Origin of the sequence: Hymenobacter sp. J193, assembly GCF_024700075.1 — a bacterium.
Taxonomy (GTDB): Bacteria; Bacteroidota; Bacteroidia; order Cytophagales; family Hymenobacteraceae; genus Hymenobacter.
This window is the reverse complement of the sequence record NZ_JAJONE010000001.1, coordinates 4,122,544-4,237,886: the sequence shown is the minus strand read 5'-3', so window position 1 is coordinate 4,237,886 and position 115,343 is coordinate 4,122,544. Positions and strand designations below refer to the sequence as shown.

Genomic DNA, 115,343 nt, shown 5'->3' with positions numbered 1-115,343 from the left:
CTCTACCTGAAAAATTCCGCCGTCATCGAAACGCTGGGCCGCGCCGATACGCTCGTGTTCGACAAAACCGGCACGCTTACCGACACCAAGCGGGCGGTGGTGAGCTTTTGCGGACCGCCGCTAAGTGAAGCCGATGAGCAGCTTGTGGCCGCACTGGCCCGGCAGTCGACGCACCCGCTAAGCCAGCGGCTGGCTGAAAAGCTGGGGGCTTCCACCCTGCCGGTGGACGCCTGCCGGGAAACGCCCGGGCAAGGCTTGTGCGGGCGCGTGGCTGGCCGGGAAGTACGCCTGGGCTCCGCGGCTTTCGTGGGCCTGCCGGCGGCCCCGCACGGCGGGCAGCAAGCCCGCGTATATGTGGCTTTGGATGGGCAGCCCTTGGGCTGGTACGAAGTAAGCAACGAATACCGCGCCGACCTGCCTGGCCTGCTGCAGGAGCTGGGCAAAACCTACCAACTGGCCTTGCTTACCGGCGACAACGACGCCGACGAGCCCCATCTGCGCCAGCTTTTTGGTTCTGCGGCCGAGCTGCGCTTCAACCAGTCGCCGCTGGATAAGCTGCACTACGTGCAAACGCAGCAGCAGCGCGGCCGCCGCGTGGTTATGGTCGGCGACGGGCTGAACGATGCCGGAGCCCTACAGCGCGCCGATGCCGGCCTGGCCCTGAGCGAGACGCTCACCAACTTCTCCCCTGCCTGCGACGCTATTCTGGACGCGGGCAGCCTAAAGCAGCTCAGCACGTTTCTACGGTTTTCGCAGGACTGCCTGCAGGTGGTTCTGGCCACTTTCGTGTTGTCGTTCTGCTACAACGGTATCGGGCTGGGGCTGGCCGTGCAGGGCCGGTTCACACCCATCGTATCGGCTATTCTGATGCCCATCAGCTCCCTGAGTGTGATGGTGTTTGCTACCCTGCTGGTTCGGTACGCCGCTCACCGGCGGGGCCTCTAATTCCCTTTTGCTATGACTATTATCTTTCTGCTGATCGGCATCAGCCTGCTGGTGGCGCTTACGTTTCTGGGCGGCTTTCTGTGGGCGGTGCGCTCGGGCCAGTACGAGGACGACTACACGCCTTCGGTACGCATGCTCTTTGAGGATGAGCCGGAGGAGTAGGGTTGCCCGCTCGGATTCACGCTGACTTTTGGGCCCTGCCCGACCGGGTGCCGTGGGCTTTTTCAGGCAGCACTCAGCTAAATGCGGCGGGCCTTTGCACCCCGCCTGATATCAATCAGGTACAGAACTGACATTCGTCATCTTTTCGAAATCGGCCCGGAAAGACCTTTGGAGAAGTAAATCATCCACTTCTGAAGGCCATGCAAGTCGAACCCCTACCGCCGGTAGCCGCGCCCAAGCCGCCGCTGGTTGCCAGCCCAGCCAGCCGGGCAATTGACACGTTCTTTTACGACAACCGCATCGTGCGCGACTTCGGTATTGCCACCGTCATCTGGGGCATTATCGGGATGCTGGTGGGGGTGCTGGCGGCGTTTCAGCTGGCCCGGCCCGAGCTGAACATGGGCACGGCCGCTACTACCTTCGGCCGCATCCGGCCGCTGCATACCAACGCCGTGATTTTTGCCTTCGTTGGCAACGGCATCTTCACCGGCGTGTACTACTCCCTGCAGCGCCTGTGCAAAACCCGCATGTTCTCGGACAAGCTCAGCAAAATCCACTTCTGGGGCTGGCAGCTGATTATTCTCTCGGCTGTGGCCACACTGCCCATGGGCTTCACCACCAGCAAGGAGTACGCCGAGCTGGAGTGGCCTATCGACATTGCCATTACGCTGGTGTGGGTGGTGTTTGGCTGGAACATGTTCGGCACCATTGTCCGGCGGCGCGAGCGGCACCTGTACGTGGGCATCTGGTTCTACATTGCCACCTTCCTGACGGTAGCCGTGCTGCACATCGTCAACTCGGCGGCCCTGCCCGTGAGCTTTATGAAAAGCTACTCGGCCTACGCCGGCGTGCAGGATGCTCTGGTGCAGTGGTGGTACGGCCACAACGCGGTAGCCTTTTTCCTGACCACGCCCTACCTGGGGCTGATGTACTACTTCCTGCCCAAGGCGGCCGAACGACCGGTGTACTCCTACCGCCTGAGCATCATCCACTTTTGGTCCCTGATTTTCATCTACATCTGGGCCGGACCGCACCACCTGCTTTACACCGCCCTGCCCGACTGGGCCCAGAGCCTGGGCGTGGCCTTTAGCGTAATGCTGATTGCGCCCAGCTGGGGCGGCATGATCAACGGGCTGCTGACGCTGCGCGGAGCCTGGGACAAAGTGCGGGAGGAGCCGGTGCTCAAGTTCTTTGTAGTGGCCGTGACGGCCTACGGCATGGCCACCTTCGAGGGGCCCATGCTGAGCCTCAAAAACGTGAATGCCATTGCCCACTTCACCGACTGGATTGTGGCGCACGTGCACGTAGGCGCCCTGGGCTGGAACGGCTTCCTGACCTTCGGTATGCTCTACTGGCTGTGGCCGCGCCTTTACCGCACGCCCCTGCACTCCAAAAAGCTGGCGAATACCCACTTCTGGCTGGGCACCCTGGGCATCCTGTTCTACGCCCTGCCCATGTACTGGGCCGGCTTCACCCAGGGTCTGATGTGGAAGCAGTTCAATGCCGAGGGCATGCTGCAGTACCCCAACTTCCTGGAAACGGTCATGCAGCTAGTGCCCATGTACTACCTGCGCGGCATCGGCGGGGTGCTGTACCTGAGCGGGGTGTTCGTGATGATGTTCAACCTCTACCGGACGGCCAGAGCCGGCTCTCTGCTGGCCAACGAAAAAGCCCAGGCCGCGCCCCTTATGCCGGCCGCGCTAGTGGAAGAGCACCAGGGCGGCCACTGGCACCGCTGGATCGAGCGGCGGCCATTCCAGCTGGCCGTGGGAGCTACCGTCGCCATTCTTATCGGCGGGGCTATCGAAATGATTCCCACGTTCCTGGTGAAAAGCAACGTGCCTACCATTGCCTCGGTGAAGCCCTATACCTCGCTCGAGCTGCAGGGTCGGGACCTGTACATCAAGGAAGGCTGCTCCAACTGCCACACCCAGATGGTACGCCCCTTCCGCTCCGAAACCGAGCGGTACGGCGAGTACAGCAAGGCCGGCGAGTTCGTCTACGACCGTCCCTTCCTGTGGGGCAGCAAGCGCACCGGCCCCGATCTGCACCGCGTGGGTCAGAAATATCCGCACTCCTGGCACTACAACCACATGCTGGACCCCACCAGTATGTCACCCGGCTCCATCATGCCCGCCTACCCCTGGCTGTTCGACAACAACATCGACTACTCCACGCTGCCCACCAAGATCAGGGTGCTGCGTGACCTGGGCACGCCTTACCCCGCCGGCTACGAGCAGCAGGCCGTGGCCGACGCGCAACGTCAGGCCCAGGGCATCGTGGCCGAGCTGAAAAAGGAGGATATCGAAGTGAAGTCCGACAAGGAAATCGTGGCTCTGATTGCTTACCTCCAGCGCCTGGGCACCGACATCAAAGTAAAGCCTGAGCAAGCCGCGGCAGCAAAGTAACGCCCGGATTTCCTCCCAGCCACTGCTCCCCTAACCCTCCCCGATCATGCACAAGAACGTGTTGCAATCCATAGCGGGCATTGAGATATACCCGCTCATTTCCTTTGTCATCTTCTTTCTCTTTTTCCTGGGCCTGCTGGTGTACGTGGCCGTAGCCAACCGCCAGCACATCAGCACCATGAGCCAGCTTCCGCTGGCGCCTGACCACGACGAACCCCTGAATCATCACCTTAACCACGACGTGCTATGCTAACCAAACGCACTCTTCTGCTGATCGTCCCGGGCCTGCTCGCCAGCTATGCGGCGGCTGCCCAAACCCCGGCTGCTACCGGTCCCACCCCTGGTTCCCTGCTAAGCTTGGCGGCCTGGGGCCTGGCCGCCGTGGTGTTGATTTTTGGGATGATGACGGCCACCTCCCTGGCCTCGGCCGCTGCCGCCGCTGCGCAGCAGCAGGCCGGGCAGCAAGAAGCCGAACAGGCCGATGTGCTGGCGGCCGCGCCAACTGCAACTCCCGCCCCGGCAGTGGCCGGGCAGCGCATTGCCGCATGAGGTACTATCCATTCTCCTGGCGCGTAGCCGCAACCGGCGCGGGCCTGGTAGTGCTGGCCGCCGGTCCGGCGCTGGCGCAAACCCCGGAAGCCAAGGCCGGACCAGCCGATTCCCAGCTGCTGCTACTTTGGGCGCTACTGGCTACGCTGGGCCTGGTTATCCTGCTGATGGTGCTGCTGGCGGCCACGCTGGTGGTACGCCTGCGGCCTCAGCTGCGCCGCCTCTACGAGCTGCCCACCGTGCGCCCCACCTGGAGCGGGCGGGTGCTGGGCCTGCTCGTAGGCGACGCCACGCTGGTACGGGGTGAGGTGCGCGACGAGCTTCTGGACCACGACTACGACGGCATCCACGAGTTCGACAACGACCTGCCGCCGTGGTGGAAATACAGCTTCTACGCCACCATTCTGTTTGCCATCGGCTACCTCAGCTACTATCACCTGGCCGAAGCCGGGCAGCTGCAGGGCGCCGAGTATGCCGCCGAAATGCAGCAGGCTGCCCTTTTCGTTTCCACCGAGGCCGACGACCCCAACAAGCTTACCACCTACCAGCCTCTGACGGCTGCCGGTGACCTAAACAGTGGCAAAGCGCTGTATACGACCAACTGCGCCCCCTGCCACGGGGCCAATGCCGAAGGCAAAGTGGGGCCCAACCTGACCGACGAGTACTGGCTGCACGGCGGCGAGGTAAACCACGTCTACAAGACCATCAAGTTCGGGGTGCAGGGGAAAGGTATGGTGGCCTGGAAAGGCAAGCTCTCCGGCAAACAGATCCTGCAGGTCAGCTCCTACCTGTTGAGTTTGCAGGGCTCCAAGCCGGCCGGAGCCAAAGAGCCGCAGGGCGAGAAGGAAGCCCCCGGCCAGCGCGTTGCCCGGCTGTAAGCTCTTTTTGTCTGTCATCCTGAGCACAGCGAAGGACCTTCCTCACCAACTCCACTGCTGTTCGGTACCAACGTGACAAAGCTCTTTTACCACTGACTTACTAAAAGGTTTGTCAGAGTGAATAGAGCCTGCCACAACATGGAGGCAGGGCCTGCGCTCTGCTCAGGATGACAGGTTAAACAACGATTCAAAGATTCCGCCTCATGGCTACTACCCAACCCCAGCCCGCCGCGTCTTTCCGCGACACCATTGCCACGGTGGACGCGGCCGGCAAGCGGGTGTGGCTGTACCCCAAAAAACCCGGCGGCCGGCTTTACCGCTACCGTAAATGGCTTAGCTACGGGCTGCTGGCACTGCTGTTTGCCGGGCCCTGGCTGCGCATCCACGGCCTGCCGCTGCTAATGCTGAACCTGCCGGCCCGGCGCTTTATCATTCTGGGGCAGATTTTCTGGCCCCAGGATTTCTTTATCCTGCTGCTGGGCAGCCTCACCTTCGTGCTGTTCATCATCATCTTCACGGTGGTGTACGGGCGCGTGTTCTGCGGCTGGGTCTGTCCCCAGACCATCTTCCTGGAAATGGTATTCCGGCGCATCGAGTACTGGCTGGAAGGCGACGCGCCCCAGCAAAAGGCCCTTGACCGCGCCGACTGGGACTGGAACAAAACCTGGCGCAAAACCACCAAGCACGCGCTGTTTCTGATCCTGTCCTTCCTGATTGCCAATACCTTCCTGGCCTACATCATTGGCACCGACGAGCTGCTGCAAATCGTGACGGACCGGCCCGCCGGGCACCTGGGCGGCCTGGCTTCGATGGTTTTGTTTACCGGCCTGTTCTACGCCGTGTTTGCCCGGTTTCGGGAGCAGGTCTGCACCATTGCCTGTCCCTACGGGCGGCTGCAGGGCGTATTGCTCGACAAAAACAGCCTAGTGGTAGCCTACGACTACAAGCGGGGCGAGCCGCGGGAGAAGCTCCGCAAAAACCAGGAGCGCACCGCCGGCGACTGTATCGACTGCCACCAGTGCGTGCAGGTGTGCCCCACCGGCATCGACATCCGCAACGGGGCCCAGCAGATGGAATGCACCAACTGCACGGCCTGCATCGACGCCTGCAACACGATAATGACCCTCGTGAACCTGCCCGAAGGCCTGATCCGCCATGCCTCGGAAAACGACATTGCCCAAGGCACCCGCCCGCGGTTTACGGGCCGCATGAAGGTACTGTCGGGGGTGCTGGGCGTATTGCTCGTGGTGATGACGGGGCTGCTGGTATCCCGCGCCAATGTGGCGGCCACGGTGCTGCGCACGCCGGGGCAGCTGTTCCAGAAAACCGACCGCGGCTCCATCACCAACCTCTACAATATCTCGGTTATCAACAAAACCAACCGGCCCTATCCGCTCACGCTACGGGTGCTGGAGCCGGCCCAGGGCACCATTTCCCTGGTAGGCACGGCCAGCCTGACGCTGCCCGCCCAGGGCATGACCGAAGGCGTGTTCTTTGCCGAGCTGCCCCGCCGCACCCTACTGCGTACCAACCAGAAAATTCGCATCGGCCTGTATTCGGGCAACGAGCTGATTGCCGAAACCAGCACCAAGTTTCTGGGGCCGGTACAGTAAGAAATAGAAGGTCATGTCGAGCAGCGCGAGACATCTCTACCGCAATGGCAACTCTCGTCGTCTGTCATCCTGAGCAAAGCGAAGGAACTTCCTCTCCTAACCCCACGGCGGCTTCTACCAGTGTGACCAAGCCTTTATCAAGCAAGCAGTAAGGCTTGGTCACAGTGAATCAGGCTTATCAATCAGGCGAGGAAGGTCCTTCGCTTTGCTCAGGATGACAGACGAATAATAACAGTCTAAACAATATCAGCCCGCAAAACACTCCGTCTCTGCATGGCTCACAACCCAATTTCTATGGCAACTTCCGCCCCCAAAACCCGCACCATCTGGCCCTACGCCATTGTGATGACCTTCGTGCTGTTTGCCGGCTACATCGGCTACATGGTGCAGCAGGCCATGCGCACCAGCGTCGACCTGGTCAGCCCCGACTACTACCAACAGGAGCTGCGCTACCAGCAACAGATGGAAACCGTAGCCCGTACGGCTGCCCTGCCCGCGCCGGTAAAGCTGGAGCATGATGCCGCCGCTCACCGCCTAACCCTGCAGTTGCCCGCCGAGCTGACCACACAGACCGTGCAGGGCCAGTTGCACTTCTTTCGGCCTTCCGACCAGAAGCTGGATTTCTCCCTGCCGTTGCAGCCCGTCGATGGTGTGCAGCAAATCAATACCGGCCAGATGAAAGCCGGCTACTGGCGCGTGCGCCTCGATTTTACCGCGGGCGGGCAGGCCTACTTCTTGGAAAGAAATATCACCCTGACTGACTGACTTTCATCATGTTAGCCCCAGCCCGGGCGGCCGTACTTGCCGGCCGAATCAGATACGCCATTTCTCTACTGCCAATGCTTTGGGCCGGGTTTGTTTTTGGGTTATTGGGCAGCTTCCACTGCGTAGGCATGTGTGGGGCCATTGCCCTGGCGCTGCCCGGCCGCGCGGAGGCTGCCTCGGCGCGCTACGTGGGCGGGCGTCTGCTGTATAACCTGGGCCGCATCACAACCTACGCCACACTGGGCGCGGCGGCCGGCCTGCTGGGCCAGAGCCTGCGCCTGGCCGGACTGCAGCAAGGCCTCTCCATAGCCTCGGGCCTGCTGATTCTGGTGCTCGTGGGGCTGCCCCCGCGCTACACCGACCGGCTGGCCGGCCTGCTGGGCTTGCGCCGTCCCCTGGCCTGGGTTAAGAACACGCTGGCCGGGCTTTTTCAGCAGCCTTCGTGGCGGGCCTTGTACCTCACGGGCGTCCTCAACGGGCTGCTGCCCTGCGGCCTGGTGTACCTGGCGCTGGCCGGGGCCCTGAGTGCACCGGGCATACCGGGCGCAGCGGCTTACATGGCCAGCTTTGGCCTGGGCACGCTCCCACTGATGCTGGGTCTTTCTCTCTCCGGGCGGCTAGTGCCGCTGCTGTGGCGCACCCGCATGCGGCAGGCGGTACCCTACGCGGCTTCGGGGCTGGCCGTGCTTTTTATCATGCGCGGGCTGGGGCTGGGCATTCCGTACCTGAGCCCGCAGCTGAGCACGCCGGAGAAAATCCAGGCTCGTCAGCCGCAGTCGGTGCACAACTGCCGGTAGGGTCTGCTGCTGCCTTTTTTTCCTCCCTGCTTTCCTTTCGTTACGTTTCTCCTTATGAAAACCATTCTCGTTCCCATCGACCATACTGCTGCGGCTGAACCCACGCTGGCTTACGCCAACAAGCTGGCCGTGCGCTGGCCTGCCGAAGTGGTGCTGCTTTATTGCCACCCCGAATCGGATGGTATGGCGGCAGCGGAGAAGGCGCTTGACGTGCAGGAACAGCGGCTGCGGAGCCTGGTGGAGCGCCTGCGCTATCAGCAGCTTACCCGCCAGGATGGCCGCCGCATTCAGTACCGCTACCGCATTCTGAGCGGCTGCCTCCACGACCATGTGCAGGCCGAAGCAGCCCGCTGCGCCGCCGACCTGGTGGTGATGGGCCTTGAGCACATCGACTGCGGCCAGCAGGCCGCACCCGGCAACCACGCCGCCTCCATCACCCGGCTGGTCACGTGCCCGGTGCTGGTAGTGCCGCCAGGGCGCCGCGCTCTGCCTGCGCGGGTGGTTTTCGCCGCTGATTTCACCGCCCTGAATACCGACATCCTGCCCCGCTTGTCAGCGCTGGAAGGCGCTTTCCCGGCCCCGTTAGACCTGGTGCAGTTTTATTCGCCGGCCGAGCGGCCCCGGCGACGCCAACTCAAGCAGGCCCTCGGCAAGGTCGGGGCTCAGCTCACCTGGCTCACTACTACTCCCCACTTGGTGGAAGATGATGCCCCGCTGGAAGGCGTCGGCGAGTTCTGTGCCCGGCAGCAGGCCCAACTGCTCATTATTGCCCCCAACAGCGAGGCGGAGCTGTTACGCTACTTCGACTCTTGCTACACCACCACCCGTGCCTACCACACCCAGATTCCGGTGCTGGTGCTGCGGGCCGTGGAGCGTCAGCCCCGGGTAGCCTGCTGCGCCCGGTGCGCCGAACAGCTGAAGAAAGAGCAGGTCAATGCTCTGTTGCCCGATTACTATGCTGTCCATTGGGCCTGATTCCCGGCCCGGATACCCTACACAGCTTTTACCTTCATGCTTACCATGACTACCGCTGCCCTCGCTGTTGCTCCGCCCCGCATTTTGGCTGAAAACTGGATGCGCCAGTTTCAGGACTGGCTCTGCCACCGCCTCGAAGCCGCCGACGGCAGCGGAAAACGCTTTCAGGAGGACGCCTGGCAGCATGTTGGCGGGGGCGGCGGGGCCACCCGCGTGCTGCAGAACGGGACGGTGCTGGAAAAAGGCGGGGTCGCCTTCTCGGCCGTGTGGGGCCAGATGAGCGAGGCGGCGGCCCGCGCGCTGCTCATGCCCGACCCGAACTACTTTGCCACCGGCGTCTCGGTGGTGCAGCACCCGGGCAGCCCACTGGTGCCGATTTCGCACATGAACGTGCGCTACTTCGAGACCGACAACGGGGATGCCTGGTTTGGCGGCGGGCTGGATCTGACGCCTATCTACGTGGACGAGGCCCAGGCCCGCTGGTTTCATGAGCAGATTCAGGCCGTATGCCAGCGCCACGACACCAGCTACTACCCGCACTTCAAGCGGTGGGCCGATGAGTACTTCTTTCTGCCCCACCGTCAGGAAACCCGCGGCATCGGCGGCATCTTCTTCGACCGGCTCACCGTGGGTAAGGACGGCTCATTTGAGGAGCTGTTTGCGTTTGTGCAGGATGTGGGCGAGGTCTACGGCCGCACTTATGGTACCATCATGCGCCAGAATGCCTGCCTGCCGTACACTGAGCGGCAGAAGCAGTGGCAGCTGGTGCGCCGGGGCCGCTACGCCGAGTTCAACCTGGCCATTGACCGGGGCACCAAGTTCGGGCTGGAAACCGGGGGCCGCACCGAGAGTATTCTGATGAGCTTGCCGCCCCAGGCCGAGTGGCACTACAACTTCCCCATCGAGCCCGGCTCCCCCGAAGACGCCACCCAGCAGTGGCTGCGCAAAGGTGTGAACTGGGTCTAAGCTAAAAGCCGAGCTGTAGCGTAGTAGCTTGAAGCCACCGGGAAGGCGTGGAACGGCGCCTGCAGGGCTGCGGGCAGAACGCGGGTACGCTCAGAAGCCCACACTGCTCACACCCTAGCCAAAAAAAGTGCGCCAGGCAGCGTGGCTGGCATCCTCTCTCCGTAGCGCAGGGCGGCCTAAAACCGAATAGTAAACGCCGTGCGGCCCGCCTCCTCGGTTTGCAGCGTGAAGGCAAACTCGTGCTGCAGCAGGATGTCGCGGATGAGGGTGAGGCCGATGCCTTGGCCATCGGGCTTCGTGCTGTAGAAGGGCGTGAACAGGTGGCGCTGCACTTCGGCCGGAATGCCGGGCCCGTCGTTTTCGATGACGACGGTGGGCGGCTGCGCCGTGGTGCGCACCCACACATTACCCTCTTCCCCAATGGCTTCGAGGGCGTTTTTGCCAATGTTGAGCAGGGCCTGCTCCAGCTGCTGGGCATCGAGATTCACGAACAGCGGCCCCTCCGTGAGCTGCCAGTGCCAGCGGATGCGGCGCTTCTCGCTCTGTACCTGCAGCAGCCGGCAGGTTGATTTCAGCAGCTCGTGCACATCTATGGGGCGGCGCGCAGGCGGGGGCAGGCGCACCAGGTGGGCAAAGTTGGCAATGAAGTTGGCCAGGTGCGTGCTGCGCGTCACGGATACATCCAGCGCTTCGGTGAAGTCGGCGCGGTCGTCCTGGGCTAGCTGGGGGGCGTAATAGTGGAAGCTTTGCAGGATGGAGTTGACGGCCCCGATGGAGTTGTTGACCTCGTGCGACATCATCCGGATCAGCTTCTCATAGGCCTGCTTTTCCTGGCGGATGATGTCCTGGGTCAGCTCTTCCAGCACGATAAAGTAGCGCGTGAAGCCCCGGTCGAGGAAGTGCGAGGCGTGGGCGCGGTAGCTCTGCATGCCCGAGAGCTGAACCGCCTGCGGCTGACCCGGGCGCAGGCTGCCCAGGGCCACGCCCCAGTCGCCGGGCAGGGCAGCGGGCAACTGGCCTACCAGCGCAGCGGCCGGCACTTGTAGCAGCCGCACCGCCGCCGGGTTTACCGACTCAATCCGGCCCTCGAAATCCAGCAGCAGAATACCGGCCGGCGAGGCTTGGATAAGGTGTTCCAGCAGAAAGCTTTTCTCGTGCTGGGTTATGCGCTCCTGGCGCAGCTCATCAATCATGTGATTGTAAACGTCAATCAGCTGGTCCATTTCGCGCTGCTGCACGGGCACAAACTTGGTGGAGAAATCCTTGGCCCGAATGGCTTCCGTACCGGCCGCAATCAACTGGAAGGGCCGCACAAAATCCCGGTACAGCTGCACCGTGAGGATAACCGACGCCACCAGCAGCACCTCCGCCCCGATAAACCACGCCGTATGCTGGCGCAGTACCTGCCACGTAAGCCCCAGCAGCAGGCCATGAATCAGAAAGGCAAACAGCAGGAACTTCAGACGCAGTGACATCAAGCAATACAGCTAGAGCTAAGAAACGCCCCTCCTTTTTTCAAGGAGGGACCGGAGGCCGGGGTGGTTAAACCAGAGTTAGAAACCGGCGCCAAGAATACAGAAAGAACGGGTAGTCCTAGCTTTTTCTACCTTCTAGCTCTACCACCCCGGCCTCCGGCTACCCCTCCTTGAAAAAAAGGAGGAGAACTGGCTGCGCTACTGCGTCACGTCGAACGGAATGGCGTATTTCTCCAGGCGGCGGTAGAGGGCGCCACGGCTCAGGCCCAGGGCTTTGGCCACGCGGCTCACGTTGCCGGCGTAGTGCTCCATCGACTTGCGGATCATCTGCGCTTCCAGCTCATCGAGGGTGATGGAGCCCACGGCGGGCAGCTCGCCCGGCTGCGCCGCGACGGGCACGGCCGTGGGTCGAAACTGCGCCTGGAAGTCCTCGGGGCCCAGCTCGTCCTTGCCGCTGACCAGCACGGCCCGCTCCACCAGGTTTTTCAGCTCCCGGATATTGCCGGGCAGCGGCTGCTCGCGCAGCCAGTGCATAGCGCGGGTATTAACCTTCAGCGAAGCCCGGTTGTAGGTAGCGCGCAGGTAATCCACGAAGTGCTGGACCAGCAGCGGAATGTCGGTGGGCCGCTCGCGCAGGGCGGGCAGGCGCACGGTTATCAGGTTGATGCGGTAAAACAAATCTTCGCGGAAGCGGCCCTCGCGCACTTCCTGGGCCAGGTCCCGGTTGGTAGCGCAGATGACGCGGATATCGAGGCGGCGCGCCTTGCTGTCGCCCAGCACCTCGTAGGTGCGGTCCTGCAGCACGCGCAGCAGCTTCACCTGCGAGGTCATGTCCAGCTCCCCTATCTCGTCGAGGAAAATGGTGCCGCCGTTGGCCAACTCGAAGCGGCCCACCCGGTCGGTTTTGGCGTCGGTGAAGGCCCCGCGCCGGTGTCCGAACATTTCGCTTTCAAACAGGGAGGCCGAAATGCCGCCCAGGTTCACCTTCACGAAGGGCTGGCGGCGGCGGTGGGAGTTCTGGTGCACGGCTTCCGCAATCAGCTCCTTGCCCGTGCCCGACTCACCCTCGATCAGCACTGAGGCATCGGTGGCGGCCACTTGGCCCACGCTGCGCAGCACGTGCAGCAGCCGCGCATCCTGCCCGATGATGTTCTGGAAGGCAAACTGCTTGTCGAGCTGGCGGCGGGTGGGCGCCTGGGCATCGTCGGGGGCCGGTGCAGCATCAGATGCAGCCAGGTCCAGGCAGGTGCGGATGGTTTGCAGCAGGGCGTCGTTGTTCCAGGGCTTGGTTATAAACTCGGCAGCGCCGGCCTTCATCCCTTCTACGGCCAGCGAGATAGAGCCCCAGCCCGTGATAAGGATGACCGGCAGGGCCGGGCGCACGGCCTTCACCTGCGCCAGCAGCGCCAGCCCGTCGTGGCCGGTGGTATCGAGGGAGTAGTTCATATCCATCAGTACCAGCTGCACGGCCGGGTCGGGCACCACGGCCAGGGCCGCATCGGGCGTACCCACCGCTTTGGCCACGTAGCCGGCCTGCTTGAGCAGCAGGCTAAGCGAGGTGCGCACCGCCACGTCGTCGTCGACAATCAGAATCATGCGTACAGAAAATAGAGAAGCGAAGGACGGAATTTATGATGACAGGTGAGCAGGTGACAGGTGATAGGTGACAAGGAAAAAAACACCGTCATTGCCAGTGTAGCGAAGCAATCCGTCCTGGGCAACGCATCAAGCCCCAGGATGTGACAAGCCTTCAGCGTGTAGCCAGCGTCAGGAGCTTTCTGGTAGAAGAACGGGGCTGGTTTTGTACAGGACGGATTGCTTCGGACCCTGACTTGATGCGCCACATGCCTCGCAATGACAACTTTTTACCTGTCACGTGTTACCTGTCACCTGTTACCTCATCACCTGTCACCCCTACTCCTCGCGCAGGGCTACGGCAGGCTGAATGCGGGCCGCCAGGCGGCTGGGCTGCCAGGCGCACAAGGCGGTGAGCAGGAAGATGAGGCCGGTGGCGGCCAGCATGCCTAGTACATACACGTTGGAGGGCACGTCGAAGGCGTCCAGCAGCGGAAACTGCGCCGCCAGCAGCAAGCCCAACGTTACGCCCAGCGTAGTCAGCACCAGCATCTCGCCCAGAAACTGCGCGCTGATACCGGGGCCTGAAGCTCCGAGGGCGCGGCGCAGGCCTATTTCAGCGCGACGCTGGTTGATGTTGTACCACAGCACCCCAAACAAGCCCAGGGCCACATTCACAATCAGAAACAGCCCCACCACGGCCAGGGCGGCCAGCGGTGCCACGGTGATTTTGAGCTTGTCGAGGCGGTCGGTTTCCAGGGCGTATACCTGGGTGCTCCACTTGCGGGTGACGCCGGCTATGGTGTGCACCATCTTCTGCTGCAGCTCGGCACCCTGGCCGGGGGCCACGCGCACCAGCACGGTGGCGCCTTCCCACCGGGTGGTATCGTGAGGCTGCAGGCGCATCCACATCGAAGGAGCCTCACCGTCGAAGTCGCTATGAGGACGCACGTTTTCCGTTACGCCCACTACCTGAAACTCCGTTCTGGTCTCGGTGCCGGGTCCCGCGCTTTCCCGGACTACCTGGCCCACCACGCGCGGCGCGTCGCCAAACAGCTTTTCGCGCATGTTGCGGCTGATGACGGCCGGCCGACGCGTGGAAGCGTCGTCGGAGGGCTGGAACCAGCGGCCTTCCAGCAGCTGCAGACCCATAGTGGCCGCATACCGGTCGTCGGCATCGTAGCGGTCTACGTTGTCCATCTTGTTTTTACCGGCCTCAAACTCCCCGTTCATGGTGATAAAGCGGAAGGGCGTGTTCTGACTGGTAAGGGTAAGCTCCTGCACGCCGGGCAGAGCGCGCACCTGGCGCAGCACGTCGTCGAGCTGGGGGTGGGGCATTTTCTCGCCCTGCCCGGCGGCAATGTTCAAGCGCCATACCTGCTCGTGGGCAAAGCCCCGGGGCAGCACGTAGTTGCGGCCGAAGCCGATGAAAATGGTGGCCACCCCGAAGAGCACCACGAAGGAGAAGAAGATTTCGGACAGCAGCAGCACGTTGGTGCGCTTGCGGTTCCAGATCAGGCGAAATAAATGACGAATCATGGCCGGAAGAAAAGGAAGGTAAGGAAGAAACCCGGGCGGCTAGCGCGGCCCGGCTCCGCTGCCACGCAGCGCCGTTACGGGGTTGAGGCGGGCCATTTTCCAGGCCGGGTATACCCCGCTCATCAGCCCAAACACCAGCGTGAGGCCCAGCCCCGCCGCGAAGGCGCTCCAGCTCAATCCAAAGTGGGAGTAGGCAATAAACTGCGACTCGTTGAGGATGTACAGCACCACGGACGCCAGGCCCAGGCCCAGCACGCCGCCCAGCAGGGCCAGCACAATATTTTCGACCAGGAACTGGCCTACCAGCACCCGGCGCGAGGCACCGAAGGCCTTACGCACCCCAATCTCGCTGCTGCGCTCCAAAATCCGCGTCACGTTCAGGTTCACCAGGTTCAGGGCAGGCAGCAGCATAAACAGCAGCGCCAGCCCCCCACACACGCTCAGAAACAGCTCCATCCCATCGGATTCCTTTTCCTGGCTGCTCGTCAGCTGGCGCACTACGCTGGCCAGGGCCGGGTCGGCGTGCACGGAGAGCTTGTCGAAGCGCTGCGGATCGGGCAGCGGAATGCGCCTGGCAACCTGCTCAAACTCCTGGCGCATGGCTGGCACCTGACTGGCAGAGGGAGCTAGCATAATGGCCATAAACGCGCCTTCCAGGCGCTGGTCACCAAATAGCTCGTTGCTCAGAGTGTAGGGCACCCACACGTCGGAGCTGGAGTAGAGGCGCATCACGGGTACATCGGGCACTACGCCGGTAATGCGGTAGGTGTAGGGCCCGATTTCGAGGGTGCGGCCGGCTACTCCTTTCTCGGTGCCGAAGTAAGTGCGGGCCGTGTGCTGGTTGATAACGCACACGCGGCTGCGCTGGTCGGTTTCAGCGGCCGAAAACGGACGACCATCCAGAAACTCAAAGTCCATCAGGCGCCAGAAGTTGGCATCGGTGTAGCGCACGTCCAGCGTCAGGGTCTGGTTGTTGGCGAAGGAGGTGGCGGCATTCGTTATCGAGGTGAGGGCCACCAGCTCGGGCGTTTTGAGGGTGCGCACGTACTTGTCGATGAAGTAGGCACTCACGGGCATGTTGTTGGAGCCGCCGTCCTTGAACCGCTCCCGCAGGGAATTCACGAAGGCCATCTGGTCGAGGCGCTTCTCGGGGGCGTGGGCCCCGCTGAAGTGGTCGACCACGGCCACCAGCACGAGCAGAATCATGAGGGTGAAGGAAATGCCAAACAGGCTGATGGCGGTGAAGAACTTGCGGCGCAGCAGCACCTTCCAGGCAATTTTCAGATAGCTAAGCAGCATAGCGAAGGCAGGTTTCGGGAGTGGAGGAAAGGAAAAGCGCCGCCACGCGGCGCTGCAGCAGGGCGCGGGCCTTGCTCAGCTGCGACTTGCTGGTGCCCTCCGAAATGCCTAGCAGCGCGGCTATTTCGGGGTGGTTGTAGCCTTCCAGCGCAAACAGGTTGAACACGGTGCGGTAGCCGACGGGCAGCCCCTGCACCAAAGCCAGCAGGTCGGCCGCCTGTAGGTCGGTTTCGGCTGCGGCGGGCAGGGCGGGCGCCAGACTGGGGCAATCGTCGAGGGTCAGCAGCAGGGGCTCGTGGCGGCCCAGCACGTTCAGGCACTCGCGCACCATAATGCGGCGCACCCAGCCTTCGAAGGAGCCCTCGTGGCGGAAGCTGCCCAGGCCCCGGAACACCTTCACGAAGCCGGTCATCATGGCTTCCTCGGCGTCGTCGGGGTTACGCAGGTAGCGGCGGCAGGCAGCCAGCATTTTAGGCGCCAGCCGGTCATAGAGCAGGCGCTGGGCGCGGGCGTTGCCGCGGCAGCAGTCGGCCAGCAGCGCGGTTTCGGAAAGCAGGGCGGTGGAAGTCGTTTTCATAGCTCGGTAGGGAAAGTTTCTAGTTGCTGGTTTCTAGTTTCTTGTTCCTGGTTGTTTGTCTCCGCTGCCAACCAGAAACCAGCAACTAGAAACCAGAAACGCTACTTCACCTGGCTGCCGTCGAAGAAGCGGATGATGCGCTCGGTTTTGAGGGCCTGCTGCTCGTCGTGGGTGACCATCACGATGGTGGTGTTGTCGCGGCGGTTCAGGGTCAGCAGCAGGTCCATAATCTCCTCCCCCATCACCGAGTCGAGGTTACCGGTGGGTTCGTCGGCCAGGATGATGTCGGGCTGGCCTACCAGGGCGCGGGCAATGGCCACGCGCTGGCGCTGCCCACCCGAAAGCTGACTGGGAAAGTGGCTGGTGCGGGCGTTCAGGCCCACTTTGTCGAGGGCGGCCAGGGCGCGCTGCCGCCGCTCCTTGCCCGACACCCCCTTGCGGTAAAGCAGCGGCAGCTCCACGTTGTCGAGCACCGAGAGGTCGTTGATGAGGTGGTAGCTCTGGAACACGAAGCCTAGGCGCTGGTTGCGCAGGTCGGCCAGCTCTCGGTCGGAGTACGACGTCACGGCCCGGCCCGACAGCGTAACGGTACCGTGCGTGGGCTCGTCGAGCAGCCCCATGATGCTGAGCAGCGTGGATTTGCCGCAGCCCGAGGGGCCCATGATGCTCACAAACTCGCCCTGGTTGATGGTCAGGTTCACGCGGTTCAGCGCCAGCGTTTCCACGGTGCTGGTCTGGTACACCTTTTCAATGTCGGTGAGCTGGATGATAGGCTGAGCAGGCGCCGGGGCGGTAGCCGTGGCCTGGGCAGCCGTCAGGTGGTTTGGTTGGGCAGTCATCGTGGTCATGGGGCTGGCTGGTTTGTTTAGGGAGAGAGAAGGAAGGGAGTTGCTTGCTATGGGCGGAAGAAGTGTCCGGTTTTGCACTATCGGAGCCCTTCCTGCCTGGTAAGTAGCCAAGCCGCGTGCCATTTTAATAAACAATTGATTTAAAGAACTTTACCTTGTAAATCATTATATTACTCTGTAAATAATCTGTCCAAAAACGGACAAGGTGTTCGGAAATAAGTCGGGAAAGAACATATTGATGTCCACATTTTGCAGAACTGAAAAAAAGCACAAAGCCGGACTACCGCCCGGCTTTGCGCCAACTACCGTGTTTTACAGGCTATCCAATCCACTACCACTCCAACCGATGTACAGATTCTTACTTATGCTATGGTTGATTTGTGCAGGGCTAGAAGGACAGGCCCAATGTTTATCGTTGCAGGATATGCGTAGTCTGTTAGGCCGGCAGCTTGGGGCAGAAGATGCGTTTATGATGCAGCGCGGCTTTACTTATGGCGACGTTGGAGGAAGCAAAATCCGTTGGCTGGATAACACTAACGGGAATAGCGGGCAGTTTCTCACTCATTTTAGTGGTGAGAGTATGACCACTAACCGTGTGGAATACAGTGTTAACCCCGCCAGACAGTGTTTTAGAGCACTGCTCCAGCAACTCTCTGCTGCCCACCTTACCGCTGATGGCGACTTTCACACTACTTTGACCAAAGGCTATTTTCGTTTCTACAAGGATACCGACTATTGCGTTATACTTTACCGGGGTCGTGAAGGCAATCAAAGTATAAGTGTCTGTACCCGGGAGCAGTATCTGATAAGCAAATCCCATATTGAGCAGATGCAATAACATTCCCTCCTACCCTTCCACCACCAGCGGCTGCTGGTGCTCAAAGTCGTAGAGGGTGAGGGTACGCAGCTGGTAGTAGGCTACCCAACAGGCCCGTAGCGCGGCAATGTAGGCGCGCTTGGCGCGGTCCTTTTCGCTCTGGGCAATGTTGAGGTCGGTGAGGGAAATGCGGCCCACCTGGTAGGTGGCCCGGCTGATGGCGTAACGGCGCTGGGCCAGGGAATCGGCGCGGGAAGCCAGGGCAAGCTGCTGGTTTAGCGCCCCGAGCTGGGTGGCCTGGGCGCGCACGGTCTGCTCGAAGGTGAGCTGCTCCTGCTGCACTTGCTGCTGCACCTGCTGGCGGCTGAGCTCGGCGGTTTTCACGGCGGCGCGCGTCTTGCCCCAATCCACAATCGGCATGGAGAAGCCCAGGCGCACCTGCTGCTGGTCGTTGGGGTTCACGTAGCTACGGCCCAGCTGGTCGGCACTGCTGGCCAGCCCGAAACCGGCCGAAAGGCTGGCCTGAAAGCCGGTGGTGCCTTTGGCCTGGGCCACGCCGCGGTCGGCTTCGAGCAGGCGCCGCTGAAACAGCAGCGTTTCGCGGCGGTAGCGGCGGGCCTGGGCCAGGGCATCGTCGGCCGAAACCTGCAGGGCGGGTAGCAAAGCTGGCACGACCAGGGGAACGGCGGGGTCCAGCGTGAGGCCGGCGTAGCTCGTGAGCTGCACGGCCGCCTGGCGGGATTCTACCCCGGCCTGAAGCTCGGCCTGCTCGGCGCCGAGCAGGTTCAACTCCAGCAAGAGCAGGTCGTTTTCGGAAAGGCGGCCTAGCTTATACCGCTCCCGGCCCATGCGCAGCATGTCGGCGCTGGCCTGGCGGTTCTGGCGGGCTACGTCGGCATTCACCTGCTGCAGCAGCACGTCGAAGTAGAGCTCCGTCACGCGTTGGGCAATAGTTTCGCGGTCCTGGGCATACTGGCGACCCGATTCCTGGTAGCGCAGCGGCTCGATGCGCTTGTTCCAGCTCAGCGCGTTGAAGGCCCCGATGGGCTGCAAGAAGCCCAGGGCTACGGGGCTGCTGTTGTAAAGGCGCTGCTTGCCCTCAAGATTATCGAAGCGCTGGAGCGTGGAGCCCACCGTGATTTTGCCGCCCGTGAAGCCAATGGCTTGGGTGGCCGTGGTAGCCAGGTAAGAAGTGTTGATGCGCACGGCCCGAAAATCAGTCGTGCCGTCGGGCTGCGTCACGGCCAGAATGGAGCGGCTATAGTCGGGCAGTACGCCTTCCAGAGCCAGTTGGGGCTTATAGTCAGCGCGGAAGGAGCGGTACTGCCAGTAGCTGGTTTCGCGGGCCGTCACGGCCTGCTTGGCCACGGCCGACTGCGCCAGAGTAAGCTCAATAGCCTGGGGCAGCGTGAGGGTCGGGGCTTGAGCCGAGGCGCTGATGACCGCGCCCAGCAGCAGGCTCACAATGGCCAGCAGCAAACTCCAGAGGCGTAATACTTCCAGGTAAAAAGCAGAGGTTTTCATAACTCAGAAAAGCAGAAGCGGCGGAAAAATCAGTTGCCAGTTGTCAGTTGCCCGCTGCTAGTTGGCCGAAACGGACAGCTCGTTTACTTGCTCGTAGTCCTTCATATTGGTGAGGATGAGCTCCTCGCCGGGGCGCAGGCCCTGCACTACCTGCACATAGTCGAAGTTGGCGTCGCCGAAGCGCACGGTGCGGCGCACGGCGCGGCCATCCTGCAGCACAAACACCGACTGCTCGCGGCCACCCTGGTAGAAGGGCCCGTTTTTCACGCGCGTTACCCGGGGGTGAGCCCGCGTCACCACGTACACTTCGGCCCGCTGGTTGGCGCGCAGCACGGGGTGGTGGTTTTCGCGCAGGCGGGCGTAGAACGTGACCACGCCCTTCTCCACGGCCGGGCTGATGGAGGCAATAGTGCCGGCTAAATCAGTGCCGCCAAGGCGCACACGCACGGCGTCGCCCACGTGCAGGGAGTCGGCGTAGGTGTCGGCCACGGTGGCGCGCACCCGGTAGGAGCTCAGGTCGGCCACGCGGGCCAGCACTTGGCCCTTGCTCACGGCCCCACCCACGTCCTCGCTCACCCACGTAAGCACCCCGGCCTGGTCGGCGCTGATGGTGGCCTGCTGCAGCTCGCGGGCCAGCTCGGCAATGCTGCGGGCCTGAATCTGGCGAGTATAGCCCAGACCCCGCTCATCGGCCTGGTTGGAGCGGCGCTGGTTGGCTATCTGGCGACGCACCTTCTGCAGCTCCAGCTGGGCAATTTTCAGGTTGAGCTCGGCCTGGCGCACGTTTTCCTGAGTACCCGAGCCAATGCTCAGCAGGTGCTGCTCGTCGCGCAGGGCCGACTGCAGGCTGCGCACTTTCTCCTGCTGCACCTGCTCCTGGGCTTCCAGGTCGTTGAGGCTGCGCTCCAGGGAAAGTTGCAGCACAGTGCTCTTATTCTGGTTCTGGAGTTGCTCGTCCTGGAGCTTAGCCAGGCTGGAAGACGTCATTTCCTTATCGAGCTCCACAATGGGCTGGCCGGGCTTCACCTCGTCGCCGGCCGTGAGCAGCACCCGCCGGATGGTCGACTGAATAGGGCTGGTGACAACGGCCTCCCGAGCCGGAATAACCAGCCCGGCCGCCGTAATGGTGGCTTCCACGTCGCCGGTTTCGACGGTAGTGGTGAGCAGATCAGCCTGGTTGATGCTGGGGCGCAGCACGCTGCGGAAGCCCCACAACGCGGCGGCTACTACCAGCACGCCAGCCAGCACCAGCAGCCAGCGCTGGCGGACGCGGCGGTTTTGAATAGCGGAGGAAATAGCTCTGTCCATTTTCGTTCGGTCGTGTAGAGGTTATGCCCTACCCTAGCCAAGCGAAGTGCCAGTTTTATAAAAACCAATCTTTCAATTATTTATCTACCTAATACCTTGCTATCGGCAGTAAAAAACTGTCCGATTACGGACAGGGTGTTCGGAATTGCGCAGGCCTTTTTAGGGTACCGGACACCGCCATTGGCCGGCGTGCGGCGGCTTTTTTCCTTGGTCAGGCAACGGCTCTGTGGGCTTGTCCATCTGGCTCTTTATAAGGTTAAGATGGGCGCGCAGCAGCACCCGGTTTTACCAGGTGCTTGCCAAAGACAGCAGAGCAAAATCGAGTAGCCAAAAAATATTTTCAACAAGTACCTTGCGTTGCATAGTACCTTCTGTTACCTTTGGCTTATTGATTCGCAAATACCCCGGCGGCGCTGCTTTTACTTCCCGCCCCGGCTGCCCCTCCTACCCTGCGCCAATCGGGCCAGGTAGCGCGGCGCCCTCCCGGAAACCTCTGGTTCCGGCGGCGCCCCTTGGGAACTGGCTTTCCGGCGCTCCTGCTCTAAGCAGGTAGTGCCCCTGCTACTCGTGTCTACATTCCGGGCAAACACCCTTTCCAACGGAGCCGCGGCCGTTGGGGCGGCCTCCCTTTGCCTTCTTCGCCCTTCCAACCTCCCTTTTTCCGATGAAAACTCAGCTACCTCTCTACCGGACCCTGCGGGGCCTGGGCCTCCTCACTATGTTCTTTCCGCTGGCCGCCGCCGCCCAGCAGCAACCCACGGGCTCCGTCAGCGGCACCCTGCTCGACCAAAGCAACAAGCAGCCCGTACCGTTTGCCAACGTAGTCGTGCTGCGCGCCCAGGATTCCACCTTTGTGGCGGGCGCCGAAACCGGCGAAAACGGCACCTTCACGCTGGCCTCGCTGGGCATGGGCAAGTACCTGGTGAAAACCTCGGTTATCGGCTACCAGCCGGTGCGCCGCACGGTAACGCTTACCACCACGGCCCCGGATGCACGGCTGGGCTCTTTTTCGCTTGCCCCCATCACCACGCAACTGAAAGGCGTGACGGTGACGGGCCAGAAGGAAACCGTGCAGAACGACCTGGGCAAGCGCGTCATCAACGTAGAGAAAGACCTAAGCAGCGTGGGCGGCACGGCCGTGAACGTGCTGCAGAATGTGCCCTCGGTAGCGGTAGACGCCAATGGCACTGTGAGCTTGCGCGGCTCCTCCAACCTTACTATTCTCATTGACGGCAAGCCTGCCGGCACCAGCAACGGCGGCGCCGGCTCGGGACCCCGCCTCGACCAGCTCCCTGCCTCACGCATTTCGCAGGTGGAGATAATGACGAACCCCTCGGCCAAATACGACGCCTCGGGCGCCGGCGTCATCAACATCATCACCAAGAAGGATAAGAAGGAAGGCACCAACGGCCAGATCGGACTGGTAGCGGGCAACGGCAACAAGTACGCCCCCACCCTGAACCTGAGCCGCCGCCGGGGCAAAGCCACCTGGAACTTCGGCTACAACGGCCGCGACCAGCGCTTCTCCGACAACTCCCGGGGAGCCCAAACCGCCCGCCTCGAAGATGGCACCCTCATCGAAACCACCCAGGAAGGCAACGGCACCGAGCGGCGCATCAACCACTCCCTGAACCTGGGCGTGGACTACGAGCTGAGCGACGAGCAAAGCCTGAGTTTCAGCGTGTCGCCGTCGAAGGAAGGCGAAAAGGGCTTCAACCGCCAAACACTGACTACCAAAATTGACGGGGAGAGCAAGCCCGATCAACTGGGCCAGCAGCGCGTAGATGTGGATGTGCGCGTGTGGAACACCGATGCTTCTTACCGCCGCACCTGGGCCAAGCAGAAAGGCCGCGAGCTAACCGCCAACGCCGGCTTCGTTTCCATCACGGGTGAGGTGCCCTTCACTCAGCAGCTGAGCAACGCGCCCACCCAGCGCCAGGAGTTTGCCGTTGATGCGCGCATCCTGTACGGCACGCTGGACTACACGCACCCACTGGCCAACGGCAAGCTGGAAACCGGCCTGAAAATACAGACCACCGACAACCACGGCACCGCGGCCCTGTTTACGGCGCCCACTGACCGGCCCACCGAGTTTGAGCGCGACGCAGCCCGCTCCGTGGAGTACAACATTCAGGAAGTGCTGCCCGCCGCCTACGTGACGTACCAGCGCACCCTGGGCCACGGCTACAACCTGCAAAGCGGCCTGCGCACCGAATACACCAACCTGAGCGGCACCGTGAAAGGCGGCACCGGCCGCGTAGGACTCGATTACCTGAGCTTGTTTCCGTCGGCTACGCTGGCCAAGGAGCTAGGTAAGGAACCCGGCCAGCAGCGCCTGCAGCTCAGCTACGCCCGCCGCATCGACCGGCCCAACTTTATGGAGCAACTGCCCTTCCAACTCTACCAGGACGCCCGCAACTACCGCCAGGGCAACCCGGCGCTGCGGGCCGAGTTCAGCCACAACCTGGAGCTGGGCCACCAGCTGAACCTGAGCGGCGGCGCTTCCATCACCGCTACGCTGTTCGGACGCTTTTCGCAGGACGTGGTGCAGCGGGTGCGCGAAATCGACACCATGGCCACGCGCCTCAATCAGGCTGGCATCGTAACGGCTGAAACCTACCGCAACTTCGGCAACACCGCCAACCTGGGCGCCGAAGCCACCTGGAACCAGTCGCTCACGAAGTGGTGGCGCGTAGCGGCCTCGGGCTCTTTGTACCGCAACGAGGTAGCATCCAATGGCTCCAATGGCATCAACCGCCGCACGGTGGCCGGCAACGTGCGCCTGAGCAGCAACTTCACGCCCCGGCCCACGCTCGATGTGCAGCTGACTGGCTCGTGGCGCTCGGCCACGCTCACGGCCCAGGGCCGGCAGCTTTCCTACGGCGGCCTCGACCTGGCTTTGCGCCAGCGCCTGTTCCAGGACCGCGCCGCCCTCACCTTGCGGGTTTCCGACCTCTTCGATACGCAGGTGAGCCGCTCCGAAATCAACACCGACGAGCTGACGGTGCGCAACCGCTACAAAAACGAAACCCGCGTGGGCTGGCTGGGCTTCACCTGGTACATCGGGGCCACCAAGCCGCCCAAGAAAATTGAAAGCCAGCCGCAGGGAGGCGGTGGCGGGTTTGGGGGCTAAGCACGCCCGCCAGCCAGGCCAACGAATACGAGTGCTGTGTTTCCGTTGCCCTCTTTCTTCTAGTGCTGTTATACTGCCGGTTTCCTTTGGAGGCCGGCAGTATGTCGTTAGGGCTAACCAGCAAGCCGCCTGATAATGTTATGGCCAGAGCCGGCCTGCTCACATCATCGTGCGGTTGACGCCGCCCCAAGCACCCTGTACCTTTGTGCCATTCTTTCGAGGATTACCTCAACCGGCTGGTTTTGCTCGTTTTTACCAAGGCCAGAAGAAGTTGTAAAAAATTACGCTGCCGCAGGCAACCCTCATTCAAGAAGTCCCATCTAATGGAGTAACAAAGCTTTTCTACGCAGGCACTTACCCGCTTCCCGCTTCGTTTTCCGCGCCCTTTCCCGCTTCATTCACTCTTGCCGGCCAGTTGCTCTTCGCTCCTGGCCAGCCTGAAAAAACAGAACTAAAAAATAATTATCGAAGGTACCTTGCAAAGCATAGTAGTAAGTATTACCTTTGATTTGTTCTTCCAACTCAGCCCCGCGAAAGTCCTGTTCGCCAGCGTTGGGTAACCGGCCTCCGGTCTTTGTTCGGCACCACTTCTTTTCCTGCTGCCGACTTGCTTTTTCTCTTTTTCCGGGCCTTCGGAAGCTTCTGCTGCAGAACCGCGGCTACCGCAGCAGCTTCCTTCGCCCAATCCGCCTCCTCCTTCTTTGTCTTTCTGAGCTATGAAAACTTTCGCCATCAACCGCATCCTTCTGGGTTTCACCTTCGTTCTGGCTGGCCTTCAGCTTTCCGCCAGCACTTTCTACAACGGCACCATCACCGGCACGCTGCGCGACGGCGAAACCAATGAGCCAATTCCCAGCGCTACCGTAGCCATCCTGCGGGCCGACGACAACGCCGTGATTCGCACGGTAGCCACCAACGCCGACGGCTCGTTCCAGGTAGGTAAGGTGCCTTTCGGCAAATACAAGCTGGCCACTACGGTACTGGGCTTTAAGCCGCAGCAGCCGCGCATCTTGGTCAATGGTGTGCAAACTCGCATTGCAGTCGGCAATGTGCTTCTCCAGCCCCTGGGTGCCCGCAAAGCCGCCAAAACCACCGCCGCCGTTACGGCCCCAACCTGCTCTACTGTTCAGCCGCAGGGCTAAACTTCCGCTTACTTTCCGCCTCTTTCGCCTTTGGTTCTGGTGGTAGCTATGCACCCGAACAACCCCGCCCGACGAACTGCTCTCCGCCCGGAGGCAGCCAGTCGGGCGGTGCGCGTTTTAGGCGTTTTCATGTCCTGAGCAGACTCAGAACCAAGTGCGAAGACCGCCAAAATTTATTAAGAATTGCATAATTCTATTATATACTTTACCCACCGAATAAAATTTTGTCAATTATCAGCAACCTCAATAACACATTTTTAATCTTGGTTGTCAAATCGTTATGTCATTTTTCAGTAATATTCAAACCGAATAAATCCTCATACCGTACTACTGCTCACTGTCACTTTTCCCTGTTACCCTGCGTTATAGTCAGCATGATGGATGTGCAACGCGAGCAATTGCCGGACAGCTACCTGCTGATTATAGCGCCTGACTTCGACCCCAACGACCAGCACAAGCTGGCCCGGGGCCTGCATCGGGCCAGCCGGAGCGAGAAGCGCCTGATCTGCGTGGACTGCAGCCTGCTGACGGAACTGCCGGAGGATGCCGTGGATCTGTTGCTGGCCTACGACTTCACGCTCCGCTGCCAGCAGCGCCAGCTGGTGCTCTGCCATTTGCCCGAGGCGGCTGCGGCGCGTTTTGCCCAGCTGCCGGCCGAAGAAGCACCGTTGGTAGTGCCTTCCCTGCTCGATGCTCACCGCCTGCTCCTCCCTACGGGCAAGCCGCAGTAGTTTCCCACCAGCCCGCCAAAGGCCTTGCCCGAGTGCCGGGAAGTGTGAGTACCTTCGCGGCCACATTTTGGCATCCGATGAGCGTTCAGAAACCCAGCATTCCGCAAGGCACCCGCGACTTTGGCCCGGCCGTGGTGGCCCGCCGCAACTACATTTTTGGCGTAATTCGCCGCGTATTCGAGAAGTTTGGCTACGCCCCGCTCGAAACGCCTACCATGGAAAACCTGTCGGTGCTCACCGGCAAGTACGGCGACGAGGGCGACCAGCTGCTGTTTAAAGTGCTGAACTCGGGCGACTTCCTGAACAAGAAAAACGCGGCCGTAACGCCCGAAGACCTGGAGGCTGGCTCCAAGAAAGTGCTGCCCAAAATTGCCGAAAAAGGCCTGCGCTACGACCTCACCGTGCCCTTCGCCCGCTACGTGGTGATGAACCGGGGCACGCTCACCTTTCCCTTCAAGCGCTACCAGATTCAGCCCGTGTGGCGCGCCGACCGTCCCCAGCGCGGCCGCTACCGCGAATTTTACCAGTGCGACGCCGACGTGGTAGGCACCGACTCGCTGCTCTGCGAGGCCGAAATCGTGCTGATGATGTCGGAAGTGCTGAACACGCTGGGCCTCACGGAGCACACCATTAAGATCAACCACCGCCGCGTGCTGGGTGCGTTCTACCAGGCTCTGGGGGGCGAGGGCACGGAAGTGGACTTGTTCACGGCCATCGACAAGCTCGACAAAATCGGGCAGGACGGCGTAACGCGGGAGCTGCTGGAACGTGGCTTCTCGGAAGCTTCGGTGGAGCGGCTGTTCGGGCTGCTGGGGGTGCAGGGCTCTTTTGGCGAGAAGCTAAGTCAGCTGCAAACCGCCTTTGCCGCCGCCAACGTGCCCACCGAAACCGATGGCAGCTACAAAGGCCTGCAGGAGCTACAGCAGGTGCAGCAGCTTCTCCAGGATTTTGGCTTCACACAGTTCGGCCACCTTGAGTTCGACCCGACGCTGGCCCGCGGCCTCTCCTATTACACCGGCTGCATCTTCGAAATCAAGATCAACAACGTGAACATGGGCAGCGTGAGCGGCGGCGGCCGCTACGACAACCTCACGGGCGCCTTCGGGCTGCCGGGCGTGTCGGGCGTGGGCTTCTCCTTCGGCGTAGACCGGCTCTACGACTGCCTGGATGAGCTGAATTTGTTCCCCGAAGCCGTGGCGACTACCACGCGCTGCCTGCTGGCTTCCTTCGATGCCGAATCGGCCCGCCTGATGCTGCCCGTGCTGCGCCAGCTGCGCGAGGCCGGCATCCCCAGCGAGCTGTACCCCGATGAGGCCAAGCTGGGCAAGCAGTTCAAGTACGCCGACGCCAAGGGCATTCCCTACGTGCTGCTGCAAGGCCCCGAGGAGCGTGCCGCCAGTCATTTCAAGCTTAAAGAGTTAAGTACCGGTCAGGAGCGGTTGTTGCCTATGAGTGAGATTGTGGCCGCCTTAACGGCATGAGGCAACCTCCGCACCGGAAAACCTGGTGGCCGGCCAGCGTAGCGGGGCTGCTGATCCTGCTTACGGCTAACCTGTTAGGCAGGTCCTTGCTGCCCGCGCCGCTGCCGGTTCTGCCGGTAGCAACGGCCCCAGAAGTCAAGCTCCTAACAACGACGGCTCTTCAAAATGGCGAAAAGGTGGCAGCAGATACCATTTCAGCTACTGCCTTACTGGCAACGGCTGCCGAAGCTGAGCTACCGCAGGAACTGCAGAAAATTCCGGTCGACACGACCATTCGCTTCGCTACCTACTCCCCGCTCGAAGACGACACGCTGGCCCAACCACGCACCTACCGCCGCTACCTCGGTGCGCTGGACGGGCAGGCTATTGTAGTGCATCTGTCGATTCAGGACAATCTTCAAGTCAAATCCTACAGGGAGTACTTGGCCGGCAGCTGGTACTACCGTTACGCCCGGCAGCCAGCCGAACACCGGCTGCTTTTCCGCCGTCAGCACGGCGCCCAGTTGGTGCTGGCCGAAGAAGCTCCCGATAAAGCATCTGCTGCTGACACAGCCCACATGGAGTGGCGGTTCGACTGGCCGCTGGGCCGCAACCTGCAAGGCCAACGCCGGGCGGTTTATAACTCAAAGCAGCAAACCATACAGCTGCACGAAGACTATTCCCAAGCCACGCCCTACGAGCTGCTGCGCCTTACGGCCCAGCGCCGTTACTGGTGCGAGGAGTCGGAAAGCGTGAAAACGTATTATTCCACCGATTTCCTGCACCTGCTGGGAGCTGACTCGTTACGTCTAGGCCGCTGGCAAGCACCGCCACCCGGTGCCCGGCGCGACTCATTACGCCGGTGGCTGCGGAGCGAAGCCTGTCAGCAGGTTAGCCAGTCGCTCAATGTAAAGCTTAACGATTTTAGTCTGTTTTCTTACAGCATGTGGACCAACAGTTACTACTACGGCGCCCACCCTGAGCATAGCATTGAGGGTTTCATAGTGGACCTGAGAACCGGCAAGGAATTGCTAATAGATAAGCTGCTGCGCTCCGGTACCGAGCCGGCGCTGCTAAAGCTGCTGGCCAAGCACCTTCGGCAAGACTATCCTGAAATGAACGAGGGCGACAACTGGCACTGGAAGAAAGTCCCACCAATGCCTGATTCGTTTACCCTAACGCCCGGTGGCCTACAAGCCGAGTACGGCGACTATGCCCTAGCAGCTTACGTAGCACATGGCGCCAACACAACCACGATTCCCTACCGCGAGCTACGCCCGCTGGTGCGCCCTGGCACCCCGCTGGCTCGCATGCTCCAGGTGCGGGGCCTGTGGTAAAAGCCCCGCCATGTGCGAACTTTGCTGCCCCTTGCATCCCCACCCATTTCTCCCCGATGTCCACCCATTCCATTTCGCCCACCCAGTTTCTCACCCTGGCCGACCTTGGTCGTATTCTAACGGAGAAAAGCCCCGTCACGCTCAGCGCCGACGCCCAGGAGCGCATACAAGCTTGCCACCGCTACCTCCACGACCGACTGGAGCAGTCCGACGCCCCCGTGTATGGCATCAATACCGGGTTTGGGGCACTGTGCAACACCAGCATTGCCCCGGCCGAGCGCGAGCAGCTGCAAGTGAACCTGATGATGTCGCACGCCTGCGGAACCGGCGAAACCGTGCCGCTGGAGCTGGTGAAGCTGATGCTCCTGCTAAAGGCCCGCAGCCTGAGCTACGGCCACAGCGGGGTGCAGCTAAGCACGGTGCAGCGTCTGCTCGACTTCTACAACCGCGACATTCTGCCCGTGGTCTACCAGCAAGGCTCCCTCGGGGCCAGCGGCGACCTGGCCCCGCTGGCGCACCTGTGTTTGCCGCTGCTGGGCCTGGGCCAGGTGCAGTACCAGGGCTACAACCTGGCCGTTACGGATGTGCTGCACCTGTTCAGCTGGCAGCCCCTGCGCCTCGAAGCCAAGGAAGGCCTTGCCCTGCTGAACGGCACCCAGTTTATGCTGGCCTACGGCGTGCACTGCACCCTGCGCGCCCAGCGCCTCAGCCGCGCAGCCGACGTGATTGGGGCGCTTTCCCTGGAAGCCTTTGATGGCCGCCCTGAGCCATTCGATGAGCGCCTACACCAAATCCGGCCGCACGCCGGGCAGCTGGCCGCGGCCGCCCACCTGCGCGAACTGCTGGCCGGCAGTGATTTGCAGAATCAGCCCAAAACAGCCGTGCAGGACCCTTACTCCTTCCGCTGCCTGCCTCAGGTGCACGGTGCCTCCCGCGACGCGTTAACCTACGTGGCTCAGGTGATGGAAACAGAAGTAAATGCCGTGACGGACAACCCCAATATCTTTCCCGAGGACGACGCTATTCTGTCGGGCGGCAACTTCCACGGGCAGCCGCTGGCGCTGGCCTTGGACTTCATGGCTATTGCGGTGGCCGAGCTGGGCTCGATTTCGGAGCGGCGCACGTATCAGCTAGTTTCGGGGCAGCGCGGGCTGCCGCCGTTTCTGGTAGCCGAGCCGGGGCTCAACTCCGGTTTCATGATTCCGCAATACACGGCCGCCGGCATCGTGAGCCAGAGCAAACAGCTGTGCACGCCCGCGTCGGTGGACAGCATTGTGAGCAGCAACGGCCAGGAAGACCACGTGAGCATGGGTGCCAACGCCGCTACCAAAGCCCTGCGCGTGGTGCAGAACACCGAGCAGGTGCTGGGTATCGAGTTGATGAACGCCGTGCAGGCCCTGGAATTCCGCCGCCCGGCCCGCACCTCTCCCCAACTGGAACAGGTAGTAGCCGATTTCCGCCAGCGTGTGTCGTTCGTAAGCCAGGACCGAATTCTCTACCCCGATATGCACGCCGCCGCCGCCTTCGTGCGCACCTACGAGTGGCCGTAGCAGAAGTCAGCACGAAGCCTGTCAGCGCCAAAGCATTCATAATATTCCAGCCAATTATACTGAGCGAAGCCGGAGCAGCGTGCTAACCTTACAATGGAAGCTTGTTGCTTCGCAACGAGATTTAAGAAGGTCATCTTGCGCTGCTCCATATATACCAAGCCATGCAGGCCGGCTTTTTTTCTGGCAGTTCGTAAGCTTTTTGCCGTCTTCCCCGTTCTGTAGTTTCTCCCAGGATTACCAACCTTTCGATTCTTGAAGCTGCGGGCCTTTTTGCTGTTGATTTTTACGCTTGGTCTGGCCCTGTCGCAGGCTCAGGCGCAGTGCCGGGATACGCCTGGTTCCGGGGCCTGCTTTCGGGTGTTTGACGAGGCCACGCGCCAGGAAGTCACGGCCCTGTGTGCCGGCCAGCGCATCCGCCTGCGCGACTGTAGCGGCCGGCCGCTGGACCCTAAGAAGACTTATTATCAGTTTGGATCTACTACGCTGTGCAGTGGCTTTGCGGATACCACCACCACGCGCACGGTGCCGGCCACGCCGGGTTTGCTGGTCATTTCTCAGAACACCAATTCCAGCGCGGGCACTGGCATCATCTTCTCCCGGCAGCTCACGGTGTACGCCACGCCCGCGCCCTCCTTCAGCGTAACATCCTGCGCCCCCGGCCGCGTGCAGGTGGCCATTACGGACCGAACCTACGACCGGTTCACGGTGCAGATCGGCAGTGGGCCAGCCCAGGCCGTGGCGGCCGGCACCACGGCCAGCTACGCGGTACCGGCCGGGGCCACTACCGTGCGGGTTCGCGGCAGCTACGCCGCTGCGGGGCTGTGCAGTGCCGAGGCTTCGCAGCCTCTGCCCACGTTGCCCGCGCCCATAGCCCCGCAGCTCCTCAGCCTCACGACACAGAATAACGGCCTGCAATTCACCTTCGGCGGCTTACAGGTCCAATACCAGTACGTGCTGGAAACCGCCGATGCAACCCAGCCCGGCGGCTACCGGCGCGTGGCCGAAGTACCTGGCAGCAGCTCCACGTACACCTTAACTTCTCCTACCACCGGTTGCTTCCGGCTGCGGCTCACCGACGCCTGCGAGTCAGTAGGCGCGCGGTACGTGTCGGCGGAGGGCTGCGCGGTACAGCTTACGGCCGCGGCTGCGCCGGGCCGCAACGAGCTGCGCTGGACCATTGGCAACTCCCCCGTCAGCTTCGAGGTAAGCCGCGACGGACAGGTAGTAGCGCGCCTGGCGGGGTCAGCCCGCTCCTATACCGATGCCAGTGTGGTGTGCGGCTCGGAGTACGCCTACCGCATAACGGCCGTCAACAGCCCGGTCACGGCTACCTCCAGCGAAATTAGGGTACGCGCTGTGACCGGGCCGCCCCCACCAACGCCCACCCTCACGGCCAGCTTCGACCTGCGCAACCGCGTGGTGCTGACGGCCGAACCCGCGCCCGCCGGCAGTCAGGCCACGTTCAGCCGGGAGCAGGATAACGCCACGGTGGTACTTGGCACAACTCAGGGCACACTGCGGGACTCCGCACTGACAATTTCGCCGGAGCTGCCACCCTGCTACACGGCCCGGCTGCAGGATGGCTGTGGGCAGACCTCAGGCCCGAGTGCTGCGGCCTGTCCGGTTATCCTCACGGCCCGGGAGCAGGAAACGGCCGGGCAAAGCGCAGTAGCCCTGCAGTGGACGCCCCTGGACGCTGGCCGCACGACGGCGCGCTACCGCCTGCTGCTGCTGGCTGCCGATGGGCAGGTGCTGCGCGCCCAGCCCGTAAACGGCCTCGAAACCCTGGATCTGACCCCACCCGCCGACCGGCAGGTGCTGCGCTACCGATTGGAGGCCACAACTGGCTCGGGGACCGTGAGCTACTCCAACCTCGTCACGCTGGTGCGGCCGCTGCGGCTGGTGCTGCCTACGGCCTTCACCCCAAACGGCGACGGGCTGAACGACGTGCTGGAAGTGAAAGGCCGGTTTCTGACCAACTACGTGCTGATTCTGCGCGACCGGAACGGGCGGGAAGTGTTTCGCAGCACCAGCCGCCGCGAGACCTGGGATGGGCGCGTGAACGGGGCCGCCCCGGTGCCCGGCGTGTACGTATTTCGGTTTGAGGCCACCGATGAGACCGGCCGCGTTATCGTGCAGAATGGCTCCGTGACGCTGCTGCGCTGACCGCCAACGTTTGGGTGCGTACTTTTGACCCTGCCGCGTAGGTAGTGCCTCAAGCAACGAACTACCCGCCTACCGCATCTTCTTCCCTACTTCAACCGACTAAATCAACGACGCTATGTTTGACATGATGGGCATGATGGGCAAAGTAAAGGAGCTTCAGGAAAAGATGAAGCAGGCCCAGGACGAGTTGCAATTCCTGACCGCCACGGCCGAATCGGGTGGCGGGCTGGTGAAAGCCACCGCCAACGGGCAACGCCGCCTGCTCAAGCTCGACATCGACGAAAGCCTGCTCTCCGGCCCCGACCGCGACATGCTGGCCGACCTGGTAGTGGCCGCCGTGAACAAGGTAATGGATGACGTGGCCAACCAGGCCAAGGAAGAGCTCAAGCGCAAAACCTCCGGCCTGATGCCCAACATTCCGGGCCTCGACTTCGGCAGCCTTGGCCTCTAGCCCCCTCCCGCCCGCCGGACCCTGCGCCGACGTGGCGGTAGTTATTCTGAACTGGAACGGCCGCCACTGGCTACAGCAGTTTCTGCCCGCCGTGGTAGAGCACGCCGATGGCGCCACCATCGTGGTAGCCGACAATGCCTCCACGGATGACTCCGTAGCCTGGCTGCAACAGCATTTCCCGGCCGTACGCCTGCTGCAGCACGCCGAAAATCTGGGCTTTTGCGAAGGTTATAACCACGCCCTGCGCCAGCTCGATTTTCGCTACTACGTGCTGCTGAACTCCGACGTGCAGGTGACGCCCGGCTGGCTGCTACCGCTACGGGAGCTGCTGGAGCGCGACGCCACCATTGCGGCCTGCCAGCCCAAAATCCGTGCATTCAATCAGCCCGAAGCGTTTGAGTACGCCGGGGCCGGCGGCGGCTACCTCGACCAGCTGGGCTACCCCTTCTGCCGGGGGCGCCTCTTCGATACCCTCGAAACCGACCACGGCCAGTACGACGACTCCCGGCCGGTGGCCTGGGCTACGGGCGCCTGTATGCTGGTGCGGGCCTCGGCCTGGCACGCGCTGGGTGGGCTGGAGCCGGCATTTTTTGCTCACATGGAGGAAATAGACTTGTGCTGGCGCCTCCAGAACGCGGGCTACGGCGTGTGGTACTGCGGGCAAAGCACGGTATTCCACGTGGGCGGCGGCACGCTGCCGAAATCCAACCCGCGCAAAACCTACCTCAACTTTCGCAACGGGCTGGCGCTGGTATACAAAAATGCCGCCCCGGCCGAGCTGTTCGGCACGGTGGCGGCGCGGGTGTTGCTGGACTGGGTGGCGGCGGCGCGGTTTCTCACGCAGGGAGCCTGGGCCGATGCGCAGGCTATTGGGCGGGCCCACTGGCACGTGTGGCAGCAGCGCGCCTACTGGCGGCAGCGGCGGCAGCTGGGCCGGCCGCACCTGCGGGTAGCGGAACGGGCCGGTACGTATGCGGGCAGTCTGGTGTGGGCGTACTTTGGGCGAGGCGTGCGGACGTTTCGGGACTTACAAATCCCAGACGGTGCTGCGCTGTCGGCGCATGGCCCGGCGCACGTTCATCCAGAACGCCAGCGCAAAGTAGAGCACAATGGGTGAGCCGAACGTGAAAAAGGAAGCGTACACGAACGAGAGCCGCACGCTGCTGGTCGAAAAGCCCAGGCGCTGGCCCAGCGTGTTACACACACCAAAGCTCTGTTTCTCGATAAAGTCGGTTAGTCGTTTCATAGCTCTTTTCTGCAACAGCCGCCACTTCGGGCTAACCTTGTGTAAATTATGCTACTGGCCGGAAATACCCAAGACTTTCTTCGCTAATTCAAGGCAAGTTACGGCGGTTGGCGGCAGTTTTCCGTTTGATGTCCGAAATTCCGCCCGCTGATCCGCTCCGTTTTCTATGCCCAACCTATTGCGTCTTTTCCCTCTGGTACTGCTGGTCAGCGCGTTGCTGCCGGGTTGTACGCTGCCGCGTATGCTAAAGGTTGCGGGCGAAGGCCAGCAAGTGGCCGTACGGCCCGCCGTGCTGGAAACTAATGGCGAAAACGTGCTCTTTGAAGTGCAGGCCCGCGTGCCGGCCAAACACCTGAAAAAGGGCTACGCCTACGGCCTCAACCTGCGCTATCACTACGACAATGGCCTGCGCGAAGACACGGTGGGCCGCATCAGCTTTGCCTCCGGCGACTACGTGTACGACGAGGAAAAGAAAGACCAGCTTGTCGCCACCAAGCAATTCAACATCCCGTTTGTGCCGCGCAAAAACCCGGGGCAACTGATGGCCACACCCGAAGCGCGGCAGCTCAAGCCCAACGGCAAGCGCAAAGCGGGCAAGCCCTTTCTCGTTGCCCGCGGCATCGTGACGACCAGCCGCTTGGTGGTGCGCCCGGATTCGCTGATTCCGTATTTGCCGGAACCGCCCGCCAACCTGGCCGGTGGCGGCACCCGCGTGCTGCCCTTCTTCTTTGACACCGGCGAAAGCAAAATTCGCAACTACCTGGGCACCAACGTAGCGGCCTTGGAGGAGTTCATTGAAGCCAACCAGAAAACCGAGCTGGTAATGGTGGTAGCCGCCAACTCGCCCGAGCCCCTGGAAACCAAAAACCCGCGCCTGGCCGAGCAGCGCACCCAGGCGCTGGTAAAATACTTCAAGAACCGTATCGACGTCAGCTCTTACCTGAACTCGGTCAGCACCGTGCGCTTCGAGACGAAAGCCTACCGCAACCGTTGGGACCTGTTTATGCAGAAAGTGCAGGAGTCGGCGCTGCAGCCCGCGCAGGTCGATTCGATTATTACTATTCTGAACGAGTCGAAGGGCACGTTTGCCGAGCGGGAGGAGCAGCTGCACCGGCTTTCCTACTTCGATTACCTGGAGCAGTACATCTACCCGGTGATGCGCTTCGGTACGGTGGCCGTGCAATACTCGGCGCCCCAGCGCTACGAGTCGGAAATCTACCTGCTCTCCAAGAAGATTGTGGACAAGCAGATGGAAGCCGATGCCCTCACGCCCGAGGAGCTGCGCTACTCGGCCACGCTCACGCCCCTGCTGGCCGAAAAGCAGCGCATCTACGAAACCGCTATTGCCACCACCGGCCGCTGGGAAGCCTACCACAACCTGGGCGTGGTGCTGGCTGCCCGCGCCGACAAGGAAGTGAGCCTGCGGGTGAAGCGCGCCTACCAGCGCCGGGCCGCCACCAACTTTATCCTGGCCGCGCACCGCAACCCCACGGCCCTCACGTTCTACCGGGCCGCTACGGCCTACCACCGCGCCGGCGACAAACTGGAGGCCCTGCAGAGCTACGACTACGCCATTAAGCTCGGTGGCCCTCGTTCCATTCTCAACCAGGTGTTTGCCGATAAGGCCGCACTGGAAATTGAAATCGGGCAGCCCGAAGACGCCCTGCGCAGCATCAGCTTCAGCGACAAATCCTACCAGAACACCATGAACCGGGCCTTGGTGTACCTGCTCAAGGACAACCCCGCCGGGGCCGCCACCATCTACCAGGAGGCCCTGACCATCAAGCCCAACGACCCGCTGGCCTACTACTGCCTGGCCATCATTGCTGCCCGCCAGCAGGACGCCGCTATGATGGGCCTGCACCTGCGCCGCGCCGTGCAGCTGGACCGCAGCTTCGCCCAGCGCGCCGTGGAGGACCTGGAGTTCCGGGAGTTTGCGGGGAATAAGGCGTTTGTGGAGGCGCTGAAGTAGGATAAGCAAGTAGTTGATCGTCATGCCGAGCGTAGCCGAGGCATCTCGCTAGTATAGTAATCCACGAAGCGGCAGAGATGCTTCGACTTCGCTCAGCATGACAATTACTACCCCAACATCAGCACGCGAGGTACATTGGCTGCGCTCGGCATGACGAGCTTATGATGATTACACTTCGTCCTTGCATTACTGTTTGCCCGGCCGCCTTCCTCGTTGTAGCTTTACGGGCCGGAATTTTTCCGGCCTTTTCTTTTTGATTTCGACTTTCTGTCACTGACCGACTGACTATGCGGACCATCCAATTCCGGGAAGCCCTGCGTGAAGCCATGTCCGAGGAAATGCGCCGCGACCCGCGCGTGTTTCTGATGGGCGAAGAAGTAGCCGAATACAACGGCGCCTACAAAGTAAGCCAGGGCATGCTGGACGAGTTTGGCGCCGAGCGGGTGATTGACACGCCCATTGCCGAGCTGGGCTTTGCCGGCATCGGGGTAGGCGCGGCCATCAACGGCCTGCTGCCCATCATCGAGTTCATGACCTTCAACTTCTCCCTGGTGGCCATTGACCAGGTGATTAACTCGGCGGCCAAGATTTATTCGATGTCGGGTGGGCAGTACTCCTGCCCCATCGTGTTCCGCGGGCCCACGGGCAACGCGGGCATGCTGTCCTCCCAGCACTCCCAGAACTTCGAGAACTGGTACGCCAACTGCCCCGGCCTGAAAGTGGTGGTACCCTCGAACCCCTACGATGCCAAGGGCTTGCTGAAATCGGCTATTCGCGACCCGGATCCGGTGATTTTCATGGAGTCGGAGCTGATGTACGGCGACAAGGGCGAGGTGCCCGAGGAAGAGTACCTGCTGCCCATCGGCAAAGCCAACGTAGTGCGCCCCGGCGACAGCGTGACCCTGGTGAGCTTCGGCAAAATGATGAAAATTGCCTTGTCTGCCGCCGATGAGCTGGCCAAGGAAGGCATCAGCGCCGAGGTAATTGACCTGCGCTCCGTGCGCCCCATCGACTACGACACCCTCATTGAGTCGGTGAAGAAAACCAACCGGATGGTAGTGGTAGAGGAAGCCTGGCCGCTGGCCAGCATCAGCTCGGAGCTGGCCTACATTGTGCAGCGCCGCGCCTTCGACTACCTCGACGCGCCCGTTATCCGCATCACCTGCGGCGACGTGCCCCCTGCCCTACGCGCCCACGCTCATTGAGGCCTCCTTACCCAACGTGGCCCGCACGGTGAAAGCCGTGAAGGACGTGCTGTACGTAAGCAAATAGCCGGCTTCCCCTCCTGCAAAACGGCCCGCCACCATCCGGTAGCGGGCCGTTTTACGTTTGTAGCCTGCGGAGGTCGACCAGCTCTCAGGCTCCGACCTGCGCAGGAAATTTCCGTACCTTTTGCCCTCTGCCACCCCTACTACCCACCCCATGAACCACCGTTTACACGTCCGTTTCGAGCAGCTTGAGCGTGCCACCGAGAAATTATTGAACTCCGCCGCTTCCCTGGGCGAAACCCGCACCCATCAGGCCCCGGGCCCCAACCAATGGTCGGCGGCGCAGGTGGTGCAGCACTTGCTGGTAGCGGAGCAGGGCATTGGGCAGTACATCGGAAAGAAGGTGCAGCAGGAAGAAGGACTACTGAAATCCGGCGTGGGCGCGCGGCTGCGGGCGGGGCTGTTGCGGGTGCTGCTGCGGGCCCCGTTTCTCAAGTTCAAGGCGCCGGCCCGCTTGGCAGCCCTCATGCCCGAAGGCGCCGCCGTGCCGCCGCTGCCGCAGCTCCGCACCGACTGGGCCACCTCGCGCCGCCAGCTGGAGCGTATGCTCAATGAGTTTCCGAGCAAGCTGCTCGACAAAGCCATTTTCAAGCACCCCCGCTCGGGTATGCTCAACATCTACCAGACGCTGGATTTCATGGTTGACCACGTGCTGCACCACCAACGGCAGGTGCAGCGCATCGGCAAGCAGCTGGTCTGAAAACGCCGCCTCGGCTATAGTAGCCCGAGCTTCAAGGTTAGGCCCGCCGACATACCGTTCAGAGCTTTCGACGACGTGTCCGGTAGATTTAAGCCGGTCGTCAGTCGGTATGAAGCCCCGGCGCCGAGGGCGACGAACTTGAGCAGGTTGACTTCGAGCTGCACCCCTGGCTCCACAATCAGAAACTCATCGGCCTGGTAGCGGTAGTAAGGCCCATTCAGGCTGCCTTCCCTGGTAGCGGCGCCGGCCCCGAGCAGTACGGGAAACGTCAGGTGAATGGCTTTCCCCGCCGGAAACATGGGCTCCAGGTAAATGCCGCCGTAAGCCGCCGCGAGGTAATCAGAGGGTGTGTCTGCGGGGTGGTTCCAGCGGTTGGGAATACGCCCATTGGTCAGGGCCGTGCCACCCAGCCCCAGCGCAAACGAGCGGTTGAAGCTGACGCCAAGGCGGCCCGTGGCGGCCAGGGCATCCTGCCCGGCCAGGCGGGCATACTGAGCAGAAGCGGCCACGAAAAAGCCGCAGTGCGTTCCGGGCCGTAACAGGGTTTGAAGGGCGGGCTGTTCTGCCTGCTGAGCAAAGGCTGCGGTGCTGGCCAACAGGCTCAGGCTGGTAAGTAGTGTTTTCATAGGTGTGCGAGAAGTTTGTAGAGGTAAGAGCCGCTGCCAGCTGTTTACCCCTATGCGCCTACCTAACTTTTTTCTCTCCCACCCTCAGCTCCTGATTTCCAGCCTGCATAGTTGTGCACATACAGAACCCGGAGCATCCAAAGAAAAGCGTCCTACCAGTCCTGAGCAGGGCCTGATAGGACGCTTTACGATATCGTCATTTACGAAATATGCCGGCTGTTACCGCGCCGCCTGGGGCCCAGTAAGCTTACAGGCAAGCAAACCAGCTCCGCTCGTTTACCTGCATAGCAGCGGCCAGACAGCCTTCTTCCTTTCTACTCGCGGATCAGCTTGAGCGTCTGGCTTTGCTTGCCCTGCTGCACGCGCACCAGGTACACGCCCATAGCCAGGTCTTTGGTGGGCAGCAAACTCAGCGGGCTGGTGCCAACGGGCACCGAACCGGTCCGGCTGAATATGGTACGGCCCAGGACATCGGTCAGCTGCCACTGCACGGGACCGGCCTGGGCGGTGCGCACCAGCAGCGTAGGCGTTTCGCCGGTGTGGAGCGGATTGGGATAAAGCTGAACCGCGAAGCCAGCCAGCCCCAGCACGCGCACGGTGCGTACCGGCGAGAGCGAGGCTGTGCCGTTTCGGTCTACCTGACGCAGACGGTAGTACACCAGGTCGGTGGCGTAGCGGGAAATGCCTTTATCCACCAACTGGTACTGCTGCGGCTGGGAAGTGGTGCCGTGCCCGGCCACCGTGCCAATGCGGTGGAACGTGTGCCCATCGGCGCTGGCCTCCACCTCGAACCGGTCGTTGTCTTTCTCCGAGGCCGTGGTCCAGTGCAGCAGCGCATCGTCGGCGCGGGGCTCGGCCGTGAAGTTTGTCAGCTCCACCGGCAGCGGGGCGTTGATGTTGCTCACCGTAAGGGTACCCAGCTGCGCCACAGCCGCCGTAAAGCTGCGGCTGCTGGCGCTGGCTGCCGCGCCCTGCCGCACCCAGGGGCCGGCAGCGGTGGCCGCCCGCCACAGCTGGCCCGGCAGGCTGGTATCAAACCCGTTATCATCGTCGCTCACCCAACTCAGCGTTACGGCTACGGGCTGAGCTGGCTGGCTGGCAGCCTCTACCGCCCACACCCGGTCGATGCCTTTCTGGGTGCCTTCTAGGTTCTGGCCGTAGCTTACCCCGGCTGCCTGCAGACCTGCCGTGCGCGTCACGGCCACGGCTCCCAGGCTCTGGCCGTTGGGGTTCAGCACGAGCCCATTGCTGAAGTCAACTGAACCGGTAGAGGCATTCACGGCCGCGCGCAGGACGCGCAGGTTGCCCTGCACGTACCGGCCGGCGGCCTCCCCTACTACACTGGCCCCGTCGGTCAGGGTGAGGGTAGCCAGTGGCGTGGTAGCGCCCACCGAGGCGGTGCGCACCAGACCGCTCAGCAGGGTAAGCTGGCCGGTGAGGGTGAGGTTGGCCGGAATGCTCAGGGTACGCTGGCCGTTGGCCCCGGTATTGTTGAGCGTAAGGTTGGTGACGGCGGCCGGGCCGGGCTGGAATACCTGGTTGGCCGCGCCCGTGAACTGCAGCTGGCCCGAGGAAGTGAGCGTGCCTTCGTTGGTCAGGTCGCCGGTAAGCTGCACGGTGCCCGCATTGGTGACCACGCTGGTAGCCTTACTTTGTACGCCGCCTTCCACGTAGAGCGTGGCACCGGCTTCGACCGTGAGCGTGCCGCCGTCATTGGTGAGGGTTTGGGCCAGGCCGGCCAGAGAAGGCAGCAGCAATGCAAGAGTAAGCGGAAGTTTCATACGCAAGAGAAGAATCGACTGGGAAAAGAGGCAGCCCGGGCCAGCAAGCAGGCTTACTGCACTCTACTACTTATTTGTGAGCCTGGGCCTGACCAGCTTCCAGGCGCCGCAGCCGGGTCTCAAAGGCTTCGGTGGCGGCAGTTGCCTGGGCTTCGGCCGAGGTGGCGCGGGCTTTTAACGCCTGAATTTCGGCCTGCTGCTGCTCGATGAGCTTCTGCTGGTCCTGGATGGCCTGCACGAGCAGGGGCGTGAGCTTGCCGTAGTCCACCGACCAGGCCCGGCTCACCGTCGTGCCCGCGTCGCCGGGCGTCACGGCCTCCGGATACACCCCGAACAGGTCCTGGGCCAGAAAGCCGGTCGTCCGGTTCACTGCTCCCGTGCCGATGAAGTTGTAGTCCTGCACCCGCAGCCTGAGCAAATCGCTCAGGCCGTAGTGCGTGGGGCGGATGTTCTCCTTCAGGCGCCGGTCCGAGGCTGTGTTGTAGTAGACCGTGTTGCTGCTCAGATTCGCCCCGATGGCGCCGATGAAGGTCGGGTGGCCGGCCTTGTTGAAGACAATCATCTCCGTGGCCGTGTTGCCGGCGGAGTTGCCGGCCGGGAAGTTGAAGGTGAGCATGCCCGTCGGGTCATTGCTGGTCGAGGTCAGAATCAGCTGCTGCGGGGCACTGCTCTCGATGTCGAGCCGGGCATCGGGCGTAGCCGTGCCTAGGCCCAGGTTGCCATTGTCGATGAAGCGTGCCCACTCCGTCACGGCGTTCGAGGAGCTTACGCCCCCAAAGCGGATGCCGCCGTACTGGTTGCCGCCGCCCTTCTGGTTGAGCAGCCAGGTTTCGCCTTCCCCCAGTGAGCGGTTCCATTGCAGGTAGGCGCCCTGGTCGCTGATGGCCCCGAAGCCGCGGGCCAGGATGCCCCCGTTCACGTCCAGCGTTTGCGTGGGGACGGTGAGGCCGACGCCCACCCGGCCCGAACCGGAGAAGGTGAGGTTCTGGCCGGCCAGCGGCACGTCGGTGGCTGCCGTGAGGGCGCCACCCAGGCGTAGCGTGGTTACGCCGCCACTGGTGCTGCTGCTCAGGCCAGGGCCGGCTGTTACCAGGGGCAGCAGCACCGTGTTGCCGCCGCTGATGCTTAAGTTCGGCCCGCTCACGCTCAACGTGGGCGCGGTGCCCGACGAGAACGAGCCGTCGGGGTTCACCGTGACGGGCCGGCCGGTGCTGGCTCCGCTGAAGACTTTCAGCTTGTCGTTGTCGGCATCGGTCACGTAGGCGGTGGTACCGCTCACGGCCACCCCAAACGGCCGGTTCGTGCCTACGGTAGAAAGCAGAGCGGGTGCGGCGGGGTTGCTCACGTTGAAGAGCTGCAGGGTATTGCCGGTTTCGCTGATGGTGTAAGCCGTGGTGCCGCTCAGCACCACGTCGCTGACCCCCATCGTCGTGCCGATGCTTCCAGTCTGGGTGACGGAGGCGGGGTTACCGGCGTTGAAAATCTGCAGCTGGCTGTTGTTCGAGGAGTTGTAGCCCACCACGTACACGGTGGTGCCGCTCACGGCCAAGCCGGTGGGGTACTGAATGGTGCCAATGGTGCCCGCCAGACTGATGGCAGCCGGGTTGCTGGCGTTGAAAATCTGCACGTTGCTGCTGCTCACGTTGCCTACGTACACGGTGGTGCCGCTCACAGCCACCGACTGCGGGGCATTGCCCGTGTTGGTGCTGCCCAGTAGAGTCGGCAGCCGGGGGTTGCTCACGTCGAAGACCTGCATGGTTTTGCTGTTGTTGTTCACCACGTAGGCGCGGGTGCCGCTCACGGCCACGTCGTAGGTGTTCTCGCCCGTGGCGGCGGTGCCCAGCAGCACCGGAAACCGGGGGCTGCTGATGTCGAAGAGCTGGAGCGTGCCGCCCTGGTTGGCCACGTAGAGGATGGTGCCGCTCACCTCTACGCTCATGGGGGCGCTGCCCGTGCCCACCGTGCCCACCGAAACCGGCGCGTCGGGGTTGCTCACGTCGTATATCTGGAGATTGTCGGGGACATTGTTCACCACGTAGGCCGTCACGCCGCTCACAGCCACGCCGTTGGGAAAGTCGCCGGTGTTGGCCTGGCCGGCCGCCGTGGGCGTGCTGGTAGTGGGCGTGCTGGTGGTATACACCGGGGCACTGATGCCGAGGGTGCCATCGGCCAGCACCACGGGCAGGCGGCTGCCGGTGCCGGACAGGCCGCGCACCCGCACATTGCCGTTCACATCGAGCTTCTGCTGGGGGTCGTTGGTGCCGATGCCCACGTTGCCGGCACTGGTCACGCGCAGGCGCTCGGCCTCGCTGCCAGTGGCCCCCGACGTGATGAGCACGTTGCCACCGTCGCGGCCGGCCAGCAGCAGGTTGCCCCCGTTGGCGCGCAGCACGGCGTCGCCGGGCCGGGCCAGGTCGGAGTAGTTGCCGTTGCCCTGGGCAAGGCCCAAGTTCAGCGAGCCGCTGCCGTTGGTCAGGCCCACCCCAATGGCCTGGGTAGTAGTCGAGAGCCGGATGCTGCCGTCTTTCACTTCCAGCTTTTCGCCCGGGATATTGGTGCCGATGCCCACGTTGCCGCTATTAAGCAGGGCAAACTGCGCCGTGCTGGTGCTGTTGGCCGAGAGATAGAGCGTGCCGCCAGTAGTATAAAGGCCCACGTCGTTGCCGGTGGCGTAGTTGCGCTTCAGGCCGTGGTTGGCGTTGCCCAGGTATAGGGCGCCCATGCCCCCGCCGGTGCTGCCCACCGTAATGGCGGCGTTGTCGTCCGGGCTGCGCACGTCCAGGGTGGTGGTCGGGCCAGTGGTGCCGGTGCCGAGGCCCAGCTGCCCGGCCTGGCTGAGCGTCATCAGCGTGCTGGCGATGGTGGAGTTGTCGTTGTAGCGCACCCACTGAAAGTTCTTACCCACCGCCGCCGGCACGCCGAACGTGAGGGTGCCGGCCTCCATAAACAGGCCCCAGCGGCCGGCGCCCTGGTATTTACCCGAGGTAAAGGCGTCCCAGCCGCGGGTGATGAGCGGGCGGTCCTGGTTGTTGAGCACCACGCCCAGCCCGCCGTTCACGTAGGCGTTGCCCGTCACGGTGCTGGTGCCCCCGGTCGTGCTGTTGCCCGCCACCGCGCTGGTGCCGCCTACGGTGCTGTTGCCCGTCACCGAGCTATTGCCCCCGATGGTGCCGCTGCCGCTGATGTTGAAATTGGCGCCCGCCTGCGGGGTGATGGTGTTCTGGATGAAGCCGGCCCCGGTGGCCGTCACGGCCGCCGTGGTCTGGGTGGTGCCGTCGGGGAACTTGAAGCCGCCGGCGCTGCTGTACACCGTGCCGGCTACCTGCAGCTTCTCGGTGGCCGGGGTGCCAATGCCCACGTTGCCGCCGCTGCCAATGGCCAGGCCGGTGCTGCCGCCGTTGCCTACCAGGAGCTTGTCGGCCAGGTCCAGGTTCCGGGTGGCGGTGTGCGTGCCCAGGTTGTCGCCGGGCACGTTCACAAAATTGCGCCCGTCCAGGGCCGGAGCAGCGTAGGAGTTGGGTGCAGTCAGGATAATGACTCCATTGCCGGCGTTGTAGGTAGCGGTCAGCTGCACATTGCTGCCGCCGGTGGGCGTCACCCAGGAGCTACCGCCCCCGCCGCCGCCTGCGCCGTATACGCCGCCGTCGCTACCGCCACCAAAGCCGCCGCCATAATAGCCGCCGCCACCGCCGGCGGCGAATTCATTCGGGAAGTTGTTGCCCCCCTGCCCCAAGGCATTGCCACTGGTCTGGGTAGCCCCGCTATTCTCCGTCCCGGTGCCATCAGCGCCGTTGGGAGCCCCGCCGCCGCCGCCGCTGCCCTGGCCGCCGCCGCCGCCGCCGCCGCCGGCCGTCAGCAGCCGGTCGGCGTAGGTGCCGCCGCTGGCGCTGGTGCGGATGTCGCTGGCCCCGCCGCCGCCGCCGCCGCCCCGGGGCGGACTGGCGTAGGAAATAAATCCCCCATTGCCGCCGCCGTTGAAGCCGCCGCTGCCGTTGCTGCCACTGTCATTGGTAGCGGGGCGGCCGGCCCCACCTACATAGAGGTAAAGCACCTGACCGGGCGTCACGGCCAGCGTGGCCTGCACCCGCGCCCCCAACCCGCCGGGCTGGGGACCATATTCCAATCCGTATTGGTTGCCTCCGCCGCCGGTATTGGCACCGCCCTGCGCGCCGCGCGCTTCCACTTGCAGGCTAGTCACGCCCGCCGGCACGGTATAGGTTTGCACGCCGCCAGTATAGCTAAAGGTGATGCTGCTGGCCGGACCCACAAACTGGTCTACGGCACTCACGGCCTCCGTCCAGGCCGTGCCGTTCCACACGTTCAGCTTGTTGGTGCTGGTGTTGTAGATGGTGAGGCCCGCCGCCGTGGCGGCCGGCCCGATGGCGTCGCGCTGCACCTGCGTCATGCGCGGGGGCAGCAGGCCCATGCTGGTGCTGCTCACATCGAGCGCGGCCGAGGCGTTGGGCGTGGTGGTGCCGATGCCCACCCTGCCCGCGGGCGTAGTCGTCTGGGCCTGGGCGGCCAGGGGCGCGACGGCCAGCAGCAGGCCCGCCAGCAGAGAGGTAAGCAGGTATTTTTGTGTCATCAGGCTAAGGCTACAGGAGCAGGATAATTGAAGAAGAGGGCGCAGGACCAGGCTGCTATTCGGCCAAGAAGCCCGAAAGGCGGTTCATGCTCAGCACAATCCAATTAGCCCCGTCGCTCTGGATGGTCATCCGCTCACCGCGCAGCAGCGAGGTAACGGTGGCATGGGCCGTATCGTCGGTAATGGTCTCGCTGCCGCTACACACAACGAATACCCCGCCGTTGGAGGTGCGGGCATTAATCAGGATGTAGATGCGCCCGGCCCGCCCCTCGGCGCTGGGCAGCGTGATGGACGCCGCGTTGGAGACCCGCACGGTATGGTGGGCGTCGGTGACGGTGACGTTGGCCGCCGGGGTGGTGGATATCAGGTAGGGCATTGCCACGGCCCCACCCACCGTGAGGGCGCTGTTGGGGGCGCTGGTGCCAATGCCGACGTTGCCGGCATCGTCCACGGTCAGGCCGCCGGTGCCGGTGTTGGAGAGCGTGTTGCCGTTGAGCTTCAGGGATTCGGTGGCGGTGTGGTTGCCCAGGTTGTCGGCTCCGGCGGCGGTGGTTTGAGTGGTGCCGTCGGGGAACTGGAAGCCGCCCGTGCTGCTGAAGATGGTGCCAGCCACTTCCAGCTTCTGAGTTGGCTCGCTGGTGCCGATGCCCACGTTGGCCCCGCTGCCCAGCACTACGGTATTACTCTGCGTCAAGACCACGTTGGCGCCCAGGGCTGTGGCATTTTCAATGTTTTTGTGGTAGATGTCGGGGCCGCTGTTGGCGCCGATGGCGGTGTTGTTGGTACCTTCCTCGTTGGCGCTACCGGCCAGGTAGCCGCTGAACACGTTGTTGGAGCCGGTGGTGTTGCCCAGGCCGCTGCCGAAGCCGCTGAACATATTGTAATTGCCCTCGGTGTTGCTCACCCCACTATTGTTGCCGTCAAACTGGTTGAAGAAGCCCGTGGTGTTGAAGAAGCCGCTACGCACCCCAACGAAGTGGTTGGCAAAGCCCGTGGTGTTAGAGTAGCCGCTGTGGTAGCCGCTGAAGAAGTTGCCCTCACCGGTGGTGTTGGAGTAGCCGCTCTGGAAGCCGATGAACTGGTTGCCGTTGCCTTCAGTGTTAGCATAGCCGGCCTGGTAGCCACTAAAGTGGTTGCGCGAGCCAACGGTGGTGAGCTGACCAGCTTGGTAGCCGATGAACTGGTTCTCTATGCCCGTGCCATCGGCCTCTACAGGCATCAGAATCTGGCCGGCCTGGTAGCCCAGCAGCAGGTTGTGACCCACACCGCTCTGGGCCAGGTTCAGGCCGCCGTCGGGCCGAATGCCCAAGCCCACCACGGTGCCAATGTCCTCGCCGTTGGTGCCGGTGAGGCCCTGCGTCGCCACGTGGTTGCCCAGGTTGTCAGCGCCCAGCAGTTGCCAGTCGGCGGCGGCGGCCGTGCCGGCGTTGTAGTAAAAGCCAGGTATGCCGCCGGTCTGGTACACCAGCAGCCCAGCGGCCGGGCTGGCAATGGCCGAGGCAGCGGCCACGCGGGGTAGCAGCAGCCCTTTATCGGAACTCACAATATCGAGGGCGGCCGAAGCGTCGGGGGCGGTGGTGCCGATGCCGACGGAGCCAGTGGGCGTGGTCTGAGCCTGAGCCGCCAGAGGCAAGGCGGCCAGCAGCAGGGCGGTGAGCGGAGCGAGAAAGTACGAGTTTGTCATCAAGCGAAGAAGAGAGGCGGGCAAAAGAAACCGGGGTCGAAGTGCCCGGCACCAGGCGGTAGGGCCAACTGGCGGCGGCACCTACAATAGTCCGACACACTGGCCCCGCTTTCCTAAAAAGGAGCGTAGACAAAGTGTAGACAACCTGGGTAAATGATTACTATTCAAGTGTTACCTTTTCAATAAGCATCAAAACCGGCAGCAACCTGAGGCAGCGAAGACCTAAGCTACCTGGCTTCTAAACACTGCAACGCCTCCGGCCAAGTCGACCGGAGGCGTTGCTATTAAGCAGATGATAAGCCTATTTCTGGGCCTGGGCCTGACCAGCTTCCAGGCGCCGCAGCCGCTGCTCAAAGGCTTCGGTGGCGGCAGTTGCCTGGGCGGCCTGGGTCTCAGCCGAGGTGGCGCGGGCCTCCTGGGTTTTGGCCTGGGCCTGCAGGGCGGCGTTCTGCTTTTTCAAGTCCTCAATCTGGGCTTGCTGGTCCTGAATGGCCTGCACCAGCAGGGGCGTGAGCTTGCCATAGTCCACGGCCCAGGGGCGGCTCACCGTGGCACCCGTATCACCCGGGCTCACGGCCTCCGGGTATACCCCGAACAGGTCCTGGGCCAGGAAGCCGGTCGTGCGGTTCACTGCTGCCGTGCCGATGAAGTTATAGTCCTGCACCCGCAGCTTGAGCACGTCAGCCAGCCCGTAGTGGGTGGGGCGGATGTTCTCCTTCAGGCGCCGGTCCGAGGCCGTGTTGTAGTAGACCGTGTTGCTGCTCAGATTGGCCCCGATGGCCCCGATAAAGGTCGGGTGGCCAGCCTTGTTGAAGACAATCATCTCCGTGGCCGTGTTGCCGGCGGAGTTGCTGGCCGGGAAGTTGAAGGTAAGCATGCCCGTCGGGTCAGGGCTGGTCGAGGTCAGAATCAGCTGCTGCGGGGCGCTGCTCTCGATGTCGAGCCGGGCATCGGGCGTAGCCGTGCCTAGGCCCAGGTTGCCATTGTCGATGAAGCGCGCCCACTCCGTCACGGCGTTCGAGGAACTCGCGCCCCCAAAGCGGATGCCGCCGTACTGGTTGCCGCCACCCTTCTGGTTGAGCAGCCAGGTTTCGCCTTCCCCCAGTGAGCGGTTCCATTGCAGGTAGGCGCCCTGGTCGCTGATGGCCCCGAAGCCGCGGGCCAGGATGCCCCCGTTCACGTCCAGCGTCTGCGTGGGATTCGTGTTGCCGATGCCCACGCGGCCCAGATAGTTCCAGTACAGCACCGACTGCTGAGTGCCGTTGCGCTTGATGCCCAGAATACCGGTGTCGTACCCGTAGAGCACGGGGCCGTCGGTGGTCAGGCTGTTCCAGGTTTTGGCGGCGCCGTACCAGCCCAGACCGTGGTTGGCATCTTTCAGCAGCAGGTCGTTGGCCGTCGTCAAATTCAGGTTCTGGGTGGCGGTATGGTTGCCCAGGTTGTCGCCCAGGCTGCTCAGGGCCACGCTGTTGCCCCCGCTGATGCTCAGGTTGCCGCCGCTCACGCTCAAGGTCTGCCCGTCGTTATCGGTTACGGAGCCGCCGCCGAAGCCATTAATCGGCGTCAGGCTGATCAGGCCGTTGTTCTTGAAGATGGTCTGGGCCTCGTTGGTGTCCGAGGCATCGGGCAGGATTACGCTGGTGCTGTTGGAGAGGCGTAGCGCATTGCCGTCCAGCGTCAACTGCTGGGCGTCGGTATCCAGGTCGGTGAAGGAACCGCCGCCAGCGCCGTTCACGGTGCTTAGCGTTACCGTGGTACCGGCTTTGCTGAGGGTCTGGGCTTCATTGGTGGCCGAGGCATCGGGCAGCGTTACACTGTTGCCCCCGCTGATGCTCAGGCTGCCGCTGCTTAGGGTCAGCGTCTGAGCGTCGGTAGGCAGGGCCTGGGTGGCCAAGGTGCCATCGGCGGCGGCCGTTACCATGCGGGAGTTGCTGCCGGCCAGGCTACCCAGTTTGGTGGCGCCGCTTATTGTGGCACTGCCCACCGTGAGCTGACCGCCCACGGTGCCGGCGCCGCTGATGTTGAAGTTGCTGCTGGCTTGCTGGGTGGTGGTGTTCTGGATGAAGCCCGTGCCTGCCGCGGCCGGGGTCAGGTAGTCGGTGCCGGCCACGGCCGCCGAGACCACCCCGCTGCCATTGGCTTTCAGCAAGCCGCTTACGGTGCCGGCGCCGCCCTTGGCGGCGGGCACCACGGCGGCGTAGATGGTGGCATTGCCGGTGCTGGTGATGTCGCCCGTCAGGTTGGCGTTGGTGGTCACGGTAGCGGAATTGCCGGCCGTGGTGGCGTAGGTGGCCGTGGCCGCGTTGCCGGTGGTGTTCTGGTTAAGGACGGGGAAATCGGCAACCTGGGCGGCGGCTACGGTGCCGCTGCCATTGGCCTTGAGGATGCCACTCACCGTGCCGGCGCCGCCCTTGGTGGCGGGCACCACGTTGTTATAGGTGGTGGCCACGCCGGTGCTGATGATGTCGCCAGTCAGGTCGAAGGGGGCGGCGGCGGTGGTTTGGGTGGTACCGTCGGGGAACTGGAAGCCGCCCGTGCTGCTGAAGATGGTGCCGGCTACTTCCAGCTTCTGGGTTGGCCCGCTGGTGCCGATGCCCACGTTGGCCCCGCTGCCCAGCACTACGGTGTTGCTGGTGGTCAGCTCCACGTTGGCGCCCAGGGCCGTGGCGTTGGTGATGTTGCCGTGGCTGCTGTCGGGGCCGCTGTTGGCGCCCAGGGCCGTGTTGTAGGAGCCCGTCTCGTTGGCGCTACCGGCTTGGTCGCCGCTGAACACGTTGTAGGAGCCAGTGGTGTTGCTCAAACCGCTTTGACTGCCGTTAAAAGAGTTATTGTTGCCGGTGGTGTTGTTATAGCCGCTCCGAAAGCCGATGAACTGGTTGAGGTTGCCCAGAGTGTTGTGGAAGCCGCTCTGATAGCCCGAGAACAGGTTGGCCGCGCCTTCTGTGTTAGAGTAGCCGCTCTGGTAGCCGATAAACTGGTTGAAGAAGCCCGTCGTATTGCGGTAGCCACTATAGTAGCCATTGAAGAGGTTAGCGTGGCCGGTCGTGGTGTACCTGCCGGCCAGGTAGCCAACAATCTGGTTATCTTGCCCATAAATGGAATTCTCATCCGGTACCGTAATCATCTGGCCGGCTAGGTAGCCTATCAGCAGGTTGTGGCCCACGCCGTTCTGGGCCAGGTTCAGGCCACCGTCGGGCCGGATGCCCAGGCCCACCACAGTGCCGATGTCCTCGCCGTTGGTGCCCGTGATACCCTGCGTCGCCACGTGGTTGCCTAGGTTGTCGCCGACGGCCGCCGTGCCCTGAAAGGTGCCATCGGGGAAGAAGAGGCCGCGGTTCTGGCTCACTATTCGGATGTTGCCATCGGCCACTCAAGCTTATCGGTGGGCGTGATGGTGCCGATGCCGATATTGCCTGAAAACGCTTGGATGAACAGGCGGCCGCTGGCAATGTTGCTCTCGCTCAAGTTGAGGCCGCCCAATCCGCCGGATACCATGCTGAAGTTATACCGGTCGCCGCCGTACATGTCGTTGAAGCCCAGGAAACGCCCGTTAGCGTCGGACTGCACCGTGAGCGGGTGACCGGGGCTGGTGGTGCCGATGCCCACGCGGCCATTGGTGAAGCTCAGGTTATTGTTCTGCTGGTCGATGGTGGTGGCCTGGGTGAGGGTGCCGCCCAGGGTGATGTTGGTGCCCGTGCGCGTGAGGCCATTGCTGGCCGTGGAACTAGCGGCGGCGCTGGTCTGGGTGGTACCGTCGGGGAAGGTCAGGGCGTTGCTTAGGCCGGTGAACTTGATGCCGCCGGCCACTTCCAGCTTCTGGGTGGGGCTGCTGGTGCCGATGCCCACGTTGGCGCCGTTGCCCAGCACCACGGTGTTGCTGGTAGTCAGCGTTACGTTGGCGCCCAGGGCCGTGGCGTTGGTGATGGCGCGGGCCGCATAGGTGGGGCCGCTGTTGGAGCCTACTACCGTGTTGCCGACGCCGGTTTCGTTAAGGTAGCCGCTGCGGAAGCCCAGGAACAGGTTGTTCTCACCCGTGGTGTTGAAGTAGCCGCTTTCATAGCCGCTGAACTGGTTATTGCTGCCCGTAGTGCTATACAGGCCGCTACGGTAGCCGCTGAACAGGTTGTTGTTGCCCGAGGTGTTGGCGTTGCCGCTCTCGTAGCCGCTAAACTGGTTGCTGCTGCCCGTCGTATTGCGGTAGCCACTATAGTAGCCGCTGAACTGGTTGTTGCTGCCCGTAGTGTTGGCCTCGCCACTGCGGAAGCCAATAAATTGGTTGTAGAAGCCCGTGGTATTGGTGCTGCCGCTCCCGTAGCCTACAAACAGGTTCTCCTGGCCCGTGGTGTTGGCGTAGCCGCTGTAGTTACCTATAAACTGGTTGAAGATGCCCGTGGTGTTGGAGTAGCCGCTATAGTTGCCGCTGAACATATTGCGGCCGCCCGTGGTGTTAGCTCTGCCGCTCTCATAGCCCATAAACAGGTTGTATTCGCCCGTAGTATTGGCCTGGCCGCTCCGGTAGCCCACAAACTGGTTGTAGCTGCCCGTGGTGTTGCTGTTACCGCTCGATTCACCCATGAACAGGTTGTAACTGCCCGTGGTGTTGTTGCGGCCGCTGTAGCGCCCCACAAACTGGTTGTAGTTGCCGCTGCCATTGTAGAGGCCGCTCTGGTAGCCCACAAACAGGTTGCCTTCGCCCGTGGTGTAGGCCCCACTCTGCAAACCCACAAACTGGTTGTAGGCGCCCAAGCTGGTGGAGCCGGTGCCGTAGCCCAGCGCCAGGTTCTGATTCTGGTTGTTCTGCCCGATGTTCAGGCCCCCATCGGCCCGCACGCCCAGGCCAATACCGCTGATGTTGGCGCCGTTGCCCGTCAGAGCGTTGGTTTGCAAGTTCAGGTTCTGGGTGGCGGTGTGGTTGCCCAGATTGTCGCCCAGGGTGCTGGTGGCTGTCGTAGCCAGGTTGCCGTTGGCATCGGCCGTTACCACGCGGGTGCCGGAGCCGGCCAAGCCGCTTAGGCGGGTGCTGCCGTTCACGTGCAGCGTAGCCTGCGGGTCGGCCGTACCGATGCCCACGTTGCCACCATCCGTCACGCGTAGGCCGTTGGCATTGCCGGGGGCGTTGCTGAGCCAGTTGCCGTTCAGGCCAATGTTGGTGGTGGCGGTGTGGTTGCCTAGGTTGTCGCCGCTGGCCGCCGTGGTCTGGAAAGTACCGTCGGGAAAGACCAAGCCATTGCCAGTAGTTGCAATCTTGATGTTGCCGTCGGCCACTTCCAGCTTCTGGGTGGGCTCACTGGTGCCAATACCCACTTTCACGCCGTTGCCCAGCACCATCGTGTTGCTCTGGGTGGCCTGCACGTTCGCGCCAATGGCAATGGCATTCGTCAGATCCCCTCTGTTCGGCCCGCTGTTGTAACCCAGAGCCACGTTGTTGCTGCCAGTGGTGTTGATGAGGCCGCTGGAGGAGCCCAGAAATACGTTTTGGCTGCCCGTGCTGCTGTACACACCGCTGCGAAAACCACTGAATACGTTATTGTCGCCCGTGGTGCTATTGTAGCCGCTCTGGTAGCCGCTGAACAGGTTGCTGCTACCTGTGGTGTTGAAATACCCGCTCTGCAGACCCACAAACTGGTTGAACGCCCCCGTGGTAGTAGCTTGGCCGGCCTGGTAACCCACAAAGTGGTTGTCGTTGCCGGTGGTAGCGCTCTGGCCGGCTTCGTAGCCTAGCAGGAAGTTACGGCGGGGCGCGTTCTGTCCGATGTTCAGGCCGCCGTCGGCACGCACGCCCAGCCCGATACCATTAATGTTGGCGCCGTCCCCCGTCAGGGCATTGCCTTGCAGGTTCAGGTCTTCGGTGGCGGTGTGGTTGCCCAGGTTGTCGCCGCTGGCGGCAGGAAGGGTAATGGTGTTGCCGCCCGAGATGCTCAGGTTCTGGCCATTGATGCTCAGCGTCTGGTTGCCGGTGCCGCCGCCGGCTACTTTGGCGTCCACGTAGGTTTTCACAGCCTGCTCGGTGGGTACGCTGGCATCGGAGTTGCCGGCCAGGGTGCCATCGGTGGAGAAGGAGCCCACGGCCGCGCCGCTGCCCAGCTGCAGGGTGCCGGGGTCGATGCGCACGGCCACGGCGGGCGTGGAGGTCGTCCCACCTACCGAACTCATCAGGCGCCACTCGGCAATGTCCACGTCGCTGCTAGTGTAGCCGGTGCGGGCGCGGGAGATGAGCAGGCGGTAGTAGCGGTAGGCCGTGGTGTTGGTCACCGCGTAAGTGTTGTAAGTACCAGCAGGCTGGTCCGTGCTTACCGTGTGCAGAGTGGTCCAGGCGCTGGCGTCGTTGCTGCCCTGCATGTCCCAGGCCCCGGCCGCGTAGTTGTAAGCACCCAGGTACACCTGGTACTGCTTCACGACGGCGGGCGAGCTACCCAAATCCAGCTGCACCCACTGCGGCAGCCCGGCCCCGCCGGCCGCCGACCACGTACTGCCGGTACTACCATCGTTGACGCCGGAAGCCGGGTAATCGGCGTCATAAATGGAAGAAGCCGAGGCCACGGCATTCGCAGCTAGGTTGGGGCCCGAACTGGAGGTCGTAACTGTCGCCGCTTTGGCAATGTGTAGCGGGGCTGTGGGGCTGCTGGTGCCAATGCCCACCTGGCCCGCGTCGTCGATGCGGATGCCGCCGGTGCCGTTGTTGGTCAGGGCGTTGTCGTTGAGGCGCACGGCCTGGGTGGCGGTGTGGTCGCCCAGGTTGTCGCCAGCCCCGTCGCCGGTGGGGTTCAGGTACGTCCAGCCGTTGGTGGCCTCGTAGTACCAGAAGCCGGGCTGGGTGCCGTCGGTCTGGTACACGAGCAGGCCGGCGGGCACGGGGGCGGCAATGGCACCCCGCTCCGTCACCGTCAGGCGCGGAATGAGCAGGCCCTTTTCCGAGCTCACGATTTCGAGGGCAGCCTTGGCATTGGGGGCCGTGGTGCCGATGCCTACCCCGCCGCTGGGCGTGGTTTGGGCCAGGGCCGTGGGCGCGGCAGCCAGCAGCAGCAGCGCCGCCAGGGGCGCGAGCAGGTAACGGTAAAACACAGGCAGGAGAGTGTAGGTGTGGGTCATGGGCAAAGAGCGAAAGACAACTGAAAAACGCGCCGCCAGCTGGTGGGCCGCGCCAGCACCGAGGGCCAACCTCTGATGCCGGCGCGCCAACCCAGCTCCCCCTGGAGCTGCTGCCGAGTGGATAATGGCCTAAGCCAACGGCGGGGCGTGGACGACACGTGCTATGTGCTGCAATAGTCCGACGCGCAGGGCCCGTTTCCCTAAAACCGAGCGTAGACAAAGTATGGACAATGTTTACACATTACTGATAATCAGATACTTTTATTTACCTGTAAAACAACAAGGGCCCTGGGTTTCATTGGAAACCCAGGGCCCTTGCCTGGTCGGCTGGATACTGCGTGCGGTGGCGAGGCGTTATTCTTCGGCCAGGGGCCCGGCTGCTTCCTGCCCGGATGGGGGTAGCTCCTCCCCTTTGTCGGCCGCACCTATTTTTTTGTAGAGCCTGGTTTTGGCCCGCCGCACGCTGGCTGGGTCGATGTTGAGCAGCACCGCAATTTCCTTGGTAGAAAGGTTGATGTGGAAGTAGCAGTACAGCCGCTGCTCGTGCTTGGTGAGGGCCGGGTACTTGCTTTGCAGCTCCTCGAAAAAGCGCGGGTGCACCTGCTCGAAGTGCAGCTTGAACCGCTGCCAGTCCTCGTCCAGGTACAGGCTGGTTTGCAGAATAGACTTGATGCCCGCCAGCTCCTGCGGTCGGCCTCCTGGGCTCTGCGCGCCCAGTTCTCCTATCTGCTGCTTGAGTTCGGCCAGCAGGGCGTTTTTCTGCTGCACGTACAGGGTGGTGGAGGCCAGCTCGCGCTGGTTGGCTTCCAACTGCTGCTGCAGCTCCTGGTTGGTGGTTTCCTGCTGGCGCCGGTCTTCGCTCAGCTGCTGCGAGGCCTGCTCCCGGTCCTGCTGGTGCTGCCGCTCCATCCGCTGGAAAGCCGCCTGAATCTGGGTGTTCTGCAGGGCTATTTCCCGGCTGCGCAGCTCCTGCTGCCGGATGTCCAGGGCCAGGTTACTGGCTTCGCGCTCCCTGGCCAGCAGGCTGCGCTGCAGGTTCTGGAGGCGGATGCTGATGGCGGCCGAAAAGCACAGCGCGTGCGACACCACGGCCAGGTCGGGCAGCAGGAGCTTGCCCTCATTGTCGAAGCCCAGTACCACGTGGTACACGGCCACGGCCATGATGCACAGCAGGGGCAGCACGTTGGCCAGCAGGTAGGTGCGCGCCAGGGGCAGCCGCCGCCGGTAAGCCACGAAGGTGATGTACAGCAGCAGCGTTATCACCCCCAGCACCAGCAGGTTGTCGAGCAGCAGCGAGTAGTAGTTCAGATAAAATCCGCTCAGGTTCACCAGCCCTACCACCACGGTGAAGCCTATGTAGCCCCGCAGTGCGTAGCGCAGCACCTTGTCGAGCCGGGGGAGGTGGGTGGGCGTTTCCAGGTATGAGCGGGTCATCTGCCCAAACCCAATGAGCAGTAGCACCACGCTCAGGTGCATAAATATATTGTTGATGGAGTAGCCGTACCCGATACCGCTGGGCAGCACCATCAAACTGAAAACCGGCGCCGGAAACCAGACTCTGAAAAAATTCCGGAACGCCGTAATGTACAGGGCCGCCCCTACCTGCGTGCAGATATAATACAGGGTAGTGCGGTCCGGAAAGCGGGCGTACCCGTGCAGGTTGGTGAGCAGCAGCAGCAGCAGCACCGCTATGGACACGGCCCAGGCCACGCCGAAGAACAACTCGGTGTGCCGGGCCGTTGCTTCTTGCTCTATGCTCACTCCCAAGTGTATGGATGGCGGCAACGTAGCCTGCTGGCTCAGCCGCACGTGCACATAAACTGTAGTGGTGGTGTGTCCTTGCAGTAGCAGGGTCATTTGCCCTTTCAGGCGGGCACTATCCGTGGCTATGGCCAGACCAGCCCGGTGGGTACGCCACAGCTGGGCATCCGCATCGAAATAAAACAGGGTGTTATCGAGGGCAGGCAGCACCCGCAGTCGGCCGGCCTGGTCGTAGCGGCTGCGGTTGGTAACCGTGAGTTTAAGCCAGAACCGGCGGGCCTGAGCCGGACGCAGCGAGTCGGCCGGGGCAAAGACCAGCGTGGAATCTGCATGAATTCTTTCCCAGCTATAGCTCTTATCGGGCAGCATGCCCTCCAACCGTACGGTGAGGTCAGCAGCCGTATCCTTGCTGACTGCCGGCTGCGCTTCTGCGCGCAGTCCACCTGCCAGGCACAAACACAGCAGCAGTAGGTGCAGCCTTTTTAGCACAAACAGACCAAGAGGTAACGGAAGCACAATAACGGTGTGGTAGCGGGCAGAAACAGACCGGAAAGCAGCAGCAGAACATAAGGACGCGCTACTGCCAGGTAACGGACAATAGCGCGTACACGGAAAATACGACAGCACAGTTAAGGTACACATGCTGCTGGAAAGCTCGGCCGTCCCCGTAAAGATAACTGACCGCGCGCCCCGTTGTATACAGATAATAGAATAGTACCATATGACGGTTTGCTCACCCATTTCCTACTAGCACCATCCTACACTAGTCCCCCGCCAAAACGTGTGAGGGTGCTTTTGCCGGTAGGTTTTTGGCTGGCCTCCTACCCCCTGCTCCTATCAACTGGCGTTGCTATGCGACCGGCCATCCGTGCCCGCTATTGGGCTGCGAGCGGCCCATTAGTGGTCCAGGCTCGGATCAAACCGCACTCAGCTAGCCAAAATCGAATCATGAACCCTTACCCGGCTACCACCCTCCCTGGCTACCCCAGGCTCCTGCTGGCTTAGGCGGCACCCTACCGTTGCAACAGGCACAGTCTATCAATTATGCATCTGAGACAATACCCTACCGTGCCTACAGCAAAAGCCAGACCCTACGTAGGGTCTGGCTTTTTGCTGTAGGCACGGTAGCGCAGCAAGGGTGCTTTACCGGGCCGGAGTCGGTTCTTGGCGGGCCTGGGCGTCGGCGCCCAGCAGGCGGGCCATCTGGGCTTGCAGGGAAAGCAGGCTGGCGTGGTCGGCATCGGCCTGGGTCAGGCGGGCTTGCAGGGCGGCCTGCTGACGGCGCAGCTCCGCCACCTCGGCAGCCGGCGTGGGCGAGACACCGGCCGGGACTTGCAGCAACTGAATCTGCTGCTGCTGGCGGGCATTCTCTGCTTCCAGAGCCAGCACCCGCCGGTACAGGGCCTGAATGGCAATCAGGTTCACCCCGTCGAAGTCGGCTTGGTTGATGCTGGTTTTCTCGCCAATACTGCCTACCCCGTCGTGACCGAAGGCGGCATAGAAGTCCTGGGCCATGGGGCCGTAGTGGCGCATGGTGTCGGCGCTCTGGCCCTTGTAGTTCCACGAGCCCAGGCGCATACGGTTGATGCGGGCCAGAAACAGGTTGCCGTCGGCCAGCACCCGCCGCTCCTTCTTGGTCGAGTCGGAGAGGGTTTGCCAGGCATTGCCGCCGGGAAACACCTGTACGCCCACGGGCGTACCCAGCGGCGTGACCCCTCCGGGGTCAGTGCGGGTGGCCACGGAGGTGAAGAGGCGGTAGCCCCCGGCAAAGCGCATGGTCATCTGGTTGTAGTTGGTGCTGTACACCGAGTCCTGCTGGCGGTCGGAGGGTGTCTGGACTTGAGGGTCAAGACCGACAAGCGGCGACATATCGGCCAGTACAAAGCTGCCGTAGTAGCCGTTGGTGCGGGCGTAGTAGCCCATGGTGTAGGTGTTGCCCCGGCTGGAGCGGGAGTAGCAGCCCTGGCCAAAGGCCAAGGACGGGGGCCAGCTCGGGACGTAGGCACCCACGGCGGCGGAGTAGCCGGCGGAAGTTGACCCCAGCACCTTGTTCTGGTAGCCGCCGATCAGGTGGTACCAGCCTTTGGGGGAGTTGCGCGCACCAGTCACCAGCGCGTAGAAGCCCTGCACCACGTCGTTGTTGAGGCCCGTGACCAGCGCCCCTTCGCTGTTGCGCAGACGGTTGTTCCAGCCAAAGCCCGTGGCGTAGGGGCTGCCGACCTGGTTGTCGAGGCCGAAAGCCGCCGAGTACATGCCGATAACGGTGCTGGAGCTGCCCGCGGCCGTGCGGTTCCACCGGTCGCCCGTGACGCCCCCGGCCCGGAAGGCCCCGTAATACGAGAGCCACATCAGCCGGTCGCCGGCCCCGAGGATGGCGGGTGTCGTGTTGCCCTTGCCCTGCTTGGAGGTGATGACCACGTCCTGGTCCATGTCGAGCAGGCGCGCGCCGTAGCGGTTGGTGGAGTCGGCGTTGACGCGGGCCGCGCCGACCGTGAGCAGGCCGTTGCCGTCGAGGCTTAGACCACCCCGGATGGCGCGGTCCGTGGTGCCGCCCACCAGCTTGTTGCCGTTCAGGTTGATGTTCTGGGTGGCCACATGGTCGCCCAGGTTGTCGCCTTCCGTACCGGTGGTGGCCGTAGCCGTCAGGTTGCCGTCAGGGTCGGCGGCCAGGAAACGGGTGCCGGTGCCCACCAGCCCGTTCACGTTCACCTTGCCGTCGGCACCCACCGAGAAAGCCGGGGTGAAGTTACCCGTAGGGATGCCGCCCTCACTGCTGGTGCCGCCCATGCGGCCCACCACGAACTTGTCGCTCGGGTCGGCCACATCGCCCACTACCACGCGCAGCTCGCTCTGGTCTACGGCTGGATTGTGGCGGTAGATACCTACCGGGTCGGAGCTCACGCCCGGCCCCACCCACTCAATGGCCTGCCCTGTACCGGCTGCCTGGCCGCCGTTGTCGCCCAGGCGCACGTTGCCGCGCACGTCCAGCTTCTGGCTGGGGGCGGTGGTGCCCAGACCTACGTTGCCGGCGTTGTCGATGCTCAGGCCCTGGGTGCCGCCATTGCCCACCAGCAGCTTATCGGCCAGGTTCAGGTTTTGGGTAACCGTGTGGCTGCCCAGATTGTCACCGCCCAGGCGCACCCAGGTCGTGCCATCGAAGGCGTAGAGGCCGGGGGTGTTGTCGGACTGATAAATCACCAGGCCGGCCACGGGCGGGGCCGTAGTGCTGGCCGTAAGGGCGTCGCGCTGGGCCAGGGTGAGGCGGGGCAGCAGCAGGCCCTGCGAGGTGCTCCTGATTTCGAGGGCCGCCGAGGCATTGGGCGCGGTGGTGCCGATACCAACGCTTTGGGCCTGGGTGGCCTGAGGGGCAGCAGCCAGTAGCAGCAGGGTCGCCAATGGCGCAAGCAGGCAAGAATAGCGCAAAGCAGGAAAAGAGTATTGGTATGGCATGAGGTGAGCAGAAGATAAGAGAAAGGGAAACGCCCCTTGATGAAGGCACCAACCGCCGTCCGTTTTCCGAGCAGGGAGCTACCAACGAATGCAAGAAAGCGCTAAGCCTAGAGGAAGCTAGAGGAAGCGAAGCCGACACGCTCTAAGTTTTACAATAGTTCAACCGAATAGGCTTACATTCCTAAAAAGGCGTGTAGACAAAGTGTAGACAGCCTGTACAACGCACTATTATTCAGACAACTATTTTACCTACGCTCCTTTTCGAATGCTGGCGGCCATTGGGCAGCAGGCGCAGCCATGTCGCCCAAACACTGCTTCTTAGTAGGTATTGCTTTCTGCAGCAACTCCTGGAACTCCTGGCTAAAGCAATGAACAGCGCTTGGTGACGGCCATTAATATCTTCTGGTAGTGCCTGGTTTTTGACCGAGCCCTCATGCCCCGACTACGCCTCGCGGGGCGCCCGCACAATATCCTGGTAAGAAGCGTGCCGGCTGATGCTGCTCATAACGGTGGAAATTTCGGGCGGGGGCACCGTCAGCTTGCGGGCGCGCAAATCCAGCCAGGCCCCTTCCACTGTCACGGTGGCGGCCAGCCGACCATCTTCCTTATAGATTGCGTGGACGATATTCCAGCGGGAGCCATCCTCGTTCAGCCCCGACAGCTCGGCCGTCACGCGAATGGTTTCGCCGAGTCCCACTTCTTTTAGAAAGCGGGTGTCTTCGCGAAACAGGATGGGGCCGATGCCCAGCTGGGCAAAGCGCGCCATGGTAAAACCCTGCTCGGCCAGAAACTGCACCCGGGTATGGGCCGCGTAGTCGGTGTAGGCCGAGTGGCGCATGTGGATGTTCGGGTCGAGGTCGGCCCAGCGGACGGTATAGGTTTTGGCGTATTCCATAAGGGAAGAAATCAGGCAGAAGCCAGAAGCCGGTGTTGCAGGCTAAGATGAATATTCTAGCTTCTCAGCGTAAGGCGTACCAGGTATTGCTGCTGCTCGTCTTCGGCCAGAAACTCGACTTCGTAGCCGGCGGCTTCGGCGTAATCCTGCAAAATGCTGGCATCGGCAAACAACCAGGAAAAGGCCGCGCCGGTTTCGGTCTGGTAGCTCATGGTGTACTCCACTTCCCCGTAGTAGGGGCCGTTCAGGTCGAACACCAAGGCGCCTTCCTCGTCTTCATACAGATAAGAAATATCCGAGGAAGTAGCCAGAATCTGGCCGCCGGGCGCCAGCAGCGTACGGGCAAAAACCAGAAAACGCTCCAGCCCGTCCAGGGTGCCTACCAGCCCGAGACCGTTCATGAGCATCAGCAGCGTGTCGTAGCCTCCCGCCTCGGCCGGTACGGCAAACAGCTCGTGGCAGGCCACTTCCCGTACCCCGCGCTCCTGCATGGTTTGCACCGCCCCCACCGATACATCCACGGCTTTCACAGCAAAGCCCCGGCTTTGCAGCTCCAGGGCGTGGCAGCCGGCGCCGGCGCCCAGGTCGAGCACGCGGCCCTGACACTCATCCAGGGCCAGGCGCTCCATCTCGGGCATTTCCCAGAGGGAGCGGAAGAAGTAACTGGCCGGTAGTGACTCGTCCTCGGCTACGTTGGAGTGCACGGTGAGCGTGGCGGCGGGGTCGAGGCCACGGTGGTAGGTCAGCAGCGCGTGGCCCAGGGCATCGGGCGAAGATACAGAGTGAGGCATGGTCGCAAAGATACGGCCACGAGCCCGGAAACGCGGGCGGCGGGCTGCGCACGTATCTTTTCGGGCGGGGCTGCGTTGAGAAAACCTCGTTCAACCTTACGCCCCATGTCCAGCAACCTCGACTACCTGAACCCCGACCTGCTGCCGCTCGAAGATAAAGTGCAAGCCTACCTGAAAGCGGAAAAGGAGTTGCAGCAGGCCCACATAGCCCGTACCATGCACGAGCACCCCACGCCCACCCCGGAGTTCGAACAGCGCCCCCCCTACCGGCAGCTACGATCAGCAAACCGACGAAGAGCAGCAGCGCATCGGCGCCGTGGAAGAGGACCTGGCCACGCTACGCCGCGAAATCCTGACCATGCTGCCCGTGCGCGACGAATGGGTAAAAGTGAATCTGGGCTACGGTCCCAGCCGCGTGGGCGCGTTCCGCAACGAAAAGTTCGGCACTGCGCCCGATGAGGAAGAATACCTGCTCCGCGTGGTGCAGTAGGCAAAGAGGCCGGCGGAAAAGAGCATAAAAAAGGGCGACCAATAGCCGCCCCCTTTTCCACAACCAAAACACCTAAAAACTATTCTTTCGGGATTAGATAAATCAATCATCATGCCATAGCCGGCAAAACCTATTTCATTATTCGCATAACTTTCTTGCTTTAGGAAATAAGTTTTGTCGGAGCTGCGCCATTGCGGCGGGGCGCGTAACTTGCACGCCCTTTTTACTTGATGTGTATGCAGGACCCCAACCCCGAGTTTATGCGGGAAGCCATCCGGCTTTCCATTGAAAAGATGCAGGCCGGCCACGGCGGGCCCTTCGGAGCAGTAATCGTAAAAGGCGGGCAGATTATTGCGCGCGGCTTCAACCAGGTTACGAGCACCAACGACCCCACCTGCCACGCCGAGGTAGACGCCATCCGCAAAGCCTGCGCCGTGCTGGGCACATTTCAGCTCGACGGCTGCGACCTGTATACCAGCTGCGAGCCGTGCCCCATGTGCCTGGGCGCCATCTACTGGGCCCGCCCACGCCGCGTGTTCTACGGCAACACCAAAGCCGATGCCGCCGCCATTGGCTTCGACGACCAGTTCATCTACGAAGAGCTGGACAAACCCCTCGACCAGCGGCGCCTGCCCATGACCGAGTTTCTGCGCGGCGAGGCGCAGGCTGGTTTCCAAGCCTGGGAGCAAAAGGAAGGCAAGACGGAGTATTAGCCTATGCTTCATAACGCTCCTATCCTTCTGGAGCAAGTTGGCGCCACCTTGCTTGATGGTCGTGTGGATATAATGATGGAGGAAGGAGAATCAGATCCTCTCATCACTTATTTGCAATTTCACCATGCCAACGGCAACCAGTGGCTAGGAAGTGTTAACAGTCGCGCAACCAGAGCACGGTTGCGGCCAGATGAACAAAGGCCAGAAAATGCGCATCGAGCTTGTCGTAGCGCGTGGCCACACGGCGAAACTGCTTGAGTCGGCTAAAGAGCCGCTCAACGGGGTGGCGCTGGGCATAGCGGGCCACGTCGTAGGCGCGCGGGTGTCGGCGCTTGCGCCGAGGCGGAATCACGGCACAGGTGCCGCGGGCGGCCAGGGCCGCGACGAACTGGTCGGAATCGTAGCCACGGTCGGCCACGACATACGCCGGACTCAACCCGTCGAGCAGCGGCAACGCCTGCGGGGCATCGTGGCGCTGGCCCGCCGTCAAGCCCCCACGCACAAACCGCCCCCGCGCGTCGGCCACCGCGTGCAGCTTGCTCGTCAGCCCGCCGCGGCTGCGCCCGAGGGCTTGCGGCCCGTTTTTTTGCGTGCCCCGCTGGCATGCTGGTGCGCCCGCACGGTGGTGGAGTCCACCAGCAGCGTGTGCAGCGCGTCGTCCTGTTGCACAGCCGCCAGCACCCGGGCCCACACGCCGGAGGCCGTCCAGCGCTGGAAGCGCGTGTAGGTCGTGTGCCAGTTGCCCCATTCGGTCGGCAGGGCCCGCCACCGGCAGCCATTGCGTGTCAGCCACAGCACCGCCTCCACAAAGCGTCGATTGTCCTGACCCCGCCCGCCTTTGGTGCCCTCGCGGCCCGGTAGCAGCGGCGCAATCCGCGCCCATTGCACATCTGTCAGCATGTACTCCATACCCAAACTTAACACCTACTGTTAACACCTCCTAGCCATCATCTCAACCGATGAGCAGACAATGACGCATCTGGCCGAGGAAGCTGAAGTTGTCATCGGAACTATAGACCAAGGTGGACTGGTATATCAGATTGGCTCTATCTCCGATGTGTTTCCTGCTTTCGAGCCTTTCATTGGACGTCGATTATTAGCCGTAATTGAGCTTATCGACCATAAAATTGGCCCCAGCTTTGGCGTAAAGCTCTACTTTGAGGGAGGCCTCACCTTCGCCATTTGGAATCAGGACTATCCGATTGACCAAAACTGCTACATTTTCAATGATTTGCTGCCTGATGTAGTTGTTGAAATACCTGTTCAGTGACTTCCACCCAAACAGAAAGCCCCGCCTGCAAAGACGGGGCTTTCTGTTTAAGCAGGCTGGTCTACCGCAAGGGTCCTTTCATGCCCATCATGCGGGCCATTTGCTGCATGCCACCTTTGGTGGTGCTCATCTTGTTCATGGTGCGCATCACTTTGCGCATGTCCTCAAACTGCTTCATCAGGTTGTTTACCTGCTGAATATCAGTACCGGAGCCTTTCGCCAGGCGGCGCCGGCGCGAGCTGTTCAGCAGCTCGGGCTGGGCGCGCTCCTGCTTGGTCATACTCTTGATGATAGCCTCAATGGGCTTGAAGGCGTCGTCGTCGATGTCCACGTCCTTGATGGCCTTGCTCATGCCGGGAATCATGCCCACCAGGTCCTTCAGGTTGCCCATCTTCTTGATCTGCTCCAGCTGGGAGAGGAAGTCATCGAAGTTGAACTGGTTTTTGCGGATCTTCTGGTTGATACGCTTGGCCTCTTCCTCGTCGAACTGCTGTTGGGCCCGCTCTACCAGCGAAATCACGTCGCCCATGCCCAGGATGCGCTGGGCCATGCGGTCGGGGTAGAACATGTCCAGGGCCTCCATCTTCTCCCCCGTGGAGATGAACTTGATGGGTTTCTCCACCACGGCCCGGATGCTGAGGGCCGCTCCACCGCGCGAGTCGCCGTCGAGCTTGGTGAGCACCACGCCGTCGAAGTTCAGCCGGTCGTTGAAGGTTTTGGCCGTGTTCACGGCGTCCTGGCCCGTCATGGAGTCCACCACGAACAGGGTTTCGCTCGGGTTGATGGCCTTTTTCACGGCCTCAATCTCGCGCATCATCTGCTCATCCACGGCTAGGCGGCCGGCGGTATCGATGATGACTACCTTCTTGTTGTTTTTGCGGGCATACTCAATGGCGTGCTGCGAAATCTCCACCGGGTTCTTGTTTTCCGGCTCCGAGAATACTTCCACGCCAATCTGCTCGCCCAGCACTTTCAGCTGATCGATAGCGGCCGGACGGTACACGTCGCAGGCTACCAGCAGCACCGTGCGGTTCTGCTTTTTGATGAAAGAGGCCAGCTTGCCCGCGAAAGTAGTTTTGCCCGAGCCCTGCAAACCCGAGAGCAGCACCACGGCCGGCTCGCCCTTGATGACGATGTCCTGCTTTTCGCCGCCCATGAGCTGGGTAAGCTCATCGTAGACGATTTTGGTGAGCAGCTGACCCGGCGACACGCTGATGAGCACGTCGCGGCCCATGGCCTCTTCCTTGATTTTGTCGGTGACTTCCTTGGCCACCTTGTAGTTCACGTCGGCATCTACCAGCGCGCGGCGAATTTCCTTAACGGTGGCCGCTACGTTGATTTCGGTGATGCTGCCCTGACCTTTGAGGGTTTTAAAGGCTTTGTCGAGCTTGGTACTTAGATTATCGAACATTGAGTCGCAGAGATTTTGCGCGGAGTTATTTGTTTTTGCTGATTTTCGGGGGGCGGTTACGAGGCTTTGCGCAGCACAATACTTTCCAGGATTTCCAGGCGGCGCAGTACATCGGGAGTAGTTGCCGGATTGGTTTCGATGCGCTCCAGCCGCTGGTCGATGTGCTGCACGTCGGTGCGCAACTCAGCTACTTCCTGCTTTACGGCATCAATTTTCTTTTCGACCCGAATAAACCCATCTGCTACGGCGGTGGCAAAACGGTCGAAAATGGCTTCAAAGCGGGCGTTAGTATCGGCTGCGGTCTGCCGGATTTCGGTGCGCAGCTCATCGATTTTGCGCGAGTTTTCCTCGGTTTGCCGGTCAGTGGCCCGCAGTAGGTCAGCTAAAAGAGCCAAAATTTCGGAGTTATCGGAAGCCATAGTGTAGATAGTTTACGAAACAAAAACCGGGTTCAGCCTTCAAAAGTAACCAGAAAACCCCGAAAGGCCGCCGGTGCGTACCTTCGCTGCTTTCTTGCCCCTTCCTTTCGTGCCCGTGCCCGCTGCCCGCCCTCTTCGTTTGCTCGTAATTACGTACTACTGGCCCCCTTCCGGCGGGGCGGGCGTGCAGCGCAGCCTTAAGTTCGTGAAGCACTTGCCCCAGTTTGACGTAGAGCCCACCGTCATCACCGTAGACCCCGACCAGGCCGCATATCCGGTCCTGGATGATTCGCTGGCGGCTGATATTCCGGCCGGGATGCGCGTCATCCGAACCGGCACCTTTGAGCCCTTCGACAGCTACAAGAAGCTGACGGGCCGTAAACAGGTGCCCTACGGCGGCTTCGTGGGCGAAAGCAAGACCAGCTTCACCCAGCGCCTGTTCAAGTTCGTGCGCGGCAACGTGTTCATCCCCGATGCCCGCCGGGGCTGGAACCGCTACGTGCTGCAGGCCGTAGCCGAGCTGCTGGCGGCCGGCGAGCAGTTCGACGCCGTGCTCACGTCCTCGCCCCCCCACTCTACCCAGCTCATCGGGCTGGAGCTCAAGCGCCGCTACGGGCTGCGCTGGCTGGCCGATATGCGCGACCCGTGGACCGACATCTATTATTATAAGGAGCTCAACCATCTGCCACCGGCCCGCTGGCTGGATGCGCGCTACGAGCGGCAGGTGCTGGAGCAGGCCGACGCGGTGCTCGTAACCAGCCCCAGCACCAAGCGCCTGTACCTAAGCAAGTCGGCGGCGCTGCGGCCGGAGAAGTTCCACGTGCTACCCAACGGCTATGATGAAGACGACTTCCGGCAGCCCAGCGCGCCGCCCCGGGATGCGCTGCTGATTACGCATACGGGCACTATTTCCGAAACCTACCACATCGGGCAGCTGCTGGCGGCCTGCGCCGAGTGCACCCGCCGCCACCCCCAAGTGCCGCTGAGGCTGCGCTTCGTGGGCAAGGTTTCGCCCGGTATTCAGCAGCAGGTGCAGGAGGCAGGCTTGCAGGCTCAGACTGAGTTTGTGCCCTTCGTGCCGCACGATGAGTCGGTGCGGTACCTGCTGCAAAGCACGGTGCTGCTCATGGCCGTTCCCGACGTGGTCAACAACCGGGCTATTCTGCCGGGCAAGGTGTTCGAGTACCTGGCGGCCGGCAAGCCCATTCTGTGCGTGGGCCCCAGCGGCTCCGATGCCGACGCGCTGCTGACGGAATGCGGAGCGGGCTCGGCCCTGCCCTACGAGGATTTCGCGGGGATGCTGGCCCGCCTGGAAGCATTGTGCCGGCAGTGGCAGCAGCACCCCAACCTGGATTTGCCCGACCAGCATCACTCCCGCTACTCCCGCCGCGCCCTCACCGGGCAGCTGGCGCAAGTAGTGAGGATGTGAAAGGGTGAGTTTATAAACGTGTCATTGCGAGCCGCGAAGCAATGACACGTTTATTCATTACCTCATAATTTCACCACTTAAGTAAGCCGCGCAGCTTGCCGGGAACGAGGCTGGCGGCGCGGGCTTTCAGGTCCGTCCAGGGAGAGTGAGCCAGCTGGCGGCCCTGCCACTGACCGATGGCGGTGGCCAGACGCTGGGCCAGCGTGCGGTACTGGGGGCGCTGGTAGTGGCGCAGGTTGTTGGTCACGTCGGCGGGCGTACGGATAAACTCGCGCACGTCGATGAGGTAGCAGTTGGCCGCTCCGGCGACGAAGGCGGCCAGCGCCTGGTTCATAACGCGGTGGCGTTGGGCGGCCCCGGCCTCGGGGGAGCCAGGCACGTCGATTTCAGTGCCGTTCAGGAAAAAGACAGGCACGGAGGCGGGCACCTGCGCCCGCAGCCAGCGGAGGTTTTCGGTGAACTGCTCCGGGGAAATCTGGCCTTCAAAGGCGAAATCCTGCTGAAACCGCCGCAGAAACGCCTCGTCCATCCCCTGAAACCGGCGCTGCGCGTACCGGGCAGCCTGGGCGGCGGGGTCCACCGTCAGCAGGTTCTGGTAGCCTCCGAAGGGTATTTGCCGGCCGGTGGCTTTTTCGCGGTAAAGCTCCTGGGTATAATCCATCAGCGGGCTATACACCAGCACGTCGTAGCCCGGCTGCCAGAGTTGAGTAGCAAAAGCATCCTGCCCAAGAAAAGACAACGCGGCGGCCAGGCGCTGCTGTTCGGCGGCGGGCCACTCGCGCCCCGCCCGCAGCAAAGCGGTGTGCTCCAGGTGCACCGGTATCTGATGCTCATTGTTGTAGTTGAATTCCTCCACTACCTCCAGCTCAAAGGCCTGCAGGAAGGGCGTGAGCTGGCCCAGGTCGCAGCCGCCTTTGAGCAGCACGCGCAGACGGCCACCCGCCCTGGGAGCTTCTGCGGGGTCTGAATCGTTGCCTTGGTCCAGCGTAATCCAGTCGGGTTTTTCCTGCCGATTCAGCTCCGTAGCTACTTCGCCCTGCACTTCCAGCGCCGGAAAGCCCAAGTGGGCGTAGGTGAACTGCTCGACGCCCAGGTGCAGGATGCGGCAGGAAAACACGAGCTGCTCCACCCGGTTTTCCTCTAGGTTCAGGCAGTACACGCCCACCAGGCCATAGTCGCCGAAGCGGTCCTGCACGCGCACGGTACCCCAACGCCGGGCAGGGTCCAGGAGGCTGGCTTCCAGCTCAGCAAGCGTGACGCGGTGCTTGGTGAAGTTAAGTTGATTGGAGCGGTTGATAAGCTCTTCGATGCGGCCCAGGTCGGGCAGTACGGCCGCGTCCTCGCGGAACTGCACGCGCACCCGGGCATCGCGCAAAAAGGCCAGGTTGTCGTTGTACTGGGTGCGAGCCTGCTGCTGGCGCTCCAGCAGCTTGTACTGCTTTAGCCGGGAAAGCGCGGGGTCGGGCTTGCCGCTGGCACGTAGCTTCGGGGCCAGCATAGGCAGTTCGGCGGGGTCGGCTACCTGCAGGCCGGGGTTGTAGTACTGCGCTTCCGCCCGGTTGATGGGGTTGTCATCTAAAAACAGCGCATTGGGCGCCCGCAGCTGCATTTGTTCCAGCAGCTGGCGGATAATGGGGCCTTTGGGCTGCCAGCTGATCTGCGGAAACACGAACAGGTCGCGGATGCCCAGCTCCACCAGCTTGGCTTCGGCCGGGGCAAAGTCATTTTTGGAAACGATGGTGTGCACAATGCCCCGGGCTGCCGTGTCCCGGACGAGCCGCAGGTTTTCGTCCAGCGCCTCCACCGCGCCCTCCGAGAGCGTGCCGCGCCAGAACGTATCATCCAAATCCCAGATAATAACTTTGACGGGGGCTTCAGAAGTCCGTTTTGGGTTGTCAGTTGCCAGTGCCATGCAGGTTGGAGCCGAGGAGCGGGGGATACTTACCCCGCTCCAGCGGCCGATTCAGCTAAAAAGGTTTTTCAAAGGTACAATGAACCGGCAAGCCGCAGTCGGGGTTCGGTTTCCGCTCCACGCACCGGGCCACTGACAACTCGCAACTGACGCCGGAATGCCTACTTTTGTTTTCCTTACCCCGGCCGGCCTGGTGGCTGGCCCTGTTTTCTTCTTATGGCCCTCGACCTTAATCATAAGTCTATTCTGGTAACCGGCGGCACCGGTTCTTTCGGCAAGCAGTTCGTGCAGGCCGTATTTGAAAAATATCCGCAGGTGAAGCGCCTGGTGGTGTACTCGCGCGACGAGCTGAAGCAGTACGAAATGTCGCAGACGTTTTCCAGCAGCAAGTACCCGGCCATCCGCTATTTCATTGGCGACGTGCGCGACGCGGAGCGCATGAAGCGGGCCTGCGAGGGTATCGACATCATCGTGCACGCCGCCGCCCTCAAGCAGGTGCCTGCCGCCGAGTACAACCCGATGGAGTGCATCAAAACCAACATCTTCGGGGCCGAAAACGTGATTAACGCGGCCCTGGACTGCGGCGTGCAGGAAGTGGTGGCCCTGAGCACCGACAAGGCGGCCGCGCCCATCAACCTCTACGGGGCCACCAAGCTGTGCTCCGATAAGCTTTTTGTGGCGGCCAACAACATGAAAGGCTCCCGCAACCTGCGCTTTTCGGTGGTGCGCTACGGCAACGTAATAGGGTCCCGGGGCTCGGTGGTGCCGTTTTTCCTGCAGGAGCGCCACAAGGGCGTGCTGCCCATCACCCACCCCGACATGACGCGCTTCAACATTTCCCTGGAGGAAGGCGTGGACCTGGTTCTGTATGCCCTGGAGCACAGCTGGGGCGGGGAAATCTTCGTACCCAAGATTCCAAGCTACAAAATCACGGAAGTAGCCAAGGCCATTGCCCCCAACTGCCGCCAGGAAATCGTGGGCATCCGGCCCGGCGAGAAGTTGCACGAGGAAATGATAACCGAAACCGACGCGCTGAGCACGGTGGAGCTGGATAAATACTACGTTATCCTGCCCTTCACCCCGCGCTGGGATGTGGAAGAGTTTATCCGGCACTTCAACGGCCGCCGCGTGGAGGCCGGCTTCCACTATGATTCTTCAAACAATGCCGATTGGATGTCGGTGGAGCAGATCCGGGAAGAAATTCGCTTGCACGTGGATGCCGAGTTCACCCACGAGTGCTAACTTTTTTCGTGCTCCATGGCTGGCAGCTGCCCCTTGGGGGCAGCTGTTGGTTTTTCCGCCCGGGATGCCCGCCGTACTGTACATTTGAAGCCGTATGCCTGACCTCGCTTTTCAGCCCACCCGCCCCATTGCCTACGGCCGCCAGCACATCACCCCCGACGACGTGCAGGCCGTGACGGAAACCCTGTACTCGGACTACCTCACGCAGGGACCCAAGGTGGCGGAATTTGAAGAAAAGTTTGCCGCCTACATTGGTGCCGACCACGCGGTGGCCGTAGCCAACGGCACGGCGGCCCTGCACCTGTGTGCGCTGGCGCTGGGTGTGGAGCCCGGGCAGCGCGTCATCACCACGCCCATCACCTTTTCGGCCTCGGCCAACTGCGTGCGCTACTGCGGAGGCGAAGTGCATTTTGCTGATATCGACCCCGAAACCGCGCTGCTGGACCTGGGCGCCGTGCGCCGCCTGCTGGAAAGCCACCCCAAAGGTTACTTCCACGGGCTGATTCCGGTGGATTTTGCCGGCCTGCCCGTGAACCTGGAAGCGGCCCGCCAGCTATGCGACGAGTTCGGGCTCTGGATGATTGAGGATGCCTGCCACGCGCCGGGCGGCTTTTTCACCGACTCGCAGGGCCATGAGCAGCGGTGCGGCAACGGGCAGTTTGCCGAGCTGGCTATTTTCAGCTTCCACCCCGTGAAGCACATTGCTACCGGCGAGGGCGGCATGATTACCACCAACCGCCGCGACCTGTACGAGCACCTGCTGCGCCTGCGCACTCACGGCATCACCAAAGACCCGGCCCAGCTCACGCGCAACGACGGCGGCTGGTACATGGAAATGCAGGAACTGGGCTACAACTACCGCATGCCCGACATGCTCTGCGCTCTGGGCATCAGTCAGCTCCGGCGCGCCGACGAAGGCCTGGCCCGGCGGCGCCAGCTGGCCGCCCGCTACGACGACGCCTTTGCCGAAATGACCACCGTGCGGCCCGTAGCCGGGGCACCCGGGCACGCCTACCACCTCTACGTGATTCAGGTGCCCGACCGCAAGGGCCTGTACGACGCGTTGCGGGAACAACAGATTTTTGCGCAGGTGCACTACATTCCGGTGCATACCATGCCCTACTACCAGGACCTGGGCTGGCAGCCCGGCGACTTTCCAGCGGCCGAAAACTACTACGCCCACTGCCTGAGCATCCCGTTGTTCCCCACCCTCACCGACGAAGAGCAGCAGTACGTAATTGACTGCATTCGGGCGTTTGTGGAGCGGTAATGCAGGACTTCGCGCAACGACTGGCGCTGGGCACAGCCCAGCTGGGGCTGGCTTACGGCATCAACAACACTGCCGGCCAGCCCAGTCTGGCTCAGGCTGCGGCCTTGCTAAAGGCGGCTCAGGAAATCGGTATTACATTGCTGGACACGGCCGCAGCCTACGGCGACAGTGAAAGCCGGCTGGGCCAGTTGCTGCCGGCCCTCACACTGCCCGGCTTTCAGCTAGTAACCAAAGTTGCCGCCGGCTCCAGTTCAGAAGTCACCAGCCAGTTGCGCGCTTCCCTGCAGCGGCTGGGGCAGCAGCGCGTGTACGGGGTGTTGTTTCATGATTTTGCGGGGCAGCAGCAGTGGCCCGAGGCCTGGGGGGCGTTGCAGGCTACGCAACAGGCGGGCCAGACGGAGCGCATCGGCGTTTCGCTCTACCACCCCTGGCAAGCCGAGTGGCTGCTGGAAAAACGGCTACCGGTGAGCCTGGTCCAGCTGCCCTTAAATGTACTGGATCAGCGCTTCGTGCCGCTGCTGCCAGTGCTGGAGGCCGCTGGCATAGAAGTGCATGCGCGGTCGGCTTTTCTGCAGGGGCTGCTATTGCGTAACTCAGAGCAGCTGCCGGCATTCTTTGCCCCATTGCGCGACAAGCTGCAAAGGCTGCACCAACTAGCTACGGACCAGCAGCTGCCGCTGGAAGCCTTGTTGCTGCTTTTTGCCGCGTCTTTTCCACAGATAAGCCGCTTGGTCGTTGGGGTGGATTCTGTGGAAAATCTGCGCGAAAACGTGCGGGCGGGGCAATACCTAACGCAGTTCAACCAGGTTCGGTCGGCGCTGGCTACTTTCGCGGAACCCGACGACACGTTCATTCTTCCCTACGCATGGCCCCGCTAGATCCGGCTTCTCTTTTTTCGTTGCGGCACCAGGTGGTGCTTATCACGGGGGGCTACGGCCACCTGGGCCAAGCCGTGGTGCTGGGGCTGCTGGCGTACGGGGCTACCGTGGTAGTACTGGGCCGCCAGGAAGAGTTGTTCGAGGCTGCTTTTCGGGACGAAGACACCGGCAGGCTACATTTCCGGGAGTGCGACGTGGCCGATTCGGTTTCCGTGCGGGCGGCATTTGTGGCCTGCCACGCGCAGTTCGGGGCCATTGACGTGCTCATTAACAACGCCTTTTACACCCGCGGCAGCCAGCCCGACCAACTCACCGATGAGGAGTTTGCCTTCGGACTGGATGGCTCTGTGGGCTCGGCCTACCGCTGCCTGCGCGAGGTGCTGCCGCATCTGCGGGCCCAGGGCCGCGGCAAAATCATCAACGTGGCTTCCATGTATGGGGTAGTAGCGCCGGATTTTGCGGCTTATCACGTTACGCCGCAGTTTACCAACCCGCCGCACTACGGCGCGGCCAAAGCGGGCGTCATTCAGCTCACCAAGTATTTTGCGTCTTATCTGGGGCCCGAAAATATTCAGGTCAACTGCGTAACGCCCGGCGCCTTCCCGGGCAGCGCGGCCCAGGCCCACCCCGGGTTCATCCGGGAATTGGAGCAGCGCATTCCGCTGGGGCGCATTGGGCAGCCCGAAGATCTGGCCGGCGCGTTCGTGTTTCTGAGTTCCCGGGCCGCCAATTTTGTAACGGGCCATAACTTGGTAGTGGACGGCGGATGGACGATTCGATAAACGCCCCGATTGAGCCGCGCGTCGGCGCCGTCATTCAGGCTCGGATGGGCTCCACCCGCCTGCCTGGCAAAGCCCTGCTCCCGCTCCCGCTGGGCGGCCCGCTCACTTTACTTGACCGCGTGATAAGCCGGGCCCGGTGCAGCGGGGTGGCGGTAGTCGTCGTAGCCACATCCACTTTGCCTGCCGATGACGCCGTGGCGTCGGCTGCCCGTCAGGCGGGCGCGCAGGTGTACCGGGGCAGCGAAACTGACGTGCTGGCCCGCTTTCAGGAAGCTGCGGCCCTTCATCAGCTCGATACTATCGTGCGGCTAACCGCCGACAACCCCGCCATCGACCCGCACTACGTGCGGCAAGCCTTACAGCAGCAGCACCTCAACCGGGCCGACTACACCCACACCACCGGCCTGCCGCTGGGCACCAACCTCGAAATCATCAGCGGCCGGGCCCTGGCCCTGGCCCACGCGCAGGCGCGGCAGCCCGACGAGCGGGAGCACGTGACGCCCTACCTGCGGCGCCACCCGGAGCTGTTTCAACTGCAGGAACTGGACTTGGCCACGCAGCATCCTGGTTGGGCCAGCTTCCGCCTCACCGTCGACTACCCGAGCGACTACGCTTTGCTGCACACGCTATATACGACGCTGCCTACGGATTTTGGGCTGGCCGAAGTAGCCGCGCTGTACGAGCAATACCCGTGGCTGCCGCTCATCAATGCCGACAACCAACAGGTACGCGTAGCATGACCTCTGCCAAAGCCGGTTCTCCCCGCCTCGTATTCCGGGCCGATGGCAACTCCCGCATCGGGCTGGGCCACGTGATGCGGCTGCTGGCCCTGGCCGAAATACTGCAACCGAATTTCCCGGAGCAGCTTTTCCTGATTCGGGAGCCGGAAGCCGTGCTTGGGCAGCAGCTTCGAGAGGCCGGCTTGGTGGTGCATATTCTACCTTATCAGCCCCTGGCGGAAGAAGCGGCCTACCTCGCGCGCCAAGTACTGCATACCACAGATGTGCTGGTGCTGGATGGCTACGACTTCCGCTACGAGTATCAGAACACCGTGCGCGGGGCCGTGGGCCGGCTGGTGTACCTGGACGACCTGCACGCCTACCCGCTGGCCGCCGATCTGGTACTGAACCCGGCCGGGGGCCTCTCCACCAGCCATTACCAACTGCGCCAGCCTGGTGCCAACCTGTTGAGCGGTCCGGCCTACGCGCCCCTGCGCGCCGCCTTCCGCACCCCGCCCGCTTTACCTGTTCCTCCTGATCCAGCAACCGTACTGGTATGCCTGGGCGGGGCCGACCCTACCCACCAAACCCAGCGCGTGGCGGCTGAGCTGCTGGCATTGCCGGCCGTGCAGCGCGTACACGTGGTGGTGGGCAGCGCCTACCTGGGCTGGGAAAGCCTGCAGGCCTGGGCGCCGGAACACCCGCGCCTGACGCTGCACCGCAACCTGCCGGCGCCGGAGCTGGCCGAGGTTATGCGCCAGTGCGGCGCGGCGGTTTGTTCAGCCAGCACCGTCAGCTACGAGTACTGCGCGGCGGCGGGCGGCTTGCTTTTCCTGCTTCCCACCGCCGACAATCAGTACGACATCGACCAGTATCTGCGCGGGGTGGGGCTGGCCCGGCCGTTTACCTCGTCGGCCAACATCCTTACTTCGCCCGAGGCCGCACGTCTGGCCGCTGCTATGCAGGCGGCCCAGCGGCTGCGGTTCGACGGGCAGGCCCCACGGCGGCTGCGGCAGGAATTTCGCGCCCTGCTACTCCCTCCGCCCCCGTTTCATCTGCGGCCCGTCGTGCCCACCGACTCCGACCAGCTTCTGACCTGGACGAACGAGCCTTCGGTACGGCAGTTTTCCTTTAACCCTACTCCCGTTTCCCGCACCGACCATGAGCAGTGGCTGGCCGCCCGACTCCACGACCCCAACTCCCTGCTGCTGCTGGCTCAGGATGCGGCCAGTGGCCTTCCTGCCGGCCTTATCCGGTTTGCAGTTGAAGACGAGGAGGCTACCTTAAGCTACCTGCTGGACGCCAGCTTCCGGGGGCGCGGGCTGGCGCCACTGCTGCTGCTGGCCGGAGTGCGCCGCCTGACGGAGCACTTCCCGGCCGTGCAGCGGGTGCTGGGCCACGTGCAGCCCGCCAATGTTGCTTCCGTAAAAGCCTTTGAGCGGGCGGGTTTTTTAGCACAGAAGGTGCCTATACTAGCTGGGGCGACCGACGAAGCTATTACCTTTGAACGGGTTACGAGTACCTGATCCGCGCTTTATTATCTTTTTTACTGTATGCTCCGCGACAATTCCAAGCGTGCCCGCCAGACTATCGTTATGTTTTGGGCCATCATTCTGGTCCTCGTGCTTGCTCTTCTACACGACATGCTGACGCTGCTGTTTTCTGGGACAGCCAATGCCTTAATCTCAGATTTCTTAGCTATTTCCCTGCTTTTCGTAGGGGTAGCACAAGTACTGACTGTGATTCTGGGCACTGTTTATTTCCTGCAGTGGTTTCGCCGGGCTTACCTCAACTTGCGCTTGGCAGGGCAATACACGGAGCTTACGGATGGGTGGGCCGTGGGGGCCTGGTTTGTTCCCTTCTTAAATCTGGTGCGACCTTATTCAATTATGAAAGAGGTCTGGCACGGTACCCTGGAAATGGCTGGCCGTTCGCGCCCGCACACGGTGGTCGGTTGGTGGTGGGTTCTATACCTGCTATACACCATCCTAACCCGGACTTCTCAACGATACGCACTACGAGCCAGTACGCCTTCGGATGAAGAAAACGCCTTGATTTTTGACATAATTGCCTGCGTTTTTGCCATCATCTCGGCCGTATTAACTATTCAGGTCGTTCAGTCTGTTTCCGATGCCGAGCAGGAAGCAGCCGCTCGACTTCAGGTCGATACCCTGGGTGGCCCCGTCCCGGAACCCGATGATTTGCTGCTGGGCGAACAGGAAAGCTACGCGTAGCCCCGTACGGCTTCGTATTTTTGCGGCATGACGATTTCCTTTGGCTCCCGCCTCGTGGGCCCCGATCAGCCGCCCTTCATCATTGCCGAGCTTAGCGGCAACCACAACCAGGATTTGCAGCGCGGCCTGGCCATTGTGGATGCCGTGGCCGCTGCCGGGGCCCACGCCATCAAGCTCCAGACCTACACCGCCGATACCATGACGCTGCCCGGCGCCTACCGCATCGACGACCCTGCGTCCCTCTGGTTTGGGCGCGAGCTGCACGAGCTGTACCAGGAGGCGCAAACGCCCTGGGAGTGGCACAAGCCTTTGTTCGACCGCGCCAAAGCGCACGGTATGGTAGCCTTCAGCTCGCCCTTCGATGAAACTGCCGTCGACTTCCTGGAAAGCCTGGAGGTGCCGGCCTACAAAATTGCCTCCTTCGAAAATACCGACTGGCCGCTGCTGCGCCGCGTAGCCGCCACCGGCAAGCCCGTAATTATGAGCACCGGGGCCAGCCAGCTGGCCGAAGTGGCCGAGGCCGTGCAGGTACTCCGGGAAGCGGGTTGCCGCGAACTGGTGCTGCTGAAGTGTACCAGCACCTACCCGGCCACGCCCCAGAACACCAACCTGCGCACCCTGCCCCACTTTCAGCAGCTGTTTCCCGATACCCTGGTGGGCCTCTCCGACCATACCATGGGTGTGGGCGCGGCGGTGGCCGCAGTGGCCCTGGGCGCCTGCGTGATAGAAAAGCACGTGACCCTGCGCCGCGCCGACGGCGGGGTAGATTCGGCCTTCTCCCTGGAACCCGAGGAAGTAGCGCAGCTGGTGACGGAAACCGAGCGGGCCTGGCAGGCCCTGGGCCAAGTGCAGTACGGGGTGCAGCGGGCCGAGGAAAAAAGCCGCTTGTACAAGCGCAGCCTGTACGTGGCCCAGGACGTGCAAGCCGGGGAAGTATTCACCAAAGAAAACCTGCGGGTAGTGCGTCCCGGCGACGGACTGCCCCCGCGCTACCTCGACCAGCTGCTGGGTAAGCCTGCCCGTCAGAACCTACGCGCCGGCACGCCGCTTACCTGGGAGGCGCTGTAAATGGCTGCCGTATTGGCCGCTGTTACGGCCCGCCTGCGCGACATTCTGCAGCTACGATTTACGGATTTGTTTGCGGCCCTGCCGGCGCGCACGCTCAATGGCATTTCGCCCGCCAACCCAGTACGGCGGCTGGCCCGTATGGCCGGCTACGCGGCGCTACGGCTGGTAGGCAACGTGTTCCGGCCCATCCATAACCCGGAGCAGCTGCGCGGGGCTGTGTGGCTCTATGTGGTCAGTCAGAACAACTACGATTCCCTGCGCTTTATCCGGGATGCCCGCCCTGATAGTGTGCTGGTAGCCGGGCAGAGCAAGCAGATTGGCCGCTATAACCAGCAGGTGAACCGTCTTTCCCTGCGTCGCAAGGGTTTGTACTACTGGCAGTTTCCCTTCGTACTGGCCGAACTGCTGCGGCTGGAAGGCCGGAGGGCCTGGCGATTCTGCGATTTGATTTTCAATGCCATTGGCTACTACGAGGTGTACCGGCGGGCGCTGCGGCACTACCGGCCCCGCGCCGTGGTATTTGCCAACGACCACAACGACGACACCCGCGCCCTGCTGCTGGCCTGCCGGGCCGAGGGGGTGCCCACGGCCTATGTGCAGCACGCCAGCGTAAGCACCAACTTCCCGCCCCTGGGCTTTGACCTGAATCTGCTGGAAGGCCAGGATGCCCTGGACAAGTACCGGCAGTGTGGCCTTATCCGGGGCCGGGTGGAATTGGTAGGCATGCCCAAAGCCGATGCGTTTCTGGCCCGCCGCAACACCGCACCCGGCATCCGGCGTGTGGGTATTGCAGCCAACCTGCTCGATGATACCCAGCAGGTGGCCAATGCTGTGGCGCACGTGCTGCGGGAGTTGCCGGACCTCACGCTCACCTTCCGCCCCCACCCCGGCGACACCCGCGACTTTGGTTTTCTACGTCAGCAGCACCCGGAGCTGCAGTTTTCCGATGCGCGTCAGCAGTCGGTTTTTGAGTTTCTGGCCGGGCAGGATGCCCTCATTGCCGCCGACACTAGCACCCACCTCGAAGCCATCCTGCTCAACCTGGTCAGCCTCTACTACCGCCTGGGCAGCCCCGCCTCCTTCGACGACTATTACGGCTACGTGGCCCACAACCTGGTGGACCAAGCCGACAGCCCTGCCATGCTGGTAGACATGCTGCGCCGCTACCAGCAGCACAAGCCGTTGGATTTGTACCGGCGGGCAGCTTACTACAATGCTACCCTGGGCACTCCCGACGAAGGTCGTAGTCAGCAGCGGGCTTTGCGGATTTTGGGGGAGTGGCTTAAATAGCGTTATTTTGCAAATTACCCTATCTATATACGGCTGTATGTCAAGGCGTTTTCTTTCTTCAGCATCGAAGTATTACACCTTTTTAGCTAAAGCTATAGTAGTGCTTGGCATACTACTGGAGACATGCTCATTAACGATTGCGCAGTCCGTTCCTGGACCTGGCAACACTGTCTCTTTTAACGGATATACTACTAGTGTTGAATGCGGTAGCGTAAACCGAGGAATTATACAACGAGTTACCGTTGAAGCTTGGATTCGAACAACCAGTAGCGGTTACCAATGGATAATAGGCAAATACTCCAATTCTTTGCTTGAAGAAAAAGGCTATCATTTGATTACCCAGAATGGCACAGCATCCTTCAATGGCCGCGCCGACGTAGGCACGTATATGTCCTCCGGAGCCTCTACTACCCGTATTGACGATGGTCGTTGGCACCATCTGGCAGGTGTATGTAACGTAGATATCTGGCAGATTTACGTGGATGGCGCATTAGAAAATAGTCGTGTGTACAACTACACGCAAGCTGATTTGACAACGACCTCAACGCTGGCTATTGGCAAGTACTATGTACAATCGGAAAACTTCTTTTCCGGTGAAATCGACGAAATCAGGCTGTGGCGCACGGCCCTTTTGGCAGAGCAGATTCAGGCCAATATGTGCCGCCGGTTTAGCACTGTGCCGGCCGATCTAGTAGGCTACTATACCTTCGACCAAACAGCGGGCACCACGGTAGTTGACCGGGGGAACGTCCCGGTAAACGGCACATTGCAGAACTTCGGCAGCGCCCCCTGGAAGCTTTCCGGTGCCCCTATCGGCGACCTGTCGACGTCGGTGTACGGCAGTAACCTCAGCCAGGGCAAGCTTAAGCTGAAAGCAGCCAACGGCGACTCAGCTATTGTTTCCGGAATTACTCAAACCGATGGCATCCAGCTATATGCCATCAACCAGGCACCGACGCTAAAGCCGGCAGGCAACGTTACGGCCACGTATTTCGGTGTCTTCAGTCGGGGCAGCACGGGCACCTATCAATTTCGGCTCCATCCTGCCGCGGGGGCCAGTAGTTGCACGCAGATATATAGCCGCTCAACCAACACCGACAGCTGGACTGCCGCCAATGCGACCCTCTCCAGCCAAAGCCTGGTGCTAACGGCCCAGAAATACCGGAGCGAGTATATTCAGGTTTCCTCCGCGGGAAACGGAGGCCAGGTAAACATCAGCGGTGATGAATTGCTTTGTACGGGTGGTTCCGTGAAGCTGAGCGCCTCTCTGGCTGGGGCAACAGCCTACCGCTGGAACACGGGCGCTACCACGGCAGCTATAACCGTTACCCAGGCTGGCACTTATAGTGTAACTGCTACACTGGCAGGCGGCTGCACCGTTACGGGCACCCACACTGTGGTAAACCCTACTATTGCTGTAGAGGCCGACAATCTGTTGTGTGCTGGCAGTAGTGGCACCCCGTTGCGCGCTACCGCAACCCCGGCAGGGGCTACTTTCAAATGGAATACCGGCGCTACTACAGCCACCATCATTGCCACCAAGGCAGGTACATATGCCGTGACGGCAACTTTTGCTAATGGCTGCGCTATCAGCGCCACCCGCACGGTGGCAAGCCCTACGCTGCAGCTGACGGGCCCGGCTCTGCTATGCCCTGGTAGCAGCGTACAGCTACAGGCCCAGGCCACCCCGGCTACCGCCACGTATAAATGGAATACCGGCGCTACTACCGCTACGCTGTCGGCCACGCAGGCGGGCACCTATACGGTAGTAGCCACTTTTCCCAACGGCTGCCAGCTTACGTCCTCTACCACGCTGACGACGCCTACCGTACAGCTCAGCGGTGAGTCGCGGCTTTGCGCTAATGGCTCCGTGACGCTGCAGGCCGCCGCTACGCCTGCTGCCGGGGCTACATTTCTTTGGAGTACCGGCGCCACTACGGCGGCTGTTCAGGTAACGCAGGCGGGCACTTACAGCGTCAGCACCCGATTTCCTAACGGCTGCACCATCACTCGTCAACAGACCGTCGTACGTCCTGCCCTGAAACTTAGCGCCGACACGCTGCTCTGTCCTAACGGCAGTCTGAGACTAGATATTCAATCTATTACGGCGGGTGCATCCGGGGTAAAGTGGAGCACCGGGGCCACCACTCAGGCCATTGACATTACCAAGCCCGGCACGTACACCGCCGTGGCTACGTATCCCGGCGGCTGCCGGGTAGAAGCTCGCCGCACGGTAATACAGCCGCGCCTCACGCTTTCGGCGGATACCCTACTCTGCGCCGGGGCTCCTATCCGGCTCACGGCTACTGCCAGCCTGCCCGGAGCTACGTACCGCTGGAGCACGGGGGCTACCACCGCCAGCATTGCGCCTACCCAGGCCGGTTTGTATAGCGTAACGATTTCGTACCCCGGAGGCTGCACGCTGCTGGCCCAGCGTACCGTAGTGCAACCGGCAGTAGCTATCAGTGGAGCGGCTCAAGTTTGCCAGGGAGGCTCAGTGCCCCTGCAGGCTACGGCGGGCGTGGGCGTAACCTACCGCTGGAATACGGGCGCTACCACCGCCGCAATTTCGGCGAACAAACCCGGCGTATATACCGTGACGGCTACGTACCCGGGCGGCTGCACGGTATCAACCGAACATACTGTGCAGCTTTTCCGGCCCGAAATACAAATTGCGGGCGACTCTCTGCTTTGCCCGGGCAGTTCGGTGGCGCTGACAGCCCAGAGCGCCGGGGCTACGGCCTACCGCTGGAGCACGGGTACAACCAAAGCGGAGCTGTCGGTAGCAGCAGCCGGCACGTACACGGTGACGGCTACGTACCCCTCGGGCTGTACTGCCAGCCGGCGCGTAACGGTTCGAAGCGGAATTGCGGTTCCTCGTTTCAGCTTGGGAGCCGATACCACCATCTGCGAAGGCACCCCACTTACTCTGCGTGCAGTAGCTGGGGGTAGCTACACTTACCGCTGGCAAGACGGCTCCAGCACCTCAACGCTGGTCGCGCAGCAGCCGGGACTCTATACCGCTCAGGTCAGCAATGCCTGCAACACGCAAACGGCCAGCCGCAATGTGCAGATGGAACTGTGTGTACCCAACATCATTACGCCGAACGGGGACCGAATCAACGACACGTTCCGACTGTTGGCGGCGGCAACCGGCAATTGGTCGGTGGTTATCTTCAACCGCTGGGGCAAACAGGTATATTCTGCGGCGCGCTATGCCAATGATTGGGGGCTAAACGCGGCCCCGGGCGCGTATTATTTCGTGCTTCAGCGCACCGACAACCCTACCACATACAAGGGCTGGCTGGAAGTAGTACGGTAAAGAGGCCGGCCCTATCTTGCCGGTATGTCGCTGCCTCCTATCCAAGCACTTCCTGTCTCCGCCGAAACCCGGCTGTCTTATGTGCTCCGGCATTTTCGACTGGCATATGAAAGTGTTCATTTACCATCCATTGGCTATTATCCGGTAGGGCCGGAAGACGCTCAGATAGTTATTGGTAGTGGAGAAGATGAGTTTTTCGCTCTACAACGACCATATCCACATTCATTTGAAATAAACTGGCGGCAGTGGCGGGGAAAAAGTATTCCTTTTTTCTTTGACAGCGACGCCGGAGAACCACTAATAGAACTGCTGCCAGAAGGAAAATCCTTTATCTGTCCGGACATTATTTCGGCGGCGTTTTACCTGCTCAGCGGCTGGCAGGAGTATTTTTCCGAGGAGCGCGACCAGCACGGACGCTTTCCCTACTCGGCCAGCGTACAGAGCCGCTACGGTTTCGTGACCGTGCCTGTCGTCAATTACTACTTCGATATTCTGAAAACGGCCGTGGAGCACGTAACCGGGCAACCGCTGCGCCCGCGCCGCTGGGCAAACGGCGCGAGTTGGGCCGCCTTTATCACCCACGACATCGACAACCTGTACAGCGCCTGGAAAGCTCCGGCCAACGCTGCCCTGCGCCAGGGCAAGCTGCTTAGCTTCGGCCGGCAGCTCTGGCAGCACTTCACCAAGCCCGATGCCTGGGACAACCTGGCGCAGGTACAGCAAACCGTGGCTTCGTACGGGGCAAAGAGCACGTTCTTCTTTCTGCCTGAGCACCGAAAAGCCGCCAATGGCACGCCCAATGCGGATTATAAAATCAACCATTCGAAGCTTATAAACCAGATTCGTCAATTGTTTGAAGATGGCTCTGAAATAGCAGTTCACGGCAGTTTAAGCGCAGGTGGGGATGATTACAATTTAGTAATCGAAACCGCCACAGTCCGGAAAATAGCCGGCTTGCCACTTGATTCGGGCACTTATTTCGGCAACCGATTCCACTATCTGAGGTGGGAGCCGCGCTTTACTCCAATTCTAGTTGAGGAACTCACGTCGGTTTACGACTCCACGTTAGGCTTTGCTGAGCATTTCGGCTTCCGCAACTCTTACTGTCTGCCTTTTTACCCGTTCAACTTTCAGACCGGCGAAGCCCATGACTTCCTCGAAATTCCGCTGAACGTGATGGACGCTACGCTCTACCACCCGCGCTACCTGCAGCTGGAACCAGCGGAAATCCTGCCGGCCCTCACGCCCATGTTCCAGGAAATCGAGCGGTTTGGGGGCGTGTGCACGGTGCTCTGGCACAACGAGAACTTCGACCCGGCCAACCACCACAACGGCCCCCGCGAGTTCCACACCATCATGGAGTACCTTCGCGGCCGCCACGTGACCTTCGTCAACGGCTCGGATATTTGCGCACAGCGGTCCTAGAACTGTCATTCCGACGCAGGAGGAATCTGGGTTCAGCGTTAAAAGACAAACCCGGATTCCTCCTGCGTCGGAATGACATAAGGGGTAATTCACTAAATCACTAAATCACCGCGCTTGGGCATCGTTCAGCGGCAGGGGCTGCGCAACACCATTATTTCTTACCTGGGGCTGGCGCTGGGGTTTCTGAATACGGCCTTCATTGTGCCGCGCTTTCTGGCCGCCAACCAGCTGGGCCTGACCAGCACGCTGCTGGCCATTGCCACCATTTATGCGCAGCTGTCGGCACTGGGGTTTGCTAGTGTGGGCATCCGGTTTTTCCCGTATTTCCGCAACCGGGAAACCGGGCACCAGGGGTTTCTGCCGCTGCTGCTAGGCGTGCCTTTACTGGGCTTTGCGCTGGTGACGGTGCTGTACCTGAGCGGGAGGCCGCTGGTGCTCAGCTTCTATGAGCAGGACCGCGCCCTCATTGGCTCCTACTACGGCTGGGCGGCGGGGCTGGCGCTGTTCGTGATGCTGTACTCCCTGCAGGACGCTTACCTGAAAGGGCTGTACCACACGGCTTTTTCGTCGTTTGTGCAGGAAATTCTGCTACGGGTGCTACAGGCCGGGGCGGCTGTGCTCTACGGGCTGGGCTACCTGTCGTTTCACGGCTACGTGCTGGCGTACATCGGCTGCATGAGCGGTATTGCCCTGCTGCTTACGGGTTACCTGGCTTACATCGGCGAGCTGCACGTGCGCCCGCAGGCGGCGGCCCTGCGCGTGCAGCCGTTGCGGGGTATTCTGAGCTTCGGGGCGTTTGCGCTGCTGGCCAATATTTCGGGCACCATCATCATGAACATCGACACGCTCATGGTGGGCTCCCAGTTGAACCTGGCCGCAGCGGGCGTGTACAGCATTGCATTTTTCATCAGCACGGCCCTCACGCTGCCGGCCCGCTCGCTCAACAAAATTGCCTTCCCGCTACTGGCCGACTACTGGAAGGAAAACGCCCTGCCGCGTATGGCCGCCTTCTATCGCGACACCACCCGCCTGAATGCCGTGCTGGGCTGCTACTTGGCTCTGGGCATCGCGCTGAACCTGGATTTCATCTACGGCCTGATGCGCAACCCCGCGCTTGAAGCTGGCACTACGGCCGTGCTGGTACTGCTCTTGGCCCGCCTCTTCGACGGTATCACGGGCCTCAACGGGCTCATCCTCGTCACCTCCCCGCGCTACCGCTACGATCTGCTGTTCAACGTGTCGTTGGCGTTGGTAACCATTACCCTCAATGCCCTGCTGATTCCGCGCCTGGGGCTGACGGGGGCAGCGGTGGCATTTCTGCTGGCCATTGTGAGCATCAACCTGGCCCGCACCTGGTTTGTATGGCACAGCTACCGCATGCAGCCCTTCACCGGCCGCATCCCGCTTATTCTGCTGAGTGCGGTAGTAGCCGGCGGAGCCGCCTGGCTGGTTCCCTCCTTCAATTCGCCACTGGTAGCCATGCTCGTACGCTCGGCGGTACTGACGGTAGTGTATGCCACGCTGGTTCTACTCACCAAGTCTGCCCCAGAGGCCAAGGCTTTGATGCAAAAATTTCGGCACCGAAACCCGCTGACCTGATTGTACTCTCACCGGTTGGCCTAGGCCCACAGTAAGGGGCCGTTAAGCCGGGCACCGGGCAGCCAAGTCAAGTTGATGACGCCTGTTGGAAATCATTATGTCATAACTTAAAAACGAGTAAAGAAAGGTTTTTCAGGCTGGCATCAATGCCCTATTTGGCCGCTGTACCAGGCAAAGGGACAGTCATAGAAATTGTATTCTCACTGCATTGCCCAGCTGTCAACCAGTAACCAAAATCACTATTTCACTAGTAGGCATACAGCAACCACCCGAGTTAGATATTTCCACTAAATCAGCGGCTAATTTCACTGGCTGGCGGTTACCCATGAAAAAGAAAATTTGGAAGTATAAAATTTCGACCCTTCCTTTGCCCTACCAATTCTTTACCCCCCAAAGGATTGTTTTTATACAGAGGCGTGGAGAGACAGGCTCTATGAAACGCCGGCAACCAGCGGAATTTCCGAAACGGTGCCAAGTCCTGACCATATAAAAACAACAAACCGTGAACCACTTGTCCAACCTCGTCCCTGCCTCCGCCACTTCCATTGCTGTACAGCATGGGTGTTGTGCTACGATGGGCATGGCGTGTTGTTGCTAGTTCACACCCCTACTTTTCCTGGTTTGTGCGCTGATTTCAGCCCCCGGCAGCTCCGCTATGCTTAGCGGCCGCCTGGCTTAGCACAGGCCGCTTTTTGTTCTGCCGCAGCGCCCCGACCAGCCCACGTCAGGCCAGCTTCCGCGCAGGATGATTCTCCGCCGAACTGCTGCCTTTCTCCGGCCGGTTCTCCTTCTCCCTGCTTGTCGTATGCCCGCAGCCCTGGCCGCGCCGGTTGGTCCACCCCTGGACGACCTGCGCCATCAGCTCACGCCAGCCACCGCCCTGGAGCGGTTGCGCCTCGTGGCTTCTCTGTACCCCAACTCGGCGGTTTTCTCGACCTCCTTTGGCCTGGAAGACCAGATTATCAGTCACTTGATTTTTGAGTTCGACTTGCCCATTCGGGTATTCACGCTCGATACGGGCCGCAACTTCCAGGAAACCTACGCCACCTGGAACAAGACTTTGCTGCGCTACCAGAAGCCGATTGAGGTGTATGCGCCCCGGCAGGAAAGCCTGCAGGCGCTGCTCCTCGAAAAAGGCCCCAACTCCTTCTATGAGAGCGTGGAAAACCGCAAGGAGTGCTGCCACATCCGCAAAGTAGAACCCCTGAACCGCGCCCTGGCCGGGCAACAGGCCTGGGTAACGGGCATCCGGGCCGAACAGTCGCAGAACCGCCAGACGATGGAGCCGGTGGAGTGGGACGCGCCGCACAACCTCATCAAAGTTCACCCGCTGTTCGACTGGACCTGGGAAGAGGCGGTGGCCTTCACCCAGGAGCACGGAATTCCGGTGAATACACTACATAAGCAGGGCTTTGTGAGTATTGGGTGCGCGCCCTGCACCCGCGCCATCAAGCCGGGCGAAGACTTCCGCGCCGGTCGCTGGTGGTGGGAAGACCTTTCGGCCAAAGAATGCGGTCTGCACGCCACCGCCCACCACAATGGTCCCGACCCGGTGGTGGAGCCGGTGCCCGCCAACTAAGTATCAAGCAAGACCAGTTTCTTATGAGTACCCCTTCCTTCGATTACCTCGACCGGCTGGAAGCCGAAGCCATCCACATCCTGCGGGAAGTAGCCGGCCAGTTTGAGCGTCCTGCCCTGCTGTTTTCGGGTGGCAAAGACTCCATTGTGCTTACGCGCCTGGCCGAAAAAGCCTTCCGCCCCGGCCGCTTCCCGTTTCCGCTGGTGCACGTGGATACCGGGCATAACTTCCCCGAGGTGCTGGCCTACCGCGATACGCTGGCCGAGCAGCTGGGCGAAAAGCTGATTGTGCGCAGTGTGGAGGACACCATCCGGCGCCAGCGCCTGCGTGAGCCGATGGGCAAGTACCCCAGCCGCAACCCGCTGCAAACCTACACGCTGCTGGAAACCATTGAGGAGTTTGAGTTTGATGCTTGCATCGGCGGGGCCCGGCGCGACGAGGAAAAGGCCCGCGCCAAGGAACGCATCTTCTCGGTGCGCGACGAGTTTGGCCAGTGGGACCCCAAGCGCCAGCGCCCCGAGCTGTGGAACATCTATAACGGCCGCATCCAGAAGGGCGAAAACGTGCGCGTATTCCCCATTTCCAACTGGACGGAGCTGGACGTGTGGCGCTACATCCAGCGCGAGAACATCACCCTGCCCGACATCTACTTCGGCCACGAGCGTACCTGCGTGGTGCTGCCCTCGGGCCAGCTGCTGGGCCTCACCGAGCACATCCGCCTCGACAAGGACGACGAAATCGTGACGCGGCAGGTGCGTTTCCGCACCGTGGGCGACTCTACCTGCACGGCCGCCGTGGAAAGCGACGCCGCCACGGTGGAAGACATCATCCAGGATCTGCTGCTGGCCAAAGTAAGCGAGCGGGGTGCTACCCGTCTCGACGACAACATCTCCGAAGCCGGCATGGAAGACCGCAAGCGCAACGGGTATTTCTAAGTGGTGAAGTTGTGAAAGGTGAAGTTGTGAATTCTGCACCTCACCTGAACGACCATTCACAATTTCACAAACTCACAAGTTCACCTTTATGGACCTTCTTCGATTTATCACTTGCGGCAGCGTAGACGACGGCAAAAGCACCCTGATCGGGCGGCTGCTATACGACTCCGAATCCGTGTCGCTGGATGTGCTGGCGGCCCTGGAAAAGCGGCAGGCCTCGGGCGGCGTGGTAGACCTCGCCCTCCTCACCGACGGCCTGCGCGCCGAGCGGGAACAGGGCATTACCATCGACGTAGCCTATAAATACTTCACTACGCCCCGCCGCAAATTCATCATTACCGATGCGCCGGGCCACGTGCAGTATACCCGTAACATGGTCACGGGCGCCTCCAACGCTGACCTGGCCATTGTGTTGGTGGATGCGCGCCAGGGCGTGATTGAGCAGACGCGCCGCCACACCCTCATTGCCGCGCTGCTGGGTATCCGCCACTTCGTGCTGGCCGTGAACAAGATGGACTTGGTAGACTACGACCAGGCCGTGTTCGACCAGATTGCCATTGACTATGCAGCCCTTACCAACCACTTCAACCTGCCGGCGGCTACGGCCATTCCGCTCAGCGCCCTCAATGGCGACAACGTGGTGACGCGCTCCAAGCACCTGCCCTGGTACACTGGCCCCAGCCTGCTGGAGCACCTGGAAAGCGTGCCCAGTGCCGTAGAAACGACTTCTGCCCCACGTTTTCAGGTGCAGTACGTGATTCGTCCCCAGACGCCTGAGCTGCCCGACTACCGCGGCTACGCCGGCCAGATTTTGAGTGGCCAGTACCGCCGCGGCGAGCGGGTGCGGGTGCTACCCTCCGGCCTGGAATCCGAAATCGAAGCCATTGAAGTAAACCAGCAGGAAGTGGAATCTGCCGCCGCGCCCCAGGCCGTGGTCATCCGCCTGCGCGACGACCTGGACGTGAGCCGCGGCGACGCCCTGGTGCCCGTCGCGGCCGAAGCTACGGTGACGCGGGAGCTGGAAGCTACGCTGTGCTGGATGAGCGAGCAGCCATTGTGGCCCGGCCGCAAGCTGCTCGTGCAACACCACACCACCCTCTCGAAAGCGTCCGTGTCGGCCATTCTCTACAAGGTGAACGTGCACACGTTTGCCCGGGTATCGGCCGAGCAGGCCCAGCTCAACGACATCGTGCGGGTGCGCCTGAAAACCGCCCAGCCCCTGGCTGTGGACCTCTACCAGGAAAACCGCGCCACCGGGTCTTTCATTCTGGTGGATGAAGTAAGTGGCGACACCCTCGCCGCCGGCCTGGTAGAAGCTGCCAACTCCGAGTACTTCACCGCCCCGGTTCAGCCCCCGGTTGCCTTTTCGATTTAGTGTTCAAGCCAATAGAATGTCATGCTGAGCGCAGCCGAAGCACCTCTACAGCTTTGTCCTCACGCTAGAAGTAGTCAGAGGTAGAGATGCTTCGGCTGCGCTCAGCATGACGGCCTGGAAACTCACCATTTCACCACCTCACCATTTCACCGTATGAAAACGCCCCGTCTGACCGTCCTTGGTGCCGGCCCCGGCGACCCGGAGCTGCTCACGCTCAAAGGGGCGCGGGTGCTGGGTGAGGCCGATGTCATTCTCTACGACGCTCTGGCCAACCGCGAGCTGCTGCAACACGCCCGGCCCGAGGCCGTGCTGGTATCGGTGGGCAAGCGGCGCGGCATGCGCAGCTTTTCCCAGGACGAAATCAACGCCCTGATTGTGGAGCACGCGCACCGCTCCGGCCACGTGGTGCGTCTGAAAGGCGGCGACCCGTTCGTGTTTGGGCGCGGCCGGGAGGAAATGCTCTACGCCGAAGCCCACGGCCTGCGCACCGACTACGTGCCCGGTATCAGCAGCGCCGTGGCGGCGGCCGGCAGCGTGGGCATTCCCGTCACGCACCGGGGCGCCAGCGAGGGGTTCCGGGTGATTACGGCCACTACGGCCACCGGCGAGCTGGCTTCCAGCGTGGCCGAAGCCGCCCGCTCCCGCGCTACCACCGTGATACTGATGGGCCTGGGCGAGCTGCCGAGCATTGTGCGACTGTTCTGCGCGCAGGGCCAGGCCGAGACGCCAGCGGCCATCATCCAGAACGGCACCCTGCCCACCGCCCGGCTGGTCACGGGTACCGTGGCCGAGCTGCCGGCCCGGGCGCTGGAAGCCGGTATCGGGGCTCCGGCCATCATCATCATCGGAGAGGTGACGCGCCTGGCCACGCCCGCAGTGCTGACGCAGGCTTTGCCGACCGTTTTTGCCGACGCCTCTTACGCCGAGGTGGCCTGATTTGCTTTTTCGGGCGGATTTCCGGCCGGTTTTCTTCTGACTTCCCTCTACGCCGTCATCCTGTTTTTGCCATGTCCATTACCTCAACTTTCACGCTGCCCCTGGGTCTGGATGACGCCAGCCTGCAGCAGTTCGCGGGCGGCCTCACCGAGCAGCAGCTGCTGTGGCTGAGCGGGTATTTCTACGGTCGGTCGGCGGGCGCAGCGGCACCCCCGGCCGCTCAGTCTGCTACCTCGGTGGCCGCAGCGCCGGCTCCGGATTCGGCCCGGCTAACCATTCTCTTCGGCTCCCAGACCGGCAACAGCAAGAAGGCAGCGGGCCTGGTGGCCGAAGCGGCCCGCCAGCGCGGCCTGGCCGTGACGGTGCGCGACATGAACGACTACCCGACCAAGGAGCTGAAAAACGAGCAGCAGCTATTGGTCGTGGTAAGCACCCAGGGCGAGGGCGACCCACCTATTGCCGCCGAGGAGCTGCACCAGTTTCTGCTCAGCAACCGGGCCCCCAAGCTGCCCAACCTGCGCTACGCCGTGCTGGCCCTTGGCGACAAAAGCTACCTGCAGTTCTGCCAGACCGGTTTCGAGTTCGACCAGCGCCTGGCCGAGCTGGGTGGCAAGCGCCTGCTGGAGCGCGTGGACTGCGACGTGGAATTTGAAGCCGAGGCCCGCCGCTGGGCCGAGCAGGTGCTGGCGCTGGTAGCCCAGCCGGCCCCAGCTACCACTACGATTGCCTCCGCGCAGCCTTCGATTCAGGTAAACCAGCTGGTGGCCGCGGGTGAGGCCGAGGTAGAAGAAAAAGTGGAATATACCAGCCACAACCCCTTCGCCGCTGAGCTGCTGGAGAAAATCCAGCTGAACGGGCGCGGCTCCACCAAGGAAACTTACCACCTGGAATTTTCGCTGGCGGACTCCGGCATAGCCTACGAAGCCGGCGACGCGTTGATGGTGCAGCCCGTGAATAGCGAGGCGCTGGTGCAGGAGGTAATTCAGGCCGCCCGCCTGAACGCCACGGCCCCGGTAAAGCTCAATGACACGGAATTTGATCTGCACACCGCGCTGGCGGAGAAGCTGGAGCTGTCGGTACTCACGCGCGACGTGCTGGAACGCTATGCCGCCGTGGCCCCGCAGCACCCCAGGCTCCGCGACATTCTCACCAACAAAGCCCAGCTGCCCGACTACCTCTACGGCCGCGACGTGGCCGACCTGCTCACGGAGTTTCCGGTAGAGCTGTCGGGGCAGCAGCTGGCGGCGGTGCTCCGGCCCCTGCCGGCCCGCGCTTACTCCATTGCCAGCTCCCTGCTGGCTCACCCCGAGGAAGTACACCTCACGGTAGGCGCCGTGCGCTACGAAACCCAGGGCCGCCGCAAGCACGGCACCTGCTCCGCCTACCAGGCCGATGGGCTGACCGTAGGCGACACAGCCCGGGTGTGGGTGGACCGCAACGAGTACTTCAAGCTGCCCCAGGATGCTGCTACCGACATCATTATGGTAGGCGCGGGTACGGGCGTGGCCCCGTTCCGGGCCTTTGTGGAGGAGCGGGCTGAAACCGGCGCCGCCGGCCGCAACTGGCTGGTGTTCGGCAACCCCCACTTCACCACCGATTTCCTGTACCAGACCGAGTGGCAGCAGCACCTGAAAAAAGGCACGCTGGACCGCCTCGACGTAGCCTTCTCCCGCGACCAGCAGCAGAAAGTGTACATCCAGCACCGCCTGCTCCAGCAAGGCGCCCGCCTCTACGACCAGCTCGAAAACGGCGCCCACTTCTACGTGTGCGGCGACAAAAACCGCATGGCCGCCGACGTGCGCCAGGCCCTGCTTGCCGTCATTCAGCAGGAAAGCGGGAAAGATGCCGACTACGCTGCCGACTACGTCAAGCAGCTGCGCAAGCAGCGCCGCTACCTGGAGGACGTGTACTAGCCAATCCAACAACCAATCAAGCTTCCTTATCCCAAACACTAGTTAATCCATTCAACCAGATGCGCGTTTCGCAAAGACGATGTTGTAGTAGCCGGTAAAAGCCGCCGTGTGCCTGACCCGAGCCGCTTGCCGCTACGCCCAAGGCACCCTTGGAAGCCCCGGCTTCCCTCCTTTCCTGCTGGCTCCCACCAGCCCAGCCTACTCCCTTCTCTTTCTCCTCCAAACGCCTTTTCTGTAATGAAGAAGTACTACGCTTCTTTCTGGATTCTCCTGATCTTACTTTTTGCTAGTTTGATGGCCGCGCAGGCCCAGGACCAATTAATTTCCATCAGCGGCACCGTCCGCGAAAAAGACACCCAGCAGCCGTTGCCCGGCGTGAGCGTGAATGTGAAGGGCGGACTGATGAGCGCCCAGAGCGACGCCAGCGGCAAGTTCGTGCTCCAGGCCCGCCTGCGGTTTCCGTTTACCATCGTCTTCAACATCATTGGCTACGAGCCCCGGGAGCTGGAAATTGCCAGCGGCAGCCAGCCCATTGCTATCCAGCTGGAATCGAAGCCCGTGCTGGTGAACGAAGTAGTAGTGTCGGCCTCCCGGGTGGAGGAAAGCCGGCTGAAGTCACCGGTAGCCATTGAGAAGCTCGACATCCGCGCCATCAAGGAAACGCCCGCGCCCAGCTTCTACGACGCCCTGGAAAACGTGAAGGGCGTGCAGATGACCACCAGCTCGCTCACCTTCAAAGTGCCCAACACCCGCGGCTTCAACATCCCCAACAACTTCCGCTTTATGCAGCTGGTGGATGGGGTGGACATGCAGGCGGCTACCCTGGGTGTGCCCCTAGGCAACGCCATTGGGCCCACGGAGCTGGACATTGCCTCCGTCGAAATCACGCCCGGTGCGGCCTCGGCCCTCTATGGCATGAACGCCATCAACGGCATGGCCAACCTCACCACCAAAAGCCCTTTCACCTACCAGGGCCTGAGCGTGTACCAGAAAGTGGGCGTCAACCACGTGGATGGCAAGGACCGGGACCCCAGCGCCCTCACCGAAACGGCCGTGCGCTACGCTCAGACTATCGGCAGCCGCTTTGCCTTCAAGCTGAATGGCTCCTACCTGCGCGGCACCGACTGGCTGGCCGACACCCAGATTGACCAGAATCCGCAGAGCCTGAACTCGGCCAACCCCCGCTTCCCCGAGCTGAGCGGCGCCAACAACCCCGCCGCTGACCTCTGGAACCGTTACGGCGACGACCGTAGCGGCAACGTGGCCATTCCCATCACCTACCAGGGCAAGACGGAAACCTTCAACGTGCGCCGCACGGGCTACTATGAGAAGGACCTGATTTCGCCCACCGTGCGCAACCTCAAGTTTGACGGGGGACTGTTCTACAAGTTCACCGACAAGCTGGAGCTGAGCTACGGCTACCGCTACGGCCTGATGGACGGCATTTTCCAACGCGGCAACAAGATTCAGCTCAAGGACGTGACGGTGCAGAACCACAAGCTGGAGCTGCGCGGGGCCGACTACTACGTGCGCAGCTACGTGCTGGTAGAAAACACCGGGGACTCCTACAACCTGAACCCGCTGGCTTTGAACCTGGATTTGCAGAACGGCGCCACGGCCCTCACCACCGGCTCCGGCCCCAAAACCAGCTGGGCCGATAAGTTTCAGGCCAAGCTCCAGGAGCAGGTGAATGCCGGCGTGGACCTGGCCGCCGCCATGCAGGCCGCCCGCGCTGCCGCCGATGCCGGTCGGGCCCAGCCCGGCACCGCCGCCTTCGAGCAGCTGAAAAACACCATCACGGGCATCAACAACTGGGACAGCGGCGTGAACGTGCCCGGCGCGCCGGCTACCGGCGGGGCCGCCCTCTGGCAGCGCAGCCGCACTTACCACAACGAAGCGCAGTGGAACCTGGGCCAGCGCATCAAGTTTGCCGATGTGGTAATGGGCGCCGATGCCCGCATTTACGAGGTGATTCCCGACGGCAACAACTTCGTGGACTTCTCCAAGCCCCTGGCCGACCGCAACACGCCCGGCGGCAACAACCTGTACTACAAAAAATACGGCGCCTTCGCCCAGGCTACCAAGCTGCTGTTCCAGGACCGCCTCAAGCTGAACGCCTCCCTGCGCGTGGACTACAACCCCGAGTTCAACCCCAAGCTGAACCCGCGGGTGGCGGCCGTGTACACCATTGCCCAGCGCCACAACCTGCGCGCTTCCTTCCAGAACGGCTGGCGCTTCCCGGCCTTGTTTGAGGCCCTGTCGTTTGTGAAAAACGGCAACGTGCGCCGCGTGGGCGGCCTAGCCCGCGTGAACGAAGGCCTGGGCTTCCTCGAAAACTCCTACACGCTGACTTCGCTCGACAACTTCACGGCCGCCGTGAACAAGGATGTGGCCGCTGGCACTCCCCGCAACGACGCCGCCCTCAAAAACAGGGACGTGCTGCAGGTGGCTAACCTGCCTACGGAAGAGCCCGAGCACATCAACGCCTTCGAGGTAGGCTACAAGAGCGTGCTGCTCGACAACAGCCTGGCCCTGGACATCGACGCCTACTACAACGAGTACTCGGGCTTCCTGGGGCAGGTGGAAGTGGCCGTGCCGAAAACGGGGCCGGTGCTGACGGATGCGGCCGTGCTGGACATGCTTTCCCGCGCCAAGCAGGACCGCTACCGCGTGTACACCAATGCCCGCAATACCTACCGCAGCTACGGCTCGGCCCTGGGCATCACCTACAACTTCTACCAGAAGTTCACCGTGGCCGGCAACGTGAACTACAACAACATTGCCGCCAACGAGGAAAAGGACGTGTTCATCACGGGCTTTAACACGCCGAAGTGGACGACGAACCTGAGCTTCGGCAACCGCGAAGTTGTACGCAACGTGGGCTTTAATGTGGTGTGGCGCTTCCAGGATTCCTTTTATTGGGAAAGCCAGCTGGCCAACGGCCAGATCCCGGCCTACTCCACCGTGGATGCCCAGGTGAACGTGCGCATTCCGGCCCTGAAGTCGACCATCAAGCTGGGCGGCACCAACCTGCTCAACAACCGCTACATCCAGTACGCGGCCGGCCCAACCATCGGCGGCCTCTACTACGTGGCTCTCACCTTCGACAACAACATCATCCGCTAGCTGCTCCGCTCGATGCCACGCGCCTTTTTTGTTCTGCTGCTTCTGTTGCTCGCGGCCGCCCCGCTACGGGCGCAGAAGCAGTACGTGCGGGAGCAGCAGACCTGGCTGGGAGTGTTCAACCAAACGCGGTTTTCGCAGCGCTGGGGCTCCTGGACCGACCTGCACCTGCGCCTGCACGACCACTTCGTGCAGGAGAAGTTTCAGGCCCTGGCCCGCGTTGGCCTTACCTATTACCTCACCGACGACGTGCGCCTGACCGGCGGCTACGCCTATGTGCATCACTACCCCGATGGAACCCGCACCGTGGGCCAGTCCGAGCACCGGCCCTGGCAGCAGGTGCAGTGGTTTACCAAGTTTCCCAAGGCCCGCCTGATGCAGTGGGTGCGGCTGGAAGAGCGGTTCCGGCGCACCATTCAGAACAATGAGCGCACCGACGACTTCGATTTCAACTACCGCACCCGCTACAACGCGGCGTTGTTTCTGCCGCTCACCAAACGGGGCTTTGAGCCGGGTGGGGTGCAGTTCCTGCTGAATAACGAAGTGATGATGAACTTCGGCAAGGAAATCCGCTACAACTACTTCGATCAGAACCGCTTCTTTGCCGGGTTATCCTACCAGGTAAACAAGCATGGGCAGCTGCAGGGCGGCTACATGCACCTGTTTCAGCAGCTGCCGGCGGGCAGCACCTACCGCAATCAGCACACCATCCGGCTGTTTTACTTCCACAACTTCGACCTGCGGCCTACGCCCCCGCCGGCCCCCATTTCTTCTCCAACTCAACCGTAATGGCCGATACCCTCAAGCTCTCCGAAGTTGAACACGTGAAGGATGCCAGCAATTTTTTGCGCGGCACCCTGGCCGGGAGCATGCAGAACCCGATTACCGGCGCCCTGTACCCCGACGATACTCACCTCATCAAGTTTCACGGCTCCTACCAGCAAACGGACCGCGACTTGGACTCGGAGCGGAAACGCCAGAAACTGGAACCGCTTTACTCCTTCATGATTCGAGTGCGGGTGCCGGGCGGGGTGGCTACTTCCGACCAATGGCTGCGCATGGATGAGCTGGCCGACGCCTACGGCAACCAGACCATCAAGCTCACTACCCGCCAGGCTTTTCAGCTGCACGGTGTGCTCAAGCGCGACCTGAAAGCCACCATTCAGGGCTTCAACGACGTGCTACTGGACAGCATTGCGGGCTGCGGCGACGTGAACCGCAACGTGATGTTCAACCCCAACCCGCACCTCTCGCGGGTGCATGAGCAGGTGTACGAAGTCACGAAGGCCATCAGCACCCACCTCACGCCGCGCACCTCGGCCTATTGGGAACTGTGGCTCGACGGGCAATCGAAGTACAGCAGCGTGCTGAACGACGGCGAAGGGGACTTCGAGCCGATTTACGGCAAAACCTACCTGCCCCGCAAGTTCAAGATTGCGCTGGCCGTGCCGCCCTACAACGACACCGATATCTTCGCCAACGACCTGGGGCTGATTGCCATTGAAAAGAACGGCAAGCTTCTGGGCTTCAACGTGGCCGTAGGCGGCGGCATGGGCATGACGTTCGGCATGCCCGACACCTACCCGCGCCTGGCCGACATCATCGGCTTCGTACCCGCCGACAAGGTGGTGGATGCCTGCGAGCAGGTTGTGACGATTCAGCGCGACTGGGGCAACCGCGAAAACCGCAAGTTTTCCCGCCTCAAGTACACTCTGGACCGCGTGGGCCTCGACGTGTTCCGGGACGAGCTAAACCGCCGCCTGGGTTTTGACCTGGAGCCTGCCCGCGCCTACACGTTCCGCTCCTCCGGCGACGCTTTCGGCTGGAGCACCGGCCCCGATGGTGCCCGCCACCTCACCCTATTCGTGGAAGGTGGCCGCGTGCTGGACACCCAAGCCAGCCAGCTGAAAGCCGCCCTGCGCGAAATTGCCCGCTTCCACACCGGCGACTTCCGCCTGACCGGCAATCAGAACCTGATTCTGGCCAACGTGGCGCCCGAACACGAACTGGCGGTGCAGGCAATTCTGGCAGAGTACGGCGTGCTGGCGGAAGCCAATGAGGTACATACCGGCCTGCGGCGTGGTGCCTTAGCCTGCGTAGCCTTGAACACTTGCTCGTTGGCTTTTGCCGAGGCGGAGCGTTATCTTCCCCAGCTTTTGGCTAGATTAGAGAAAGTCATTCGCGCGCAGGGCTTGGCTCAGGACGATATTCTGCTGCGGATGACGGGCTGCCCCAACGGCTGCGCCCGCCCCTACCTGGGCGAAATCGGGTTGGTGGGCCGCGCCGTGGGGCGCTACAATCTGTACCTCGGCGCCGCTTTCAACGGGGAGCGGATGAACAAGCTGTACCGGGAAATGTTGGACGAAGACGGCATTGTGCGGGAGCTCACGCCCCTGCTCGCCGACTACGCCCAAAACCGCCAGCCCCAGGAGCAGTTTGGGGATTTTGTGGTCCGCCAGGGCTATGTGCAACCCACCCTGAGCGGTCTTACCTTTCACGAGTAACCGATAGTATTCATTGAGCGTCATGCTGAGCGGAGTCGAAGCATCTCTACCGCTTCGTTGCAGTGGTAATCCAACGAAGCGGTAGAGATGCTTCGGCTCCGCTCAGCATGACACCTTCAACCTTAGGGTTGCCTTTCTTCTCTGACCTCGACCTCAACCACATGCCTCTTTCTTCAAACAACGTTCTGCCCCAGCCAGAGCCGCCGCCCCAGCCGGATATCAACCGGCTGTTTCCGGTGTTTCTGAAGCTGGAGCAGCTGCACGTGCTGCTGGTAGGTGGTGGGGCCGTGGGCTTCGAAAAGCTGTCGGCTATGCTGGCCAACAGCCCCGGCGCGGCCATAACGGTGGTGGCTACCTGGTTTTCGCCGGAGCTGCGGCTGCTGGCCGAGCGGCACCCCGCCGTACAACTTCGCGAGCAGCCCTACCACCCCACCGACCTTGTGGGCCACGACCTGGTGATTGTGGCCACCAACGACAAGGAGCTTAACCTGAGTATCAAGGCCGACGCCACGCGCCAGCGCCTGCTCTGCAACGTGGCCGACACGCCCGCCGCCTGCGACTTTTACCTGGGCTCCATCGTGCAGAAAGGCGACCTGAAAATTGCCATCAGCACCAACGGCAAGTCGCCGACCATTGCCAAGCGCCTGCGCGAAATGCTCACCCACGCCCTGCCCGACGAGCTCCACGACGTGCTCCAGCGCATGGCCGTGATTCGGGAGAAAGTGGGCGGCGACTTTGCTCACAAGGTAAAGTCCCTGAACGCCGTGACGGCCGAACTGACGGGCGGGCCAGCCTATGAGTCGCCGGCGGCAACGCGGTGGCGCAAGATTGCCACGGCCTCGCTGCTGGCATTTGCGGCCATGCTGGTGTTCAACATTCTCTCCTACTACTTCACCTGGCAGCAGGTATGGGACGTGGCCAGCTCGTCGCAGACGTTCTACATCTTCGTAGCCATCGGCTTCGGGGCTCAGCTGATTGACGGGCTGCTGGGCATGGGCTACGGCGTGGTCACAGCCATCAGTTTGATGACGCTGAACATTTCGCCGGCGGCCGTCAGCTCCAGCATTCACACCGCCGAAATGTTTGCCAGCGGGGCCTCGGGCTACCACCACTACCGCTTCGGCAACGTGAACAAGAAGCTGTTCAAGGTGCTGCTGATTCCGGGCGTGCTGGGCGCTATTCTGGGCGCCTTTCTGCTCTCGAAATTCGGGGAAACCTACGGCAGCTACGTGCGCCCGTTTCTGGCGGTATACCTGTTGCTGCTAGGCATCCGCATTATCTCGAAGGCATTTTCCAAGCCAGGCCCGCGCAAAAAGCACAAGAAGCTGGGCTTCCTGGCCGCAGCCGGGGGTTTCCTGGATTCATTTGGCGGAGGCGGCTGGGGCCCGCTGGTAACCAGCACCCTCATTGCCGGGGGCCGCACGCCGCAGTACGTTATCGGCTCGGTGAGCGTCACGGAGTTCTTCGTCACGTTTGCCAGCGCCCTCACGTTTTTCGCTACCATTGGCATTTCGCACTGGCAGATTATCCTGGGGCTGATTGTGGGTGGGGTTGCTGCTGCGCCCTTCGCTGCCCGCCTGGCCGGCCGCATTCCCACACGCTGGATGTTCGTGGGCGTGGGTTTGATGGTGATAGTGTGGAGTATGTGGTCGTTGCGCAAGCTGTTTATGTAGCTCCGGTAGGTGCGGAATAGTAAAAAAGCCCCGTAGTATGAGCTACAGGGCTTTTCTTTTGACTACTGCTGGCTTAGGGCCGCTGGCCCAGCAACTCGCGCCGGCCGGGTCGCCAGGTGTTGTCGAACGTTTTCCATACCTGCACCTGTCCATCAGCGGCGGCCACAAACACAAACCGCCCGCGCAGCTCCCGGCCCAGCGGAATACCAGGGTTGTCGCGGTCTGTGCGCCAACGGGTTTCGGTGTTGAAGGCAAATTCCAGGATAAGCGTATCGGGGTGCGGCACCAGGATTTCGGTGAGGGAATAGCCTTGCCGCTGCATCTGCCACAGGGCCCGGCGGCCGGCTTCCGATTCTATTTCCAGGGTGCGCGTAGTCTGGGGCCAGTAGCCGTTGCGGCGGCGGTAGTCTTCGAGGCTGGTCCGCAGAGCCGGGGGCAGCTGCACAGACTTTTTGGTACGCACGGGCTCCGCCTGCGGATACGCTTCGCGGGTAGCCACGGTGCCCACGCCGGGCACCACATTGTGGTAGGTGCGGGTGCAGGCGCCCAGCAGGCTACAGATAGCCAGCAAAAACATAAACTGCCGCATGAAGTCGGAAAATATCGGGTGGGAAATTGCTTTTTACTGCGCCGCTATGACGGCTTCTGGTAGCGGGAGTTCCACCTGAGCAAAACCAGGAGCCGGGTACGCCGGCGGCTGGGTGGTCTGCTGCACCCGCCGCAACAGCCAGTACAGCACCAGCGCACTTACTGCCACTGCTCCGAGGTATGCTCCCCAGGAGCCAAATGCTTCCACGGCCGACTTTTTCTCTAGTTCCTGGCCACCAACTACCAGACCCAGAAAAGCCAGCAGATTGTTTAGGGCGTGCGTGGCCATGCAAAGCCACAAGGATTGGGTGCGGTAGTAGAGCCACCCCAGCAGCAGGCCAATCAGCCCGGCTCCTACCATCTGCGCCGGGTTAGCGTGGATCAGACCAAACAGCAGCGCCGATTGACCAATGGCCACCCATGGCCGCTGCGGGTAATTGCGCAACAGTCCCGCCAGCAGCACACCCCGGAACAGCAATTCTTCCAACACCGGCGCCGCCACACACAGTACCCCGAAAGCCAGCACGGGCGTTTTGGCCAGCTCTTTAAAAGAAGCGTCGGCCCAGTTGGGCAGATGCAGCAAATCCAGCAGGGAAAGCACCGTTACCATTGCCAGCACCACTATGGGTAGCGCCGCATATAGCCAGGCCTGCTCTTTACCAAGGGGGCGGACGGGTACCCAGCGGCTGCCAGCCCGCCGACGCAACACCCCCAGCAAGGCCAGGTTGCTGCTGATCGTGACGATAACCAGCGTGGCCGGGCGGGAAAAGTTCAGAGCTTTTTCGCACAGCAGGAACACCGGCACGCCTACCACCAGCATCACCAGCAGATACCACCCCAGAAAGGCCCAGCTTTCCTTGATTGTCGGATAAGCTGATGGCTTGTGGATTATCGATGACGTCTCGGGCACACTTGGTTCCATGCGTGAAATAGGCTGATAAGGGAAGACAGATCAGGAGTAAAGCTACTTATAGTCTTTCACTACAACCCGGCTAGTGCAACAGCTCAGGTCTGCTGCCGGAAACCCATCTTCCTCAGCGCATGTTTACGCTGCTCGTTGCGCGGTCCGCTCCTGGCCCAGCTTGCTGTGCTTGCGGCCGTAGCCGAAGTAGATAGCCAGCCCGATAGCCAGCCACACGGCCAGACGGAGCCACGTTTCCCAGGGCAAGGATACCATCATCACCAGGCAGGTAACGATGCCGAGAATGGGCACCAGCGGCACCAGTGGGGTGCGGAATCCGCGCGGCGCGTCGGGTTCTTTTTTGCGCATGATGAGCACGCCCGCGCACACCATCACGAAGGCCAGCAGCGTACCAATGCTCGTCATCTCGCCGACCACTGAAATCGGCACGAAGCCGGCAAACAAGGCAATGAACAGGCCCAACAGCAGGTTCGACTGCAGGGGCGTGCGGAACCGCTCGTGGATGCGGGCGAAAACCGGAGGCAGCAGGCCATCCTTGGCCATGGAGAAAAACACCCGGCTCTGACCCAGCAAATCCACCAGAATAACGGAAGTATAGCCGATGATGATGGCCAGAATAACGGCCGAAGAAAGCCAGGCGTAGGGCGTTTTTTCGATGGCAATGGCCACCGGCGCGGCGCTGTTCTTGAACTCGGTGTAGTTGGCCAGACCCGTCATCACGTGGCCGAAGAGCACGAACAGCACAGTGCAGATCAGCAGGGAGCCGATGATGCCAATAGGCATATTGCGCTGCGGGTTCTTGGTTTCCTGGGCCATGGTAGCCACAATATCGAAGCCGATGAACACGAAGAACACCACGCCCGCCCCGCGCAGAATGCCGCTCCAGCCAAACTCCCCGAACACCCCGGTATTCTGCGGGATGTAGGGTTGGTAGTTGGCCGGATCGATGTACTGCCAGCCTAAGGCAATGAACACCAGCACCACAGCTACCTTTAAGGTAACTACCAGTGCATTAAACCAGGCCGAGCCCGAGGTGCCGCGGATGATGATAAGCGTAATGGCCAGCACGATGAGCATGGCGGGCACGTTCACGAAGCCGTGCACGGTGCTGCCATCGGCCAGCGCGGCCGTTTCAAACGGCGACATCACCAGCTGCGGGGGTAGGTGGATGCCGTATTTGCTCAGAAACTTGAGCAGGTACTGCGACCAGCTAATAGCCACCGTAGCGGCGCCCACCGAGTACTCCAGCACTAGGTCCCAGCCGATAATCCAGGCGAACAGCTCGCCCATGGTGGCGTAGGCGTAGGTGTAGGCCGAGCCGGCTACCGGCACCATGGCGGCAAACTCAGCATAGCACAGGGCCGAAAAGGCGCAGCCCACGGCCGCCACCACGAAGGAAAGCGTGACGGCCGGGCCGGCGTTGTTGGCCGCGGCAATGCCGGTGAGCGAGAACAAACCGGCCCCGATGATGACGCCAATGCCGATGGCAATAAGGTTGAAGCCGTTCAGGGTGCGTTTCAGGGTGCCCGCACCGGTTTCGGCGGCCTCCAGCCGCAGCATTTCCAGGGACTTTTTAAGCATAAACAGGGGTGGCGAGAAGCCGCAGCTTCCCGGGTAAGTGAAGAAAACAGCGCAACCTGATTCCTGACGGCAGAAAGACAGGCTGGCCGGTCAGCGTAGACCGGCGACGTTTGCGCAGAATAAAAAACAGAGGAAGGGAGCCGAAAACGGCCAACTCAGGCCCGCAGGCAACTCAGCTCAGCAACAACACTGCTTGCTACAACACGCCTCAGCGGCCACATACGGGCACAAGGAGGCAGCAGGAACAACAGGGCGAGCAGTAAGGCGAGGCAGAAAGTCCACGGCAACTTGTTTTTATATGGTCAGGAGTTGGCACCGTTCCGCGGGGTGCGGGTGGTTGCCGGCGCGTCGTCGAGCCTGTCTCTCGGCACCTCTGTATAAAAACAATCCTTCAGGCTAGAAAGAATTGATGCCGCAAAGGTAGCCCCGTATTCCGGGGCCCGCAAACCCCGCTTTCTACCCGATACACCACCCCAAATAGGTTAACTCCCTAACGAACAGCACCCTAATTCAAACGACAGGATTCAGTTGTGAAAGTTTAAGTCGAAATTTTAAATTTTTTCAGAAGGCGTTTTGGCTTGATCTGGAAGAAACTGGCACCGGAGTTGCAAACCACCCCAATGAAGCCGGTTTTTCTGTTTCAGCCGGACGCGGACTTCACTTCACCAGTTGCACAAATTCACTTCTTCCTTCGTCATGAAAAAGCTTCTTGTAGTTCTGCTCGCCTTCTCGTTTTCCGCTGGCGCTGCTTCGGCCCAGACCACTACCGCTCCGGCCGGCAAGCCGAAAATGCACCACGGCCACAAAGGGCAGAAAGCCAACCTCACGCCCGAACAGCGCGCCGACAAAGCCGCCAAGAAAATGGCAGAAAAGCTGAGCCTCACAGCCGCCCAGACAACTCAGGTACGTCAGCTGCACCTAGCCCGTATCCAGGAAATGCAGGCCCACAAAGCCCAGGCCGGCACCACTGCTGCCCCCGCCGATAAAAAGCAGCATCATGCCGCTATGAAAGCCGGCAAGCAGCGCTACGAAGCCCAGCTCAAGCAAATCCTGAGCGCCGAGCAGTACGCTAAATACACCCAGCTGCAGGCCGAACGGATGCAGAAGCGCAAAGCCCACCGCCAGAGCATGGCGGCCCCCCAGCAAGGCAAAAGCTAAGCCGCTGATTCACGCATAGAAAAGGCCCCGACGGAAACGCCGGGGCCTTTTCTATTTTCTTTAGGCATGCCATTCCGAGCGAAGCGAGGAATCTGAGTCAACCGTTTGTAAACATTAACCCAGATTCCTCGCTTCGCTCGGAATGACATGCCTTAAGGTGCTTCGGAAGCAAACCAGCGCAGGCGGTAGCAGTTGATGGCGGTTTCGCCGAGCTGCTCGACCAGCTTGTAGTTGGCCACGGCGCCCACGGCCGCCCCAATGACGGGAATGAGCTGGGCCAGCTTGGCCAGGTCGATGTAGTCGCGGTACTCCTGCTGGAAGGTGAGCCAGTCAAACTCGTTGACGTCGGTGGGCAGGGTGTGGCGGTAGGTTTCCCAGGTGGCTACGCGCTGATAGATTTCGTTGCGGGTGTGCTGGGAGCTGAAGGCCAGCTGAAAGATGTGCAGCAGAAACAGCCGCTCGGAATAGTCGCGCACATCGTGGCCGTAGAGGGCCGCTACGTCGAAGAGAAGCTTGAGCTTGAGGCCGAGCAGCAGGGGAAAATCGGCGAGGCCGAGAAGGAAGCCGCCGGCACCGGTGGCGGCTCCTTCGGCCGCGGCCGTGTTGCGGTAGTAGCGGATGCGGGTGCGCACCAAGGCTTCACGCTCGGCCAGGGCCGTATCGGCGAGGGGCTTGCGGGTGGTGTGCATGGAGCCGAACAAGACGCCCTGCACCATTTTCTGGATGGCTACGGTGAGGGCCTTGTGCAGCTTTTCGGGCAGCAGGGCGTTGAGGCGCGCTTGCACCCGGCGGGTGAGGCGCCCCAGCAGCGTGGGCTTCCGCTGCATCCGTTGCTGCCAGGCTTCGAAGTCGTTCATATGGTTGCGCTAACGGGTTTTAGCCCGCAGAGGGCGGGGAGGGTTTCGCGGAGGGCGCAGAGGGTTCTTCCAGGCCGTTTACTTTGCGGAATATGCCGTTTTTGATTAGAGGCACGTTGAAGTTGATGAGCAGGCCAAGCTTATAGCCGGAGAGCTTGAGGTAGGTGACCAGCTGCATGTGGTGTACTTCCAGCAGCGTTTCCACCGATTTTAGCTCCACCACTACTTTATCTTCCACCAGCAGGTCGAGGCGGAAGCCTTGCTCCAGCGTCAGGCCGTCGTATACCACGGGCAGGGCCACTTGCGTCTGAACCCGTAGGCCAGCTTTGCGCAGCTCGTGGCACAGCAGCGTCTCGTATACCGATTCCAGCAGCCCCGGTCCCAGCGCCATATGGATGGTAAACGCCGCCTTCCGAATCAAAAACGAAATATCATTCTCGTGCATCTGCGTCCTCTGCGTCAAGCCTCAGCGCCCTCTGCGGGCTAAAATCCGTCAGGTCCGTAAGCTATACACGCGCTCTATCATTTCCACCACCTTCAGGCCTTCTAGCGCATTGGTGGTAGCCAAACCGCCGTTCTGCAACGTCTCCAGCACGTTTTCGATGACGTGGACGTGGTTGGCGGCGGAGCCCTGGTAGGCGCCGTAGTGGTTGGCGGGATTGGTGGGCGGCAGCATGGGCAGCTGATAGTTGCGCAGGTGGCAGTGCTCCACTTTGTCCATGTACTGGCCGCCGAGGCGCAGGCTGCCGTGCTCGGCTACCACGGTGAGGGAGCTTTCGAGGTTCTGGTCCCACACAGCGGTGCTGTACTGGAGCGTGCCGCTGCCCCCGCGCACGAGGTCGAAGGTAACGAGGCCCGAGTCCTCGAACTCGGTGAGGTGCTGGTGGTTGAAGTCGCGGAAGCGGGCCGAGATGTTGGTGATGTCGCCGAACACCCAGTAAAGCAAGTCCACGAAGCTGGCTGAACTGGGTGAAGAGCGTACCGCCGTCCTGCTGGCGGGTGCCGTGCCAGGAGCCGGGCGTGTAGTACCGCTCGTCGCGGTTCCAGAAGCAGGTGAGCTGCACAAGGTAGATCTGGCCGAGGCGGCCTTCGTCGTAGATGCGCTTAAGCCAGGCGGCGGGGGGCGAGTAGCGGTTCTGCATCACCCCAAACACGCGGCGGCCGGTAGCCTGGGCCGTATCCACAATGGCCTGGGCATCCTGGGTGCGCAGGGCCATCGGCTTTTCCACCACCACGTGCAGGCCGGCTTGCAGCCCTTGGATGGCCTGGAGCGCGTGCAGGTGGTTGGGCGTGGCTACGGTGAGCACGTCGGCGCCGGGGCCAGAGCGAAGGTACTCATCCAGGGAAGCGAAGAAGGGCACGCCGGGAAACTCGGCGGCCAGGGCGGGCTGCAGCTCGGCGCGGATATCAATGAGGGCGACGAGCCGGGCACCGGGCTGGCGGGACACCAGGGCGGCGTGGCGGCGGCCGATGTGGCCCACGCCGCAGATAGCGAATCGAATGTCAGGTGAAGAATCGGCCACGGATTAGGTTGGCAGGGTAAAGAAATACGGCGCAAGCTGCGAAAAAACCGGCGGTTGTGGGTATAGGTAATGATTTAAAAGAACGTCATGCTGAGCGAAGTCGAAGCATCTCTGCCGCTTCGTTGCACTGGTAAATGATTACCCTCGGCAGAGATGCTTCGACTCCGCTCAGCATGACGGCTAACGGCGCGAACGGCGGGCGGGGACAAGCCCCGCCCCTACCTTTGCGGAAAAACAATTCTGTATGGCCCTGACGCAGCTGGCTGGTATTGAAGTAGACCTGGTGCGCAAGCGCATGCGCAGCCTACGGCTGACGGTGTACGCCGCCGGGCGCGTGCGCGTGTCGGCACCCCTGCACACGCCACTGGCGGCCGTGGAGGCGTTTGTGCAAGCGCGCCGGAGCTGGATTGAGAAACACCAGCAGCAGTTTGCGGCCCGCCCCCTGGTGCCACAACTGCGCTACGAAGCCGGCGAAACGCACTTCTACCAGGGCGAAGCCTACACGCTGGCCCTGCACGCCGCCGCCCGGCCCCGGGTAGAGCTACACTCCGAAACCCGGGAGCTGCACCTGTATTTGCCGGCCGAAGCTACAGCGGAACAGCGGGCGGCCTTGCTCACGGCCTGGTACCGGCATCAGCTGCGGGCGCTGGTGCCCCAGCTGCTGGCCAAGTGGGAGCCGGTGGTGGGCCGACAGGCGGCGGCCTGGGGCATCCGGCAGATGCGCACCCGCTGGGGCACCTGCAACATTGGCGCCCGGCGCATCTGGCTGAATCTGGAACTGATAAAGCGCCCTCTCCCCTGCCTGGAGTACGTGGTAGTGCATGAACTGAACCACTTGCACGAGCGGCTCCACAATGCCCGCTTCTGGGGGCTGATGGATCAGTTTATGCCCGATTGGCGGGCCTACAAGGCCGAGCTGAACCGCGTCCACCTCACGCCGGGCGCGCCTCCCGACGCTGATTAGGGGCAGCGTGATGTACAACAACGGTCGGGGAAAGTCCCGCCCCTACGACCGGTATTATTTGCTTTGGCGAAGGGGCTGTAAGAACGGTGTAGAGACGCCTAGTTGCGTCTCCTCGTTGAACGACCGGAGCAGCGTAACTAACAATAATGGTTGGTACGGCGCGGCCGACGAGACGCAACCAGGCATCTCTACAGCACTGCAATTGCCGAAAAAACAAGACACCCCGCTTTCAGCGGATCCTGATACCAGGCCACGAAAAAGCGGATTCTTCCGCGCAAAACCCGTGACTATACCCGCAACGACTGCGGCGAGGCCCGCGACGACTGAATCCGGACCCGCGACGACCGGGGCGACACCGCGGACACCTGAATCCGGACCCGCGACGACTGAATCCAAGGCCGCAACGAGTGAGGCCACACCCGCGACGACTGAATCCGGACCCGCGACGACTGAATCCGGACCCGCGACGATTGGAACCAGACCCGCGACGACTGCGCCCGGAGGTCGGACTTTTGGTATCCGGCCGGCGGACTTCTGGTATTTGCAGGTCGGACTTTTTGCAAAGAATAGTACAGGTTGACTGGCTACATTTTGGATGCAAACCGTCACGCGTGGTAGGGGCGGGGCTTGCCCCCGCCCGACGTTGAACGAAATCCACACTGAGCAACGGCGGGCGGGGGCAAGCCCCGCCCCTACGGCCTTTTCTTGGCTCCGGCGACAACGTTACCGGGCAATCCCGCCTCCAAAAGCCTGCAGCACCTCCCCGATGTAGACCTGCTCCTGCTCTGTGAGCGTGGGATGGATGGGCAACGACAGCACGGTGCGGCAAAGACGCTCGGCCACCGGAAACTGCCCGGCGCGGTAGCCTAGGTACTGATAAGCTGGCTGCTGATGCACGGGCAGCGGGTAGTACACGGCGCTGGGCACGCCGTGCTGGTGCAGGTGTTGCTGCAGGGCGTCGCGGCGGCCGGGCTCATCGGCCACGGTGATGGTGTACTGGTGGAAGACGTGGGTGCTGCGCGGGTCGCGGGCCGAAATGATGATGCCGGGTATGCCTCCCAATAGGGCATCGTAGCGGGCGGCCACATGCTGGCGGGCGGCCGTCCAGGCGGGCAGGTGGGGCAGCTTCACGCGGAGCAGGGCCGCCTGCAGGGTATCGAGGCGGGAGTTGAGGCCCACGTGCTGGTGGTGGTACTTGCGCGTCTGGCCGTGGCTGGCAAGCTGGCGCAGGTAGGTGGCGCGACTCTCGTCGCGGGTGAAGAGGGCGCCGCCGTCGCCGAAACCCCCGAGGTTTTTGCTGGGGAAGAACGACGTAGTGCCCACCTCGCCCACGGTGCCGGCCAGCCAGGTTTCCTGCGGGTTTGGTTGAAACGTGGCCCCAATGGCCTGGGCGTTGTCTTCGATCAGGGCCACGCCGTGCGCGTCGGCCAGCTCGCGCAAAGCCAGCAGATCGGCGCACTGCCCGAACAAGTGCACGGCTACGATAGCGCCCGTGCGGGGTGTGAGGGCGGCCCGCACGGCGGCGGGGGCGAGGTTGAAGGTATCAGGCCGTACATCGGCGGGTACGGGGCGCAAACCCAGCACGGCGGCCGCTTCGAGGGTGGCCACGTAGGTGAAAGCGGGCACAATGACTTCGGCGCCGGCGGGCAGGTTCAGGCTCATCAGGGCCAGCTGCAGGGCGTCGGTGCCGTTGGCGCACGGTATGACGTGGGCACCACCGAGGTACTGACTCAATTCCTGCGCAAACTTTCCCACGGCGGGTCCCTGGATGAAGGCGGCTTCGGCCAAAGTCTGGCGCACCGCGGCTTCCAGCTCGTCCTGAATGGGGGCATGCTGGGCAGCTAAATCGAGCAGCTGAATGGGGGCGGCGGGACGAGGTACAGTAGCCAATGGGAGGCAGTAAATGAGTAATGGCCCTAAAGATAGAAGAGGCCAGGCAAGCGGAGTCACCGCAACCCCGGGTGGCGTCGCATCGTTATGGCAGCAGCCCAGCTCGAAAGTGAGCCGGCTATTTCCCGTTTAACTTTCTCCTCCCTACTGCCATGTTCAAGAAATTCATCACCCTCCCCGCGCTGGCTGCTTTGCTGCTGGCCGGCGCTGCCACCCAATCCAGCTGCTCGCGCACCGAAAACGCCGAGGTAGCCCAGGACAGTGAGCAAGCCTACTCCGATTTCCGCACCTTCGTGACCAACGCCGAAACCAACGCCGACATGGTGGGCGACAAAACGGAAGAGCAGTGGAACCAGGAAACCGCTCAGCTGAAAACCGATTACGATGCCCGCGTGGCCGCCGCCGAAGCCGGCATGTCGGGATGGGATGAAGCGCGCCGCACCGAATACGACCAGTTGAAAACCCGCTATACCACGGCCTACGACAAGCGGGCCGCCGCCTGGAGCAGCCGCTCCGGGGCTACCGCGGCGTCCGGCACGCCCACCAAGCTGGGCAAATACTACAAGCCTTCCTCCCCCGCCGCGCAGATTACGGCCGCCAACGCCCGCGCTACCTACGAGGCTTTCGTGAACAACATCAAGGCCAACGAAAACCAATACGACATCGACGACTGGCGCAACATCAATGCTGAGTGGCGCGCCCTGGATGAGGCCTACGACAAAGTAAAAGGTGACATTCCGGCCAACGACCTGGCCGAAATTCAGAAGGAAAAGCTGAAATATGCCGCCTTCAAATCCTACGATAAAGCTGAGGCCCGCACGGCCCAGGGTGCCGACGCCGTGAGCGGCGAAGCCAAGGAAATCAAAGCCGAAACGGCCGATGAGCGCAGCAAAGTAGGCCAGGCCGCCAGCAATACGGCTTCTGACGTGAAGGATGCTGGTAAAACCGTAGGCCAGAAGATTGGTAACGCCGCCAAAAAAGTAGGCGAGAAAACCAAGGAAGGCTATAAGGAAGTGAAGTCGGAAGTTAAAAACACCGACAACGACTAAGAACTTGTTGGTTGATTCTGGTCATTCGAGAACAAACCACCAAAATCCAACAATGAGCAACGAATAGCCAACGTTACCTCAGCCGCCAGCCTCCACCGGGCTGGCGGTTTGCGTTTGGGGCCGGTGAGTTTCGGGGCGGCCCAGCGCCAGCAGCAGCCAGTACAGCTTGAGCGCATCAAATTGGCGCAAACTGCCAGGCCGCGCCAAGAGCACCTGCCGCCGCACCCGACGCTGCACCAGCGCGAAGCCCCGGCAGTAGGCCTGGTCCAGCCCCAGGCGGCGCAGGCGCAAGGCCGAGCGCAGGAGTTTGGTATCGGTGCCCAGCCCTTCGGACCGGTACAACTGCGCGAGGTTGAGCACCGCCTGCCGCGACTTGCGCAGAAACTCCGGGGCCGGCTCCAGCCCATCGTGCAGCACCGGGTTGTTGAGGTGAAGCACCGCCACCTGCTGGGCCCGCAGGGCCCAGCCCAGCTTGGTATCCTCGTGCCCGTAGCGCGTCAGGTGTTCATCGAGCCCGATGCTGCGAAACAGGTCGGCGCGTATCAATATATTATTGATGGTTAGCTGACTGTAGGCGTTGCGCTGGCGCATGGATGCCGAACGCGCCTCGCGCTGCAGGCCATACAGCCAGCGCAGGCGCAGTGCCGCGTCGGATGGCTCTGCCGGCTCGTAGGTAGTACCGCCAACCAGCACGGGCGCGGTGGCACGCGCAGCCACGTAGCGAGTCAGAAATTGCGCGTCGGGCAGCAGACTATCATTGTCGAGCAGCAGCAGCCAAGCGTGGCGGGCAGCAGCCGCTAACTGGTTTCGAATGGCTGAGCGCCCGACGTTATGGGGCAGTTCGTGGTACAACACTCCGGGCCACGTCTGCACCACGCGGTTTGTTTGGCGCGTAGCTTCCCCGGAGCCATCATCGTAGCACAGAATTTCGACCGGGCCGGGCCAGTCGGGTGCCTGCCGGACAAGCGCGGCCACCAGCCGGGTTACGTTCCGGTTATAGATAGGCAGCAAAACCGACAGGCCCGGCATAGGTAAAAAGCGTAGGGAATAAAGAAAGTACAGCCGTTAGCTGCCGCTCAGCTCCAGCGGTGCCTTGGCCGAGTCGAGCAAGTGGCCGTCCTTGCACTGCAGCACCCGCTGGGGGTACTGGCGCAGCAGCTGGTAGTTGTGGGTAGCCATGAGCACGGCCGTACCCGCGTGGTTGATTTCCACAAACAGCCGCATAATACTATCGGCCACGTCGGGGTCGAGGTTGCCCGTGGGTTCGTCGGCCAGCAGCAGCAGGGGCTCGTTGAGCAGGGCGCGGGCAATAACCACGCGCTGCTGCTCGCCGCCGGAAAGCTGGTGGGGCATTTTGCCAGCTACGTTGGCCAGCCCCACGCGCATGAGCACTTCCGAAATGCGCTGTTTTTTGCGCGCCTTGCCCGTCCAGCCGGTAGCATTGAGCACAAACAGCAGGTTATCGGCCACGGAACGGTCGAAGAGCAGCTGAAAATCCTGAAAGATAATACCCAGCTTGCGCCTCAGCTGGGGCACCTGCCCGCGGCTGAGGCGCTGTAGCGGCACCCCGGCTACCGTGGCAGTGCCGCCGCCCAGGGGCAGGTCGGCGTAGAGGGTTTTGAGCAGGGAGCTTTTGCCCGAGCCCGTCCGGCCTACGAGGTAGGCAAATTCGCCTTTTTCCAGCCGAAACGACACCTTTTGCAGCACGGTATTCACCTCCTGCATAATGTACGCGTCGTGCAGCTCAATTACGGACATGCGTGTAGTGCTTAATGCCTGGTACCGGGGGCTCAAGGGTCACTTATGAACCGATGACCTGCACCAATAGCAGAGGTTACAGTTAGACTTCGAGCTTTTGCAGCTTGCCAAACGCCAGCTGCTCGATGACGGCGGCCAGTGGAGTTTCCTTGCCTTCCAGCCCGTAGCGGTGCAAATCCTTCAATGGGCGGTCGGCACGGAAATACGCAATGAGCACGAAGTTTTCGTCGCGCAGCTGAATATAATCCGGAATCTTGGCCTTGCCTTTTACCTTGATGATGTACATTTCTGTTAATGTGCTAAGGTGTTAATGTGGTTGAATTTGCTAATGCTTTTCGGTTGTTAATTAACACTTTAGCACATCCAACACATTAGCACATTAAGAATTGACTTTTTTGTGGTCGGCCAGGAAGGTGGCGAGGCCTTTGTCGGTGAGCGGGTGGTGGAGCAGGCCGGTGATGACGCTCAACGGGCAGGTAACTACGTCGGCGCCCAGCTCGGCGCACTGGATCAGGTGGGGTACGTGGCGCACCGAGGCCGCCAGTACCTGCGTAGGGTAGCCGTAGTTGCTGAAAATATCCACTATCTGCTGCACCAGCTGCAGGCCGTCGTGCCCGATATCGTCGAGGCGGCCCACGAAGGGCGACACGTACGTTGCGCCGGCCTTGGCCGCCAGCAGGGCCTGCCCGGCCGTGAAAATCAGCGTGCAGTTGGTTTTGATGCCTTTGTCGGCGAAGTAGCGGATGGCTCTCACCCCGTCCAGGATCATGGGCACCTTCACCACAATATTGGGGTGCAGCTCGGCCAGGGCCTCTCCTTCCCGGATGATATCGTCGAAATCGGTAGCAATAACCTCGGCCGATACGTCGCCTTCCACCATCTCGCAGATTTGCCGGTAGTGGCGCATCACCGCGTCGGTGCCCTTGATGCCTTCCTTGGCCATCAGGGACGGATTGGTGGTGACGCCATCGAGGACGCCCAGCTCTACGGCTTCCTGGATTTCGCGCAGGTTGGCGGTATCAACGAAGAATTTCATACGCAACAGGTGGGTTAGGACGATAAGAGAAGCAGCGGCACCTTACGCCAGCAACTGGTAGCGTGTGGTGCCGCAAAAGACGGTACCCCAAAGCTACTCACGGATTAACTCCTGTGGTAACCGATAGCGGGTATTTTATGACTACATCCAGCATAAACAAGCTTTTGAACAGGCCGGAAAAGCAGGAAAGCGGCCCGCTTGGGCCGCTTTCCTACGCATAGTCCAGCTACAAAAATCCGCAGCAACAGCCGCAATCCGAGCTCATTCACGGACAAAAAAAAGCGAACCAATATCGCACCGCTCAACCACCTACCCTTGCTACCTTCCGGTCCTGGGGGAGTTCAGCAGGAGCTGGTCGTACTGATTCGCCGCTGCAAATATACGCAGGTTTTTCTGCCCGATGCAAGGTTTCCTGCCCCTTCACCCGTTGAAAGGCGCCATCTATCTGAGTCAGAAGCCAAAAAAGGAGCACCGAGGTGCTCCTTCCGGACTGTTTTCATAGCATCGGATCTGTATCAGCCACCTTGCATTGAGCGAGTCGGCGTTATTTCTTTCTGGTGGTTTGCGGAGCAAGGCTTACGTTGACGGGCAGGTAGTTGCTGGCGTCAATTTCCTTGTCGGCGTAGCCCCCATAGCTGAAGAGCAGCTTGTTGACGCCGGCTGGCACCTGCAGAGAGTAAAAGCCCTTGGCATCGGTGCTGGCGGCCACCCCGGCGCCCCGCACGTACACGGTAGCCCCAATGAGCGGCTCGTTTTCTTCGTTCATCACGCGGCCCTTCAGCGTCACCTTCTCGGCCAGGGGCGCGGCGGACAGAATCGAGTCGGCCGTTAGTTCTTCCTCACTGCTGAGTACCGGGTCCCGGATTTCATCGGGCTGCGTAGTGGGTTTGAGCAGCGCGGCCATATCCAACGTGGTGAGCGCGGCGGGCGCGGGAGCTGATTGTGCCTGGGCGGCCCCGATTGGCAGCGCAAACCCAAGTAAACCGAAAACGAGAGTAGCGTAACGCATGCGGACAAGGGAATAAGAGTGAACAGGGAGCAGTTCAAAGGTAGCGGTATCCTCGGCCGGCTTCAAGGCAGATTGTGACGTGGACGTGACGTGAACCGGCCGCACAAATACTTGCACTATTCTTATTTAGATATTCCTACGTGGGAGTCAGCGCGGCAGCTCCACGGTAGTTTTCGGGTAATAGCCGGGTAGTTGTGACAGCGCCGGGCCCGAAACCTGCTGGTTGCGGCCCGCAAGAATTCTTCCGAGAGAACCCCGAAAAGCTGCGGCCGGTCTGAAATCTGCGCTTTACCTTTGCCCATGCCTCAACAGATTCTCATTCTCGATTTTGGGTCGCAGTACACCCAGCTCATTGCCCGGCGCATCCGGGAACTGAATGTTTACTGCGAAATCCATCCGTATAATCACGCCCCGAACCTCACTGAGGATATTCGGGGCGTGGTGCTTTCGGGCTCCCCCTGTTCCGTGCGCGACGCCGACTCGCCCAACCCCGACCTGAGCCGCTACCTGGGCCAGGTGCCCGTGCTGGGCGTATGCTACGGGGCGCAGCTGCTGGCCCACCAGCAGGGCGGCGAAGTACTGCCCGCCACCATCCGCGAGTATGGCCGCGCCCGCCTGGCCCGCGTGAATCACGACTCTCCGCTGCTGCACGGTGTGCCCACCGAGTCCCAGGTATGGATGTCGCACGGCGACACGATTAAGAGCCTGCCCGCCAGGTTCGACAGCATTGCCAGCACCCCGGAAGTAGCCGTGGCCGCCTTTAAAATTGCGGGGCAGGAAACCTACGGCATCCAGTTTCACCCCGAGGTAACGCACTCCACCGACGGCAAAACGCTGCTCCAGAACTTCGTGGTGAACATCTGCGGGCTCGACCAGAGCTGGACTCCGGAGCACTTCGTAGACTCCATGGTGGCTACCCTGCAGCGCACCATCGGGGAGGAAGACCAGGTGATTCTGGGCCTTTCCGGCGGCGTGGATTCCAGCGTGGCGGCATTGCTGCTGCATAAGGCCATAGGCAAGCGCCTGCACGGCATTTTCGTGAACAATGGCCTGCTGCGCAAGGATGAGTACGAGGACGTGCTCCACTCCTACAAGGACCTCGGCCTGAACGTGCGCGGCGTAGATGCCTCGCAGGAATTCTACGCGGCCCTCACCGGCCTCACGGACCCCGAGCTGAAGCGCAAAGCCATTGGCCGCACCTTTATCGAGGTATTCGACCGCGAAGCTCAGAAAGTAGATGGCGCCCGCTGGCTGGCCCAGGGCACCATCTACCCCGACGTAATTGAGTCGGTATCGGTGAAGGGCCCGGCCGTAACCATCAAGAGTCACCACAACGTGGGCGGCCTGCCCGAGAAGATGAACCTGCGCATTGTAGAGCCGCTGCGGGCCTTGTTTAAGGATGAGGTGCGCGAAGTGGGCCACACCCTGGAGCTGCCTGTCAACATTCTGCACCGCCACCCCTTCCCCGGCCCCGGCCTGGGCATCCGCATCCTCGGCGACATCACGCCCGAGAAAGTGGACCTGCTCCAGCGCGCCGATGCCATTTTCATCAACGGCTTGAAAGAGCACGGCCTATACGAGAAAGTGTGGCAGGCCGGCGTGATGCTGCTGCCGGTGCAGAGCGTGGGCGTGATGGGCGACGAGCGAACCTACGAGCGGGTAGTAGCCCTGCGCGCCGTGACGAGCGTGGACGGCATGACGGCCGACTGGGCCCACCTGCCCTACGAGTTCCTGGCCGAGGTCAGCAACAAAATCATCAACCAGGTGCGCGGCATCAACCGCGTGGTGTACGACATCAGCTCCAAGCCCCCGGCTACGATTGAGTGGGAGTAGGAACCACGGATTGGCTACGCCGAACTTCGTTTTGCGCGGATTTTTCGGACTACGCGGATTTTGTGGGCGGTGCGGTTGCGGATTTGGCTTTGCGTAACCCTTGAAGACCATTTTGCAGCCATTAGTAGCCGCTTCACCAGCAGCCCGGCCAGTGGGTCGGGCTGCTGGCTTTTTAGGGATTGGTTATTTCCAGTAGGGCCTGGGCTTCGAAATCGTACCGCACGGTATCCTCTTGCTGGCGACGGGTAAGCTCCCGCAGAAACAGCTGAAGCCTGGTATTTCCGGCTGTGGCCTGCAGCGTGAGCCCGGCAGTAGGGAGTCTTGTATGGTCGGCTTGGTTGCGGCCATGCTGGCGAGCCAGGGAATCAGCCAATCGGCCGGGAAACAAAGCAAGGCAGATTTTCCAACGCTGGTCGGCCCGCCACTGCTCCAGCACCAACTTGCGGCCTCGCCCCTCGGTGCGCAGCCGGAAAGTGCCTTCTGGCACAGCCGCTTTACTCAACACATTGTCGGTAGAGTCTTTCCGGTACTGCATGAGGCTCACATTGTTCAGCCAGTAGCGGCCATTGCCCAGCGTCCGCAAGTCCGGCTCGTCTGCCGCAAAGCTGGCTGAGAGTTCATGAGCCTGATCTGTGGCATACAGGCTAACCCGGTCCAGAAGACTGACGACAAATACCCGGTTGGATTTCCATTCTCCCTGCTGCCACTCCGGGCTCGCCTGCAAGGAATCAGGTAGCTGAAGTGAAGCGGTGAACAAAGGCTGCAGCTGCTCAGTGGCATCGCGCCGGGCGAAGAACTCGAAGATGGAGGATATGCGCTGGCGGAC

87 protein-coding genes, 1 other RNA gene, 3 pseudogenes and 2 riboswitches (2 of these 93 only partly in view) are annotated in these 115,343 nt (G+C 61.9%); of the genes and pseudogenes, 52 read left to right on the top strand and 39 right to left on the bottom strand.

Going from position 1 to position 115,343, the window contains the following annotated elements; translation table 11 throughout:
• The 11 genes from LRS06_RS18470 to hemF form a co-directional block, all read left to right on the top strand.
• Positions 1-945, top strand: partial view of a cation-translocating P-type ATPase gene (locus LRS06_RS18470; protein ID WP_257872852.1) — the end only. 1,221 nt of this gene lie to the left of the window's left edge; the window shows 945 of its 2,166 coding nt (coding positions 1,222-2,166); its start codon lies off the left edge, out of view; the stop codon is at positions 943-945.
• 12 nt (positions 946-957) lie between these two features.
• Positions 958-1,107, top strand: coding sequence for a cbb3-type cytochrome oxidase assembly protein CcoS (gene ccoS / locus LRS06_RS18465; protein ID WP_196957285.1), 150 nt, complete (start codon positions 958-960; stop codon positions 1,105-1,107).
• Positions 1,108-1,307: 200 nt separating this feature from the next.
• Entirely contained in the window at positions 1,308-3,515 is a 2,208-nt protein-coding gene (ccoN, locus tag LRS06_RS18460; protein ID WP_257872851.1) for a cytochrome-c oxidase, cbb3-type subunit I, read from the top strand.
• A 46-nt stretch (positions 3,516-3,561) separates the two neighbouring features.
• Positions 3,562-3,768, top strand: coding sequence for a hypothetical protein (locus LRS06_RS18455; protein ID WP_257872850.1), 207 nt, complete (start codon positions 3,562-3,564; stop codon positions 3,766-3,768).
• Positions 3,762-4,064 (top strand): hypothetical protein, encoded by a 303-nt coding sequence (locus LRS06_RS18450; protein ID WP_257872849.1) that lies wholly within the window; start codon positions 3,762-3,764, stop codon positions 4,062-4,064. The genes LRS06_RS18455 and LRS06_RS18450 overlap by 7 nt, the downstream gene beginning before the upstream one ends.
• Positions 4,061-4,942: a cbb3-type cytochrome c oxidase N-terminal domain-containing protein gene (locus LRS06_RS18445; RefSeq protein WP_257872848.1), complete on the top strand. Its 882-nt coding sequence runs from the start codon at positions 4,061-4,063 to the stop codon at positions 4,940-4,942. The genes LRS06_RS18450 and LRS06_RS18445 overlap by 4 nt, the downstream gene beginning before the upstream one ends.
• 203 nt (positions 4,943-5,145) lie before the next feature.
• Positions 5,146-6,555 (top strand): cytochrome c oxidase accessory protein CcoG, encoded by a 1,410-nt coding sequence (gene ccoG, locus LRS06_RS18440; protein ID WP_257872847.1) that lies wholly within the window; start codon positions 5,146-5,148, stop codon positions 6,553-6,555.
• A gap of 294 nt (positions 6,556-6,849) precedes the next feature.
• Positions 6,850-7,320: a FixH family protein gene (locus LRS06_RS18435; protein ID WP_257872846.1), complete on the top strand. Its 471-nt coding sequence runs from the start codon at positions 6,850-6,852 to the stop codon at positions 7,318-7,320.
• Positions 7,321-7,394: 74 nt separating this feature from the next.
• Complete coding sequence (locus LRS06_RS18430; protein ID WP_257872845.1) at positions 7,395-8,117, top strand: sulfite exporter TauE/SafE family protein; 723 nt, start codon at positions 7,395-7,397, stop codon at positions 8,115-8,117.
• Positions 8,118-8,171: 54 nt separating this feature from the next.
• A complete protein-coding gene (locus tag LRS06_RS18425; protein WP_257872844.1) occupies positions 8,172-9,092 on the top strand; it encodes a universal stress protein in 921 nt (306 codons plus the stop codon).
• 36 nt (positions 9,093-9,128) lie between these two features.
• Positions 9,129-10,058 (top strand): oxygen-dependent coproporphyrinogen oxidase, encoded by a 930-nt coding sequence (hemF, locus tag LRS06_RS18420; RefSeq protein WP_257872843.1) that lies wholly within the window; start codon positions 9,129-9,131, stop codon positions 10,056-10,058.
• A gap of 176 nt (positions 10,059-10,234) precedes the next feature.
• Here the strand turns inward: hemF and LRS06_RS18415 are convergent, their stop codons facing one another.
• The 9 genes from LRS06_RS18415 to LRS06_RS18375 all read right to left on the bottom strand — a co-directional run bounded on the left by LRS06_RS18415 (position 10,235) and on the right by LRS06_RS18375 (position 21,020).
• Positions 10,235-11,533 (bottom strand): PAS domain-containing sensor histidine kinase, encoded by a 1,299-nt coding sequence (locus LRS06_RS18415; protein WP_257872842.1) that lies wholly within the window; start codon positions 11,531-11,533, stop codon positions 10,235-10,237.
• A 198-nt stretch (positions 11,534-11,731) separates the two neighbouring features.
• Positions 11,732-13,129, bottom strand: coding sequence for a sigma-54 dependent transcriptional regulator (locus LRS06_RS18410; RefSeq protein WP_257872841.1), 1,398 nt, complete (start codon positions 13,127-13,129; stop codon positions 11,732-11,734).
• A gap of 318 nt (positions 13,130-13,447) precedes the next feature.
• A complete protein-coding gene (locus LRS06_RS18405) occupies positions 13,448-14,647 on the bottom strand; it encodes an FtsX-like permease family protein (protein WP_257872840.1) in 1,200 nt (399 codons plus the stop codon).
• Positions 14,648-14,686: 39 nt separating this feature from the next.
• A complete protein-coding gene (locus LRS06_RS18400; protein WP_257872839.1) occupies positions 14,687-15,946 on the bottom strand; it encodes an ABC transporter permease in 1,260 nt (419 codons plus the stop codon).
• Positions 15,936-16,523, bottom strand: coding sequence for an RNA polymerase sigma factor (locus LRS06_RS18395; RefSeq protein ID WP_257872838.1), 588 nt, complete (start codon positions 16,521-16,523; stop codon positions 15,936-15,938). Before LRS06_RS18395 ends, LRS06_RS18400 begins: the two co-directional genes overlap by 11 nt.
• Positions 16,524-16,624: 101 nt before the next feature.
• On the bottom strand, positions 16,625-17,293 hold the full coding sequence (locus tag LRS06_RS18390; RefSeq protein ID WP_257873428.1) for an ABC transporter ATP-binding protein: 669 nt from the start codon (positions 17,291-17,293) through the stop codon (positions 16,625-16,627).
• 514 nt (positions 17,294-17,807) lie between these two features.
• On the bottom strand, positions 17,808-18,143 hold the full coding sequence (locus LRS06_RS18385; protein ID WP_257872837.1) for a hypothetical protein: 336 nt from the start codon (positions 18,141-18,143) through the stop codon (positions 17,808-17,810).
• A gap of 75 nt (positions 18,144-18,218) precedes the next feature.
• Positions 18,219-19,712 carry a TolC family protein gene (locus LRS06_RS18380; RefSeq protein WP_257872836.1) on the bottom strand — a complete coding sequence of 498 codons (1,494 nt, stop codon included), beginning with the start codon at positions 19,710-19,712 and terminating at the stop codon, positions 18,219-18,221.
• Positions 19,713-19,769: 57 nt separating this feature from the next.
• Positions 19,770-21,020, bottom strand: a complete 1,251-nt coding sequence (locus tag LRS06_RS18375) for an efflux RND transporter periplasmic adaptor subunit (protein ID WP_257872835.1) — start codon at positions 21,018-21,020, stop codon at positions 19,770-19,772.
• Between the two features lie 664 nt (positions 21,021-21,684).
• Between LRS06_RS18375 and LRS06_RS18370 the strand changes: the two genes are divergently transcribed.
• The 9 genes from LRS06_RS18370 (at position 21,685) to LRS06_RS18330 (ending at position 34,107) form a co-directional block, all read left to right on the top strand.
• Positions 21,685-24,153, top strand: a complete 2,469-nt coding sequence (locus tag LRS06_RS18370; protein ID WP_257872834.1) for an outer membrane beta-barrel protein — start codon at positions 21,685-21,687, stop codon at positions 24,151-24,153.
• A 716-nt stretch (positions 24,154-24,869) separates the two neighbouring features.
• Positions 24,870-25,295 carry a carboxypeptidase-like regulatory domain-containing protein gene (locus tag LRS06_RS18365; protein ID WP_257872833.1) on the top strand — a complete coding sequence of 142 codons (426 nt, stop codon included), beginning with the start codon at positions 24,870-24,872 and terminating at the stop codon, positions 25,293-25,295.
• Between the two features lie 374 nt (positions 25,296-25,669).
• A complete protein-coding gene (locus LRS06_RS18360) occupies positions 25,670-26,026 on the top strand; it encodes a hypothetical protein (RefSeq protein WP_257872832.1) in 357 nt (118 codons plus the stop codon).
• Between the two features lie 77 nt (positions 26,027-26,103).
• On the top strand, positions 26,104-27,507 hold the full coding sequence (gene hisS, locus LRS06_RS18355; RefSeq protein ID WP_257872831.1) for a histidine--tRNA ligase: 1,404 nt from the start codon (positions 26,104-26,106) through the stop codon (positions 27,505-27,507).
• On the top strand, positions 27,504-28,823 hold the full coding sequence (locus tag LRS06_RS18350; RefSeq protein WP_257872830.1) for a hypothetical protein: 1,320 nt from the start codon (positions 27,504-27,506) through the stop codon (positions 28,821-28,823). The genes hisS and LRS06_RS18350 overlap by 4 nt, the downstream gene beginning before the upstream one ends.
• 56 nt (positions 28,824-28,879) lie before the next feature.
• On the top strand, positions 28,880-30,373 hold the full coding sequence (gene hutH, locus LRS06_RS18345) for a histidine ammonia-lyase (RefSeq protein WP_257872829.1): 1,494 nt from the start codon (positions 28,880-28,882) through the stop codon (positions 30,371-30,373).
• A gap of 252 nt (positions 30,374-30,625) precedes the next feature.
• Positions 30,626-32,539, top strand: coding sequence for a gliding motility-associated C-terminal domain-containing protein (locus LRS06_RS18340; protein ID WP_257872828.1), 1,914 nt, complete (start codon positions 30,626-30,628; stop codon positions 32,537-32,539).
• Positions 32,540-32,654: 115 nt separating this feature from the next.
• Entirely contained in the window at positions 32,655-32,990 is a 336-nt protein-coding gene (locus tag LRS06_RS18335; RefSeq protein ID WP_196956438.1) for a YbaB/EbfC family nucleoid-associated protein, read from the top strand.
• Positions 32,980-34,107, top strand: a complete 1,128-nt coding sequence (locus LRS06_RS18330; protein WP_257872827.1) for a glycosyltransferase family 2 protein — start codon at positions 32,980-32,982, stop codon at positions 34,105-34,107. The genes LRS06_RS18335 and LRS06_RS18330 overlap by 11 nt, the downstream gene beginning before the upstream one ends.
• Here LRS06_RS18330 and LRS06_RS18325 read toward each other — a convergent pair.
• The gene (locus tag LRS06_RS18325; RefSeq protein ID WP_196956437.1) at positions 34,018-34,236 is read right to left on the bottom strand and encodes a PspC domain-containing protein; all 219 of its coding nucleotides are present in this window, start codon (positions 34,234-34,236) and stop codon (positions 34,018-34,020) included. The genes LRS06_RS18330 and LRS06_RS18325 overlap by 90 nt on opposite strands.
• Before the next feature lie 166 nt (positions 34,237-34,402).
• Between LRS06_RS18325 and LRS06_RS18320 the strand changes: the two genes are divergently transcribed.
• The 3 genes and pseudogenes from LRS06_RS18320 (at position 34,403) to LRS06_RS18310 (ending at position 38,176) form a co-directional block, all read left to right on the top strand.
• On the top strand, positions 34,403-36,208 hold the full coding sequence (locus LRS06_RS18320) for a tetratricopeptide repeat protein (RefSeq protein WP_257872826.1): 1,806 nt from the start codon (positions 34,403-34,405) through the stop codon (positions 36,206-36,208).
• Positions 36,209-36,495: 287 nt separating this feature from the next.
• Positions 36,496-37,480: pseudogene (locus LRS06_RS18315) on the top strand (pyruvate dehydrogenase complex E1 component subunit beta).
• A 150-nt stretch (positions 37,481-37,630) separates the two neighbouring features.
• On the top strand, positions 37,631-38,176 hold the full coding sequence (locus tag LRS06_RS18310) for a DinB family protein (protein ID WP_257872825.1): 546 nt from the start codon (positions 37,631-37,633) through the stop codon (positions 38,174-38,176).
• 14 nt (positions 38,177-38,190) lie between these two features.
• Here the strand turns inward: LRS06_RS18310 and LRS06_RS18305 are convergent, their stop codons facing one another.
• From LRS06_RS18305 to LRS06_RS18260, 10 genes are all read right to left on the bottom strand, one after another.
• Positions 38,191-38,802: a hypothetical protein gene (locus LRS06_RS18305; RefSeq protein ID WP_257872824.1), complete on the bottom strand. Its 612-nt coding sequence runs from the start codon at positions 38,800-38,802 to the stop codon at positions 38,191-38,193.
• A 314-nt stretch (positions 38,803-39,116) separates the two neighbouring features.
• Positions 39,117-40,583, bottom strand: coding sequence for a T9SS type A sorting domain-containing protein (locus LRS06_RS18300; protein ID WP_257872823.1), 1,467 nt, complete (start codon positions 40,581-40,583; stop codon positions 39,117-39,119).
• A gap of 70 nt (positions 40,584-40,653) precedes the next feature.
• Positions 40,654-45,168: a glycine-rich protein gene (locus LRS06_RS18295; RefSeq protein ID WP_257872822.1), complete on the bottom strand. Its 4,515-nt coding sequence runs from the start codon at positions 45,166-45,168 to the stop codon at positions 40,654-40,656.
• A gap of 55 nt (positions 45,169-45,223) precedes the next feature.
• Entirely contained in the window at positions 45,224-46,852 is a 1,629-nt protein-coding gene (locus LRS06_RS18290) for a hypothetical protein (protein ID WP_257872821.1), read from the bottom strand.
• A gap of 301 nt (positions 46,853-47,153) precedes the next feature.
• The gene (locus LRS06_RS18285) at positions 47,154-50,198 is read right to left on the bottom strand and encodes a tail fiber domain-containing protein (protein ID WP_257872820.1); all 3,045 of its coding nucleotides are present in this window, start codon (positions 50,196-50,198) and stop codon (positions 47,154-47,156) included.
• Positions 50,198-53,941, bottom strand: a complete 3,744-nt coding sequence (locus LRS06_RS18280; RefSeq protein WP_257872819.1) for a discoidin domain-containing protein — start codon at positions 53,939-53,941, stop codon at positions 50,198-50,200. Before LRS06_RS18280 ends, LRS06_RS18285 begins: the two co-directional genes overlap by 1 nt.
• Before the next feature lie 354 nt (positions 53,942-54,295).
• Positions 54,296-56,191, bottom strand: a complete 1,896-nt coding sequence (locus tag LRS06_RS18275) for a 7TM diverse intracellular signaling domain-containing protein (RefSeq protein ID WP_257872818.1) — start codon at positions 56,189-56,191, stop codon at positions 54,296-54,298.
• A gap of 654 nt (positions 56,192-56,845) precedes the next feature.
• Positions 56,846-59,098 carry a tail fiber domain-containing protein gene (locus LRS06_RS18270; protein WP_257872817.1) on the bottom strand — a complete coding sequence of 751 codons (2,253 nt, stop codon included), beginning with the start codon at positions 59,096-59,098 and terminating at the stop codon, positions 56,846-56,848.
• Between the two features lie 496 nt (positions 59,099-59,594).
• On the bottom strand, positions 59,595-60,047 hold the full coding sequence (locus LRS06_RS18265; RefSeq protein ID WP_257872816.1) for a thioesterase family protein: 453 nt from the start codon (positions 60,045-60,047) through the stop codon (positions 59,595-59,597).
• Between the two features lie 56 nt (positions 60,048-60,103).
• Entirely contained in the window at positions 60,104-60,838 is a 735-nt protein-coding gene (locus tag LRS06_RS18260) for a bifunctional 2-polyprenyl-6-hydroxyphenol methylase/3-demethylubiquinol 3-O-methyltransferase UbiG (RefSeq protein ID WP_257872815.1), read from the bottom strand.
• Positions 60,839-61,154: 316 nt separating this feature from the next.
• Here LRS06_RS18260 and LRS06_RS18255 point away from each other — a divergent pair, with 316 nt between their 5' ends.
• Positions 61,155-61,328, top strand: coding sequence for a hypothetical protein (locus LRS06_RS18255; RefSeq protein ID WP_257872814.1), 174 nt, complete (start codon positions 61,155-61,157; stop codon positions 61,326-61,328).
• 236 nt (positions 61,329-61,564) lie between these two features.
• Positions 61,565-62,041 carry a nucleoside deaminase gene (locus LRS06_RS18250; RefSeq protein WP_257872813.1) on the top strand — a complete coding sequence of 159 codons (477 nt, stop codon included), beginning with the start codon at positions 61,565-61,567 and terminating at the stop codon, positions 62,039-62,041.
• Between the two features lie 154 nt (positions 62,042-62,195).
• Here the strand turns inward: LRS06_RS18250 and LRS06_RS18245 are convergent.
• A pseudogene (locus LRS06_RS18245) lies at positions 62,196-62,941 on the bottom strand (IS5 family transposase).
• A gap of 70 nt (positions 62,942-63,011) precedes the next feature.
• Between LRS06_RS18245 and LRS06_RS18240 the strand changes: the two are divergent.
• A complete protein-coding gene (locus LRS06_RS18240; RefSeq protein ID WP_257872812.1) occupies positions 63,012-63,311 on the top strand; it encodes a hypothetical protein in 300 nt (99 codons plus the stop codon).
• A 61-nt stretch (positions 63,312-63,372) separates the two neighbouring features.
• Here LRS06_RS18240 and ffh read toward each other — a convergent pair whose 3' ends face one another.
• Positions 63,373-64,722: a signal recognition particle protein gene (gene ffh, locus LRS06_RS18235; RefSeq protein ID WP_257872811.1), complete on the bottom strand. Its 1,350-nt coding sequence runs from the start codon at positions 64,720-64,722 to the stop codon at positions 63,373-63,375.
• 56 nt (positions 64,723-64,778) lie between these two features.
• Entirely contained in the window at positions 64,779-65,117 is a 339-nt protein-coding gene (locus tag LRS06_RS18230) for a hypothetical protein (RefSeq protein WP_257872810.1), read from the bottom strand.
• 118 nt (positions 65,118-65,235) lie between these two features.
• On the opposite strand from LRS06_RS18230, the gene LRS06_RS18225 reads away from it, so the two are divergent.
• Positions 65,236-66,570, top strand: coding sequence for a glycosyltransferase family 4 protein (locus LRS06_RS18225; RefSeq protein ID WP_257872809.1), 1,335 nt, complete (start codon positions 65,236-65,238; stop codon positions 66,568-66,570).
• A gap of 70 nt (positions 66,571-66,640) precedes the next feature.
• On the opposite strand, the gene LRS06_RS18220 is transcribed toward LRS06_RS18225, so the two are convergent.
• Complete coding sequence (locus LRS06_RS18220) at positions 66,641-68,482, bottom strand: hypothetical protein (RefSeq protein ID WP_257872808.1); 1,842 nt, start codon at positions 68,480-68,482, stop codon at positions 66,641-66,643.
• A 216-nt stretch (positions 68,483-68,698) separates the two neighbouring features.
• Here LRS06_RS18220 and pseB point away from each other — a divergent pair, with 216 nt between their 5' ends.
• From pseB to LRS06_RS25460, 21 genes are all read left to right on the top strand, one after another.
• The gene (gene pseB / locus LRS06_RS18215) at positions 68,699-69,724 is read left to right on the top strand and encodes a UDP-N-acetylglucosamine 4,6-dehydratase (inverting) (RefSeq protein WP_257872807.1); all 1,026 of its coding nucleotides are present in this window, start codon (positions 68,699-68,701) and stop codon (positions 69,722-69,724) included.
• A 94-nt stretch (positions 69,725-69,818) separates the two neighbouring features.
• The gene (gene pseC, locus LRS06_RS18210; RefSeq protein ID WP_257872806.1) at positions 69,819-70,994 is read left to right on the top strand and encodes a UDP-4-amino-4,6-dideoxy-N-acetyl-beta-L-altrosamine transaminase; all 1,176 of its coding nucleotides are present in this window, start codon (positions 69,819-69,821) and stop codon (positions 70,992-70,994) included.
• Positions 70,994-71,872 carry an aldo/keto reductase gene (locus tag LRS06_RS18205; RefSeq protein WP_257872805.1) on the top strand — a complete coding sequence of 293 codons (879 nt, stop codon included), beginning with the start codon at positions 70,994-70,996 and terminating at the stop codon, positions 71,870-71,872. Before pseC ends, LRS06_RS18205 begins: the two co-directional genes overlap by 1 nt.
• Entirely contained in the window at positions 71,860-72,654 is a 795-nt protein-coding gene (locus LRS06_RS18200; protein WP_257872804.1) for an SDR family oxidoreductase, read from the top strand. Before LRS06_RS18205 ends, LRS06_RS18200 begins: the two co-directional genes overlap by 13 nt.
• A complete protein-coding gene (locus LRS06_RS18195) occupies positions 72,639-73,394 on the top strand; it encodes a cytidylyltransferase domain-containing protein (protein ID WP_257872803.1) in 756 nt (251 codons plus the stop codon). The genes LRS06_RS18200 and LRS06_RS18195 overlap by 16 nt, the downstream gene beginning before the upstream one ends.
• Entirely contained in the window at positions 73,391-74,899 is a 1,509-nt protein-coding gene (gene pseG / locus LRS06_RS18190; protein ID WP_257872802.1) for a UDP-2,4-diacetamido-2,4,6-trideoxy-beta-L-altropyranose hydrolase, read from the top strand. Before LRS06_RS18195 ends, pseG begins: the two co-directional genes overlap by 4 nt.
• A 27-nt stretch (positions 74,900-74,926) precedes the next feature.
• Positions 74,927-75,607: a DUF4328 domain-containing protein gene (locus LRS06_RS18185; protein ID WP_257872801.1), complete on the top strand. Its 681-nt coding sequence runs from the start codon at positions 74,927-74,929 to the stop codon at positions 75,605-75,607.
• Positions 75,608-75,634: 27 nt separating this feature from the next.
• Complete coding sequence (gene pseI, locus LRS06_RS18180) at positions 75,635-76,675, top strand: pseudaminic acid synthase (protein WP_257872800.1); 1,041 nt, start codon at positions 75,635-75,637, stop codon at positions 76,673-76,675.
• Positions 76,676-77,965 carry a hypothetical protein gene (locus LRS06_RS18175; RefSeq protein WP_257872799.1) on the top strand — a complete coding sequence of 430 codons (1,290 nt, stop codon included), beginning with the start codon at positions 76,676-76,678 and terminating at the stop codon, positions 77,963-77,965.
• On the top strand, positions 77,889-81,287 hold the full coding sequence (locus tag LRS06_RS18170; protein ID WP_308239917.1) for a LamG-like jellyroll fold domain-containing protein: 3,399 nt from the start codon (positions 77,889-77,891) through the stop codon (positions 81,285-81,287). Before LRS06_RS18175 ends, LRS06_RS18170 begins: the two co-directional genes overlap by 77 nt.
• Before the next feature lie 24 nt (positions 81,288-81,311).
• Positions 81,312-82,712 (top strand): hypothetical protein, encoded by a 1,401-nt coding sequence (locus LRS06_RS18165; RefSeq protein WP_257872797.1) that lies wholly within the window; start codon positions 81,312-81,314, stop codon positions 82,710-82,712.
• A 114-nt stretch (positions 82,713-82,826) separates the two neighbouring features.
• Complete coding sequence (locus LRS06_RS18160; protein WP_257872796.1) at positions 82,827-84,311, top strand: lipopolysaccharide biosynthesis protein; 1,485 nt, start codon at positions 82,827-82,829, stop codon at positions 84,309-84,311.
• Positions 84,312-84,712: 401 nt separating this feature from the next.
• Positions 84,713-84,804, top strand: a riboswitch (SAM riboswitch).
• Positions 84,805-85,116: 312 nt separating this feature from the next.
• Positions 85,117-85,890: a phosphoadenylyl-sulfate reductase gene (locus LRS06_RS18155; RefSeq protein WP_257872795.1), complete on the top strand. Its 774-nt coding sequence runs from the start codon at positions 85,117-85,119 to the stop codon at positions 85,888-85,890.
• A 23-nt stretch (positions 85,891-85,913) separates the two neighbouring features.
• Positions 85,914-86,825, top strand: coding sequence for a sulfate adenylyltransferase subunit CysD (gene cysD, locus LRS06_RS18150; protein WP_257872794.1), 912 nt, complete (start codon positions 85,914-85,916; stop codon positions 86,823-86,825).
• 88 nt (positions 86,826-86,913) lie between these two features.
• Positions 86,914-88,200, top strand: a complete 1,287-nt coding sequence (locus tag LRS06_RS18145) for a sulfate adenylyltransferase subunit 1 (RefSeq protein ID WP_257872793.1) — start codon at positions 86,914-86,916, stop codon at positions 88,198-88,200.
• A 153-nt stretch (positions 88,201-88,353) separates the two neighbouring features.
• Entirely contained in the window at positions 88,354-89,136 is a 783-nt protein-coding gene (cobA, locus tag LRS06_RS18140) for a uroporphyrinogen-III C-methyltransferase (protein WP_257872792.1), read from the top strand.
• A gap of 71 nt (positions 89,137-89,207) precedes the next feature.
• Positions 89,208-91,049 (top strand): assimilatory sulfite reductase (NADPH) flavoprotein subunit, encoded by a 1,842-nt coding sequence (locus LRS06_RS18135; RefSeq protein ID WP_257872791.1) that lies wholly within the window; start codon positions 89,208-89,210, stop codon positions 91,047-91,049.
• Positions 91,050-91,286: 237 nt separating this feature from the next.
• Complete coding sequence (locus LRS06_RS18130) at positions 91,287-94,175, top strand: TonB-dependent receptor (protein WP_257872790.1); 2,889 nt, start codon at positions 91,287-91,289, stop codon at positions 94,173-94,175.
• A gap of 12 nt (positions 94,176-94,187) precedes the next feature.
• Positions 94,188-94,961, top strand: a complete 774-nt coding sequence (locus LRS06_RS18125; protein ID WP_257872789.1) for a DUF2490 domain-containing protein — start codon at positions 94,188-94,190, stop codon at positions 94,959-94,961.
• A complete protein-coding gene (cysI, locus tag LRS06_RS18120; protein WP_257872788.1) occupies positions 94,961-96,676 on the top strand; it encodes an assimilatory sulfite reductase (NADPH) hemoprotein subunit in 1,716 nt (571 codons plus the stop codon). The genes LRS06_RS18125 and cysI overlap by 1 nt, the downstream gene beginning before the upstream one ends.
• Before the next feature lie 128 nt (positions 96,677-96,804).
• Positions 96,805-98,349: a TSUP family transporter gene (locus tag LRS06_RS25460; RefSeq protein WP_308239916.1), complete on the top strand. Its 1,545-nt coding sequence runs from the start codon at positions 96,805-96,807 to the stop codon at positions 98,347-98,349.
• Positions 98,350-98,422: 73 nt separating this feature from the next.
• Here LRS06_RS25460 and LRS06_RS18105 read toward each other — a convergent pair whose 3' ends face one another.
• The 3 genes from LRS06_RS18105 to LRS06_RS18095 all read right to left on the bottom strand — a co-directional run bounded on the left by LRS06_RS18105 (position 98,423) and on the right by LRS06_RS18095 (position 101,440).
• Entirely contained in the window at positions 98,423-98,938 is a 516-nt protein-coding gene (locus tag LRS06_RS18105) for a hypothetical protein (protein ID WP_257872787.1), read from the bottom strand.
• 33 nt (positions 98,939-98,971) lie between these two features.
• The gene (locus LRS06_RS18100; protein ID WP_257872786.1) at positions 98,972-99,859 is read right to left on the bottom strand and encodes a CPBP family intramembrane glutamic endopeptidase; all 888 of its coding nucleotides are present in this window, start codon (positions 99,857-99,859) and stop codon (positions 98,972-98,974) included.
• A gap of 123 nt (positions 99,860-99,982) precedes the next feature.
• Positions 99,983-101,440, bottom strand: a complete 1,458-nt coding sequence (locus LRS06_RS18095) for an amino acid permease (protein WP_257872785.1) — start codon at positions 101,438-101,440, stop codon at positions 99,983-99,985.
• A 291-nt stretch (positions 101,441-101,731) separates the two neighbouring features.
• A riboswitch (SAM riboswitch) is annotated at positions 101,732-101,824 on the bottom strand.
• 312 nt (positions 101,825-102,136) lie between these two features.
• On the opposite strand from LRS06_RS18095, the gene LRS06_RS18090 reads away from it, so the two are divergent.
• Positions 102,137-102,598 (top strand): DUF4890 domain-containing protein, encoded by a 462-nt coding sequence (locus tag LRS06_RS18090; RefSeq protein WP_257872784.1) that lies wholly within the window; start codon positions 102,137-102,139, stop codon positions 102,596-102,598.
• A 152-nt stretch (positions 102,599-102,750) separates the two neighbouring features.
• Here LRS06_RS18090 and LRS06_RS18085 read toward each other — a convergent pair whose 3' ends face one another.
• From LRS06_RS18085 to LRS06_RS25610, 4 genes and pseudogenes are all read right to left on the bottom strand, one after another.
• The gene (locus LRS06_RS18085; RefSeq protein WP_257872783.1) at positions 102,751-103,455 is read right to left on the bottom strand and encodes an EcsC family protein; all 705 of its coding nucleotides are present in this window, start codon (positions 103,453-103,455) and stop codon (positions 102,751-102,753) included.
• Between the two features lie 19 nt (positions 103,456-103,474).
• Positions 103,475-103,900 (bottom strand): GxxExxY protein, encoded by a 426-nt coding sequence (locus LRS06_RS18080; protein WP_257872782.1) that lies wholly within the window; start codon positions 103,898-103,900, stop codon positions 103,475-103,477.
• Between the two features lie 48 nt (positions 103,901-103,948).
• Entirely contained in the window at positions 103,949-104,407 is a 459-nt protein-coding gene (locus LRS06_RS18075; RefSeq protein ID WP_257872781.1) for a hypothetical protein, read from the bottom strand.
• A 256-nt stretch (positions 104,408-104,663) separates the two neighbouring features.
• Positions 104,664-104,903, bottom strand: a pseudogene (locus LRS06_RS25610) (Gfo/Idh/MocA family protein); the annotation flags it as partial.
• A gap of 319 nt (positions 104,904-105,222) precedes the next feature.
• Between LRS06_RS25610 and LRS06_RS18065 the strand changes: the two are divergent.
• Positions 105,223-105,942, top strand: coding sequence for a M48 family metallopeptidase (locus LRS06_RS18065; protein WP_257872779.1), 720 nt, complete (start codon positions 105,223-105,225; stop codon positions 105,940-105,942).
• A 723-nt stretch (positions 105,943-106,665) separates the two neighbouring features.
• On the opposite strand, the gene LRS06_RS18060 is transcribed toward LRS06_RS18065, so the two are convergent.
• Entirely contained in the window at positions 106,666-107,832 is a 1,167-nt protein-coding gene (locus tag LRS06_RS18060; RefSeq protein ID WP_257872778.1) for a DegT/DnrJ/EryC1/StrS aminotransferase family protein, read from the bottom strand.
• Positions 107,833-107,984: 152 nt separating this feature from the next.
• Here LRS06_RS18060 and LRS06_RS18055 point away from each other — a divergent pair, with 152 nt between their 5' ends.
• Entirely contained in the window at positions 107,985-108,881 is an 897-nt protein-coding gene (locus tag LRS06_RS18055; protein WP_257872777.1) for a hypothetical protein, read from the top strand.
• A gap of 78 nt (positions 108,882-108,959) precedes the next feature.
• Here the strand turns inward: LRS06_RS18055 and LRS06_RS18050 are convergent, their stop codons facing one another.
• The 6 genes from LRS06_RS18050 to LRS06_RS18025 form a co-directional block, all read right to left on the bottom strand.
• On the bottom strand, positions 108,960-109,910 hold the full coding sequence (locus LRS06_RS18050) for a glycosyltransferase (RefSeq protein WP_257872776.1): 951 nt from the start codon (positions 109,908-109,910) through the stop codon (positions 108,960-108,962).
• Positions 109,911-109,946: 36 nt separating this feature from the next.
• Complete coding sequence (locus LRS06_RS18045) at positions 109,947-110,639, bottom strand: cell division ATP-binding protein FtsE (RefSeq protein WP_257872775.1); 693 nt, start codon at positions 110,637-110,639, stop codon at positions 109,947-109,949.
• 82 nt (positions 110,640-110,721) lie between these two features.
• The gene (locus LRS06_RS18040) at positions 110,722-110,925 is read right to left on the bottom strand and encodes a fructose-6-phosphate aldolase (protein WP_196955859.1); all 204 of its coding nucleotides are present in this window, start codon (positions 110,923-110,925) and stop codon (positions 110,722-110,724) included.
• A 93-nt stretch (positions 110,926-111,018) separates the two neighbouring features.
• The gene (gene fsa, locus LRS06_RS18035; protein ID WP_257872774.1) at positions 111,019-111,675 is read right to left on the bottom strand and encodes a fructose-6-phosphate aldolase; all 657 of its coding nucleotides are present in this window, start codon (positions 111,673-111,675) and stop codon (positions 111,019-111,021) included.
• A gap of 275 nt (positions 111,676-111,950) precedes the next feature.
• An RNA gene (gene ffs, locus LRS06_RS18030) (signal recognition particle sRNA small type) lies at positions 111,951-112,047 on the bottom strand.
• 172 nt (positions 112,048-112,219) lie between these two features.
• Positions 112,220-112,684: a carboxypeptidase-like regulatory domain-containing protein gene (locus LRS06_RS18025; protein ID WP_257872773.1), complete on the bottom strand. Its 465-nt coding sequence runs from the start codon at positions 112,682-112,684 to the stop codon at positions 112,220-112,222.
• Positions 112,685-112,984: 300 nt separating this feature from the next.
• Here LRS06_RS18025 and guaA point away from each other — a divergent pair, with 300 nt between their 5' ends.
• Positions 112,985-114,517, top strand: coding sequence for a glutamine-hydrolyzing GMP synthase (gene guaA, locus LRS06_RS18020; RefSeq protein ID WP_257872772.1), 1,533 nt, complete (start codon positions 112,985-112,987; stop codon positions 114,515-114,517).
• 172 nt (positions 114,518-114,689) lie between these two features.
• Here guaA and LRS06_RS18015 read toward each other — a convergent pair whose 3' ends face one another.
• Positions 114,690-115,343, bottom strand: the final stretch of a protein-coding gene (locus LRS06_RS18015; protein ID WP_257872771.1) for a DUF4153 domain-containing protein. The gene runs 1,233 nt beyond the window's last position; 654 of the gene's 1,887 nt are visible here — the last part of the coding sequence; its start codon lies off the right edge, out of view; its stop codon occupies positions 114,690-114,692.

What these genes read in the sequence shown, in the direction of transcription:
- cobA (WP_257872792.1), top strand. Translation starts at nt 88,354, where the DNA reads ATGAAAACGCCCCGTCTGACCGTCCTTGGTGCCGGCCCCGGCGACCCG.
- pseG (WP_257872802.1), top strand. Translation starts at nt 73,391, where the DNA reads ATGACCTCTGCCAAAGCCGGTTCTCCCCGCCTCGTATTCCGGGCCGAT.
- LRS06_RS18200 (WP_257872804.1), top strand. Translation starts at nt 71,860, where the DNA reads ATGGCCCCGCTAGATCCGGCTTCTCTTTTTTCGTTGCGGCACCAGGTG.
- LRS06_RS18080 (WP_257872782.1), bottom strand. Translation starts at nt 103,900, where the DNA reads ATGCACGAGAATGATATTTCGTTTTTGATTCGGAAGGCGGCGTTTACC.
- hemF (WP_257872843.1), top strand. Translation starts at nt 9,129, where the DNA reads ATGCTTACCATGACTACCGCTGCCCTCGCTGTTGCTCCGCCCCGCATT.
- ccoS (WP_196957285.1), top strand. Translation starts at nt 958, where the DNA reads ATGACTATTATCTTTCTGCTGATCGGCATCAGCCTGCTGGTGGCGCTT.
- LRS06_RS18410 (WP_257872841.1), bottom strand. Translation starts at nt 13,129, where the DNA reads ATGATTCTGATTGTCGACGACGACGTGGCGGTGCGCACCTCGCTTAGC.
- cysI (WP_257872788.1), top strand. Translation starts at nt 94,961, where the DNA reads ATGGCCGATACCCTCAAGCTCTCCGAAGTTGAACACGTGAAGGATGCC.
- LRS06_RS18055 (WP_257872777.1), top strand. Translation starts at nt 107,985, where the DNA reads ATGTTCAAGAAATTCATCACCCTCCCCGCGCTGGCTGCTTTGCTGCTG.
- LRS06_RS18100 (WP_257872786.1), bottom strand. Translation starts at nt 99,859, where the DNA reads ATGGAACCAAGTGTGCCCGAGACGTCATCGATAATCCACAAGCCATCA.
- LRS06_RS18300 (WP_257872823.1), bottom strand. Translation starts at nt 40,583, where the DNA reads ATGAAACTTCCGCTTACTCTTGCATTGCTGCTGCCTTCTCTGGCCGGC.
- LRS06_RS18185 (WP_257872801.1), top strand. Translation starts at nt 74,927, where the DNA reads ATGCTCCGCGACAATTCCAAGCGTGCCCGCCAGACTATCGTTATGTTT.
- LRS06_RS18350 (WP_257872830.1), top strand. Translation starts at nt 27,504, where the DNA reads ATGAGGCAACCTCCGCACCGGAAAACCTGGTGGCCGGCCAGCGTAGCG.
- LRS06_RS18065 (WP_257872779.1), top strand. Translation starts at nt 105,223, where the DNA reads ATGGCCCTGACGCAGCTGGCTGGTATTGAAGTAGACCTGGTGCGCAAG.
- hutH (WP_257872829.1), top strand. Translation starts at nt 28,880, where the DNA reads ATGTCCACCCATTCCATTTCGCCCACCCAGTTTCTCACCCTGGCCGAC.
- LRS06_RS18135 (WP_257872791.1), top strand. Translation starts at nt 89,208, where the DNA reads ATGTCCATTACCTCAACTTTCACGCTGCCCCTGGGTCTGGATGACGCC.
- LRS06_RS18430 (WP_257872845.1), top strand. Translation starts at nt 7,395, where the DNA reads ATGCTTTGGGCCGGGTTTGTTTTTGGGTTATTGGGCAGCTTCCACTGC.
- LRS06_RS18145 (WP_257872793.1), top strand. Translation starts at nt 86,914, where the DNA reads ATGGACCTTCTTCGATTTATCACTTGCGGCAGCGTAGACGACGGCAAA.
- LRS06_RS18280 (WP_257872819.1), bottom strand. Translation starts at nt 53,941, where the DNA reads ATGACCCACACCTACACTCTCCTGCCTGTGTTTTACCGTTACCTGCTC.
- LRS06_RS18455 (WP_257872850.1), top strand. Translation starts at nt 3,562, where the DNA reads ATGCACAAGAACGTGTTGCAATCCATAGCGGGCATTGAGATATACCCG.
- LRS06_RS18265 (WP_257872816.1), bottom strand. Translation starts at nt 60,047, where the DNA reads ATGGAATACGCCAAAACCTATACCGTCCGCTGGGCCGACCTCGACCCG.
- ffh (WP_257872811.1), bottom strand. Translation starts at nt 64,722, where the DNA reads ATGTTCGATAATCTAAGTACCAAGCTCGACAAAGCCTTTAAAACCCTC.
- LRS06_RS18095 (WP_257872785.1), bottom strand. Translation starts at nt 101,440, where the DNA reads ATGCTTAAAAAGTCCCTGGAAATGCTGCGGCTGGAGGCCGCCGAAACC.
- LRS06_RS18260 (WP_257872815.1), bottom strand. Translation starts at nt 60,838, where the DNA reads ATGCCTCACTCTGTATCTTCGCCCGATGCCCTGGGCCACGCGCTGCTG.
- LRS06_RS18360 (WP_257872832.1), top strand. Translation starts at nt 25,670, where the DNA reads ATGATGGATGTGCAACGCGAGCAATTGCCGGACAGCTACCTGCTGATT.
- LRS06_RS18125 (WP_257872789.1), top strand. Translation starts at nt 94,188, where the DNA reads ATGCCACGCGCCTTTTTTGTTCTGCTGCTTCTGTTGCTCGCGGCCGCC.
- LRS06_RS18320 (WP_257872826.1), top strand. Translation starts at nt 34,403, where the DNA reads ATGCCCAACCTATTGCGTCTTTTCCCTCTGGTACTGCTGGTCAGCGCG.
- ccoG (WP_257872847.1), top strand. Translation starts at nt 5,146, where the DNA reads ATGGCTACTACCCAACCCCAGCCCGCCGCGTCTTTCCGCGACACCATT.
- LRS06_RS18130 (WP_257872790.1), top strand. Translation starts at nt 91,287, where the DNA reads ATGAAGAAGTACTACGCTTCTTTCTGGATTCTCCTGATCTTACTTTTT.
- LRS06_RS18025 (WP_257872773.1), bottom strand. Translation starts at nt 112,684, where the DNA reads ATGCGTTACGCTACTCTCGTTTTCGGTTTACTTGGGTTTGCGCTGCCA.
- LRS06_RS18435 (WP_257872846.1), top strand. Translation starts at nt 6,850, where the DNA reads ATGGCAACTTCCGCCCCCAAAACCCGCACCATCTGGCCCTACGCCATT.
- fsa (WP_257872774.1), bottom strand. Translation starts at nt 111,675, where the DNA reads ATGAAATTCTTCGTTGATACCGCCAACCTGCGCGAAATCCAGGAAGCC.
- LRS06_RS18370 (WP_257872834.1), top strand. Translation starts at nt 21,685, where the DNA reads ATGAAAACTCAGCTACCTCTCTACCGGACCCTGCGGGGCCTGGGCCTC.
- LRS06_RS18445 (WP_257872848.1), top strand. Translation starts at nt 4,061, where the DNA reads ATGAGGTACTATCCATTCTCCTGGCGCGTAGCCGCAACCGGCGCGGGC.
- LRS06_RS18170 (WP_308239917.1), top strand. Translation starts at nt 77,889, where the DNA reads ATGCTACCCTGGGCACTCCCGACGAAGGTCGTAGTCAGCAGCGGGCTT.
- LRS06_RS18305 (WP_257872824.1), bottom strand. Translation starts at nt 38,802, where the DNA reads ATGAAAACACTACTTACCAGCCTGAGCCTGTTGGCCAGCACCGCAGCC.
- LRS06_RS18050 (WP_257872776.1), bottom strand. Translation starts at nt 109,910, where the DNA reads ATGCCGGGCCTGTCGGTTTTGCTGCCTATCTATAACCGGAACGTAACC.
- hisS (WP_257872831.1), top strand. Translation starts at nt 26,104, where the DNA reads ATGAGCGTTCAGAAACCCAGCATTCCGCAAGGCACCCGCGACTTTGGC.
- LRS06_RS18090 (WP_257872784.1), top strand. Translation starts at nt 102,137, where the DNA reads ATGAAAAAGCTTCTTGTAGTTCTGCTCGCCTTCTCGTTTTCCGCTGGC.
- LRS06_RS18335 (WP_196956438.1), top strand. Translation starts at nt 32,655, where the DNA reads ATGTTTGACATGATGGGCATGATGGGCAAAGTAAAGGAGCTTCAGGAA.
- pseI (WP_257872800.1), top strand. Translation starts at nt 75,635, where the DNA reads ATGACGATTTCCTTTGGCTCCCGCCTCGTGGGCCCCGATCAGCCGCCC.
- LRS06_RS18425 (WP_257872844.1), top strand. Translation starts at nt 8,172, where the DNA reads ATGAAAACCATTCTCGTTCCCATCGACCATACTGCTGCGGCTGAACCC.
- LRS06_RS18040 (WP_196955859.1), bottom strand. Translation starts at nt 110,925, where the DNA reads ATGTACATCATCAAGGTAAAAGGCAAGGCCAAGATTCCGGATTATATT.
- LRS06_RS18085 (WP_257872783.1), bottom strand. Translation starts at nt 103,455, where the DNA reads ATGAACGACTTCGAAGCCTGGCAGCAACGGATGCAGCGGAAGCCCACG.
- cysD (WP_257872794.1), top strand. Translation starts at nt 85,914, where the DNA reads ATGAGTACCCCTTCCTTCGATTACCTCGACCGGCTGGAAGCCGAAGCC.
- LRS06_RS18175 (WP_257872799.1), top strand. Translation starts at nt 76,676, where the DNA reads ATGGCTGCCGTATTGGCCGCTGTTACGGCCCGCCTGCGCGACATTCTG.
- LRS06_RS18375 (WP_257872835.1), bottom strand. Translation starts at nt 21,020, where the DNA reads ATGGACAGAGCTATTTCCTCCGCTATTCAAAACCGCCGCGTCCGCCAG.
- LRS06_RS18165 (WP_257872797.1), top strand. Translation starts at nt 81,312, where the DNA reads ATGTCGCTGCCTCCTATCCAAGCACTTCCTGTCTCCGCCGAAACCCGG.
- LRS06_RS18205 (WP_257872805.1), top strand. Translation starts at nt 70,994, where the DNA reads ATGCAGGACTTCGCGCAACGACTGGCGCTGGGCACAGCCCAGCTGGGG.
- LRS06_RS18250 (WP_257872813.1), top strand. Translation starts at nt 61,565, where the DNA reads ATGCAGGACCCCAACCCCGAGTTTATGCGGGAAGCCATCCGGCTTTCC.
- LRS06_RS18240 (WP_257872812.1), top strand. Translation starts at nt 63,012, where the DNA reads ATGACGCATCTGGCCGAGGAAGCTGAAGTTGTCATCGGAACTATAGAC.
- LRS06_RS18105 (WP_257872787.1), bottom strand. Translation starts at nt 98,938, where the DNA reads ATGCGGCAGTTTATGTTTTTGCTGGCTATCTGTAGCCTGCTGGGCGCC.
- LRS06_RS18290 (WP_257872821.1), bottom strand. Translation starts at nt 46,852, where the DNA reads ATGACAAACTCGTACTTTCTCGCTCCGCTCACCGCCCTGCTGCTGGCC.
- LRS06_RS18195 (WP_257872803.1), top strand. Translation starts at nt 72,639, where the DNA reads ATGGACGATTCGATAAACGCCCCGATTGAGCCGCGCGTCGGCGCCGTC.
- pseB (WP_257872807.1), top strand. Translation starts at nt 68,699, where the DNA reads ATGGCCCTCGACCTTAATCATAAGTCTATTCTGGTAACCGGCGGCACC.
- guaA (WP_257872772.1), top strand. Translation starts at nt 112,985, where the DNA reads ATGCCTCAACAGATTCTCATTCTCGATTTTGGGTCGCAGTACACCCAG.
- LRS06_RS18295 (WP_257872822.1), bottom strand. Translation starts at nt 45,168, where the DNA reads ATGACACAAAAATACCTGCTTACCTCTCTGCTGGCGGGCCTGCTGCTG.
- LRS06_RS18380 (WP_257872836.1), bottom strand. Translation starts at nt 19,712, where the DNA reads ATGAAAACCTCTGCTTTTTACCTGGAAGTATTACGCCTCTGGAGTTTG.
- LRS06_RS18365 (WP_257872833.1), top strand. Translation starts at nt 24,870, where the DNA reads ATGAAAACTTTCGCCATCAACCGCATCCTTCTGGGTTTCACCTTCGTT.
- ccoN (WP_257872851.1), top strand. Translation starts at nt 1,308, where the DNA reads ATGCAAGTCGAACCCCTACCGCCGGTAGCCGCGCCCAAGCCGCCGCTG.
- pseC (WP_257872806.1), top strand. Translation starts at nt 69,819, where the DNA reads ATGCCTGACCTCGCTTTTCAGCCCACCCGCCCCATTGCCTACGGCCGC.
- LRS06_RS18220 (WP_257872808.1), bottom strand. Translation starts at nt 68,482, where the DNA reads ATGGCACTGGCAACTGACAACCCAAAACGGACTTCTGAAGCCCCCGTC.
- LRS06_RS18415 (WP_257872842.1), bottom strand. Translation starts at nt 11,533, where the DNA reads ATGTCACTGCGTCTGAAGTTCCTGCTGTTTGCCTTTCTGATTCATGGC.
- LRS06_RS18310 (WP_257872825.1), top strand. Translation starts at nt 37,631, where the DNA reads ATGAACCACCGTTTACACGTCCGTTTCGAGCAGCTTGAGCGTGCCACC.
- LRS06_RS18450 (WP_257872849.1), top strand. Translation starts at nt 3,762, where the DNA reads ATGCTAACCAAACGCACTCTTCTGCTGATCGTCCCGGGCCTGCTCGCC.
- LRS06_RS18395 (WP_257872838.1), bottom strand. Translation starts at nt 16,523, where the DNA reads ATGAAAACGACTTCCACCGCCCTGCTTTCCGAAACCGCGCTGCTGGCC.
- LRS06_RS18155 (WP_257872795.1), top strand. Translation starts at nt 85,117, where the DNA reads ATGCCCGCAGCCCTGGCCGCGCCGGTTGGTCCACCCCTGGACGACCTG.
- LRS06_RS18400 (WP_257872839.1), bottom strand. Translation starts at nt 15,946, where the DNA reads ATGCTGCTTAGCTATCTGAAAATTGCCTGGAAGGTGCTGCTGCGCCGC.
- LRS06_RS18045 (WP_257872775.1), bottom strand. Translation starts at nt 110,639, where the DNA reads ATGTCCGTAATTGAGCTGCACGACGCGTACATTATGCAGGAGGTGAAT.
- LRS06_RS18325 (WP_196956437.1), bottom strand. Translation starts at nt 34,236, where the DNA reads ATGAAACGACTAACCGACTTTATCGAGAAACAGAGCTTTGGTGTGTGT.
- LRS06_RS18405 (WP_257872840.1), bottom strand. Translation starts at nt 14,647, where the DNA reads ATGATTCGTCATTTATTTCGCCTGATCTGGAACCGCAAGCGCACCAAC.